The sequence below is a fragment of the Streptomyces sp. NPDC087428 genome, from assembly GCF_044744085.1.
Classification (GTDB): domain Bacteria; phylum Actinomycetota; class Actinomycetes; order Streptomycetales; family Streptomycetaceae; genus Streptomyces.
In genome coordinates this window covers 1-115,343 of the sequence record NZ_JBIUXR010000012.1, presented here as the reverse complement: position 1 = coordinate 115,343, position 115,343 = coordinate 1, and the positions used below count along the sequence as shown (strand labels likewise).

Annotated in this window: 95 protein-coding genes, 5 pseudogenes and 1 riboswitch (1 of these 101 running past the window's edge); of the genes and pseudogenes, 41 read left to right on the top strand and 59 right to left on the bottom strand. The window is 71.1% G+C overall.

Annotated elements, in window-relative coordinates; translation table 11 throughout:
- Positions 1-187 carry the final stretch of an SWIM zinc finger family protein gene (locus ACIO3R_RS25715; RefSeq protein WP_402109018.1) on the top strand. It extends 1,253 nt beyond the left edge of the window, so the window shows 187 of its 1,440 coding nt (coding positions 1,254-1,440); the start codon falls outside the window, past its left edge; the stop codon is at positions 185-187.
- 17 nt (positions 188-204) lie between these two features.
- Complete coding sequence (locus tag ACIO3R_RS25710; RefSeq protein WP_402109016.1) at positions 205-1,998, top strand: DUF5691 domain-containing protein; 1,794 nt, start codon at positions 205-207, stop codon at positions 1,996-1,998.
- A gap of 102 nt (positions 1,999-2,100) precedes the next feature.
- Here the strand turns inward: ACIO3R_RS25710 and ACIO3R_RS25705 are convergent, their stop codons facing one another.
- On the bottom strand, positions 2,101-2,514 hold the full coding sequence (locus tag ACIO3R_RS25705) for a cobalamin B12-binding domain-containing protein (RefSeq protein ID WP_385355113.1): 414 nt from the start codon (positions 2,512-2,514) through the stop codon (positions 2,101-2,103).
- Positions 2,515-2,929: 415 nt separating this feature from the next.
- Here ACIO3R_RS25705 and ACIO3R_RS25700 point away from each other — a divergent pair, with 415 nt between their 5' ends.
- Both ACIO3R_RS25700 and ACIO3R_RS25695 read left to right on the top strand, forming a co-directional pair.
- Positions 2,930-3,847: an esterase/lipase family protein gene (locus tag ACIO3R_RS25700; RefSeq protein ID WP_402109271.1), complete on the top strand. Its 918-nt coding sequence runs from the start codon at positions 2,930-2,932 to the stop codon at positions 3,845-3,847.
- A gap of 272 nt (positions 3,848-4,119) precedes the next feature.
- Positions 4,120-5,715: a peptidoglycan DD-metalloendopeptidase family protein gene (locus ACIO3R_RS25695; RefSeq protein ID WP_402109013.1), complete on the top strand. Its 1,596-nt coding sequence runs from the start codon at positions 4,120-4,122 to the stop codon at positions 5,713-5,715.
- A gap of 47 nt (positions 5,716-5,762) precedes the next feature.
- Here the strand turns inward: ACIO3R_RS25695 and pcrA are convergent, their stop codons facing one another.
- Positions 5,763-8,201: a DNA helicase PcrA gene (gene pcrA, locus ACIO3R_RS25690; RefSeq protein ID WP_363022155.1), complete on the bottom strand. Its 2,439-nt coding sequence runs from the start codon at positions 8,199-8,201 to the stop codon at positions 5,763-5,765.
- Between the two features lie 269 nt (positions 8,202-8,470).
- Positions 8,471-8,636, top strand: a riboswitch (cyclic di-AMP (ydaO/yuaA leader).
- On the opposite strand from pcrA, the gene ACIO3R_RS25685 reads away from it, so the two are divergent.
- Positions 8,635-9,813, top strand: a complete 1,179-nt coding sequence (locus tag ACIO3R_RS25685) for an NlpC/P60 family protein (protein WP_402109010.1) — start codon at positions 8,635-8,637, stop codon at positions 9,811-9,813. It overlaps the preceding riboswitch by 2 nt.
- Before the next feature lie 99 nt (positions 9,814-9,912).
- Here the strand turns inward: ACIO3R_RS25685 and ACIO3R_RS25680 are convergent, their stop codons facing one another.
- Positions 9,913-10,266 carry a hypothetical protein gene (locus ACIO3R_RS25680; RefSeq protein ID WP_362954142.1) on the bottom strand — a complete coding sequence of 118 codons (354 nt, stop codon included), beginning with the start codon at positions 10,264-10,266 and terminating at the stop codon, positions 9,913-9,915.
- A 358-nt stretch (positions 10,267-10,624) separates the two neighbouring features.
- On the opposite strand from ACIO3R_RS25680, the gene ACIO3R_RS25675 reads away from it, so the two are divergent.
- Positions 10,625-11,671, top strand: coding sequence for an NlpC/P60 family protein (locus tag ACIO3R_RS25675; RefSeq protein ID WP_385034739.1), 1,047 nt, complete (start codon positions 10,625-10,627; stop codon positions 11,669-11,671).
- A 16-nt stretch (positions 11,672-11,687) separates the two neighbouring features.
- Here ACIO3R_RS25675 and ACIO3R_RS25670 read toward each other — a convergent pair whose 3' ends face one another.
- Positions 11,688-12,368: an HAD family hydrolase gene (locus ACIO3R_RS25670; protein WP_385034737.1), complete on the bottom strand. Its 681-nt coding sequence runs from the start codon at positions 12,366-12,368 to the stop codon at positions 11,688-11,690.
- A gap of 554 nt (positions 12,369-12,922) precedes the next feature.
- On the opposite strand from ACIO3R_RS25670, the gene ACIO3R_RS25665 reads away from it, so the two are divergent.
- A complete protein-coding gene (locus ACIO3R_RS25665) occupies positions 12,923-13,558 on the top strand; it encodes a ScbR family autoregulator-binding transcription factor (protein ID WP_402109268.1) in 636 nt (211 codons plus the stop codon).
- 128 nt (positions 13,559-13,686) lie between these two features.
- Positions 13,687-14,460 (top strand): GNAT family N-acetyltransferase, encoded by a 774-nt coding sequence (locus ACIO3R_RS25660; protein ID WP_402109006.1) that lies wholly within the window; start codon positions 13,687-13,689, stop codon positions 14,458-14,460.
- A gap of 42 nt (positions 14,461-14,502) precedes the next feature.
- Here the strand turns inward: ACIO3R_RS25660 and ACIO3R_RS25655 are convergent, their stop codons facing one another.
- Positions 14,503-15,207: a LuxR C-terminal-related transcriptional regulator gene (locus ACIO3R_RS25655; RefSeq protein ID WP_385034731.1), complete on the bottom strand. Its 705-nt coding sequence runs from the start codon at positions 15,205-15,207 to the stop codon at positions 14,503-14,505.
- Positions 15,191-16,489, bottom strand: coding sequence for a PspC domain-containing protein (locus tag ACIO3R_RS25650; protein ID WP_385034728.1), 1,299 nt, complete (start codon positions 16,487-16,489; stop codon positions 15,191-15,193). The genes ACIO3R_RS25655 and ACIO3R_RS25650 overlap by 17 nt, the downstream gene beginning before the upstream one ends.
- Before the next feature lie 207 nt (positions 16,490-16,696).
- On the opposite strand from ACIO3R_RS25650, the gene ACIO3R_RS25645 reads away from it, so the two are divergent.
- A complete protein-coding gene (locus ACIO3R_RS25645; RefSeq protein WP_402109002.1) occupies positions 16,697-18,016 on the top strand; it encodes a PspC domain-containing protein in 1,320 nt (439 codons plus the stop codon).
- Entirely contained in the window at positions 18,003-18,266 is a 264-nt protein-coding gene (locus ACIO3R_RS25640; RefSeq protein WP_402109000.1) for a hypothetical protein, read from the top strand. Before ACIO3R_RS25645 ends, ACIO3R_RS25640 begins: the two co-directional genes overlap by 14 nt.
- Here the strand turns inward: ACIO3R_RS25640 and ACIO3R_RS25635 are convergent.
- The 4 genes from ACIO3R_RS25635 to guaA form a co-directional block, all read right to left on the bottom strand.
- On the bottom strand, positions 18,173-18,679 hold the full coding sequence (locus tag ACIO3R_RS25635; RefSeq protein ID WP_385034724.1) for a DoxX family protein: 507 nt from the start codon (positions 18,677-18,679) through the stop codon (positions 18,173-18,175). The genes ACIO3R_RS25640 and ACIO3R_RS25635 overlap by 94 nt on opposite strands.
- Before the next feature lie 174 nt (positions 18,680-18,853).
- Positions 18,854-20,119 (bottom strand): hypothetical protein, encoded by a 1,266-nt coding sequence (locus ACIO3R_RS25630; protein ID WP_385034722.1) that lies wholly within the window; start codon positions 20,117-20,119, stop codon positions 18,854-18,856.
- A 126-nt stretch (positions 20,120-20,245) separates the two neighbouring features.
- The gene (locus ACIO3R_RS25625; protein WP_385034720.1) at positions 20,246-21,016 is read right to left on the bottom strand and encodes a class II aldolase/adducin family protein; all 771 of its coding nucleotides are present in this window, start codon (positions 21,014-21,016) and stop codon (positions 20,246-20,248) included.
- A gap of 201 nt (positions 21,017-21,217) precedes the next feature.
- Positions 21,218-22,804: a glutamine-hydrolyzing GMP synthase gene (guaA, locus tag ACIO3R_RS25620; protein WP_363022132.1), complete on the bottom strand. Its 1,587-nt coding sequence runs from the start codon at positions 22,802-22,804 to the stop codon at positions 21,218-21,220.
- Positions 22,805-23,178: 374 nt separating this feature from the next.
- Between guaA and ACIO3R_RS25615 the strand changes: the two genes are divergently transcribed.
- Positions 23,179-23,526 (top strand): chorismate mutase, encoded by a 348-nt coding sequence (locus ACIO3R_RS25615; RefSeq protein ID WP_402108996.1) that lies wholly within the window; start codon positions 23,179-23,181, stop codon positions 23,524-23,526.
- A gap of 312 nt (positions 23,527-23,838) precedes the next feature.
- On the opposite strand, the gene ACIO3R_RS25610 is transcribed toward ACIO3R_RS25615, so the two are convergent.
- From ACIO3R_RS25610 to ACIO3R_RS25580, 7 genes are all read right to left on the bottom strand, one after another.
- Positions 23,839-25,584 carry a peptidase gene (locus ACIO3R_RS25610; RefSeq protein ID WP_402108994.1) on the bottom strand — a complete coding sequence of 582 codons (1,746 nt, stop codon included), beginning with the start codon at positions 25,582-25,584 and terminating at the stop codon, positions 23,839-23,841.
- 290 nt (positions 25,585-25,874) lie between these two features.
- A complete protein-coding gene (locus ACIO3R_RS25605) occupies positions 25,875-27,743 on the bottom strand; it encodes a GMC family oxidoreductase N-terminal domain-containing protein (protein WP_402108991.1) in 1,869 nt (622 codons plus the stop codon).
- A 46-nt stretch (positions 27,744-27,789) separates the two neighbouring features.
- Positions 27,790-29,418 (bottom strand): succinic semialdehyde dehydrogenase, encoded by a 1,629-nt coding sequence (locus tag ACIO3R_RS25600; protein ID WP_402108989.1) that lies wholly within the window; start codon positions 29,416-29,418, stop codon positions 27,790-27,792.
- A 152-nt stretch (positions 29,419-29,570) separates the two neighbouring features.
- Positions 29,571-31,187, bottom strand: a complete 1,617-nt coding sequence (locus ACIO3R_RS25595; protein WP_385038360.1) for a serine/threonine-protein kinase — start codon at positions 31,185-31,187, stop codon at positions 29,571-29,573.
- 113 nt (positions 31,188-31,300) lie between these two features.
- Positions 31,301-32,959 carry a serine/threonine-protein kinase gene (locus ACIO3R_RS25590; RefSeq protein WP_402108986.1) on the bottom strand — a complete coding sequence of 553 codons (1,659 nt, stop codon included), beginning with the start codon at positions 32,957-32,959 and terminating at the stop codon, positions 31,301-31,303.
- A gap of 130 nt (positions 32,960-33,089) precedes the next feature.
- Positions 33,090-35,960, bottom strand: a complete 2,871-nt coding sequence (locus ACIO3R_RS25585; RefSeq protein WP_402108984.1) for a protein kinase — start codon at positions 35,958-35,960, stop codon at positions 33,090-33,092.
- 179 nt (positions 35,961-36,139) lie between these two features.
- Complete coding sequence (locus ACIO3R_RS25580) at positions 36,140-38,092, bottom strand: serine/threonine-protein kinase (protein ID WP_402108982.1); 1,953 nt, start codon at positions 38,090-38,092, stop codon at positions 36,140-36,142.
- 120 nt (positions 38,093-38,212) lie between these two features.
- On the opposite strand from ACIO3R_RS25580, the gene ACIO3R_RS25575 reads away from it, so the two are divergent.
- Positions 38,213-39,280 carry a serine hydrolase domain-containing protein gene (locus ACIO3R_RS25575; protein ID WP_402108979.1) on the top strand — a complete coding sequence of 356 codons (1,068 nt, stop codon included), beginning with the start codon at positions 38,213-38,215 and terminating at the stop codon, positions 39,278-39,280.
- Positions 39,281-39,408: 128 nt separating this feature from the next.
- On the opposite strand, the gene ACIO3R_RS25570 is transcribed toward ACIO3R_RS25575, so the two are convergent.
- Positions 39,409-41,115, bottom strand: coding sequence for a glycerol-3-phosphate dehydrogenase/oxidase (locus ACIO3R_RS25570; protein ID WP_385038342.1), 1,707 nt, complete (start codon positions 41,113-41,115; stop codon positions 39,409-39,411).
- 249 nt (positions 41,116-41,364) lie between these two features.
- On the opposite strand from ACIO3R_RS25570, the gene ACIO3R_RS25565 reads away from it, so the two are divergent.
- Positions 41,365-42,627, top strand: coding sequence for a nucleotide sugar dehydrogenase (locus ACIO3R_RS25565; RefSeq protein WP_363022115.1), 1,263 nt, complete (start codon positions 41,365-41,367; stop codon positions 42,625-42,627).
- 105 nt (positions 42,628-42,732) lie between these two features.
- On the top strand, positions 42,733-43,341 hold the full coding sequence (locus ACIO3R_RS25560) for a hypothetical protein (RefSeq protein ID WP_402108975.1): 609 nt from the start codon (positions 42,733-42,735) through the stop codon (positions 43,339-43,341).
- 78 nt (positions 43,342-43,419) lie between these two features.
- On the opposite strand, the gene ACIO3R_RS25555 is transcribed toward ACIO3R_RS25560, so the two are convergent.
- The 4 genes from ACIO3R_RS25555 to ACIO3R_RS25540 form a co-directional block, all read right to left on the bottom strand.
- Positions 43,420-44,544 carry a GuaB3 family IMP dehydrogenase-related protein gene (locus tag ACIO3R_RS25555; protein WP_385028583.1) on the bottom strand — a complete coding sequence of 375 codons (1,125 nt, stop codon included), beginning with the start codon at positions 44,542-44,544 and terminating at the stop codon, positions 43,420-43,422.
- 105 nt (positions 44,545-44,649) lie between these two features.
- A complete protein-coding gene (gene guaB, locus ACIO3R_RS25550) occupies positions 44,650-46,152 on the bottom strand; it encodes an IMP dehydrogenase (protein WP_363022111.1) in 1,503 nt (500 codons plus the stop codon).
- A gap of 128 nt (positions 46,153-46,280) precedes the next feature.
- A complete protein-coding gene (locus tag ACIO3R_RS25545; RefSeq protein ID WP_073732620.1) occupies positions 46,281-46,856 on the bottom strand; it encodes a sigma-70 family RNA polymerase sigma factor in 576 nt (191 codons plus the stop codon).
- 493 nt (positions 46,857-47,349) lie between these two features.
- Positions 47,350-47,961, bottom strand: a complete 612-nt coding sequence (locus ACIO3R_RS25540; protein WP_003948568.1) for a response regulator transcription factor — start codon at positions 47,959-47,961, stop codon at positions 47,350-47,352.
- A 412-nt stretch (positions 47,962-48,373) separates the two neighbouring features.
- Between ACIO3R_RS25540 and ACIO3R_RS25535 the strand changes: the two genes are divergently transcribed.
- Positions 48,374-48,709 (top strand): WhiB family transcriptional regulator, encoded by a 336-nt coding sequence (locus tag ACIO3R_RS25535; protein WP_362954185.1) that lies wholly within the window; start codon positions 48,374-48,376, stop codon positions 48,707-48,709.
- 175 nt (positions 48,710-48,884) lie between these two features.
- Here ACIO3R_RS25535 and ACIO3R_RS25530 read toward each other — a convergent pair whose 3' ends face one another.
- On the bottom strand, positions 48,885-49,775 hold the full coding sequence (locus ACIO3R_RS25530) for a LysR family transcriptional regulator (protein ID WP_385028588.1): 891 nt from the start codon (positions 49,773-49,775) through the stop codon (positions 48,885-48,887).
- Positions 49,776-49,864: 89 nt separating this feature from the next.
- On the opposite strand from ACIO3R_RS25530, the gene ACIO3R_RS25525 reads away from it, so the two are divergent.
- A complete protein-coding gene (locus ACIO3R_RS25525) occupies positions 49,865-50,530 on the top strand; it encodes an MOSC domain-containing protein (protein WP_402109265.1) in 666 nt (221 codons plus the stop codon).
- Between the two features lie 57 nt (positions 50,531-50,587).
- Complete coding sequence (locus tag ACIO3R_RS25520; protein ID WP_385028591.1) at positions 50,588-51,361, top strand: SDR family NAD(P)-dependent oxidoreductase; 774 nt, start codon at positions 50,588-50,590, stop codon at positions 51,359-51,361.
- Positions 51,362-51,369: 8 nt separating this feature from the next.
- Here ACIO3R_RS25520 and ACIO3R_RS25515 read toward each other — a convergent pair whose 3' ends face one another.
- Entirely contained in the window at positions 51,370-52,899 is a 1,530-nt protein-coding gene (locus ACIO3R_RS25515; RefSeq protein WP_402108972.1) for a right-handed parallel beta-helix repeat-containing protein, read from the bottom strand.
- 214 nt (positions 52,900-53,113) lie between these two features.
- Here ACIO3R_RS25515 and ACIO3R_RS25510 point away from each other — a divergent pair, with 214 nt between their 5' ends.
- The 5 genes from ACIO3R_RS25510 to ACIO3R_RS25490 all read left to right on the top strand — a co-directional run bounded on the left by ACIO3R_RS25510 (position 53,114) and on the right by ACIO3R_RS25490 (position 58,530).
- Positions 53,114-54,199 (top strand): substrate-binding domain-containing protein, encoded by a 1,086-nt coding sequence (locus ACIO3R_RS25510; protein WP_402108970.1) that lies wholly within the window; start codon positions 53,114-53,116, stop codon positions 54,197-54,199.
- Positions 54,200-54,392: 193 nt separating this feature from the next.
- Positions 54,393-55,721 (top strand): ABC transporter substrate-binding protein, encoded by a 1,329-nt coding sequence (locus ACIO3R_RS25505; RefSeq protein WP_402108967.1) that lies wholly within the window; start codon positions 54,393-54,395, stop codon positions 55,719-55,721.
- A complete protein-coding gene (locus tag ACIO3R_RS25500) occupies positions 55,721-56,614 on the top strand; it encodes a sugar ABC transporter permease (protein ID WP_362967439.1) in 894 nt (297 codons plus the stop codon). Before ACIO3R_RS25505 ends, ACIO3R_RS25500 begins: the two co-directional genes overlap by 1 nt.
- The gene (locus ACIO3R_RS25495) at positions 56,611-57,465 is read left to right on the top strand and encodes a carbohydrate ABC transporter permease (RefSeq protein ID WP_123461113.1); all 855 of its coding nucleotides are present in this window, start codon (positions 56,611-56,613) and stop codon (positions 57,463-57,465) included. The genes ACIO3R_RS25500 and ACIO3R_RS25495 overlap by 4 nt, the downstream gene beginning before the upstream one ends.
- Positions 57,466-57,501: 36 nt before the next feature.
- On the top strand, positions 57,502-58,530 hold the full coding sequence (locus ACIO3R_RS25490) for a hydroxyacid dehydrogenase (protein ID WP_402108965.1): 1,029 nt from the start codon (positions 57,502-57,504) through the stop codon (positions 58,528-58,530).
- Between the two features lie 122 nt (positions 58,531-58,652).
- Here the strand turns inward: ACIO3R_RS25490 and groL are convergent, their stop codons facing one another.
- The 4 genes from groL to ACIO3R_RS25470 all read right to left on the bottom strand — a co-directional run bounded on the left by groL (position 58,653) and on the right by ACIO3R_RS25470 (position 62,232).
- On the bottom strand, positions 58,653-60,275 hold the full coding sequence (gene groL / locus ACIO3R_RS25485) for a chaperonin GroEL (protein ID WP_385028610.1): 1,623 nt from the start codon (positions 60,273-60,275) through the stop codon (positions 58,653-58,655).
- Positions 60,276-60,377: 102 nt separating this feature from the next.
- Positions 60,378-60,686 carry a co-chaperone GroES gene (gene groES, locus ACIO3R_RS25480; RefSeq protein ID WP_328904430.1) on the bottom strand — a complete coding sequence of 103 codons (309 nt, stop codon included), beginning with the start codon at positions 60,684-60,686 and terminating at the stop codon, positions 60,378-60,380.
- Positions 60,687-60,835: 149 nt separating this feature from the next.
- A complete protein-coding gene (locus tag ACIO3R_RS25475; protein WP_402108963.1) occupies positions 60,836-61,195 on the bottom strand; it encodes a hypothetical protein in 360 nt (119 codons plus the stop codon).
- Positions 61,192-62,232 carry a polysaccharide deacetylase family protein gene (locus ACIO3R_RS25470; RefSeq protein ID WP_402108961.1) on the bottom strand — a complete coding sequence of 347 codons (1,041 nt, stop codon included), beginning with the start codon at positions 62,230-62,232 and terminating at the stop codon, positions 61,192-61,194. The genes ACIO3R_RS25475 and ACIO3R_RS25470 overlap by 4 nt, the downstream gene beginning before the upstream one ends.
- Before the next feature lie 115 nt (positions 62,233-62,347).
- Between ACIO3R_RS25470 and ACIO3R_RS25465 the strand changes: the two genes are divergently transcribed.
- Positions 62,348-63,595 carry a methyltransferase domain-containing protein gene (locus ACIO3R_RS25465; protein WP_402108958.1) on the top strand — a complete coding sequence of 416 codons (1,248 nt, stop codon included), beginning with the start codon at positions 62,348-62,350 and terminating at the stop codon, positions 63,593-63,595.
- A gap of 107 nt (positions 63,596-63,702) precedes the next feature.
- On the opposite strand, the gene ACIO3R_RS25460 is transcribed toward ACIO3R_RS25465, so the two are convergent.
- The 6 genes from ACIO3R_RS25460 to ACIO3R_RS25435 all read right to left on the bottom strand — a co-directional run bounded on the left by ACIO3R_RS25460 (position 63,703) and on the right by ACIO3R_RS25435 (position 68,616).
- Complete coding sequence (locus ACIO3R_RS25460) at positions 63,703-64,068, bottom strand: hypothetical protein (RefSeq protein WP_385028622.1); 366 nt, start codon at positions 64,066-64,068, stop codon at positions 63,703-63,705.
- A 52-nt stretch (positions 64,069-64,120) separates the two neighbouring features.
- A complete protein-coding gene (locus ACIO3R_RS25455; protein WP_402108955.1) occupies positions 64,121-64,786 on the bottom strand; it encodes a hypothetical protein in 666 nt (221 codons plus the stop codon).
- Between the two features lie 61 nt (positions 64,787-64,847).
- Positions 64,848-65,318, bottom strand: a complete 471-nt coding sequence (locus tag ACIO3R_RS25450) for a VOC family protein (protein ID WP_385028628.1) — start codon at positions 65,316-65,318, stop codon at positions 64,848-64,850.
- Positions 65,319-65,382: 64 nt separating this feature from the next.
- Positions 65,383-66,651, bottom strand: coding sequence for an RNA polymerase sigma factor (locus ACIO3R_RS25445; protein WP_402108952.1), 1,269 nt, complete (start codon positions 66,649-66,651; stop codon positions 65,383-65,385).
- 78 nt (positions 66,652-66,729) lie between these two features.
- The gene (locus tag ACIO3R_RS25440; RefSeq protein ID WP_385028631.1) at positions 66,730-67,086 is read right to left on the bottom strand and encodes a YciI family protein; all 357 of its coding nucleotides are present in this window, start codon (positions 67,084-67,086) and stop codon (positions 66,730-66,732) included.
- A gap of 42 nt (positions 67,087-67,128) precedes the next feature.
- Entirely contained in the window at positions 67,129-68,616 is a 1,488-nt protein-coding gene (locus ACIO3R_RS25435; protein ID WP_402109262.1) for an MFS transporter, read from the bottom strand.
- Between the two features lie 133 nt (positions 68,617-68,749).
- On the opposite strand from ACIO3R_RS25435, the gene ACIO3R_RS25430 reads away from it, so the two are divergent.
- Positions 68,750-69,457, top strand: a complete 708-nt coding sequence (locus ACIO3R_RS25430; RefSeq protein WP_385028637.1) for a TetR/AcrR family transcriptional regulator — start codon at positions 68,750-68,752, stop codon at positions 69,455-69,457.
- Here ACIO3R_RS25430 and ACIO3R_RS25425 read toward each other — a convergent pair.
- The 4 genes from ACIO3R_RS25425 to tsaB are packed head-to-tail and all read right to left on the bottom strand — an operon-like array spanning position 69,402 to position 71,939.
- A complete protein-coding gene (locus tag ACIO3R_RS25425; RefSeq protein WP_402108949.1) occupies positions 69,402-69,680 on the bottom strand; it encodes a hypothetical protein in 279 nt (92 codons plus the stop codon). The two genes, ACIO3R_RS25430 and ACIO3R_RS25425, sit on opposite strands and share 56 nt — an antisense overlap.
- Positions 69,677-70,777: a tRNA (adenosine(37)-N6)-threonylcarbamoyltransferase complex transferase subunit TsaD gene (gene tsaD, locus ACIO3R_RS25420; protein ID WP_385028643.1), complete on the bottom strand. Its 1,101-nt coding sequence runs from the start codon at positions 70,775-70,777 to the stop codon at positions 69,677-69,679. The genes ACIO3R_RS25425 and tsaD overlap by 4 nt, the downstream gene beginning before the upstream one ends.
- Complete coding sequence (gene rimI, locus ACIO3R_RS25415; RefSeq protein WP_385028646.1) at positions 70,777-71,295, bottom strand: ribosomal protein S18-alanine N-acetyltransferase; 519 nt, start codon at positions 71,293-71,295, stop codon at positions 70,777-70,779. Before rimI ends, tsaD begins: the two co-directional genes overlap by 1 nt.
- The gene (gene tsaB, locus ACIO3R_RS25410; RefSeq protein WP_385028743.1) at positions 71,292-71,939 is read right to left on the bottom strand and encodes a tRNA (adenosine(37)-N6)-threonylcarbamoyltransferase complex dimerization subunit type 1 TsaB; all 648 of its coding nucleotides are present in this window, start codon (positions 71,937-71,939) and stop codon (positions 71,292-71,294) included. The genes rimI and tsaB overlap by 4 nt, the downstream gene beginning before the upstream one ends.
- Positions 71,940-72,081: 142 nt before the next feature.
- Between tsaB and ACIO3R_RS25405 the strand changes: the two genes are divergently transcribed.
- Positions 72,082-72,663: a hypothetical protein gene (locus ACIO3R_RS25405; RefSeq protein ID WP_402108944.1), complete on the top strand. Its 582-nt coding sequence runs from the start codon at positions 72,082-72,084 to the stop codon at positions 72,661-72,663.
- A 105-nt stretch (positions 72,664-72,768) separates the two neighbouring features.
- On the opposite strand, the gene ACIO3R_RS25400 is transcribed toward ACIO3R_RS25405, so the two are convergent.
- From ACIO3R_RS25400 to glmS, 8 genes are all read right to left on the bottom strand, one after another.
- Positions 72,769-72,945: a hypothetical protein gene (locus tag ACIO3R_RS25400; RefSeq protein ID WP_385028652.1), complete on the bottom strand. Its 177-nt coding sequence runs from the start codon at positions 72,943-72,945 to the stop codon at positions 72,769-72,771.
- Positions 72,946-73,094: 149 nt separating this feature from the next.
- On the bottom strand, positions 73,095-73,673 hold the full coding sequence (gene tsaE / locus ACIO3R_RS25395) for a tRNA (adenosine(37)-N6)-threonylcarbamoyltransferase complex ATPase subunit type 1 TsaE (protein ID WP_402108941.1): 579 nt from the start codon (positions 73,671-73,673) through the stop codon (positions 73,095-73,097).
- On the bottom strand, positions 73,642-74,892 hold the full coding sequence (locus ACIO3R_RS25390; RefSeq protein WP_385028658.1) for an alpha/beta fold hydrolase: 1,251 nt from the start codon (positions 74,890-74,892) through the stop codon (positions 73,642-73,644). The genes tsaE and ACIO3R_RS25390 overlap by 32 nt, the downstream gene beginning before the upstream one ends.
- A 121-nt stretch (positions 74,893-75,013) precedes the next feature.
- Entirely contained in the window at positions 75,014-76,180 is a 1,167-nt protein-coding gene (gene alr / locus ACIO3R_RS25385; protein WP_385028661.1) for an alanine racemase, read from the bottom strand.
- A gap of 75 nt (positions 76,181-76,255) precedes the next feature.
- The gene (locus ACIO3R_RS25380; protein ID WP_385028664.1) at positions 76,256-76,654 is read right to left on the bottom strand and encodes a DUF488 domain-containing protein; all 399 of its coding nucleotides are present in this window, start codon (positions 76,652-76,654) and stop codon (positions 76,256-76,258) included.
- A 51-nt stretch (positions 76,655-76,705) separates the two neighbouring features.
- Positions 76,706-78,181, bottom strand: a complete 1,476-nt coding sequence (locus ACIO3R_RS25375; protein WP_385028667.1) for an NAD(P)H-hydrate dehydratase — start codon at positions 78,179-78,181, stop codon at positions 76,706-76,708.
- 88 nt (positions 78,182-78,269) lie between these two features.
- Entirely contained in the window at positions 78,270-78,638 is a 369-nt protein-coding gene (locus tag ACIO3R_RS25370) for a holo-ACP synthase (RefSeq protein WP_385028670.1), read from the bottom strand.
- Between the two features lie 104 nt (positions 78,639-78,742).
- The gene (gene glmS / locus ACIO3R_RS25365) at positions 78,743-80,590 is read right to left on the bottom strand and encodes a glutamine--fructose-6-phosphate transaminase (isomerizing) (RefSeq protein ID WP_385028673.1); all 1,848 of its coding nucleotides are present in this window, start codon (positions 80,588-80,590) and stop codon (positions 78,743-78,745) included.
- A gap of 261 nt (positions 80,591-80,851) precedes the next feature.
- Between glmS and ACIO3R_RS25360 the strand changes: the two genes are divergently transcribed.
- Both ACIO3R_RS25360 and ACIO3R_RS25355 read left to right on the top strand, forming a co-directional pair.
- Entirely contained in the window at positions 80,852-82,405 is a 1,554-nt protein-coding gene (locus tag ACIO3R_RS25360; protein WP_402108936.1) for an FMN-binding glutamate synthase family protein, read from the top strand.
- Between the two features lie 10 nt (positions 82,406-82,415).
- Complete coding sequence (locus ACIO3R_RS25355) at positions 82,416-82,772, top strand: hypothetical protein (protein WP_402108934.1); 357 nt, start codon at positions 82,416-82,418, stop codon at positions 82,770-82,772.
- 15 nt (positions 82,773-82,787) lie between these two features.
- Here ACIO3R_RS25355 and ACIO3R_RS25350 read toward each other — a convergent pair whose 3' ends face one another.
- Together ACIO3R_RS25350 and ACIO3R_RS25345 are read right to left on the bottom strand one after the other, a co-directional pair.
- Positions 82,788-82,994, bottom strand: coding sequence for a DUF397 domain-containing protein (locus ACIO3R_RS25350; protein ID WP_402108931.1), 207 nt, complete (start codon positions 82,992-82,994; stop codon positions 82,788-82,790).
- On the bottom strand, positions 82,991-83,842 hold the full coding sequence (locus ACIO3R_RS25345) for a helix-turn-helix domain-containing protein (protein WP_402108928.1): 852 nt from the start codon (positions 83,840-83,842) through the stop codon (positions 82,991-82,993). Before ACIO3R_RS25345 ends, ACIO3R_RS25350 begins: the two co-directional genes overlap by 4 nt.
- 136 nt (positions 83,843-83,978) lie before the next feature.
- Between ACIO3R_RS25345 and ACIO3R_RS25340 the strand changes: the two genes are divergently transcribed.
- From ACIO3R_RS25340 to ACIO3R_RS25330, 3 genes are all read left to right on the top strand, one after another.
- Positions 83,979-84,398, top strand: a complete 420-nt coding sequence (locus tag ACIO3R_RS25340) for an ATP-binding protein (protein WP_402108925.1) — start codon at positions 83,979-83,981, stop codon at positions 84,396-84,398.
- A 1,272-nt stretch (positions 84,399-85,670) separates the two neighbouring features.
- Complete coding sequence (locus ACIO3R_RS25335; RefSeq protein ID WP_402108922.1) at positions 85,671-85,970, top strand: hypothetical protein; 300 nt, start codon at positions 85,671-85,673, stop codon at positions 85,968-85,970.
- 131 nt (positions 85,971-86,101) lie between these two features.
- Entirely contained in the window at positions 86,102-86,662 is a 561-nt protein-coding gene (locus tag ACIO3R_RS25330) for a hypothetical protein (protein ID WP_402108920.1), read from the top strand.
- Positions 86,663-86,751: 89 nt separating this feature from the next.
- Here the strand turns inward: ACIO3R_RS25330 and ACIO3R_RS25325 are convergent.
- A pseudogene (locus tag ACIO3R_RS25325) lies at positions 86,752-86,955 on the bottom strand (helix-turn-helix domain-containing protein); the annotation flags it as partial.
- Between the two features lie 263 nt (positions 86,956-87,218).
- On the opposite strand from ACIO3R_RS25325, the gene ACIO3R_RS25320 reads away from it, so the two are divergent.
- The 3 genes from ACIO3R_RS25320 to ACIO3R_RS25310 all read left to right on the top strand — a co-directional run bounded on the left by ACIO3R_RS25320 (position 87,219) and on the right by ACIO3R_RS25310 (position 93,949).
- On the top strand, positions 87,219-87,932 hold the full coding sequence (locus tag ACIO3R_RS25320) for an MFS transporter (protein WP_402108917.1): 714 nt from the start codon (positions 87,219-87,221) through the stop codon (positions 87,930-87,932).
- A gap of 636 nt (positions 87,933-88,568) precedes the next feature.
- Positions 88,569-93,464, top strand: a complete 4,896-nt coding sequence (locus tag ACIO3R_RS25315; RefSeq protein WP_402108914.1) for a DUF6531 domain-containing protein — start codon at positions 88,569-88,571, stop codon at positions 93,462-93,464.
- A gap of 98 nt (positions 93,465-93,562) precedes the next feature.
- Entirely contained in the window at positions 93,563-93,949 is a 387-nt protein-coding gene (locus ACIO3R_RS25310; protein WP_402108911.1) for a hypothetical protein, read from the top strand.
- A gap of 90 nt (positions 93,950-94,039) precedes the next feature.
- On the opposite strand, the pseudogene ACIO3R_RS25305 reads toward ACIO3R_RS25310, so the two are convergent.
- Positions 94,040-94,129 (bottom strand): annotated as a pseudogene (locus ACIO3R_RS25305) (VOC family protein); the annotation flags it as partial.
- A 263-nt stretch (positions 94,130-94,392) separates the two neighbouring features.
- Positions 94,393-95,157, bottom strand: coding sequence for an alpha/beta hydrolase (locus ACIO3R_RS25300; RefSeq protein ID WP_385028707.1), 765 nt, complete (start codon positions 95,155-95,157; stop codon positions 94,393-94,395).
- A 301-nt stretch (positions 95,158-95,458) separates the two neighbouring features.
- On the opposite strand from ACIO3R_RS25300, the pseudogene ACIO3R_RS25295 reads away from it, so the two are divergent.
- The 4 genes and pseudogenes from ACIO3R_RS25295 to ACIO3R_RS25280 form a co-directional block, all read left to right on the top strand.
- Positions 95,459-95,944, top strand: a pseudogene (locus ACIO3R_RS25295) (3-keto-5-aminohexanoate cleavage protein); the annotation flags it as partial.
- 21 nt (positions 95,945-95,965) lie between these two features.
- A pseudogene (locus ACIO3R_RS25290) lies at positions 95,966-96,219 on the top strand (transposase); the annotation flags it as partial.
- 308 nt (positions 96,220-96,527) lie between these two features.
- Positions 96,528-100,838, top strand: coding sequence for a hypothetical protein (locus ACIO3R_RS25285; RefSeq protein WP_402108908.1), 4,311 nt, complete (start codon positions 96,528-96,530; stop codon positions 100,836-100,838).
- Positions 100,839-101,042: 204 nt separating this feature from the next.
- Positions 101,043-101,132: pseudogene (locus tag ACIO3R_RS25280) on the top strand (IS5/IS1182 family transposase); the annotation flags it as partial.
- A 6-nt stretch (positions 101,133-101,138) separates the two neighbouring features.
- Here ACIO3R_RS25280 and ACIO3R_RS25275 read toward each other — a convergent pair.
- Genes ACIO3R_RS25275 through ACIO3R_RS25265 form a run of 3 tightly spaced genes read right to left on the bottom strand, consistent with a single transcriptional unit; the run spans position 101,139 to position 103,543 of the window.
- Positions 101,139-101,552, bottom strand: a complete 414-nt coding sequence (locus ACIO3R_RS25275) for a VOC family protein (RefSeq protein ID WP_385028713.1) — start codon at positions 101,550-101,552, stop codon at positions 101,139-101,141.
- 34 nt (positions 101,553-101,586) lie between these two features.
- Positions 101,587-102,033, bottom strand: a complete 447-nt coding sequence (locus ACIO3R_RS25270) for a helix-turn-helix domain-containing protein (RefSeq protein ID WP_385028716.1) — start codon at positions 102,031-102,033, stop codon at positions 101,587-101,589.
- 7 nt (positions 102,034-102,040) lie between these two features.
- Positions 102,041-103,543: an MFS transporter gene (locus tag ACIO3R_RS25265; RefSeq protein ID WP_402108905.1), complete on the bottom strand. Its 1,503-nt coding sequence runs from the start codon at positions 103,541-103,543 to the stop codon at positions 102,041-102,043.
- A gap of 125 nt (positions 103,544-103,668) precedes the next feature.
- Here ACIO3R_RS25265 and ACIO3R_RS25260 point away from each other — a divergent pair, with 125 nt between their 5' ends.
- Positions 103,669-104,652, top strand: coding sequence for an Lrp/AsnC family transcriptional regulator (locus ACIO3R_RS25260; protein ID WP_402108902.1), 984 nt, complete (start codon positions 103,669-103,671; stop codon positions 104,650-104,652).
- A gap of 129 nt (positions 104,653-104,781) precedes the next feature.
- On the opposite strand, the gene ACIO3R_RS25255 is transcribed toward ACIO3R_RS25260, so the two are convergent.
- The gene (locus ACIO3R_RS25255) at positions 104,782-107,661 is read right to left on the bottom strand and encodes a hypothetical protein (RefSeq protein ID WP_402108901.1); all 2,880 of its coding nucleotides are present in this window, start codon (positions 107,659-107,661) and stop codon (positions 104,782-104,784) included.
- Positions 107,662-108,170: 509 nt separating this feature from the next.
- Here ACIO3R_RS25255 and ACIO3R_RS25250 point away from each other — a divergent pair.
- Positions 108,171-109,202, top strand: a complete 1,032-nt coding sequence (locus ACIO3R_RS25250) for a sodium:calcium antiporter (RefSeq protein ID WP_402109259.1) — start codon at positions 108,171-108,173, stop codon at positions 109,200-109,202.
- Positions 109,203-109,224: 22 nt separating this feature from the next.
- Here the strand turns inward: ACIO3R_RS25250 and ACIO3R_RS25245 are convergent, their stop codons facing one another.
- Positions 109,225-110,010, bottom strand: a complete 786-nt coding sequence (locus tag ACIO3R_RS25245; protein ID WP_402108898.1) for a hypothetical protein — start codon at positions 110,008-110,010, stop codon at positions 109,225-109,227.
- 293 nt (positions 110,011-110,303) lie between these two features.
- On the opposite strand from ACIO3R_RS25245, the gene coaA reads away from it, so the two are divergent.
- Positions 110,304-111,299, top strand: coding sequence for a type I pantothenate kinase (coaA, locus tag ACIO3R_RS25240; RefSeq protein ID WP_385028731.1), 996 nt, complete (start codon positions 110,304-110,306; stop codon positions 111,297-111,299).
- Positions 111,300-111,327: 28 nt separating this feature from the next.
- Positions 111,328-112,296, top strand: a complete 969-nt coding sequence (locus tag ACIO3R_RS25235) for a DUF389 domain-containing protein (protein WP_402108895.1) — start codon at positions 111,328-111,330, stop codon at positions 112,294-112,296.
- 42 nt (positions 112,297-112,338) lie between these two features.
- Here ACIO3R_RS25235 and glmM read toward each other — a convergent pair whose 3' ends face one another.
- The 3 genes from glmM to rplM form a co-directional block, all read right to left on the bottom strand.
- Entirely contained in the window at positions 112,339-113,697 is a 1,359-nt protein-coding gene (glmM, locus tag ACIO3R_RS25230) for a phosphoglucosamine mutase (RefSeq protein ID WP_363022036.1), read from the bottom strand.
- Positions 113,698-113,861: 164 nt separating this feature from the next.
- Entirely contained in the window at positions 113,862-114,398 is a 537-nt protein-coding gene (gene rpsI, locus ACIO3R_RS25225; RefSeq protein ID WP_123461078.1) for a 30S ribosomal protein S9, read from the bottom strand.
- Between the two features lie 44 nt (positions 114,399-114,442).
- Positions 114,443-114,886, bottom strand: coding sequence for a 50S ribosomal protein L13 (gene rplM, locus ACIO3R_RS25220; protein WP_024490227.1), 444 nt, complete (start codon positions 114,884-114,886; stop codon positions 114,443-114,445).
- Positions 114,887-115,343: the final 457 nt, after the last annotated feature.

The window sequence follows — 115,343 nt, the reverse complement described above, 5'->3', positions numbered from 1 at the left end:
GTCCCGGCCCGCGCTGTGGAAGCTCGTCGCGGTCTCCGGCGGCGGTCCGCTCACCGTCTTCGGCGAGTGCGGCCACCGCGGTTTCGATCCGCTCGCGGCCTGGCCGGCCGTGCGCGGGGGCGACGACGCGACAGCGGCCGATCCGCACGCCCTGCCGTCCAACGCCGAGACCGTGCCGCTCATCTGACTCCTGGAGGAGGAGCGATGCCCCGTACCACCACACCCGTCACGCCCATCATGCCCACCACACCTGTCACGCCCACCACACCCGTCACATCGGCCACGACCACCGCGCCCGTCCCCGCCGCCGGCCTGCTCACCGGGACGCCGTGGGAGGAACTCGTCACCTCGGCGCTGCTCGGCACGGACCGCCGCCCTCTCCCGACGGCATCCGGCACCGGCACCGGCCCGCCCGGCGAACCGGACGGGACACCGGGCGGGACACCGGACGGGACACCGGGCGGGGGCCCGCCCCCTGCCGGCCCGGACAGCGCGGCGACCGCGCTGCTGAACGAGGCCGCCCTGCACACCGTGCGGCGCCGGGCCGGTCTGCTGCCCGCTCCCGCGGCCCCCCGGCCCGATCCCGCGCCCACCGACCCTCGGCCGCCCCTGCCCGGGGCTGCCCGGAGCCGGCTGGAGCGGCTGCTCGCGGACCGGGCGGCACCGAGCGGTTCGGGCGGCAGACGCGGCACGGCTCCCGATCTGACGGAACTGATTCCGCAGTGGCTGGCCACCGCCAATCTGCACGGCTACCGGGCACCGGACGCGGCCCTGCCCGCCCTGCTCGACGCGGCCCGCGCGCGGACCGATCTGCGGCCGCAGGCCCTGGCGTTCGCCGGGCCGCGCGGACTCTGGCTGGCCGGGCTGAACCCCGAGTGGAAGTTCGCGTTGCGCGGCTCGTCCGGCACCTCACTGCTGCCGGACGTGACCGACCCGGAAGCGGTCCACCGGCTTTGGGAGGAAGGCCTGTTCGCCGAACGGGTCGCCCTGCTCACGGCGGTACGCGCGCACGAGGCGGGCGCCGCTCTCGCGCTGCTCGCCACCACCTGGGCCACCGAGCGGGCCGAGGACCGGCTGATGTTCGTCGACTCCCTGCGCACCGGGCTCTGCGGCGACGACGAGGCCTTCCTGGAGCAGGCCCTCGCCGACCGCAGCCGCAATGTCCGTGCGACGGCCGCCGAACTGCTCTCCGCCCTTCCCGAATCGGCGCTCGCCCGCCGGATGGCGGACCGCGCCCTGTCCTGCGTGAGCCCCGGTCTCACCGGCACCGGGCCGTCCGTGGCCGTGGAGGCGCCGCACGAGTGCGATGCGGCGATGGAGCGCGACGGTGTGGTGGCGCTCCCGCCGTCCGGGCGGGGCGAACGGTCGTGGTGGCTCGGCCAGTTGGTGGAGTCGTCCCCGCTCGCGATCTGGCCGGCGCGGTTCGGCGGCCGCGAGGCGCGGGAGATCGTCGCGCTTCCCGTGGCCGACGGCTGGAGCGAGGAACTCCACGCGGCCTGGTGCCGGGCCGCCGTCCGGCAGCGGGACGCGGAGTGGGCGCGGGCGCTGCTCGGCTCCCCCTCGACACCCCCGTCGAACGGCCCGGGTACGGCGTCGCTCGCCGAGCGGTCGAAGCTGCTGATCGTGCTGCCCGCCGCCGAACGGGCCGGCTGGGTCGCCGAGTTCATCGCCGCGCACGGGCTGTCGGAGGCGTTCCAGCTGCTGGGGGTCTGCCCGACCCCCTGGGCCGAGCCGCTCGGCCGCTCCGTCGTCGACGCCCTCGACATCGCCCGGGACGCCGGCAGCTATCCGTGGAGCTTCAGCGGAGTGATGGGCCTAGCGGAGCGCTGCCTGAATCCGGCGGAGGCGGACCGCCTGGAGGTCCTCACCACGACTCCCGACGAGCCGGCGGACGCCTCCCCCGGTGCGAACGGTTACTGGTCGGAGGCGTTCCAGCGGCTGGTCTCCACCCTGCGGCTCCGCGCGGCGATGGACGCCGAGCTGACACCGGCCCGGTGAATCCCGCTGAGCCGGACAGTCAGACCGAGAGACGGACAGACGGACAGGCGGGCAGGCGGGCGGGCGGGCAGACGGGCAGACGGGCAGACGGACCGCGCGGGATCAGGCTTCCGCCGGCTGGCGGACGTTCGCGTTGACCCAGGCGACGATCTCGATCGTCGTCGCGCCCGGGGTGAAGATCTCCGCGACTCCCTGCTCCTTGAGCGGTGCGATGTCCGCCTCGGGGATGATGCCGCCACCGAAGACCTTGATGTCCTCCGCCTCGCGCTCCTTCAACAGGGCGATCACCTTCGCGAAGAGCGTGTTGTGCGCACCGGAGAGGATCGAGAGGCCGATCGCGTCGGCATCCTCCTGGATCGCGGTGTCCACGATCTGCTCGGGCGTCTGGTGGAGCCCGGTGTAAATGACTTCCATGCCGGCGTCGCGCAGTGCCCGCGCGATCACCTTGGCCCCGCGGTCATGGCCGTCGAGGCCCGGCTTGGCCACCACCACTCGGATCGGACCGGTCACACCCATCACTGCCTCCACATGCGTCTCCCGTCCCTGAAAAGCCGGGGATGTGAACGAACGTTATCCACAGCATCCCGCAAGCCGCTGTTTCGCGGTGGGCGGGGAGGGGGAAATCACACATGGGACATGTTCACCGGGCGCCGTTTCCCGCAGCACGCGGCACACCTGCCGTGCGGGACCGGCCGCCGGGGGAGCCGCACGAGGTCGTCGTACCACCGCGCCGTCAGCCGCACGGCACGGTGGTACGGCTCATCGACCGCCCGCCTGCCGGTCACCGAAGGTGATCCGGAAGGCACGGCGGGCGGCGGGTCCCGGACGGTGAAACTGCCGCCCGGACCTCCGACACGGCACCCCATGAGGGCATACGGGGCAGGAGCCGCCTCTCCCCGGGTGCCGGAGCAGGAGGTCGACCGTGAAGGCCCTGCCCTTTCTTCCTCTACTTCTGCGTCAGCCCTGTCCGCGCAACGCCTGGCTGTCGTCCGCACTGCTGAGAGCGACCGCGCTGGAACTCGTGGTGCTCGCCGGACACGCGCTGCTCTACCCCACCGGCATCGCGGGCGAGCGACGCACCCCGTCACACCCTGCGGACGGCCTGATCCCCGCACCGTCCGGGACCGCCGCCCCGGCCACGGGAACCACCAAGAACGCCAAGAGCACCAGGAACCCCGGGAGCGCGGGAAGCGCCGGGAACACCGCGCACACGGACCGGCCGCCGGTCGTGCTCCTGCACGGTTTCATCGACAACCGCTCCGTCTTCGTCCTGCTGCGCCGTTCTCTCGCCCGGCACGGCTGGCGCCATCTGGAGTCGCTCAACTACTCCCCGCTGACCTGCGACATCCGCACCGCCGCCGAGTTGCTCGGCCGCCACGTCGAGGAGATCTGCGCCCGCACCGGACACCGCGAGGTCGACATCGTCGGGCACAGCCTGGGCGGCCTGATAGCGCGCTACTACGTACAGCGACTCGGCGGTGACCGGCGGGTCCGCACCCTGGTCACGCTCGGCACACCGCACGCGGGCACCGCTGTCGCCCCGCTGGCCAGCGCTCACCCGATCGTGCGCCAGATGCGCAGCGGATCGGCCCCGATCGAGGAGCTGCGGCTGCCGGCGCCCGGCTGCCGCACCCGGTTCGTCAGCTTCTGGAGCGAGCTGGACCAGGTGATCGTCCCCGCGGAGGCGGCCTGCATCGACCACCCCGACCTCGACGTGACGAACGTGCGCGTCAGCGGTATCGGCCATCTCGCGCTGCCCGTGCACCCGGCCGTGGCTGCCCGGATCCGCCAGGCGCTCGACGCACACGAGACGGCCCGGGAGTCCGGCGGCGCCGCGTCAGTGGCCTGAACCCGCCGGATTCCGGAGGCCGCGCCCCGTCCGGCCGGTCCGGGCAACGGCCTTTTCCGCCCAAAAATAGAACGAGTTTCGAACATAGAGCCAAGGCTGTGTGAGTGGTCCGTCGAAAGACGGCCGATTGCCCGATTCCTGAGCGCCCACGAGCCGTGGAAGATTGTCGGCGTCGCATACCGCCGGGTACAGTCGCGGCCACTGCTTTCCCCTCCGGAGTCCCCCCACGGACCCCGGACACAGGTCCTGCTGCCGAGGCGAGAGAGAAGTTGGTGAACGACCAGCACCCCCACGCCGGGTACGTCGGATACGACAGCCACTCCACGGGCGGTTTCGACAACGACCCGCTCTTCGGCTCCCTCCCCGACGGCTACGACGGTTCGTACGACACCACGCCCGGTTACACCACCCCGTACGACAGCGGGCAGGCCGGTTACAGCGGCCAGTACGACACCACCCAGTGGGACACCGGCGCACACCGGACCGCCGCGTACGACCACGCCGCCGACTACGCGGCCTACACCCCCCAGCCTCAGCAGTACCCCCCGTACGACGCGGCCCCGCAGTACGACGCGGCCCCGCAGCAGTACGACACCACCACCACCTGGACAGCGCCCGACACCTACGGCGCGAACATCCCGGCACAGGGCGGCGCCCCGGACGCGTCCGGCCAGTGGGACACCTCCGGTTGGTACACGAACGGCCAGTGGTCAAGCACCGACACGGCGGGTTACGACTCCGGCGCGTACGACGCCACCGCCTGGAACACCGGCGCCACGCCCGAGCACGGACATCAATCGCCGCAAGATGTGACGGCATCGCACGAACCCGAACAGACAACGCAGCATCCTTACGAAACACACGAGCCGTACGAAACACACGAGCCGTACGAAACACACGAGCCATACGAGACGCACGTCGTGCACGAGCCGTACGAGACTCAAGAGACGTACGAGACTCCCGAGCCGTCCGAAGCGCATGACACAGAAGCGCACGACGCATACGAGACGTACCAGGCTCACGAAGACCACCCCCCGGAACAGGACCCGTCTCCGTCCCCGGCCCCTGCCGACTCCCACCGCCCCGTGAGCCGTCCGGTCTCCCGCGGTGGCGGCAGCCGCAGCCGCAGGCGTTCGCCCGCAAGGCGTTCCGCCCTTCTCACCGTCGCCGTTCCCTCCGCCTGCGTGATGAGCGTGGCCGGTATCGCCGCCGCCTCCGTGGGCGGAATGGGCGGAATGGGCGGTGAGGAGAAGAAGGACGACACGACGACGATGGCGGCCGCCGACCCCGGCACGGTCAAGCCGGTCGCCGCCAACAACAAGCTGGACACCCAGCTCGCCAACCTCAGCGCCGACGCGGAGAACTTCGCCGACCGCGCCAGCCGCACCCAGGAGCGCATCGACCTGAAGGAGCGGCAGGCCGCCGAGAAGAAGAAGCGCATCGAGGAGGCCGCCCGCAAGGAGGCCCTGCGCCCCAAGTACGTCATTCCGGTCAAGGAGCACGGTCTCAGCGCGTACTTCGGCCAGGCGGGCGTCAACTGGATGTCCGTGCACACGGGCATCGACTTCCCCGTCCAGTACGGCACCCCGGTGATGGCCGCGACCGACGGCACCGTTCACACGCAGTACAACACCGCGTACGGGAACATGGCCATCGTCACGATGGCCGACGGCACCGAGACCTGGTACTGCCACCTCAGCAGCACCCGGATCCGCTCGGGCCCGGTCAAGGCCGGTGACGTCATCGCGTACTCGGGGAGCTCCGGCAACTCGACCGGCCCGCACATGCACTTCGAGGTGCGGCCCGGCGGCGGCGCGGCCATCGACCCGCTGCCCTGGCTCCGCAGCCACAACGTCGACCCGACCTGAGCCGGCCCGGTCGGGCGGACGGCAACGCCGCCCCGACCGGACGGGCGCTACAGCTTCTGGACCGGCGCGTACCGCAGCAGCAGCTTCTTCGGCCGCTCGTCGCCGAAGTCGACCGTGGCCTTCGCCTGGTCGCCGAGGCCCTCGACGGCCGTCACCGTGCCCAGACCGAACTGGTCGTGGGTGACCCGGTCGCCGACCACCAGCGTGATCGTCGGCTTGTCCGAGGTCCGCCGGGTCGCGAAGCCCGAGGGCCCGGAGCGCGAGCGGGACGCGGACAGCGACGACGTGATGCCCGACGTCGGTCCCGCCGGAGCCCCCATCGGGCCCTTCCGCTTCCACTCCAGGTGCTGTTCCGGGATCTCCTCCAGGAACCGCGACGGCGGGTTGTACGAGGGCTGGCCCCAGGCGCTGCGCATCGCCGCCCGCGTCAGGTAGAGCCGCTCGCGGGCGCGGGTGATGCCGACATAGGCGAGCCGGCGCTCCTCCTCCAGCTCCTTGACCTGGCCCAGCGCCCGCATGTGCGGGAAGACGCCGTCCTCCATGCCGGTCAGGAAGACCACCGGGAATTCGAGGCCCTTCGCCGTGTGCAGGGTCATCAGCGTGACGACTCCGGAGCCGTCGGTGTCCTCGTCGGGGATCTGGTCGGAGTCCGCGACGAGCGCGACCCGCTCCAGGAACTCGGAGAGGGTGCCCGTGCCCTCCTCCTCGCCGCGGTCCTGCTCGAATTCGAGCGCGACGGCGGCGAGCTCCTGGAGGTTCTCGATCCGGGTCTCGTCCTGCGGGTCGGTGGAGGCCTGGAGCTCGGCGAGGTAGCCGGTCCGCTCCATGACCGCCTCCAGCACCACCGCGGGCCCCGCGCCCGATTCGACGATCGTGCGCAGCTCCTCCATCAGCGTGTTGAACCGCTTGACGGCGTTGGCGGAGCGCGCGGCCATGCCGTACGCCTCGTCGACGCGGCGCAGCGCCTGCGGGAAGGTGATCTTCTCGCGCAGGGACAGGGCGTCGATCATCGCCTCGGCCCGGTCGCCGATGCCGCGTTTGGGCACGTTCAGGATGCGGCGCAGCGGGACCGTGTCCTCGGGGTTGGACAGGACCCGGAGGTAGGCCAGGACGTCCCGGACCTCCTTGCGCTCGTAGAAGCGCACACCGCCGACGACCTTGTACGGGAGGCCGACCCGGATGAAGATCTCCTCGAAGACACGGGACTGCGCGTTCGTCCGGTAGAAGATCGCGACGTCACCGGCCTTGGCGTCGCCCGCGTCGGTCAGCCGGTCGATCTCGTCGGCGACGAACTGCGCCTCGTCGTGCTCGGTGTCCGCGACGTAACCGGTGATCCGGGCGCCGGAACCGGCGTTGGTCCAGAGGTTCTTCGGGCGGCGGCTCTCGTTGCGCTCGATGACGGCGTTGGCGGCGGACAGGATCGTCTGGGTGGAGCGGTAGTTCTGTTCCAGCAGGATCGTGGTCGCGTCCGGGTAGTCCTCCTCGAACTGGAGGATGTTGCGGATCGTGGCGCCGCGGAAGGCGTAGATCGACTGGTCCGCGTCACCGACGACGCACAGCTCGCCGGGGGCGTCGGCGGCGCCGGCCGGGCCGACCAGTTCCCGTACGAGCGTGTACTGGGCGTGGTTGGTGTCCTGGTACTCGTCGACCAGGACGTGCCGGAACCGGCGGCGGTAGTGCTCCGCGACGTCGGGGAAGGCCTGGAGCAGGTGGACCGTCGTCATGATGATGTCGTCGAAGTCCAGCGCGTTGGCCTCGCGCAGCCGGGACTGGTACATCGCGTAGGCCTGGGCGAGCGTCTTCTCGAAACCGTCCGCGGCCTGGCCGGCGAAGGTCTCCTCGTCGATCAGCTCGTTCTTGAGGTTCGACACCTTCGCCGTGAACGACTTCGGCGGGAAGCGCTTCGGGTCGAGGTCGAGATCGCGGCAGACCAGGGCCATCAGCCGCTTGGAGTCCGCGGCGTCGTAGATCGAGAACGAGGACGTGAAGCCGAGCTTCTTCGACTCGCGGCGCAGGATCCGTACGCACGCGCTGTGGAAGGTCATGACCCACATGGCGTTGGCGCGGGGGCCGACGAGCTGCTCGACGCGCTCCTTCATCTCGCCGGCGGCCTTGTTGGTGAAGGTGATCGCCAGGATCTGGCCGGGGTGCACCCCCCGCTCGGCGAGCAGGTGGGCGATGCGGTGGGTCAGTACCCGGGTCTTGCCCGAGCCGGCCCCGGCGACGATGAGCAGCGGGGACCCCGCGTGCACGACGGCGGCGCGCTGTTCGGTGTTCAGCCCGTCGAGCAGCGCGGCGGCGTCGATCACCGGGCGGTGGGCCCCGTCGCGGTAGTACGCGTCGCGGGGCGGCGGGGGCCCGTCGAACACGCCCCCGAAGAGGTCCTCCGGCACCGCTTCGGGTGCCGAGTCCTCGGGGGGCGGCGGGGGCCCTTCCTCCGTGTGCTGGAGGCCGGCCAGGAAACTGTCGTCAAAGAGGCTGCTCATCGCTGTCCGAGTCTAGGCCGCCGCACTGACACCCCGGGCTCACATGGCGAACCGCACACCTCCGCACACCTGCGCGCGGCCACCCTGAGCGATGCCGGACGCACACTGCGTGGACGGATCCCGTGCCTGACCTGCCCGCACCGCGTCCACTTCACCAAGGTCACGAAAATGTATCGGGCATATCGAACATCAACCTTCACAGCGGCACCATGAGTTGGCTAGCGTGCACGTTCGGGCGGCCCGTACCCCCAGAGGCGAACCACGCCGAGCGGACGTCCACGCCGAATCCGGGCTGCCTCCATGGAGTCCGGAACCGGGGACCCACACGCAGCACCGGGGTGAATCGGTCCGAAATCCCCCACCAGGACCGTAGGGCAGCCTTCCGTTCCGCCCGAACCCGACAGCTAACCCGGTAGGCGGTCCACGGAAGGAGATGCCGGCCTTGGCGTCGCATCGCAAACCGCGCCCCCGGGTGCGCAGCACCACCCCGGCCATCGGGTTCACGACGGCCGCACTCGCCTCGGTGACCCTGCTGTCCACGCAGAGCGCGCTGGCGGCCCCGGCCCCGAAGCCCAGCATCGAGGACGTGCAGAAGAAGGTCGACGACCTCTACCGGCAGGCGGGTACCGCGACCCAGCACTACGATCAGGCGAAAGAGGCGTCCGCCAAGCAGCGCACCGAGGTGGACACGCTGCTGGACGACATCGCCCAGCGCGCTGACAAGCTGAACGACGCCCGCCGGACGCTCGGGAACTACGCCGCCGCCCAGTACCGCGACGGGGCGCTCGCGCCGACCGCCACCTTCTTCCTGGCGAACGACCCGCAGTCGTTCTTCGACCAGACCCACCTCATGAACCGGATGGCCACGAACCAGCAGCAGGCCGTCACGGACTTCCGTACGAAGCAGGCGGAGGCGTCCAAGAAGCGCGCCGAGGCGGTGACGAGCCTGGAGACGCTCACGGCGTCCCAGACCCGGCTGCGCACCAGCAAGCAGAACGTCCAGGACAAGCTGACCGAGGCCCGCACACTGCTGTCGAAGCTGACCGCCGAGGAGAAGGCGCGCCTCGCCGAGCTGGAGCAGAAGAAGAAGGACGAGGCCAAGCGCAAGGCGGCGGAGCTGGCGGAGAAGCAGGCCGCCGCGAAGGCGGAGGCCGACCGCAAGGCCAAGGAGGCCGGGGGCGGGACCGGCACGGGCACCGGGAGCGGCTCGGGCACCGGGACGGGTTCCGGGACGGGTTCCGGCGGCTCGGACAGCAGCGCGACGACGAAGGCCGGGAAGGTCCTCGCGTTCGCCAGGGCCCAGATCGGCAAGCCGTACGTCTGGGGTGCGACCGGCCCGTCCTCGTACGACTGCTCGGGGCTCACCCAGGCGGCGTGGAGGGCGGCGGGCGTCAGCATTCCGCGGACCACCTGGGACCAGGTGAATGTGGGCACCCGGATCGCGACGGCGGATCTGCAGCCGGGGGACCTGGTCTTCTTCTACGACGACATCAGCCACGTCGGCATCTACAAGGGCGACGGCATGATGATCCACGCGCCGAAGCCGGGGGCGAACGTGCGCGAGGAATCGATCTACTACATGCCGATCTACGGGAGCGTGCGGCCCGGTTAGGGGCGTTGCGGTACGGCGGGTGGCCCCGAGCAGCGGCCATCCGCCGTACCGCTGCCAGGCCGGTCGGTCCGGGCCAGGCAGCGGTACGGTCGGGTCGGGTCAGGTCCAGAGCGTGGCGATGAAGATGTTGACGACCGTCAGTCCGCCCACCGCTGCGAAGAGGCCCTTCTCGACCTTCTCCTCGTCCCGCTTGACGTAGACGAGCCCGAGGATGACGACCAGGATCAGCAGCTTGATGCCGATCTTGACGTTGTTCACGGGGTGGTCGTCGGCCTGGTCGAGCCCGACCAGGGCGATACCGGTGACCAGCATGGTCAGCGCGCCGTGCAGCATCCCCGGCACGAAGCGTGCCGTCCCCGCGCCCATCGCCTTCATCTGGGTGAGGAAGCCACCCAGCAGGGCGGCGATTCCGATGATGTGCAGGGCGACGAAGACATCGATGAGTACACGCATGGTTCCGCACCTTAGCCCTGGCCATATCAGCCTCCCGCAGCCAGGTGAGGCTTACTGGACGCTTGACTGATGAATGCACCAATTGCCTGACTCTGGTGCAATTTTTCCGGTCATCCAGCGACAACGCTGGGCAAAATTCGGGCAATAGGCGTCATTACGACTCCTGCCCGTGCCCCGGGTTTAGCGTCCCTACCCAGGTGACCGGATCACCGCCGATCCGTACCCGGACGGCACCGTCCGGTCGCCCCGCCGAGAGATCCGGCGGCGGGCCGCTCCCCCTGTTGGTGACCCGCCGCCGGACCGGGCGGGCCCGCCGGTAGGCCCCGACGGGCAGTCGACAGGAAGGACCCCCGCCCTCGTGGCCGCGCACCGGAAACCCAAGCAGCGCCCGTACAACGGCTCTGCTGCCCGCACCGCAGCGACCCTCGCCCTCGCCGGGGCCGCGACCGCTGCCGCGCTGCCGGGATCCGCGCACGCCGACCCGACGCCCACCCCCGCCCGGGTCAAGGCCGAGGTGGACCGGCTGTACCGGGAGGCGGAGGTCGCCACCGAGCAGTACAACGGCGCGAAGGTGAAGGCGGCCGCCGCCGCCGAGTCCATCGACGCGATGCGCGACGAGGCCGCCCGCAGGACCGAGCGGCTCAACGCCTCGCGGGACGCGCTGGGCGCGTACGCGGCGGCGCAGTACCGTTCCGGCGGTCTCGACCCCTCCCTCCAGCTGGCGCTCTCCTCGGACCCCGACCAGTACCTGGAGCGCGCCTCCTACGTGGAGCGGGCCGCCGCCGGCCGGGCCGACGAGGTGCGCACCGTGCGGCGCCAGGTCGCGGACGTGGCCCAGCTGCGGTCGGAGGCGGCGGGTCAGCTGGCCGAGCTCACCGCCCGCCAGGCCGACCTGAAGAGGCACCGGGCGACGGTCCGCGCCAAGCTGTCCGAGGCCCGCACCCTGCTGGCCCGCCTCTCCCCCGCCCAGCGCGCCGCGTACGACGCCTCGGACGGCGGCCGCGGCGCGGGCCACGCCGACCGCAGCTCCCCGCGCGGCTCCGACCGGGCACCGAACGCCCGCGCCGCGGCAGCCGTCGCCTTCGCGTACGGGGCCCTCGGCAAGCCGTACGTCTGGGGCGCCACCGGCCCCTCCTCGTTCGACTGCTCCGGCCTCACCCAGGCCGCCTGGCGCTCCGCGGGCGTCTCGCTCCCCCGGACCACGTACACCCAGATCAACGCCGGGCAGCGCGTCGCGAGGTCCGAACTCGCCCCCGGCGACCTGGTGTTCTTCTTCTCGGGCGTCAGCCATGTCGGCCTCTACATCGGCAACGGCCGGATGATCCACGCCCCGCGCCCGGGGGCCCCGGTGCGCATCGCTCCGGTCGACGAAATGCCCTTCGCCGGAGCGACCCGGGTGGCATAGGGAACGCGGACCCGCCCTACGCGCCGATCCGGCTACGGGCCCACTTCACCAGCTCGCGGTCCGCGAGACTCGCGACCCACAGATCGGCCTGCTCGGCATCCGGACCCGGCGGGACAGCGCCGAGCCCGATGACACGGAGGCCCGCCCGACGGGCCGACTCCATGCCCGTGATCGAGTCCTCCACGGCCAGGGCCTCCTCGGGCGGAACGCCGCAGAGGCGGGCCGCCACGTCGTAGACGTCGGGCTCCGGCTTCGGCCGTACGTCCGGCCCGGCGACGACCACGTGTTTGAAGGAACGGAGGAGGCCGGCCCGGTCGAGGCACGATTCCACCATCTCCCGGGGGCAGTTGCTCGCCACCGCGAGAGGGACGTGGCGGGCGGCCAGCCCGACCAGCGCGGCGGCACCCGGCATGGTGACGGGGTCCTCGTCGACCAGCGCGGTGAAGGTGACGAGGAGCGTGTCGGCCAGGTCGTCCGCGAGATCCGGCTTCCCGGTCTCCTCGGCCATCAGCGCGCCGCACTCCTTGTAGTGCACGCCCTTGGCGCGACCGGCGAATCCGGCCGGCGGCTTGAGGCCGAAGGCCCGGAAGGTGCTGGTCCGGGCCTCCTGCCAGTGCCGTTCCGTGTCCATCAGGGTCCCGTCACAGTCGAAGACGATGGCGGACGGGGACCACGAAAGAATGCTACGAGCTGTCATGTCACTACCGTTCTCGGAGACTGCTCCGACCTGTGAGGTGCATGAGTGCCGGTGAACGCCGGAATTCGGATGGGCCACTCGCAGAAATAAGAGGGCCGAAAGACTTCACTGGCCACTGCGAGCATGTGCACGCCGCTGAGCGCGCCGCGCCGGACGTCGATCACCGTTTTCGACTCATGCCGAAAACATCGTAGCCATTACGTTATTTCCGCCCCTCCGATTTCCGCAATCACCAATTCGAGTGCATGAAAATTCCGTGACCACGGGCGGCCGGCGCTCGCGCACGGGACGGAGAAGGGGCCACGACGCCCGGAATACGCCCATCGGCCCTGGTGAGCCGCACTTCCGGTTCGGCGCAGTGCCGTTCGGGGCGGAGCCGTCGGGCTCACGCGAACCAATTTCCCCCAGCAGGGCGACAGATTGTGTGAACACTCACCCGCACGCGCACCGTGGCGAAATAATAAGATCTTCGCGCGCCGCGACCGAGCCCTCCCGGGGGAGGGTCTCCATTCTCCGTCGCAGCGTCAGAACGTTTGAGCGAAGGCGGAACTGAAGTGCAGGACAGGGCTCACGCAACCCGAAAAGCACTACTGGAATCAGCAGCACATCTATTTGTCGAACGGGGTTATGCGGGAACGAGTGTAAATGACATAAGTGATCACTCGGGAAAAACCAGCGGGGCGATCTATTTCCATTACTCCAGCAAGGAGCAGCTGGCACTGGCCGTGGTGCGCGAGCAGTTCTCCACCTGGCCGCAGCTCGCCGCCCCCTACGCCTCGCCCGACATGCCCCCGCTCGAGAAACTGATCGTTCTCAGCTTCGGTATCGCACGGTCCCTCAACGAGGACGTCGTGGCGCGCGCGGGCGCACGACTGTGGGCGGAACGCCGCGGCATCGAGGCAGCCGTGCCCACGCCGTTCGACGCCTGGGCCCTGTCCGTCACCCGGCTGCTCGCCGAGGCCCGCACGAGGGGTGAACTGGCGCCGGGGGTGGAGCCGTCGGCCGCGGCCGTGACGCTCGTGTGCGCGTTCTACGGCCTCTGCACACTGGCCGACGACCTGCCGGGCGGGCGGGACTGGCGGGAGCGACTGGACCACTGGTGGCTGCTGATACTGAAGTCCCTCCAGGCGGACCCGGACCCGGCCGCGCTGCTCGCCCGCGCACGGGCGCGGATTCCCGCGCAGCCGTAGGTCCCGGCTCCGTGTCCGTATCGCGCCGGCCGACGGAATACCCTTCGCCGGAGCGGCCCGGGTGACATAGGCTCCCGTCCTTCCGGCTCACCGGACATCCGACCCGACGGACCGAGGGACACCCACACATGCCGATGGACTTCGACGTCCAGACCTACGCCCGCACGCTCGCCCTGCGCGCCCCGGACCATTACCGGGTCGGCCCGTTCACGGTGCGCCACAACGTGAACTGGTCGCTGAAGTACGCCAATTACGCGATCCCGGACCAGGGCGCCGAACCGACACCCGGTGAACTCGACGCTCTGACAGCGGCGTTCCGCGAGCGGGACCGGATGCCGCGCCTGGAGTACCTGCCCTCCTGGGCACCCGCGGTCGAACCCGCGCTGCTCGCCGCCGGGTTCACCGCCGAGAACCGGGCCCCGATCCTCGCCTGCGCCCCCGGTGACCTGCTGACGCCGAAGCCGGTGGACGGTCTGGTGACGGCCGAACCGGCCACGGACGCGGAGTACGACGCCGCCGCCCTCGTGCAGCACCTGGGATACGGCGGGACCGGCGAGCCCGAGAGCGGCCAGGCGGCGTGGCTGCGCGACGCGGCGGCGGGCGGCGGGGTCGCCGCGCTCGCCACCGTGGACGGCGTCCCGGCCGGCGTCGGGGGCTGCTCGGTCCCGGTCGACGGCCTCAGCGAGCTGGTGGGCCTGGCCGTCGCCGAGGGCTTCCGCCGCCGCGGCATCGGGGCCGCCCTCTCCGCCAGGCTGACCGCGACCGCCTTCGCGCAGGGCTGCCGGGTGGTGTGGCTGGAGCCGGGCGACGCCGATGTGGAACGGATCTACGCGGGGATCGGCTACCGCAGGGTCGGCGAGAAGCTGAACATCTCCCTCGACCCGGAGCGGCCGGCCGGCTGACCCGCGGGGCCCGGCGGCCGGCCCGAGGCCTACCGGCAGGCGTCAGACCAGGCGTCGGGCCGTCGCCCAGCGCGTCAGCTCGTGCCGGTTGGACAGCTGGAGCTTCCTCAGCACCGCGGAGACGTGCGACTCGACCGTCTTCACCGAGATGAACAGTTGCTTGGCGATCTCCTTGTAGGCGTAGCCGCGGGCGATCAGCCGCAGCACCTCGCGCTCGCGCTGGGTCAGCCGGTCGAGGTCCTCGTCGACCGGCGGCGCGTCCGTCGAGGCGAAGGCGTCGAGGACGAAGCCGGCCAGCCGGGGCGAGAACACCGCGTCGCCGTCCTGGACCCGGAAGACCGAGTCGACCAGGTCGGCGCCGGTGATCGTCTTGGTGACGTAGCCGCGGGCGCCGCCGCGGATGACCCCGATGACGTCCTCGGCAGCGTCCGAGACGGACAGCGCCAGGAAGCGCACCGGGTTCTCCACCGCGCCCATGAACGGGGCGCAGCGGCGCAGCACCTCGACACCGCCGCCGCCCGGGAGATGGACGTCCAGGAGGACGACCTCGGGGCGGGTCGCGGTGATGACGGTGACCGCCTGGTCGACGTCGGCGGCCTCACCGACGACCTCGACGCCGGTCTCCTCGGTGCGGCCGATCTCGGCCTGTACGCCGGTGCGGAACATCCGGTGGTCGTCGACGAGCACGACTCGTACCCGGCGCTCCGGGCCCTCGTGGCTCCCGGTCGCCTCAGTGGTCCCGTTCATCGCTCGTCCTCTCCATTTCCAGCTCGACTTCCGTGCCCCCGCCGGGCACCGAACGCAGCCGGGCGGTACCGCCGTTGCGCTGCATCCGGCCGATGATTGATTCTCGTACGCCCATTCTGTCCCCCGGTACGGAGTCCGGATCGAATCCGGGGCCCCGGTCCCGCACCGAGACGAAGACCGTGCGGCCCTCGACCTCCGCGTAGACCTGGACGGCGCCGCCCTCGCCACCGTACTTGGCGGCGTTGACCATCGCCTCGCGTGCGGCCTGCATCTGTGCGGTGAGCTTCTCGTCGAGCGGGCAGTCGCCGACGACGACGACCTCCAGCGGGACGCCGTGCTTGTCCTCGACCTCGGCGGCGGCGCGTTTGACGGCCTCGGCCAGGGTCTCTGGTTCGTCGTCCTCGTCCTTGCCGGTGCCCTCGGGGTTGTAGAGCCAGTTGCGCAGCTCGCGTTCCTGGGCGCGGGCCAGTCTGCGGACCTCGCCCGGGTCCTCCGCGTTGCGCTGGATCAGCGTGAGGGTGTGCAGGACGGAGTCGTGCACATGGGCGGCGACCTCGGCCCGCTCCTGGGCCCTGATGCGCATCAGGCGTTCCTCGGAGAGGTCCTGGGTCATCCGCACGAGATAGGGCCCGGCCAGCAGGGCGATGCCGGTGAGCACGGCGATGGCCGCGGTGAGGACGTTGCCGAGCTGGGCGGCGGAGCCGCGTACCACCAGGAAGACCGTGAGACCGAGGCCGACCAGGGCGACTCCGGCGAGCCCCCGCGCCAGGTTCAGCACCCGGCGGCGGCTGCCGACCTCCATCCAGCGGGCGCGGCGGGCGTTGTCGGCCTGCCGCCACACCAGGACGGAGCCGGCGCCGATCAGCAGCGTGGGCCAGATGTAGCGGTCGGCCTTGCTGCCCATGTCGACGTTGCCGACGAAGATCACGGCGCCGATGAGCAGCGCGACGAGGGCGAAGACCTGGCCCCGGTCCGGCTTGCGGAGCCGGCGTCTGCCGTCGGGGGCGGTCTCGAAGACGGAGCGCGGGCTGTCCACGCCGCCGACGCCGAGCGGGACGACGATCCAGAACACGGCGTACAGGAGTGCGCCGAGGCCGTCCGCGAAGAACAGTCCGAGGAAGACGAACCGCACCCAGGCGACCGGCAGTCCGAGGTGTCCGGCGAGTCCGCGTGCGACGCCGCCGAGCAGTCGTCCGTCGGCGCTGCGGTACAGCTTGCGCAGCGGCGGCTCCTCCTGGTCGGGGTTGAGAGAGCTGGCGGCTCGGGCGGTGGCGGCTGGCATGACCCGATCGTCACACGTGCGTGCGGGCGGTGGCATCAGGGTCGGCCCCCACTTCAACCCTGAGAGCCGGGGACGGACCGGGACAGGACGGGCCATGACCGGACCGGGCGGCGGAACGGCCCCTCAGGGTCCGGCGGGACGGATCTCAGGGTTCGGCCAGGGTCGGGACGGGTGCCGGACGGCCCCGGCGCCCGTCACCATGGACCCATGACCGTTCCCCAGGATGCGCCGCCCGGCGTCGTACCGCCGCCCCCCGGGCCCGGCCCGCGGCTTCGGCGCAGCTCGCGGCAGAAGGTGGTGGCCGGGGTGTGCGGCGGCCTCGGCCGGTACTGCGACGTCGATCCGGTGATCTTCCGGATCGTGCTCGGTGTGCTGTCCGTGACCGGCGGTATCGGGCTGATCTTCTACGGCTTCGCGTGGCTGCTGGTCCCGCTGGAGGGCGAGGACGAGAACGAGGCGCGCCGGCTGCTGTCGGGCCGGGTCGAGGGGGCGTCGCTGGTCGCGGTGCTGCTCGCGCTGATCGGCTGCGGCCTGTTCCTGTCCATGCTGGGCAACGGCGGCACGCTGGCGTTCGCCGCGATGCTGTCCCTCGCGGTGCTCGGCTTCTCCGTCTGGACGCAGCACCGCAGGACGGCCGATCCGCAGGGCCCGCTGCATCCGGCGGCCGCGCAGGCGGTGTCGGACGCGCCGCCCGAGGTGAAGGCGCCGCCGCGGCCGGACAGCCCGTCCTGGTGGCGGGACCCGATCATCAAGGACGGCACCTCGGGGCCGGTGGGCTCCGGCTATCTGTGGGGGCCCTCGGACACGGTGATGGACGCCGGGGCGGCCCGGCCGCCCGGGGCGACGGCCGATGCCCCGTTCCGGGTGCCCCGGCCGTCGCGGGGGAACCCGGAGGCGACCTCGATCGCCGGGGCGGTCTTCCTGCTGGCGCTGCTGGCGGGCGTCGTGGGCGCGCAGGCGAACTGGGACTCCCAGCCGCTGGGCAGGAGCCTGCAGATCGGCCTGGCCGCCGCGCTCGCGGTGTTCGGGGCCGGGATGGTGGTCAGTGCCTTCGTCGGCCGGACCGGCTTCGGCACGGTGCTGCTCTCGGTGATCACCGCGGGCCTGCTGGCGGGTGCGTCCGCGCTCCCCGCCGAGATCACCGCGCACTGGGTGCGCGAGGAGTGGCGGCCGGCCTCGGTCTCCGCCGTGCAGCCCCGTTACGAAGTGGGTTCCGGGGTGGCGGACCTGGACCTCACCCGGGTCGCCGTGCCGAAGGGCGACACCCTCAGGACCCAGGTGGAGGTCGGTGCGGGCCGGGTCGTCGTGCGCGTGCCGGAGGGGGTCACCGTGCGGCTGAACGCGCGGGCCGGTCTCGGTGACATCACCCTGCCCGGCGAGTGGCGAAAGGGCGACGTGGACATCAGGGTCTCGGAGAACGAGCACCACACGCTGCGCCCCCCGTCGGGCGGCACGCCGGCCGGCACCGTGGAACTCGATCTGAAGGTCGGCATCGGACAGGTGGAGGTAGCCCGTGCTGCGTCATGAGATCCGGCCCGGACGGGCCGTGGCGGGCCTGGTGATGCTGGGCCTGGCAGCCGGTTACGCGGCCGATGCCGCCGGTGCCTGGCACGCGCCGTGGGTGTTCTTCGTCGCGCTCTTCACCGGCGGCCTCTGGGTCGCCGTCCTGACCACGTGGGTGGCCTACCGGATCCGGCGGCGCCGCGACGCGAAGAGGGCGTCCAGGGAGAAGGACGCGGCCCCGCCGAGCAGCAGCGGCAGCCAGGCCATGAGGTAGGCCAGGTCGTTGCCGAGGTAGTAGGGCTCGACCTGCCAGCTGACGGTCAGCCAGAGGCTCAGCGAGATCAGCGCACCGCCGAGCGCGGCGATCCTGGTCCACAGGCCGAGGAGCGTGCCGATCCCGACGGCGAGTTCACCGATCGCGATGGCGTAGCCGAAGCCGGACGGGCTCTTGAGGGCGAGGTCGACGAGGGCCGGGATCGCGGAGGAGTCCCGGACCGCGCTCATGGTCTCGCCGATGGAGCCGTTGCCGGTGGTGTGGAAGAACGCGCTGTCGGTCAGCTTGTCGAGCCCGGCGTAGAGGAAGGTGACCCCGAGGAAGATCCGCAGCGGCAGCAGGGCGTGCTCCCGCGCCAGCTCCCGCAGGCTCCTGGCCTCGCCCAGACCTCGCCCGTTCATGCCGTAGTGCATGGTTCTCCCGCCTTCCGCAGCCCCGCGGCGGACCGCCGGGTCCCACCCACAGAGCCATTCGACCCTCGCCGGACCGTTCGACCCGTCACCAGACCTTACGTACGCGGGGATGGCGCTGCTCACCGGATGCCCGACGAGTTCGCCGGGCGGCGGGCGAGCGGGCTCCGGAGGGCCTCAGTCGGTCACGTCGATCTCGACCCGGTTCGACTCCGTCCCCGCAGCCGTGACCACCTGTACCTCGACCACCCCCGGCTCCACCTCCACCGGCACCGGCACCGTCAGCACCGTGTCGGTCGGGTTGGCGAAGCCGCCGGGGACCGGGATCAGCGGGACGTGGACGTGGACCGTGCCGATCCGGACGACCATGCGGGCCAGCCGGTCGGGGGCCCCGGCGCCGGGCGGGACGAATCCCGCGCCGCGGATCTCGATGTCGTCGCCGGTACGGATCGGGGCGTCCAGATCGCCGGCCTCCCGGGCCCTGACGACCGACAGCACCACCGGCCGGCCGGACTCGGTGTACTTCCCGGCGAAGTAGGCCGCCGCGGAGACGGCCACCAGCAGGGCCAGCCCCCAGGGCAGATCGGGCAGTTGCTCGGGCCGCCGGGCCAGCCGGACCGCAGCGAAGAGCACGGCGACGGTGCTCACCAGCACGTACTGCACATCGGTGAAGCCGCCCCGGCCCGAGTCGTCGGTCAGCAGATCGGCGGCGCGCGGCCGATCGGCCCGCAGCTTCTGGAGCCGCCCGGACACCACCCGTACGCTCACCACCCGCCGCACCACCACGGCGATGGCGCACACCAGCGCCAGCACGGTCACCACTCCGGCGCCGCGCGCCAGGTCCAGGCCCTCGATCAGCGCGTCGCGCTGTGCGTGGCCGGAGGCGCCCGCCAGCTGGAGTGCGAGGACGAGTACGGAGAAGACCGCGAGCAGCACCCAGGACGCGGCGACCGCGCGGGAGGTGGAGAGCCGGTTGTCCTCACCGATCAGCGGGGCGAGGAGGCCGCCGCGCGCCCGGTGGACGTGGGCGGCCGTGGTCAGCAGCCCGGCGGTGACGAGTCCGGCGACCAGGCCGGCGGTGCGGGCGTGGGTCCAGCCCGCCCCGATCGCGGTGGCGGCCTCGGCGATCGCGAGTACGGCGACGGCGCCCCACACGATGACCAGGGTGCGCTGCCACACCCGGTACAGCCAGGCGTCGCCCGCCTCCCGGCCCCGGTCGGCGACGGCGCGCGCCGACTGGGTCAGCTCGTCCGATACCCACTGCCGGGTCGCGGAGGCGGACCGGGCGACCCCGGAGGGCAGCCCCTGGCCCGCGGCGAGTTCGTCCCGCTTGGCCAGGAAGGCGGCCACCGCGCGCCGGTGTCCCTCGCGCGCTCCGTGCGGGCAGTCGCCGCACGTACAGCCACCGCCGTGCGTGCCTTGTCGTGCCTCGTCCAACGCCACGGAGAACGCCGCCCTTTCCCGCCCCGGTACAGCTGTGGCTCAATCCAACTCAGCTGTGATTGCTGCGAATTGTGCCGTACCGGGAGGGCTGCTCCCGCATCGGGGCGCAGCGGGCGGCCGAGATCGTCAGAACGTTCGAGCGATGCGCTGCCACTGCGGCTGGTAGTTGATCCAGGCGACCAGGTCGCTGCCGAGCTGTTCCCGGGTGGTGACGGCGTCCCGGTGCTCGATCAGCACCGGCTTCCCGGCCGCCCGCGCGGCCAGCTGCACCTGGCAGGACCGCTCCATCGTGAGGAACCACCAGGCCGCCGCGTCCACCGAGTCGCCCACGGTCAGCAGTCCGTGGTTGCGCAGGATGACTGCCTTGCGGGCGCCGAGCGCGGCCGCGATCCGGCGCCCCTCCTCCTCGTCCACGACGACCCCCGTGTACGCGTCGTAGAGGGCGTGGTCCTCGTAGAAGGCACAGGACTCCTGGGTGATCGGCTCGATGAGCTCCCCCAGCGAGGCCAGGGCGCGGCCGTGCACGGAGTGGGTGTGCGCGACGGCGACGACGTCCGGGCGGGCCCGGTGCACCTGGGCGTGGACGGCGAACGCCGCCTGGTTGACGTGGTGGCGGCCCTCGACGACCTGGCCCTCCCCGTTGACCAGGATCAGCTCGTCCGGCCGCAGTCCCTCGAAGGGGGCGCCGAAGGGGTTGACCCAGAAGCAGTCGGGGAATTCCGGGTCGCGTGCCGTGATGTGCCCGGAGACGCCGTCCTCGTACCCGTACTCCCCGAACAGCCGCAGCGCCCCGGCCAGCCGCTCCTTGCGGTACGCGCGCTCGTCGCCGGCGGAGGCGTGCGCGGGCGGCATCGCGAAGTGCAGCTGCTCCACGGGTATGGGTGTGGGCTCGGGCATGGCGGCTCCTCTGGGGCTCCCGGGCGTGTGGGACCAGTCGTACGGGATCGGGCGCAGGAGATCAGTGGTACGGGATCGGAAGTTACCGCCGGTTGCCGCAGGTGACCAGAGGCACGGTGCATCGATTCGGGGCGGAAACGCGGCGATGCCGCCGCCCGTGGGAAACGGACGGCGGCATCGCCGCGGGAACCGGGAGGGGGATTACTCCCACTCGATGGTGCCCGGCGGCTTGCTCGTCACGTCGAGGACCACGCGGTTGACGTCCGCGACCTCGTTGGTGATGCGGGTGGAGATCTTGGCGAGCGTCTCGTACGGCAGTCGCGACCAGTCCGCCGTCATGGCGTCCTCGGAGGAGACCGGGCGCAGCACGATCGGGTGGCCGTAGGTGCGGCCGTCGCCCTGGACGCCGACGCTGCGGACGTCCGCGAGCAGGACCACCGGGCACTGCCAGATGTCGCGGTCCAGGCCGGCCGCGGTCAGCTCCTCGCGGGCGATGGCGTCGGCGTCGCGCAGCAGGTCGAGCCGCTCCTTGGTGACCTCGCCGACGATGCGGATGCCGAGTCCGGGGCCGGGGAAGGGCTGGCGCTGGACGATCTCCTCCGGCAGGCCGAGCTCCTGGCCGACCATCCGGACCTCGTCCTTGAACAGCTGGCGCAGCGGCTCGACGAGCTGGAACTCGATGTCGTCGGGGAGCCCGCCCACGTTGTGGTGGGACTTGATGTTGGCGGTGCCGGTGCCGCCGCCGGACTCGACGACGTCCGGGTAGAGGGTGCCCTGCACGAGGAAGGCGACCTCGGGGCCGTCCTCCTGGAGGATCTCCAGCTGGGCCTGCTCGAAGACGCGGATGAACTCGCGGCCGATGATCTTCCGCTTCTGCTCCGGGTCGGACACGCCGGCCAGGGCGTCGAGGAAGCGCTTCTCCGCGTCGACCACCTTCAGCTTCGCGCCGGTCGCGGCCACGAAGTCCTTCTCGACCTGCTCCGTCTCGCCCTTGCGCATCAGACCGTGGTCGACGTAGACGCAGGTGAGCTGGGAGCCGATGGCCTTCTGCACGAGGGCCGCGGCGACCGCGGAGTCGACCCCGCCGGAGAGGCCGCAGATGGCGCGCTTGGTGCCGACCTGCTCGCGGATGAGGGCGATCTGCTCCTCGACGACGTTGGTGGTCGTCCAGTTCGGCTCGATGCCGGCGCCGCGGTACAGGAAGTGCTCCAGCACCTGCTGGCCGTGCGTGGAGTGCAGGACCTCCGGGTGGTACTGGACGCCGTAGAGCTTCTTCTCGTCGTTCTCGAAGGCGGCGACCGGCACGACGTCGGTGGACGCGGTGACGGTGAAGCCCTCGGGGGCGGCGGAGCAGGCGTCGCCGTGCGACATCCACACCGACTGCTCGGCCGGGGTGCCCTCGAAGAGGGTCGAGCCGGTCTTGGAGACGGCGAGCGCGGTACGGCCGTACTCACGGGCACCGTTGTCGTCGACGGTGCCGCCGAGGGTGGTGGCCATCAGCTGGAAGCCGTAGCACATGCCGAAGACGGGGACCCCGGCCTCGAACAGCGCACGGTCGAGCGAGGGCGCGCCCTCTGCGTACACGGAGGACGGTCCGCCGGACAGGATGATCGCCCGGGGGTTCTTGGCCAGCATCTCGGCCACCGGCATCGTGGACGGCACGATCTCGCTGTAGACCCGGGCCTCACGGACGCGGCGGGCGATGAGCTGGGCGTACTGCGCGCCGAAGTCGACAACGAGGACCACGTCGGTGGTGGTGTCGGGGGCGGCGGGGGGTGCTGCTGGCACGGGGCGGCCTTCCGGCGGTGGAGGGGGGTCGGTCCTCCCGATTCTACCGGCGGCCGGGGGCGCTCCTCGTCGCGCCGGGTACGGGGTGCGGGGCCCGGCGCCCTCGCACCGCCCGGGGGCACAGGTGTACGACCGTCTCAGCATCCGGGCCGGGCGTTGGCTCCCGTCCGCCGCCCGGTCCATACTGTGTCCCATGCGTCAGCACACGATCTTCGTCTTTACCTATGGCAACCGGCCCGCCGGCTGCCATGGTCGTGCTGCTTGAGCAACTGACAAGCAACGTTCCAGGCGCCCCGGGCCGACAGGCCCGGGGCGTTCTGGCGTTCCGGGCCCGGTCGGCCCGCGGGGAGCCGCACCCCACCGGGAGACCCACCATGAGCAGCACCGCGACCGACCGGACCGCCACCGCCCGCACCGCCGCAGTCCGCACCACCGCCGCCCGCACCGCCGCCGAGGAGACCGGCGCGCACACCGAGGAGGCCGCGTCCCTGATCGGCGACGCCCGGTCGCGCATCGACGCCCTCGACGACCGGATCATCGGTCTCGTCCAGGAACGGATGGCCGTCTCCTCGGTCATCCAGGAGGCCCGGATCACCTCCGGGGGCCGCCGGGTGAACCTCTCCCGGGAGATGGAGATCCTCGGCCAGTACCGGGACGCGCTCGGCAAGCCCGGCACCTCCCTCGCGATGACGCTGCTGGAGCTGTGCCGCGGCCGCGTGTGAGGTGCCGCAGGCCGGACGGCCCGTCTCGCCACAGGGCTGTAGGGGCGTATCCCAGTTCGGGCCGGCTCTCACCCGTACGGCGCGTGACCGGGCCCGGCGCGGCTTCGTTGGTCCCGGTGTCCGTGCCAGCCAGGGGCGGCTGTGGCAAGAAAACCACGCGTGGCTCCGCCGGGGCGTGTGGCGTGCTCCGTGTACGCCGTGGGACCGCGCACCGGCGTGCGTGACCGGTCGGCAGGGGACAGCAGCCCGGTCACCCGAACGGCCGGCTCCGGGGACGCCCGGGGCCGGCCGTTCTCTGCTGTCCGGCCTCGCTCAGCGGGCCGCGCGACGGCGGGACACCGTGTGGAGGACACCGCCCGCGGCCAGGGCGGCCAGGGCCGCGACGCCGATCGTCAGGGCGACGGAGCCGGTCGCGGCGAGGCCGCCGCCGGAGTCACCGCCGGTGGTGCCCGTCGAGGACGAGCCGGTCGCGGACGAGCCGGTCGTGCCGCCGGAGCCCCCCGACGCGCTGCCGCCGGAGTCGCCCGCTCCCCCGGCGGAACCGCCGGTGGCCGCAGATCCGCCGGATGCCGCGTCACCGTCGCCGGTGGTGGCTCCGGAGTCGCCCGAGCCGGAGTCCCCGGCGTTGAGCACCAGCGAGGCCGTGTTGTTGGCGGGCTCGGGGTCGAAGGGCAGCTTCGGCTCCGCGAGGTGGGTGTTGCGGACCACGACCTTGCCGGACGCACCCTCGACCCTCTTGACGATCTTCAGCTCGAAGGGCAGGGCGAAGTCGGCGTCCTCACGGACGGACATCGGGGTGGAACAGAAGTAGCGCGGGGCCGCGGTCTGGTCCTCGCGGTACTCCCCGTCGGCCGTCACACCGCGGCAGGTGCCGGGCTTGGTGACGACCGAGGCGCCCTCGGGGACGGTGACGTCGACGGTGGCGACGTCCTCGCCGGAGCGGATGTACCCGATCCACGCCGGTCCCCGGTTGCGGAATCCGACGTTCACCTCGACCGAGTCGCCCGCGTCGCCCTCCGCCCGGTCACCGTAGGCCGCGAAGTCGGCGCTGTTGGCGGTACGGAAGTCGACGTCCTGCTGGTTGTCGCTCGGGTCGAGGTCGGCCGTCAGGGCCGCCGGGGCCTTGCGCAGGGCCAGCGTGGCGCCCTTGCCGGGGCTGTACTCCGCACCGGCCCGCTGCGCGGCGCGGGCGGCGGAGCCGTTCTCCTCGACCCGGTAGAGGAACGAGTCGTAGAACGCGCGCTCGGTGGCCCTGATGGCGGGCGGCTCGGCGAGCGTGTAGGCGACGCCGGGCTCGTAGCTGCCGTCGAAGGAGCACAGGGCGGTGGTCCAGGCACCGGGACTGCCCATGCCCAGGTCGGACTCGCTGTACTCGCAGTTCTGGTAGCGCTCGGTGAACTCCATGCCGCGGGTGTACCGCAGGGTGAGCAGCACGCCGTCGGCCGCGCGCGTGCCGTTGTTCGTGAAGGTGACGGGCACCGGCTGGGTGTCGCCGGGCTCCAGCTCCGTCGTGAAGGGCAGCCGCTCCATCGAGAGGTCGGGGCCGCCGACGCCGACCAGGGCGGTGAACGAGGTGAACGTGGCCCCGTCCGCCTCCGCGGTGACCTCGATGGTGCCCGTGTCGCCGTCCTCGCTGCCCTGGGCCGCGGTGACGTCGAGCTCGGCGAGCGTGCTCAGCCCCGGGAAGATGCCCCAGTCGTGGCAGACGGCACGCGTCCCGGTGGTGGTGCAGTCGGCACCGCCTTCGTCGCCGAAGGACACATCCGCGACGCCCTCGATCCCGCTGAGGTCGAAGCGGACGGTGTACTCGCCCTGGAAGGCCCCGTTCTCCTCGTCCTCTGACGGGTTGTTGACCGTGAAGTCGAGGGACGCCTTCTGCGGAGCGCCCGTCGCCGGGTACGGGTGCAGCGCGGTCTCGGCCGGCCCGCCGAGCGTGAACGCGGGGACGGCGGCCTGCGCCGGAGCGGTCAGGGTGAGAGATCCTGCGGCCATCAGACCGGCGGCGGCGAATCCACCTGCGGCGCGGCGCAGCGCCGCTCTCGGGGTCGTGCTTCTCATCGCGGGACCTTCTGGGGGGTCGGGGGGACTGTGCGGCTGCTGTGGCAGCGGTACGAGTTCGACCCCGGGCCCGTACGAACAGTTGCGCGGGCGCAGGTCACGGATTGAGCACGGACGCACACGTGAGCGGCGTCACATAAGAATTCTGTGAATCCCGGGACAACCATCGGGACACCTTGCAGGTCATGCATGCGGAACCACCGGTCACATCCGTAACGCGGCTTCACCGGTAGAGCATGAGGGGCTGCACTCGGAGGGGGGTGCAGCCCCTTCTGCTGTCCCGCTCCGGGTCAGGCCTGCCCGGCCCTTCCGGCTTCCCCGCTCTCCGCGGCCTGCCCGGCCTTCTTCGGCGGCACCGCGGGCATCCCCAGGAACGGCAGCCTCAGCGCGCCGAACGCCTCCTTCGGCACGGCCGGCGCCTGCGGCTCGACCGCCGCCAGCCGCTCGTACGCCTCGCCCGCCGCCGGGCGGGGGTCCCGCTCGCCCTTGTTCGGCCAGAAGGACATGGCGCGTTCGGCCTGCGCGGTGATCGTCAGCGACGGGTTGACTCCGAGGTTGGCGGAGACCGCAGAACCGTCGACCACCGATATGCCGGGGTGGCCGTACAGCCGGTGGTACGCGTCGATCACCCCGTCCTCGGCGCTCGCGCCGATCGGGCAGCCGCCGAGGAAGTGCGCGGTGAGCGGGGTGCCCATCAGCTCGCCTATGTTGGAGCCCGCGAAACCGTTGATCTCGTCGGCGAGCAGGGTCGCGCTCCGGGTCGCCTCCGCTATCTGGGTCGGGTTGGGCGCGCCGTGCCCCTGACGGGCGGTGAGCAGGCCCTTCCCGATGCCGCCGGGCTTGCGGTACGCGGTCAGGGAGTTGTCCAGCGACTGCATGACGAGCCCGATGATGGTCCGCTCCGACCAGCGCCGGTTGGAGAGCGAGCGCACGGCGAGCGTCGGGTGCTTGGCCATGTTGCCGAGCCAGCCCAGTACCCGGTGGGTGCTGAAGGGGACCTGGAGGATGGTCATCCCGCCCATCGCGTTGGATCCCTTGCCGTAGCGGACCGGTTCGATGTGGGTGTTCTCGTCGGGGTGGATCGACGAGGTGATGGCGACGCCCCTGGTGAAGTCGGCCTTGCGGCCGTGCTTCCTGCGGTACCGCCGGTCGGAGGTCTGCGCGCCCACGAGCCCTTCGGAGTTGGTCCGGGTCAGCTCGCCGAGCCGGGACGAGATACGGGGCAGCAGCCCCCGGTCCTTCATCGTGTGCAGCAGGGTCTGGGTGCCGTACGTGCCCGCCGCGACGACCACCTGGCGGGCGCGCAGCCGCGTCGGCCTGCCCTTCCTGCGGCGGTCGGTGGGGACGGTGGTGACGCGGTAACCGCCCTCCGGGTCGTCCGTGACCGCGACGACGGAGGTCATCGGGTGGATGACCGCTCCGGCCTTCTCCGCGAGGTGGAGGTAGTTCTCGTTGAGGGTGTTCTTCGCGCCGTGCCGGCAGCCCGTCATGCACTCGCCGCACTCCGTGCAGGCCTTGCGGGCGGGGCCCGCACCGCCGAAGTACGGGTCGGCGACCGTGCCGCCGGGCTTCGCCCTCGCCGTGCCGTCGGCGTCCTTGCCGTCGCCGAAGAACACGCCGACCGGGGCGAGGTGGAAGGTGTCGCCGACGCCCATGGCCTCGGCGGCCGCCCTGAGGTGGACGTCCGAGGGGGTCGTGGTCGGGTTGAGCCGCACCCCGAGCATCCGGGTGGCCTGGTCGTAGTACGGCTTCAGCTCGTCCTGCCAGTCGGTGATGTGCGCCCACTGGCGGTCCTCGAAGAACGGCGCCGGGGGCACGTACAGCGTGTTGGCGTAGTTCAGCGAGCCGCCGCCGACCCCCGCGCCGGCCAGCACCATCACCTTGCCGAGCAGATGCACCCGCTGGATGCCGAAGAGGCCGAGGGCGGGGGCCCAGAGGTAGTTCTTCAGGTCCCAGGAGTTCTTGGGCAGCGTGCCGGGGGTGAACCGGCGGCCGGCCTCCAGGACGCCGACCCGGTACCCCTTCTCGCTCAGCCGCAGAGCCGACACCGCGCCGCCGAAGCCCGAACCGACGACCAGTACGTCGTAGTCGTAGGCGGCGTCGTCCTCGGCCGCACCGGCCGGTCCGGCCTGATTCTGGGCAGGGCTGTCCTGGGACATGGCACTCCTCGGTACGAAAAGGACAGAAATGCTGCGGGCGGACAGGTCAGCGCAGGCGGAACGCCTTCATCGCCTTCAGGCTGCGGCTCATGAACGCCGCGTACTTCTCGTCGTCCATCCCGAAGGACGGGGCGAGCGGGATCAGCCGCTGCTGGGCGACCGTCTGGGCCTCGGTGTACTTGAGGATGCCCTCGGAGCCGTGCCGGCGGCCGAGTCCGGACTGCTTCATGCCGCCCATCGGGGACTGCACGCTGCCGTACGCGGGGGCGTAGCCCTCGTTGATGTTGACGGTGCCGGTCCGCAGCCGGGCGGCGACCTGGTGGCCGCGCCTGCCGTCCTTGGTCCAGACACTGGAGTTGAGACCGTACGGGGTGGCGTTGGCGAGGCCGATGACCTCGTCCTCGTCGCTGAAGCGGTAGAGGGAGACGACCGGGCCGAAGGTCTCCTCGGTGCAGACGGCCATCGGCGCCTCGACGCCGTCCAGGATGGTCGGCTCGTAGAAGAGCGGGCCGATGTCGGGGCGGGCGACACCGCCCGCGACGAGCGTGGCGCCCTTCTCGACGGCCTCCGTGACATGCCGGCTGACCGTCTCCAGCTGTCGTTCACCGACCAGTGAGCCCATGTCGGCCCCGTAGGCCAGGGAGTTGCCGAGCCGCATGGCCTTCGTGCGGGCGGCGAACCGCGCCACGAAGTCGTCGGCGACCGACTCGTGGACGTACAGCCGCTCGATGGAGATGCAGAGCTGGCCGGCGGAGGAGAAGCAGGCCCGCACGGCGCCCGCGGCGGCCTTCTCCACGTCGGCGTCCTTCAGGACCAGCATGGCGTTCTTGCCGCCGAGCTCCAGCGAGACCCCGACGAGCCGGGCCGCGGCCCCCTGGGCGACCTCGCGGCCGGTGCGGGTGGAGCCGGTGAACGAGACGTAGTCGGCGTGCTTGACGACCTCGGGGCCGACCACGGGTCCGTCACCGAGGACGACCTGGAACACCTCGGCGGGCAGCCCGGCCTCGATCAGCAGGTCACGGGCCCACAGCGCGGTCAACGCGGTCTCCGTGTCGGGCTTCATCACCACGGCGTTCCCGGAGACGAACGCGGGCAGCGCGTCACCGACGGACAGCTCCAGGGGGTAGTTCCACGGCGCGATCTGGCCGATGACACCGCGCGGCTGGCGCAGCTCGGTGACCTTGGTGAGGGTCGGTACGACTCCGGTGTGCCGCTTCGGCCGCAGATACGAACCGGCCTTGCGGCCGTAGTGCCGGGCCGCGACGGCGACCGCCTGCACCTCCTCGTGGGCGTGCAGACGGGCCTTGCCGGTCTCCAGCTGGATGAGGTCGAGAACCTCGGACTGGCGGCTGAGCACGAGGTCGTGGAAGCGCAGCAGCACGGCTGCCCTGGCCCGGACGGGCGTCGCGGCCCAGACCGGCTGGGCGGCACGGGCCCGCTCGAAGGCGGCCGCCACGTCCTCGGGAGTCGACTCGGGCAGGTCGGCCAGCTTCTCCCCGGTGAAGGGGGTGTGGTTGGCGGTACGGCCGGAGCCGACGACGCCGCGGGTCAGCTGGGCGATCACCTCGGGGGTCACGACATCGGCGGCCGTGCGCACGCCCGCGGGCGCTGCCGCCACCGGGTTGGTGCCGACACCGGCGGCGGAGGTGGGCGTGGAGGCCTGCGAGTCCGTCATGAGGGCGAGAGTACGTCCAGCCGGATGCTTTGGGTACCCGTGGGTAACGGCTTTTCACACTCCCCACAACAGCCCGTCCCGGTACGCGCCGATCGAGCCAGTGACCACTGGCGGCGTAAGCGCTGATCAGGGGCTATCTCCCAGGCCACTGGTCAGGAGAACTGAATCTTCAGGCCCTCGACCACCTGGTCGAAAATCTTCTCGCCGTCCCTGGCGGTCTGCCCCTCGGCGGGCGTCTCGACCCGGATCAGCCAGTAGGGACCGCCCTTCCGCTCCCCCGGAATCCACAGCTCCTGGTAGCGACGGCGGGGCAGGTCGAGGGAGTCGTTGGAGTACTCCGCGTATTCGACGGTCATCTCGAAGCCCTCACGCCCCTGGTGCGTGATCTTCCGGTGGGTGACGGACACCTCCTTCATCTGCGTGGAGTCCGAGCCGCCCTTCTCGTAGAACTCCTGGCGGACGGCGGCGTCGGGCCCCGGGTCGTTGGCGTCGCCGGGGGTGGCCGCCCGGTGCCAGAAGTCGATGCTGGTCACGCCTCCGGGGTCGGTGAACCAGACCGCCCCGCCGTCCGCCTGCCGTCGCTTGTACTCCTGCGGCACGGTCACATCCGCCTGGAGCACCTCTCGCTCCGGTCTGACCTGCCAGCCATCCGGCAGCTCACCGCCGGTGAACGGGTTGACGAAGATCAGAACGAGCGCGAGGACAAGAGCCAGCAGGCCCCCGCCGAAGCCGTACTGGGCCCGCCGGTTGCCGTGCAGCACCGGAGGCAGCCAGCGGTCCCCGGCCCCGCCGCGGCCGCCTCCCGGCAGCCGGGTCGCGGCGGCCGGAGCGGACGGCGCCGAGGCGACGGACTCCAGTGTCTGGCGGACCTCGGCCGCCGCGGGCCGCGCCCCGGGGTCCTTGCGCAGCAGCTGCATCACGAGCATGCCGAAGGCGCCCGCACCGCGGGCCGGCATCTGCGGCTCGGCGGACAGGACGGCCTGGAGCGTGGCCGGGGTGTGCGAGCGGCGGTACGGGGAGACGCCCTCCACCGAGGCATACAGCACCACCCCCAGCGACCAGAGGTCGGATTCGGGCCCGGGACGCTGCCCCAGCACCCGTTCCGGCGCGATGTACTCCGGCGAGCCGACGAACGCGCCGGTCTCGGTGAGCGCCTCCTCGCCCTCCACCTGCGCGATGCCGAAGTCGGTGAGGACGACTCGGTCCCCGCGTCCCAGCAGCACGTTGGCCGGTTTGACGTCACGGTGCAGCACGCCCGCGCCGTGGGCGGCGATCAGCGCGCCCAGGACGGCGAGCCCGATCCTCGACGCCTCGCGCGGGTCGAGCGTGCCCTCCTGGAGCAGTTCGGCCAGCGACTGCCCGCGCACCAGCTCCATCACGATCCACGGCTTGGCGTCCTCGACGACCACGTCGTGGACGGTGACGACCGAGGGGTGGTCGATCCGGGCCGCCGCCCGCGCCTCGCGCTGCATCCGGAGGTGGGCCACCTCGCGCTCGCGCGCGCCCAGATGCTCTGGGAGCCGGGGCTCCTTGACCGCGACATCCCGCTCGACGACCTCGTCGTGGGCGCGCCAGACCGTGCCCATCCCGCCGTCACCGAGCCGTCCTACGAGCCGGTACCGGCCGCCGAGGAGACGGCCCGCACCCTGCTCCGGGACTCGGGCCGGTGCGTCCCGCTCGGTGGGCGGCCCTGGCGAGGGCGCCGGCACGTGCGGCGGCCGGAGCGCGTAGCTGGTGGGCTCGTCCTTCTGTCCCCCGTCGTCCGTCATACGTCCATCCTGTCGGAGGACAAGTCAGCTGACCACCAGGCCAGTTGAGCGATGACAGAGCCGTGACAGTCCACTCGTGGACGGTGCTGCGCAATTGCGGGCGGTTCCGCGGTTCAGTCGGAGTCCCCCGGGGCGCGCCAGCCGCGCAGCATGGTGTCGAACCGGTCGCGGGTGGTGTCCCAGTCCGCCGCCGGGCCCGTCATGTACAGCGCGTACTCCGGGCCGCCCTCGTCCGCGTAATACATCTGGTCGATGGCGTGCCGGGGCTCCCCGGCCTTCTCGGTCCAGGTGAACTCCCACAGCGAGCCGGGGTGGTCCCGGTAGAAGTTGCTCTCCATGTTCACGTTCCGGTAGGCCGGGAGCCGCGTCCGCAGGCTCGTCTCCAGGTTCTTCATGTGCTGGAACGAGTTCTCGAAGTCGGGTTTCTCGTCGACGCTGACGCGGAGGTAGTGCACGCCGCCGTCCGGGGTGTAGTCGGTGTACGTCTCGGCCGGCCGGCGCTTCCAGCCGTCCGGCACGACGACGCTGAACCCGGCCGGGTCCTGGACCCGCTGCCAGCCGTCCGGTACGCCCTTCGCCGTCGGATCGGGCTTCGGGGAGGGCTTCGGCGAGGACTTGTGCGGGGTCGGGTCCGGCGACCGGTCGCCCGGGGTTCCGGTGTCGCCGCTCGCGGTGTTGCCGTCCGGGCGGTCGCGGTACTTCATCGCGGCGATCCCCGCGCCGCCGCCGAGCAGCGCCGCCAGGGCGACGACCAGCATCGCCGTGCGCCACCGGCTGCGGCTGCGCCGGGCCACCGGGGCGGACCCGGGACCGGGAGCCGGGGCGACGGGGTGGGGCAGCTGGGCCGTACCGCCGGACGTACCGCCGGGGCCCATCGCGCGCAGGACCTCCTCCGGCATCTGCTGCGTCGGGACGTACGCCTGGGCCGCCCGGGGCTCGCGCCCCTCCATGGCCTCCAGCAGCATCCGTTCCGTCTCCTCGGCCGACGGCCGGTCCGCCGGGTCCTTGCGGAGCAGCGCGGTGATGACGGGGGCGAGTGCCCCGGACCGTACGGGCGTCGGCGGGTCCTCGGCGACGACCGCCTGCATGGTGGATATCGGGGAGGTGCGGCGGAACGGCGAACGGCCCTCGACCGCGGTGTACAGCGTGGCGCCCAGCGACCACAGGTCGGACGCGGGTCCCGGGTCGCCCCCGCGCACCCGCTCGGGAGCCAGGTAGTCGATGGAGCCGACCAGTTCACCGGTCCTGGTGATGGTCGAGTCGCCCTCTATCGCGGCTATCCCGAAGTCGGTGAGCAGCACCCGGCCGTCCCGGGCGAGCAGGACGTTGCCCGGCTTCACGTCGCGGTGCAGCACCCCGGCACCGTGCGCGGCGCGCAGGGCGCCCAGCACGTGGAGGCCGATCCTGGCGGCCTCGCGCGGCACCAGCTCGCCGGATTCCTTCACCGCGTCGGCGAGTGACGGTCCGTCGACGTACTGCATGACGATCCACGGCCGGTTGTCGTACTCGATGACGTCGTGGACGGTGACCACACCGGGGTGCGTGATGCGGGCGGCCGCGCGGGCCTCCTTCTGGGTGCGGGCGTGCAGCACCACCCGGTCCGCCTCCGCGACGTACAGCCCGGCCGTCAGCTCCTTGACGGCGACGGTGCGGTGCAGCACCTCGTCGTGCGCCCGCCAGACCTTGCCCATGCCGCCGCGCCCGAGGACCTCGCCGAGCCGGTATCGCCCGGCCAGCACCAGTCCCGCGTCCGTGTTCTGTGATCGATCCACGTGTACCCGCCCCGTTCCTTCGGATGACAGGTTACGGAGAGGAGGTGCGGCCACGGAACCTCGCACCGCCCACGAGATCGCACTGTGATGCTTGTCGCGCCGGCCCGTCGCTCTGGGGTCCCCGCACGTATCAGGGCGTCACACGGTAGGAAGCGATGGCTTGTTGGTAGATGTCCGAAACCTTGTCGCGCTCGTCCTCCGGACCGATGACCTGAAGGATGTGGTAGCGGCCCGCGACGACCATCGCGAGGTTGCGTACGTACACCTCGCGTCCGGAGCTGTCCTGCCAGGTGAACTGACCCTCCGCCATGGCCTGTCGGCCGACGTCGATCCGGCGCAGCCCGCTCGCGGACGACCAGCTGGAGTCCCGGAACGGCTTCAACTCGGGTTCCTTGTCGCGCTGGTAGGCGAGCGGGTCGGCGCCGTTCTTCTTGACGGTGTCACGGCCGGGAACGACCAGCAGGGTGAAGCCGTCGCTGCCGTAGCGGATCTGGCGGTCCGTGGTGGCGGGGCTGCGCTGCCATCCCTTGGGCATCCCGACCTCGAAGCCCTCTTCGTCCTTGCGCAGGACGTAGCCGGACGCGAGTGCGACGGCGGACCGGCTGGTCTGCGGCTTCTGCGCACCGCCCGACCCGGACGGCGCGGGCTCACTGGGGCCGGGATCGGGCGCTCCGGTCGCCGTACGGGACGGGCTGGCGCCCGCGCCGGACTGCGAACCGGACTTGGGCATGAACATCACGGCGTACACGATCGCCGCGACCAGCACCAGCAGTATCAGGACGAGCAGCAGCCGGCCGAGCCGCCGCGGCGCGCGCTGTCCGTCCTGCGGCGGGCGGGGCGGGGTGCGCAGCGCCTTGGGGCCCTTGGGCTCACGCGGCGGTTTGACGGCTCTGGGCTCGCGCGGTTCCGCGAGGACCGGTTCCGCCGTCTCCAGCCGCCCCTTGGCCTGGCGGTGGCGGCCGTGCGCGGGGCCGTTGCGGCGGCCGCGGCGCTTGCGGACGAGCTCGCCCCGGCGGCGCACGACGGGCAGCCGGGTGTCGTCCGCGGACGGCAGCGGCACGACGTCGAATCCGGCCTCGGGCTCGGGCGCCGCCCGCACGAGGGAGCGCAGCCAGCCGCGCAGCTCCTCGAAGTCCGGGCGCTCCGTGGGGTCCTGCCGCAGCAGCGACTCGACGACGGGCCGCAGCGCGCCGCACTCCTCGGCGAAGGCGGGCGGCTCACCGCAGACCATCTGGACGAGCTCGGCGGCGTTCTCCTCGGGGTACGGGGCGTGGCCCTGGACGGCGCGGTAGAGCAGCGCGCCCAGCGCCCAGAGGTCGGTGGAGGGGCCGATGGGCGGTGCCAGCCGCCAGTTCTCGTGGACCGGCCCGGCCTGCTCGGGCGCCCAGCGCTCGGTGACGGCGCCGACGACGGCGATCCGGGCCTGCCGTGCGCGCTCGGCGGCGAGAGTGGTGGCGGGGCCCCGGTAGGCGGAGGTGTCGCGGTTCCCGGCGACGATCTCGTCCCAGCGGCCGGGGGCGGTCTCCGCGGGCGGCTGCGCCCGTGCGGCCGGGGTGGTGCCCTGGCGCCGGGAGTCGGCCCGCAGGGCGTCCTCGCTGGAGCCGCCGGCGGAGACCGGGCGCCCGGAGCCGTGGCCGTCGTCCCAGGAACCGGTCAGGTGCAGCCGCCGCGGCGGCGCCTGGCCACCGCCGTCGCTGTCACCGCCCCGGTCGTCGTCGATGTCCTCGTCGTCGTACGGGTCGTCGCCGTCGTGGTCGGGCGCATAAGGGCTCGGAGCGCCGGGCCGCCGCGGGCCGGCGGGGCCGTCGCCTTCGCGCTGGACCGGCAGGACGCCGGTGTCCCGCGCCTCGTCCGTACCGGCCCGGCGCTCCTCCTCGCTGATGCGCGCGGCGGCGCGGGCACCCGCGCGGTACGCGGCGATGGCGCCCGCGCGCGCGGCCCGTGCCTGGGCGGCGCTGCCGGACCCGGGGGCGGGCACGGGCGGCGTCGGACGGCGTACGGATTCCAGCTCACCGGCGCCGTACGGGCTCTCGGAACCGCCCGCGGACGACGCGGACTCGATCGCCGCGGGGCCGCGCGAAGCGGGCATCCCGGCGGGCGGCGACTGCGCGGGCGGCCGGAAGAGCGCGTGCGGGTCGGGCGGCAGGTACGGGTCGGGCGCGGGCGGCCCGGTCTCGTAGTCGTCGTCGTACGCGGAGCCGGAGTCCGAGTCGGAGTCCGAGTCCGAGTCGGCCATCGGCAGCGCGTACGGGCCGTCGGACCCGGAGTCGGCACCTGACTCGTAGCCGGCCATCGGCAGCGCGTACGGGTCGTCGGACCCCTTCTCGGCCATCGGCGGCACGTACGGGCCGGTGGGGCCCGACTCCACCGCGGGGCGGCCGTACTCCCCGTCGTCCTCGGCGTCGTCGGGGCGCGGCACCGGCACGTACCCGCAGAGGGCCTCCTCGGCCGCCCCGGCCGCGAGGCCGGTCAGCACGACGCGTCCGTCGTCGCAGATGAGCACGGTGCGCACGGTGATGTTGCGGTGGGTCCAGCCGTGGGCGTGCAGGACGCGCAGCGCCGTCAGGACGTCGGAGCCGATCTCCGCGGCCCGGTACGGATTGAGCGGGCGCTCCGCGAGCAGGGCCGCCAGCGGGCGTGCCGCGACCAGTTCACTCACTATCCAGAGCGATCCCGCCTCGGCGAACACGTCGAAGACCTGGTCGAGCCGCGGGTGGTCGGGCACCTGGGCCGCCGCCTGGGCGGCCTCGATGGCGCGCCGGACCGCCGGATCGGTGGACCGCCGCACCGTGCGCGCGCTGGTGCGCCTGGCCGGCGTGGGCAGACCGTCGGCGTCGAGCACCTCCGCGTCCACGACCTCCGGCAGCGGCACCTGCCGGACCAGGACTTCCTGTCCGCTGTAGGTGTCGAACGCCCGGGTCTCGACCAGTTCGTAGGCATCGGACGGGGGCAGCGGAAGGCGGTAGCGGTCGGCAAGTACCCGACCCGCGTAGTCGTCCACGACGCCTCCCCAGAGCGCGCTGTCCCCCGGTCACGTAGACCGCACGAAACCCACCAATTGCGGTCACTTAACGTGCAATTGACTTACTGTTCCGGCTGCGTACGGTCTTCGAGCTCTCACAATACGTGGCAACCGGCGGCCGCGCGGACGGACGCCGCAACCCGGTCCGCCGGCGGCACTCAGTCGAGCGGTTTGAACGTGCCGAACGCCGTCTCGCGCAGCGTCTTGCACGCCTTGTCGTCCCACTCGTCCACCTTGCAGCTGATCATGATCGAGTAGCCGCGCTTGGCGTCGACCTTGAAGCCGCGGTTCAGGACGCGGCTGCGCTGGCCGTGCTCGTCGCGCTCGAACTGCCAGTCGGCGACGGTCGGGTACCCGTTGTACTCGACCGGCTCGATACCGAGGTGCTTGTACCCGCTGCTGCTGCCGGCAACCGCGCCCTTCAGCGAGTTCCAGGCGGAGGCCGCGTCATCGCCGGGCGAGCTGTTGTAGTCGATCTGGACGCGCGGGAAGCCCTTGTCGATGTTGTAGATGCCGCCGGAGTTGCTGCCCGCGATCGAGTTGCGCTGGAAGCCCTCGGGCATCGCCATGGTGAAGTGGAACCGTTTGTCGGTGACCCACTTGTACCCGGCGGGCAGCGCGTCCTTGCCGTCCGCGTCGTCGTCGGAGCCGTCCGACCCCTTGCCGGAGTCGTCCTTGCCGGAGCCGTCCTTGCCCTTGTCCTGGTCCTGGCCGTCGTTGTCGTCCTGGCCCTTGCCCTGGTCCTTGCCGCTGCCGCCCTGCTCCGTACCGGCGGTACCGGCGGAGCCGCCGCCCGCCGACGGGCCGGCCGAGGCGGAGGTGTCGCCCTTGCCCTTGCCCGCGTTGTCGGAGCCCTTGTCGTCCCCGCCCAGCGTGAGCGCGAGGACCGTGCCGAGCACGGCGAGCACGATGACGGCCGCGATGACCGCCAGGGTGCGGCGCGGCACCACGTCCGTGAGGGACGCCCGGGGCGGGGCGCTCGCAGAGGTGGCCGGACGCGGCGGAGGTACCGCCCCGGAGGCGGAGGCCGCGGCCGTGGCGGGGGCCGTGGCGGGCCGGGCCGGTGCGGACGGTGTCGCGGCGGCGACGGGCGCCGCCTTCGCGTTCCGTGCGGAGCGCAGTGCGCCCCGCAGCCGGTCGCGGGCGCCCTCGCCCGCCTCGCCGGGCTTCGACGCCGGCTTGGCGGGGGCGGGCGCCTTGGGCAGCGCCATCACCTGGGTGGCGTCGGCCGGCGGCGGTACCGGGACGTCCTCCTGCTCGGGGGCGTTGATCACGTCGTTGAGCAGGGCGCGCGCACCGGCGTCGTCGAGCCGCTGCTCGGGGTCCCGGGCGAGCAGGCCGTAGATGACCTCTTCCAGCGGGCCCGCGTTCTTCGGCGGGTCGAGCGGCTCGGTCATCACCGCGGTCAGGGTGGCGATCGCGGAGCCCTTGTCGTACGGCGGGCAGCCCTCGACGCTCGCGTACAGCAGTCCGCCGAGCGACCACAGGTCGGCCGGCGGTCCCGGCTTGTGCCCGCGGGCCCGCTCCGGCGAGATGTACGAGGGAGCGCCGACGAGCATGCCCGTGGAGGTGACGGAGGGGTCGCCCTCGACCTGGGCGATCCCGAAGTCGGTCAGCACGACCCGGCCGTCCTCCGCGATCAGCACGTTGGACGGCTTCACGTCACGGTGCAGGATGCCCTCGCGGTGTGCGGAGCGCAGCACGTCGAGAATGGCCAGACCTACTTCGGCCGCCCGTCTCGGCGTCAGGACACCGTCCTCGCGCACCGCCTCGGCCAGCGACTTGCCCTCGATGAGTTCCATGACGATCCACGGCCGGTCGTCCTCGTCGACCACGTCGTAGACCGTGACCGCGCCGTTGTTGCGAATCCTGGCGATCGCCTTCGCCTCGCGCAGCGTACGCGTGATGAGACGGCGCTTCTCGTCGTCGTCGATGGCTGTCGGGAACCGCAGTTCCTTGACCGCGACCGTGCGGCCCAGCGTCTCGTCGACGGCGCGGTGGACCGTGCCCATACCGCCCCGGCCGAGCACCTCCCCGAGCCGGTACCGCCCCGCAAGGAGACGTCCGTCCTTGTCCCGTTGGGGCTCCCGTGCCTGCTCCGCCTCCGACATGCGTCCCCTCTGCGATCAACCCGCCCTGGCAGAGCGTTCATTGTCCCCTACCCCGGGACCGGTCCTGGTGCCGGGGCCCGGGTCCGCCATGATGTGGCCGGAGGAAAGGACTCCCCCGCCATGCCGATTCCGAGGGCACCGTTCGTCACCCTGTTGGTGACGGCGCTGTTCGGCCTCGGAACTGCGAACCTGCCCAGCGAACCACACCTCACTCCCGCAGCCTCCTACCTGCCACGCCTCGCCGTCCAGGGCGAAGCCCCCACCGCGGCACTCCTGACCCGCACTTCCTCCGCCGCCCGCCCCGGCACCTACCGGTCGACGGGTCCCGGCATCCGGTACGCGGACCGTTTCCGTGCGGGCAGCGTCACCAAGACCTTCGTCGCCACCGTCGTCCTCCAACTCGCCCATGAGGGACGACTGCGGCTGTCGGACCCGGTCGAACGCTTCCTGCCCGGACTGATCCGCGGTCACGGGAACGACGGCCGGCGCATCACCCTGCGCGCCCTGCTCAGCCACACCAGCGGGCTGTACGACTACACCGACGACAGGTCCGCGCACCCGCTCTCCGCCGCCGCCGCGATCCGTACGGCGACGCGCCATCGCCCCGCGGCCCGCCCCGGCGTGTTCTCCTACTCCAATACCGATTACGCCGCGCTGGGACTGGTCGTCCGACGCGTCACCGGCCACGGCTACGCCACCGAGATCCAACGCCGCATCATCGTGCCCCTCCGTCTCACCGGCACCTCCCTGCCCGGGGCCCGCACCACCCTGCCCGCGCCGCACGGCCGCGGCTGGTCCCGCGATCCGGCGGGCGGCGACCTGATCGACGCCACCGAGCTCGACCCGCGCACCGCGGGCGCCGCCGGTGAGCTGATCTCCACGCTCGACGACCTGAACCGCTTCTACGCGGCCCTGCTGGGCGGACGGCTGCTCCCACCCGCCCAGCTCGCCGCGCTGCTGAACACCACCGCGGCGCAGGGGAACTACGGCCTGGGGATCTACCCGGAGCGGCTCTCCTGCGGGGTCACCGTCTGGGGCCACAACGGACGCATCCCGGGCAGTTACGTCCGTACCGCCGCAAGCCGCGACGGCGGCCACATCCTGACGTACCGCATCGACACGGACATCCTGGACCGCGCGGACACCGTCGAACCCGCGCTCCTGGAAGCGGAGTTCTGCCCGGCCTGAGCCAAGGCCCGCGCGGCACAGGCCTTGGACCGGCACCGCGCCGGTCCAAGGCACCGCTCCCAAGGCGCCGCGCCGGTCCAAGGCGCCGCTCCCAAGGCGCCGCGCCGGCCCAAGGCGCCGTGCCGCCCCTAAATGGGCACGATGTCCGGCGCCCCGAGCCGTGCCGCGTCCGCCGTCAGGTCGTCGGGCTGGCGCTGCGACTCGCGCTCCGCCTCCACCCGCTTCTCGTAGTGCGCGACCTCCCGCCCGATCTGGCTCTTGTCCCAGCCGAGCACCGGAGCCATCAGTTCCGCGCAGAGCTGCGCGGAGCGCGTGCCCCGGTCGAAGGTCTCGATGGAGATCCGGGTCCGCCGGGTCAGCACGTCGTCGAGGTGGCGGGCCCCCTCGTGCGAGGCGGCGTAGACGATCTCGGCCTTCAGGTAGTCGTCGGCGGACGGCAGCGGTTCACCCATCACCGGATCGGCGACGATCAGCTCCAGGATCTCCTCCGTCATGGAGCCGTACCGGTTCAGCAGATGCTCCACCCGGGCGACGTGCAGTCCGGTCCGGGCGGCGATCCTGGCCCGCGCGTTCCACAGGGCGCGGTAGCCCTCGGCGCCCAGCAGCGGGATGTCCTCGGTGACGCATTCGGCCACCCGCTGGTCGAGGCCGTGCACCGCCTCGTCGACGGCGTCCTTGGCCATCACCCGGTACGTGGTGTACTTCCCGCCCGCGACGACGACGAGGCCGGGCAGCGGATGCGCCACGGTGTGCTCGCGCGAGAGCTTGCTCGTCGCGTCCGACTCGCCGGCCAGCAGCGGCCGTAGCCCCGCATAGACACCCTGGACGTCGTCCCTGGTCAGCGGGGTGGCCAGCACCGAATTGACGTGTTCCAGCAGATAGTCGATATCCGCGCTGGACGCGGCCGGATGCGCCTTGTCCAGATCCCAGTCGGTGTCCGTCGTGCCGACGATCCAGTGCCGCCCCCACGGGATGACGAAGAGCACGGACTTCTCGGTGCGCAGGATCAGGCCGGTGGAGGAGTGGATGCGGTCCTTCGGGACGACCAGGTGGATGCCCTTGGACGCCCGGACGTGGAACTGGCCGCGCTCGCCGATCAGCGCCTGGGTGTCATCCGTCCAGACGCCGGTGGCGTTGACCACCTGTTTGGCCCTGACCTCGTACTCACCGCCCGCCTCGACGTCCTCCACGCGGACGCCGACGACCCGCTCGCCCTCCCGGAGGAACCCGGCCACCCGGGCCCGGTTCGCCACGTGCGCGCCGTACCCGGCGGCGGTCCGCACCAGCGTCGCCACATAGCGGGCGTCGTCCATCTGGGCGTCGTAGTACTGAAGGGCCCCCACCAGGGCGTCCCGCTTCAGCGCGGGCGCGACCCGCAGGGCCTGGCGGCGGGAGAGGTGGCGGTGCACGGGCAGCCCGCGGCCGTGCCCGGACGACACCGACATCGCGTCGTACAGCGCGACGCCCGAGCCCGCGTACAGCCGCTCCCAGCCCTTGTGCTGCAACGGATAGAGGAACGGCACCGGCTTCACCAGGTGCGGGGCCAGCCGCTCCAGCAGCAGCCCGCGCTCCTTCAGCGCCTCCCGGACGAGCGCGAAGTCGAGCATCTCCAGATAGCGCAGCCCGCCGTGGATCAGCTTGCTCGACCGGCTCGACGTGCCGGACGCCCAGTCGCGCGCCTCGACCAGACCGGTCGTGAGCCCTCTCGTGACCGCGTCGAGCGCCGTCCCGGCGCCGACCACGCCCGCCCCCACGACCAGCACGTCCAGTTCGCGCTCGGCCATCGCTGCGAGCGCCTCGCCGCGCTCCGCGGGTCCCAGTGTCGCTGTCCTCACTGCTGCCTCCCGGTAGATCGGGGTGGTCCGGGCACGGGGGTGCGGTCCGACCGTGGGGTCGGGCGCCCGTGCCCACCCCTCGATTCTGTCCGGGCTCCGCGACTTCAGCCACCGCCTGTGGACAACACCCGGACAACCAGGACAGCACAATGCGACATATAGGTCATATTTACGCCTAGTCTGACATTGCGCTGTCCCCAGCAGTTGCACTTTCTGCCCTCATGGTCTTAGGGAAGGACGGCCACCCACGTGCCTGCAGACCTCGCCGTCATCGGACTCGGTCACCTCGGCCTGCCCCTCGCCCAAGCCGCCGTCGCAGCCGGCATCCAGACCGTCGGCTACGACACCGACCCCCGCGCCTTCGCGGAGCTCTCGGCGGGCCGCACCCCCGTCGAGGGTCCGCTCACCGCGTCCGACGTCCGCCGCATGCTCTCCGGGGGCTTCCGCCCCACCACCAACGAGGCCGAGCTGGGCCGGGTCCGCACCGCCGTGATCTGCGCGCCCACCCCGCTCGGCCCCGACCGCACCCTGGACCTCGGCGCCGTCGGCGACGCGGCCCGCGCCCTGGCCGCCCGGCTGCGACCGCACACCACGGTGCTGCTGGAATCGGCCGTGCCGCCCGGCACCACAGAGAACTTCCTGCTCCCCCTCCTCGAAAACGGCTCGGGGCTGCGCGGCGGACGCGACTTCCACCTCGCCTACTCCCCGACCCGGCTCGACCCCGGCAACCGCACCCACGTCTACGCCAACACCCCCAAGGTCATCGGCGGCCTCACCCCCGCCTGCACCGAATCGGCCGCGGCCTTCTACGGCCGGCTCACCGACAAGGTCGTACGGGCCCGCGGCACGCGCGAGGCCGAGATGACGAAGGTCCTGGAGACCAACTTCCGGCACGTCAACATCGCCCTGGTCAACGAGATGGCCGTGCTCTGCCACGACCTCGGCGTCGACCTGTGGGACGTCATCAGGTGCGCCGAGACCAAGCCCTTCGGTTTCCAGCCCTTCCGCCCCGGCCCCGGCGTCGGCGGCCACGGAGCGCCGGTCGACCCGGGCTACCTCCCCTACAGCAGCCGTACCCCAGGCCACCCGCTGCGGATGGTCTCGCTCGCCCAGGAGATCAACGACCGGATGCCGCAGTACGTGATCCAGCGCTGCGCCACCCTCCTCAACGAGCACGGAAAGTCCGTGCGCGGCGCCCGGGTGCTGCTGCTCGGCGTCACCTACAAGCCGGACCTCGCCGACCAGGAGGCCTCCCCCGCCCGCGAGATCGCCACCAGGCTGATGGACATGGGGGCCCAGATCGGCTACCACGACCCGCACGTCCTGGACTGGCGCGTACGTGAACTCCCGGTCCCCCGCGCCGATTCGCTGTACGAAGCGGCCTCCAGCGCCGACCTCACGGTGCTGCTCCAGCACCACCGCACGTACGACCTCCAGGGCCTCGCCGTGAAGGCGCAACTACTCCTCGACACCCGGGGCGCGACGCCCGCCGGAGCCGCTCACCGGCTCTGATCGCAGTCCCCCCAAGGAATCTTCTGGGCCGATGTCCGACCCGGCTGCTAGCCTGCGGCGTCACTTCTCGCACAGTCGTGCGGATCCGTCCAGGGGGGAACCCGAATGAGCCAGCCCGTACCACCGCCGAACCAGCCTCAGCAGCCGTACGGCGGCCCGCCCCAGGACGGCAACCCGTACGCCGGCCAGCAGCCGGGCCAGCCCCAGCCCGGCGCCCCGACCGGTAACCCGTTCGCCGAGCAGCCGGGCCCGTACGGCCAGCCCGGCGCCCCGTTCGGCGGCGGCGCCCCGTTCGCCCCGGTGGCACCGGCGCGGGACAACGTCGGGCTCGGCATCCTCGCCGCCGTCGTCGCGGCCGTGGTCGCGGGAGCGGTCTACGGTGCGATCATCGGCGCCACCAAGCACGAGATCGGCTACGCGGCCGTGGGTGTCGGCTTCCTCGTCGGCTTCGCCTCCGGCAAGGTCGGCGGCCGCAACCCCGCGCTGCCGGTCCTCAGCGCGGTCTTCGCGCTGATCGCCGTCTACTTCGGCCAGCTCCTCGGCGAGGCGATGATCGCCGCCAAGCAGCTCCCCGTCACGGTCTCCGAGATGTTCTTCGACCACTTCAGCGTGCTGAACGAGATGTGGAAGGCCGACTCGGACTTCATCTCGTACCTCTTCTTCGCCGTCGCGGCGGTCGCCGCGTTCTCCGGCGCCAAGAAGGCCGCGGACTAGTCAGGACCGCACGCCGCACACACGGGAGGTCCCGGACCGCGCTCGCGGTCCGGGACCTCCCGTGTGTGCGGAAAACGCTCAGCGGCGGTGCTGCGAGTCCGCCACCGTGACCTCGACGCGCTGGAACTCCTTCAGGTCGCTGTAGCCCGTGGTCGCCATCGCCCGGCGCAGGGCGCCGAAGATGTTCATCGAGCCGTCGGGGGTGTGCGAGGGGCCGGTGAGGACCTCCTCCGTCGTCCCGACCGAGCCGAGGTCGACCAGCTTGCCGCGCGGCACGTCCTCGTGGACGGCCTCCATGCCCCAGTGCCGGCCGCGGCCCGGCGCGTCCGTCGCGCGGGCGAGCGGGGAGCCCATCATCACGGCGTCCGCACCGCAGGCGATGGCCTTCGGCAGGTCGCCGGACCAGCCGACGCCGCCGTCGGCGATCACGTGCACGTACCGGCCGCCCGACTCGTCCATGTAGTCGCGGCGGGCACCGGCCACGTCCGCGACCGCGGTCGCCATCGGGACCTGGATGCCGAAGACGTTGCGCGTGGTGTGCGCGGCGCCGCCGCCGAAGCCGACGAGGACACCGGCCGCGCCGGTGCGCATCAGGTGCAGGGCGGCGGTGTACGTGGCACAGCCGCCGACGATCACCGGGACGTCCAGCTCGTAGATGAACTGCTTCAGGTTGAGCGGCTCGGCCGCGCCCGAGACGTGCTCGGCGGAGACCGTCGTACCGCGGATGACGAAGATGTCCACACCCGCGTCGACGACGGCCTTCGAGAACTGGGCGGTGCGCTGCGGGGAGAGCGCGGCGGCGGTGACGACACCGGAGTCGCGCACCTCCTTGATGCGCTGCCCGATCAGCTCCTCCTGGATGGGGGCGGCGTAGATCTCCTGGAGCCGGCGGGTGGCCGACTCGACGGGCATCTGGGCGATCTCGTCCAGCAGCGGCTGCGGGTCGGCGTGCCGGGTCCACAGCCCTTCCAGGTTGAGCACGCCGAGGCCGCCGAGCTCACCGATGCGGATGGCGTGCTGCGGGGAGACCACGGAGTCCATGGGAGCGGCCAGGAACGGCAGCTCGAAGCGGTAGGCATCGATCTGCCAGGCGATCGAGACCTCCTTCGGGTCGCGGGTCCGGCGGCTCGGGACGACGGCGATGTCGTCGAATGCGTATGCCCGGCGGCCGCGCTTGCCGCGCCCGATCTCGATCTCAGTCACGATGGTGTGGCCTTTCCCTCTACGTCTGCGCTGTCCAGTATCCCCGACACACACATGAGGGGCGGTCCCGGGAACCCCGGTCCGCCCCTCACCTGCGTTGTTGCGTTACTTCCTGCTGTAGTTCGGTGCCTCGACCGTCATCTGGATGTCGTGCGGGTGGCTCTCCTTGAGACCCGCCGAGGTGATCCGCACGAAGCGGCCCTTGCTCTCCATCTCGTCGACCGAGGCCGCGCCCACGTAGCCCATCGTCTGGCGGAGACCGCCGACGAGCTGGTGCAGCACGTTGCCCAGCGGGCCGCGGTAGGGCACCTGGCCCTCGATGCCCTCGGGGACGAGCTTGTCGTCGGAGGACACCTCGGCCTGGAAGTAGCGGTCCTTCGAGTAGGAGCGGCCCTGGCCGCGGGACTGCATCGCGCCCAGCGAACCCATGCCTCGGTACGACTTGAACTGCTTGCCGTTGATGAAGAGCAGCTCGCCCGGGGACTCCTCGCAGCCCGCGAGCAGCGAGCCGAGCATCACCGCGTCCGCGCCGGCGACCAGGGCCTTGCCGATGTCGCCGGAGTACTGCAGGCCGCCGTCCCCGATGACCGGGACGCCCGCCGCACGGGCCGCCAGGGCGGCCTCGTAGATCGCGGTGACCTGCGGGACGCCGATGCCGGCGACCACCCGGGTCGTACAGATGGAGCCGGGTCCGACGCCCACCTTGACGCCGTCCACGCCGGCGTCGATCAGGGCCTGGGCGCCGTCGCGGGTCGCGACGTTGCCGCCGATGACGTCCACGTTCACGGCCGACTTGATCTTCGCCATCCAGTTGAGGGCGTTGCTGTTGTGGCCGTGCGAGGTGTCGACGATCAGGAAGTCCACCCCGGCACCGGCCAGCGCCTGGGCGCGGTCCAGCGCCTCCGGGCTGGCGCCGACGGCCGCGCCGACGAGCAGGCGGCCCTCGGCGTCCTTGGCCGCGTTCGGGTACTGCTCGGCCTTCTTGAAGTCCTTGACCGTGATCAGGCCCTTGAGGATGCCCGACTCGTCGACCAGCGGAAGCTTCTCGATCTTGTGACGGCGCAGCAGCTCCATGGCGTCCACGCCGGAGATGCCGACCCGGCCGGTGACCAGCGGCATCGGCGTCATGACTTCGCGCACCTGGCGCGAGCGGTCCGACTCGAAGGCCATGTCGCGGTTGGTGACGATGCCGAGCAGCTTGCCCGCCGGGTCGGTGACCGGGACGCCGCTGATGCGGAACTTGGCGCACAGCGCGTCGGCCTCGCCGAGCGTGGCGTCCGGGCTGACCGTGATCGGGTCGGTGACCATGCCGGACTCGGACCGCTTCACCAGGTCCACCTGGTTGACCTGGTCCTCGATCGAGAGATTGCGGTGCAGTACGCCGACGCCGCCCTGACGGGCCATGGCGATCGCCATACGGGCCTCGGTCACCTTGTCCATGGCGGCGGAGAGCAGCGGGATGTTCACCCGGACGTTCCGCGAGATGAGCGACGAGGTGTCGACCGCGTTGGGCAGCACGTCAGATGCGCCCGGCAGCAGCAGCACGTCGTCGTATGTCAGCCCGAGCGTCGCGAATTTCTCGGGCACTCCGTCGACGTTTGCAGTCATGACACCTTCCCCAAATGGCCTTGATCGGTGCGGATGTCCATGCTAACGGCCTCCGTGGGTGTCTCATTCCACGAGCAAGATCACCTGGAGGTTCTGTAGCTTCGTACGGGACCGCGGCGATCCCCGGTTCACTGCTCGGCGAGGGCCCTCAGCCGGCTCAGCGCACGGTGCTGGGCGACCCGGACCGCGCCCGGGGACATGCCCAGCAGCTGTCCGGTCTCCTCTGCGGTCAGCCCGACCGCGACGCGCAGAACCAGCAGCTCACGCTGGTTCTCCGGAAGGTTGGCGAGGAGCCTCTTGGCCCAGGCCGCATCGCTGCTGAGCAGCGCGCGCTCCTCGGGCCCCAGTGAATCGTCCGGCCGCTCCGGCATCTCGTCGGAGGGCACCGCGGTCGATCCCGGATGCCGCATCGCGGCCCGCTGGAGATCGGCCACCTTGTGGCCGGCGATGGCGAAGACGAAGGCTTCGAAGGGCCTGCCGGTGTCCTTGTACCGCGGCAGCGCCATCAGTACCGCGACACAGACCTCCTGCGCCAGGTCCTCCACGAAGTGGCGGGCATCACCGGGCAGCCGGTTCAGCCGGGACCTGCAGTAGCGCAGCGCGAGGGGGTGGACATGGGCCAGCAGATCGTGGGTGGCCTGCGCGTCGCCCTCGACGGCCCGGTGCACCAGGGCACCGATCACCGTCGTTCCGTCGTCGCGCATCGGACCATGGTGCCCCGGTGCCGCGTCATCCGCGGCACCGCGTCCGTAGTTGTGCACCGAAGCGTTATGAGCGGGTGCGCCGGAAGTCATGTCCTGCGCCCTCCCCTTCCGCTCGACCGAATCGTTCCCGAGGAACTCCACATCTCAAGGATGCGTCATCCGCCGGGAAGCGTCACATACCGGGAAGGGCCCACCGGGAATTCGACGGGATCGCGGGCGTGCGCCCCGGTCGCCGCACGGTCGGCGGGGCCTCGGAACAGACCCTGGGTGCACTCTGGCCCGGACCGCCCCGCCCGCCGCGAGCCCAGCATGATCCAGGCGAAAGGCCCTGGGGCCTGTATGGGGTTGTCCCGCGGCGTCACGAGGCTGGGTGCGCACGCTCGCAGCGTTGTCGAAACGCGCTGGCAGCTCCGCCACGAGAGCGTTTCGGCGCCTTGCGATCGCACGCATCCAGCCCCGCTCCTTCTTCCGCGTGACAACCCGATTACAGGCCCTAGCGGACGAGGCCCCACCGGAAGCCGAGCGCGACGGCGTGCGCCCGGTCGGAGGCGCCGAGCTTCTTGAACAGACGCCTGGCGTGTGTCTTCACCGTGTCCTCCGAGAGGAACAGCTCACGGCCGATCTCCGCGTTGGAGCGGCCGTGACTCATTCCTTCGAGCACCTGGATCTCACGCGCCGTGAGCGTGGGCGCCGCGCCCATCTCGGCCGACCGCAGCCGGCGCGGGGCCAACCGCCACGTCGGATCGGCCAGCGCCTGGGTGACGGTCGCCCGGAGCTCCGCCCGGGAGGCGTCCTTGTGCAGATACCCGCGGGCCCCGGCGGCGACCGCGAGCGCGACGCCGTCCAGATCCTCGGCGACGGTCAGCATGATGATCCGCGCCCCGGGGTCGGCGGAGAGCAGCCGGCGGACGGTCTCCACACCTCCCAGACCGGGCATGCGTACGTCCATCAGAATCAGATCCGAACGGTCGGCACCCCAGCGGCGGAGGACTTCCTCGCCGTTGGCCGCCGTCGTCACACGCTCGACGCCGGGCACGGTCGCGACCGCGCGACGGAGCGCCTCTCGGGCAAGCGGGGAGTCGTCGCAGACGAGGACGGATGTCATGACCGCCCTCCGAAGCTGATGCGCGTCACCTTGAGCCTCCAGGCTGTTACAAGTCGTCACCTGTGCGGTTGACGCTCTCGGACATCTGCCCGATCACTTTCTCTGTCAACCGCCTCCGCACTCTCAACGATGGTCACTCGAAAGAGTTACGGGTCGGACAACCGAGTTCGGCACTCTACGTGAGGGGGCGGACACGGAGCAGAGCGCCACGGGTCGTCCAGCCGTCAACTGAACCTTCACGGGGACTTATGCCCCATTTAGCGGGTTTTCTTCCCTTTTGCTGGTGTCTGAGACTAGATTCGCAATCAGTCATATTTACATCTACTAACACCGTGGATGTACCGTCATGAACACGGACAAAGACTGACGAGCGCGACGTTTCCGACTCAGTACGGTTTCGAGGGGACAAACAATGGCAGATTTCTCCCGCCTTCCCGGACCCAACGCCGATCTGTGGGACTGGCAGCTGCTGGCAGCCTGCCGCGGCGTCGACAGCTCACTGTTCTTCCACCCCGAGGGGGAACGCGGCGCAGCCCGGAGCGCCCGCGAGAACTCCGCGAAAGAGGTCTGCATGCGGTGCCCGGTGCGCGCCGAGTGCGCGGCCCACGCGCTGGCGGTACGGGAGCCCTACGGAGTGTGGGGCGGCCTGACCGAGGACGAGCGCGAGGAGCTCATGGGACGGGCCCGCAACCGGCTGATCGCGGCGACGGCGCCCTCGGGCCCCGCGTCGCCTCCTGGGCACGGCTGACCTCTGCCGCGTGGCAGAAACGTTTCTGCACACACCACGCACACCACGCACACCACGCACACCACGGACACCACGCGACCCACGCACGCCCCGCGGACGCCGACCACGCCCGCGGACCATTCCCGCGCACCGCGCACCGCGCACCGCGCACCGCGCACCCCGTACCGCGCCCCGCTCAGCGGGCGGCCGCCAGCGACAGCTGGTCCAGCGTGGCCGCCACCGCCGGAACCTGCGCCAGATCGGGCAGGGTCAGCGCGACGATCTCGCGCTCGATGGCCGGCTCCACCGTGACGGTCCGGGCGCCCCGGGGGCGTACCGACTCGATCGCCAGCGCCGGCAGCACGGCCACTCCGAGGCCGGCGCCGACCAGCCCGATCACCGCCGGGTAGTCGTCGGTGGCGAAGTCGATCCGGGGGGTGAAGCCGGACTCCTCGCAGACCTCCACCAGCTGCCGACGGCAGCGCGGGCAGCCGGCGATCCACGGTTCACCGGCGAGTTCGGCGATGCCCACCTCCGGCCGGTCCGCCAGGTGGTGCCCTTCGGGCAGCAGGCCGATCAGGCGGTCGGTGAGCAGCGGGCGCACCACCAGGTCGTCCCACTCGGCGCCCTGGGTGCCGTACCGGAAGGCCAGGGCGATGTCGCAGTCGCCGTCGCGCAGCATGTCCACCGAGTGGGGCGGTTCTGCCTCGACCAGGGAGACCCGGGTGCCGGGGTGCGCGGCCCGCAGCGCCGCGAGGGCGCCCGGGACGAGGGTGGAGCTGCCGCTCGGGAAGGACACCAGCCGGACCCGGCCGGCCCGCAGACCGGCGATCGCGGCGACCTCCTCCTCTGCGGCGGTGAGCCCGGCGAGGATGCCGGAGGCGTGCCGTACGAGCGCCTCGCCCGCCTGCGTCAGCCGCATCTCGCGGCCGGTCCGGATGAGCAGCGTGGTGCCGGCGGAGGACTCCAGGGCCTTCATCTGCTGGCTGACCGCGGGCTGTGTGCAGCCCAGTTCGCGGGCGGCGGCGGAGAAGGAGCCGGTGGTGGACACGGCTCGCAGGACGCGGAGATGACGGGCTTCGATCACCCTTCGACTATAAGGGACTCTTGGGGAAGGTACGAATTATTCGCGTGTGACTTTGAGCCGGCAGTCGTTAGCGTGCGGGGATGAACGCGATGAGAGTGCTGACGGTGAACGCGGGCCGCCCCGTGCCGGTGCCGTACACCGATTCCCCCGGCGGCGTGACCGGGATCGACAAGCACTCGGTCGAGGGTCCCGTGCAGGTCACCGACCCCGGTCCGGACGGCTCCGGCGGCAGCGGTCTGGCCGGGGACGCGGTCTGCGACCTGCGTTTTCACGGCGGCTCGAACCAGGCGGTGTACGCCTTCGCCCGCGAGGAACTGGACCGGTGGGAGCGGGCGCTGGGGCGCGCGCTGCCCAATGGCTGCTTCGGCGAGAACCTGACCACGGGCGGGGTGGACGTCAGGGGCGCGCTGATCGGAGAGCGCTGGCGGGTCGGTCCCGATCTGGTCCTGGAGATCACTTCGGGCCGCATCCCGTGCCGTACGTTCGCGGGCCACCTCGACGAGAAGCAGTGGGTCAAGCGGTACACGCGGGCCGCCGCCCCCGGCGCGTACCTGCGGGTGATCACGCCGGGTGCGATCCGGTCCGGTGACCCGGTGGAGATCGTGCACCGGCCGGACCACGACGTCACGGTGGAGCTCCAGTTCCGGGCCGTGACGACCCGGAAGGAGCTGCTGCCGCTCCTGCTCGCGGCCGGGGACGCGCTGCACCCCGAGCCGCTGCGGAGGGCGCGGGAGTACGTGGCGCGGCAGGAGTGAGCGGGGAGCGCCGGGCGGGTCGGCAGGGGGCTCGTGCGGGGCACTAACGTGCCGCGTATGACGACTGCACTGATTACGGGCGCGACCGCGGGCATCGGGGCCGCCTTCGCGCGGCGGCTCGCGGCCGAGGGGCACAACCTGGTCCTGGTGGCCCGCGACACCGAGCGGCTGCGGGAGCAGGCCACCGAGTTGCACGACCGGCACGGCATCGAGGCCGAGGTGCTGCCCGCGGACCTGTCCACGGACGACGGGATCGCCGCGGTCGAGGCGCGGCTGGGCGACCGCCTCCAGTCCGTCGATCTCCTGGTCAACAACGCCGGGTTCGGCAACAAGGGGCGTTATCTGGACGTCCCGATGGCCGATGAGCTGGCCATGCTGAAGGTGCACTGCGAGGCGGTGCTGCGGCTGACCTCCGCGGCCGCGGCCGGGATGAAGGAGCGCGGCAGGGGCGGCGTCGTGAACGTGGCCTCGGTGGCGGCGTTCGTGCCGCGCGGCACGTACGGGGCGTCCAAGGCGTGGGTCGTGCAGTTCACCCAGGGCGCGGCCAAGGACCTGGCGGGGTCGGGCGTGCGGCTGATGGCGCTCTGCCCCGGCTTCGTCCGTACGGAGTTCCACCAGCGGGCCGGCATGGGCACCGGCAACATCCCGGGCTGGATGTGGCTCGACGCCGACAAGCTGGTGTCCGCGGCCCTGGCGGATCTGGCGCGCGGCAAGTCGGTCTCGGTCCCCGACCCCCGGTACAAGGCGCTAATGGGGCTGGTCAAGGTGACGCCGCGCGGCCTGCTCGGAGGGGTCACCTCCAGGACAGGCCGCAAGTACGGACCTCAGTGAGCGGTCGGTTACCGCACGCCGCGGCCCGCGTAGGCGCCGATGTTGGGGGCGCCGGGCTTCAGCCCGTTGCCGAAGTAGTCCTGGCCGCCGTTGTTCTCGACGACGGCTCCGGCGGCGAGGGCGGGCGAGCCCGCGCCGAGCCGGAAGTCGGTCCTGAGCTTCGGGTCGGCGGTGATGCCGCCGGGGTCGGGGCGGGTCATGTCGATGCCGTGGAAGGCGTTGTGGTCGAAGGAGAGCCCGGGGGTCGGGTTCTTGAAGGCGTAGCCGCCGGTGCCCTCGCTGACGAAGACGTTGTTGCGGATGGACAGTTCGTGCTGGGTGGTGGCGGGGCTGCCCGCGTCGTCCTGGACGAGGTATCCGGGGATCTGGTCCTTGTTGCGGAAGGTGTTGTTGTAGATCTCGGTGCCGAGGATCGGGCCCCAGCAGTTCTGGATGAGGCGGGCCCCGTCGTCGCGGCTGACGTTGTACCGGGCGACCGTGCCGACGGTCTTCGCGCCGTCGTACGGGCAGATCAGCAGGAAGCCGCCCTTGTTGTCGTGGCTGTGGTTGTACTGGAAGACGGTGTTCCGCGAGGCGCCGTCGGCGTCGAAGGACATGCCGTCGTGGGTGTTGCCGCCGCCCGAGACCTCGTTGTGCTCGACGGTGGTGTCGTCGGTGTTGAAGGTCCAGATGCCCGCGTTGGCGGAGGGCGAGCGGAGCTGGAAGCCGTCGACCCGGTTGTGGTCGACCCGGGCGCCGCTGGTGGTGTCGAGCTTCATGCCGTCACCGGCCAGCGACTTCAGCGTGTTGTGGTGGATGCGGACTCCGGTGCTGGGGGTCCACTCGCCCGGGTAGACGTCCGGGTCCTGCTGCCCGCCGACCAGATCGCGCCTGGAGAAGGTCGACTTGAAGTAGATGCCCTCGCGGTCGACGTCCTCGATGCGGTTGTTCCCGATGTCCAGGCCGTCGTACCGACTGGCCTTCGCGGTGCCCTCGACCGCGAGGTGGATCGCGCTGGAGCCGGACAGGGTCTTGTAATCGCCGCCGCGCACGTCGTGGATGTACAGGCCGGAGATGTCGAGGCCGCGGGCCACCCCGTAGTCGGTGAGGAGGAGGCGAACGCCGTTGCGCTCGCTGCCGGGGTTGTCGGCGTTGGTGATCTCCAGGGCCCTGAGGTGCACGTACTGCGTGTTGGCGAGCAGGACGGTGTCATGGGCGCCCGCACCGTCGAGCCTGGCGCGGTCCGGCCCTCTGCCGTAGTCCGCGATGGTGAACGGTGCGCGTGGGGAGCCGCTGCCCGTGGGCGCGAGGGTGCCGGTGCAGGTGGCGCCGCGCTTGAAGAGCAGCCGGTCGCCGGGGCCGTAGGGGTGCGCGTTGGCCTCGGCGAGGGTGGTCCAGGGGTGCTGCCTGCTGCCGGTCGCGCCCTGGGGCGACGCGGCGCAGTCGACGTGGAAGGTGCGGCCGGCGGGTGCCGTCTGCGCGGCGCTCGGTCCTGCGAGGGTCAGACCGGCGGCGGCGGTCAGTGCCGCGAGCGCCGCGGCGGTGACGCGATGTCTCACAATTCCTCCGTACGAACAGTCAGGGACGGGGCGGGCCGCGAACGGCCCGATCGGCATCGCCGGGAATCCTGGACTCGGATTGATCGAACGTCAATGGATTACGTTTGAATGATCGAAACTCCCATCGTTCGATCACATTGGTCTAGGGTCGGACACCGGCTCCGGCACTGGCTCCGACTCCGGCCGGGCCACACACTGCGAGGGGACTGCCGCCGTGCGCGAGAGTGCTGCTGAACGTCATGACCGCCTGCTCGGGCTGGTACGGGACCGGGGCTCCGCCCGGGTGTCGGACCTGGCCTCGCAGCTGGGGGTCTCACCCGTCACGGTGCGCCGGGACGTCGAGGAACTGGCCGGCCGCGGCCTGCTCGACCGGGTCCACGGCTCGGTGTCCTGGCCGCGGGACGCCGGACCCGCGGCGGGGCCGGCCGGCACGGGCGGCGGCCTGGTCCTCGGGATGCTCGCGCCCTCCGCGACGTACTACTTCGCCGAGGTGATCCGCGGCGCCCACGAGGCCGCCGCGCGGGCGGGGGCCAGGCTGATCCTGCGGATCTCCGACTACCGGCCGCAGGAGGACCACGCCCGCACCCAGGGGCTGCTCTCCGCGGGCGCGGAAGGGCTGCTGGTCGCGCCGGGCTGGCAGCATCCGGGCGACCCCTCCGCGTTCGGCGACTGGATCAGCTCGCTGCCCGTGCCGACCGTGCTGCTGGAGCGCAGGCCCACCGCGGGCTCCCCGCTGGACGGCCTGGACCGGGTCTGCTCGGACCATGCGCACGGGGTGCTGCTGGCCGTGCGCCACCTGGTGCGCCTCGGGCACGGGGCGCCGCTGCTGATGGCCCGCGCGGACTCCCCGACCGCCCTCGCGGTGCGCTCCGGCTACGCGGAGGCACTGGCCGCGCTCGGGCTGCGCGTGCCCCAGGACGTGATCGAGTCCGTTCCCGCGGAGCAGGCCCCGGAGGCGTTCGAGGAGGCCGTGCAGGCGCTCCGCGAGGCCGTCGGCTCGGGGGTGGCGACGGCCGCGCTGATCCACAACGACGTGGACGCCATCCAGGTGGTGCAGCGCCTGGCCGAGCTGGGTGTGCGCGTGCCGCAGGACCTGGCGCTGATCGCGTACGACGACGAGGTGGCGGCGCTCGCGGACACCCCGCTCACCGCCGTGGCACCGCCCAAGCGCGAGGTGGGCCGCCACGCGACGGAACTCCTGGTGGAACGGCTCGGCCAGGAGGCCGGCGCACCCCGCCGGCACCTGACGCTGCTTCCGCAGCTCCGGGTCAGGGACTCCTGCGGAGCGCCGCTCCCCTAGGGGCTCCGCAGGTACTTGCGCAGGCGCTCCCGAGCGCGTCGGGAGGGCTGCCCCCGCATGCCTTCGTACCGGCTCCACGCACAACACGTTTGATCTTTTTTCGATCAATCGCTCTTTCGCTCTTGACTTCGGTCACGGCTGGTCCAAGGATCACGGCCAACGCCAATGTCGCCGCCTGTTCAGGAGCCTCGCTGTGAGCCGCAGTTCGAGCAGAACGTCCCTCGCCGTAGTCGGCGCCGCCACCGCCCTCGCCGTTCTCACGGCCTGCGGCGGCAGCGGTGACGACACGTCCGCCGCCGGAAGCGACGGCAAACCCGTCAGCATCACCTTCTGGGGCTGGACCAAGGGGTCCAAGGAAGTCGTTGACGCGTTCAACGCCTCGCACAAGAACATCAAGGTGGTGTACGAGGAGATCCCGTCCGGCAACGCCGGCGGCTACGCCAAGATCTCCAACGCCGTGAAGGCGGGCAACGCCCCCGACCTGGTCTCCATCGAGTACCCGCAGCTCCCGGAGTACGTCAGTCAGGGCGCGCTCCAGGACATCGGCCAGTACTTCACCGAGGACATCAGGAAGAAGCTGCTGCCCCAGGCGGTGGAGCTGACGACGCTCGGCGGCAAGAACTGGGCCGTCCCCTTCGACGCCTCGCCCCAGTCCTTCTACTACCGCAAGGACCTGTTCAAGAAGTACGGCGTCGAGGTCCCCAGGACCTGGGCCGACTTCCGCAAGGCCGCCGAGAAGGTCAAGAAGGCCGACAAGAAGGCCCGCATAGGCACGTTCTTCCCCGATGACCCGACCACGTTCCAGGCGATGGCCTGGCAGGCCGGCGCCCAGTGGTACAAGCCCGAGGGCGACACCTGGAAGGTCAACACGACCGACGCGGCCACCGACAAGGTCGCCGACTACTGGCAGGGTCTGCTCGACGACGACCTGATCCGCGCCAACGCCTCGTTCAGCCCCGAGTGGACCAACTCCCTCAAGAACGGCGGCACCATCGGCTACGTCGGCGCGGCCTGGGGCGCGGGCGTCCTCAAGGGGACCCTGCCCGAGCAGAGCGGCAAGTGGGCCGTCGCCCCGATGCCCAGCTGGGACGGGAAGCCGGCCAGCGGGATGCTCGGCGGCTCCACCTTCGCGGTGACGAAGACCAGCAAGAAGGCCGGGGCGGCGGTCGAGTTCGCCACCTGGATGTCGACCACGGAGGACGGCATCAAGGCCCGGATCGAGTCCGGCACGTCGAGCGCGTTCCCGGCCGCCGCGTCCCTGCGCCCGGTCGCGAAGAAGGCGTTCGACGCCGGCTTCTACGGCGGCGAGGACATCTACCAGGTGTTCGACGAGGCCGCGACGTCCATCGGCCCGGACTGGAGCTGGGGCCCGACGACCGGCACCACGAACACCACGATGAAGGACGAGTTCGGCAAGGTCGCCAGCGGCGGCACCACCGTCAAGGACGCGGTGAAGGCCGGACACGACGCCACGGTCGCCGAGCTGAAGAAGCGCGGTCTGAAGGTCGAGGACGCAGGCTGATGCGGCACGCCCGGACAACCAGAGCCGCCGCCATCCTGCTGGGGCCCTTCTTCGTACTGTTCACCTTGGCCATGGTGCTGCCGATCGGATACGCGGTCTGGCTCAGCCTGTTCACCGAGAAGCAGTCCGGCCTGGGCTTCGGCGGCACCGAGACCGTCTTCAGCGGGCTCGACAACTACACGGCGGCCCTGGGTGACCGGGCGTTCCGCGAGGGCTTCGGCGTACTCCTCGGATACTGCCTGTTCTACATTCCGCTGCTGCTCGTCGGAGCCCTCGCCCTCGCCCTGCTGCTGGACTCCACACTGGCCCGCGCCCGCCGGTTCTTCCAGCTCGCGCTGTTCCTGCCGCACGCCGTGCCCGGCATCATCGCCGCGCTGATCTGGGTGTACCTCTACACACCCCAGCTCAGCCCGGTGGTCAGCGCCATGGAGTCCGGCGGGATCGGCTTCGACTTCTTCTCGCCCGACGGGGCACTCCCCTCCATCGTCAACATCGCGCTGTGGGAGTGGCTCGGCTACAACATGGTGATCTTCTACGCCGCGTTGCAGGCCATCGACCGCTCCGTGCTCGAAGCGGCCACGGTCGACGGCGCGGGCGCCTGGCGCGTCGCGATCGCCATCAAGGTCCCGCTGATCCGCGCCTCGGTCGTGATGGTCGCGCTGTTCACCGTCATCGGCTCGCTCCAGCTCTTCACCGAACCACTGATCCTCAACAAGGGGACGGGCTCCGCCGTCTCCTCCACCTGGACGCCGAACATGTACGCGTACACCGCGGCCTTCGAACGCAACGACTACGGCCTCGCCGCGGCCGCCTCCATCCTGCTGGCGCTCACCGCCGCGCTGCTGTCCTTCGTCGTCACCCGCTTCACCGGCCGGAAGGGCAAGAAAGCATGAGTTCCCCCGCCTCCCGCGGCCGCTGGATGTCGAAGACCGCGGTCAACGGTTTCCTGCTGCTCGCCGTCGTCTACATGCTCTTCCCGCTCGTCTGGCTGGTCACCGCCGCCACCAAGGACACCGGTGGGCTGCTCGCCGGCAACGCGTTCTCCTTCGACGGGTTCAACCTCGGCGAGAACCTGTCGAACCTGGCTTCCTACGGCGACGGCATCTACTTCCGCTGGTACCTCAACAGCCTCGGCTACGCGGGCGGTGGCGCGCTCGTCTGCTCGCTGATCTGCGTCGCCGCGGGGTACGCCTTCGACAAGTACACGTTCCGCGGCAAGGACCAGCTGTTCGGCCTGGTGCTGATGGGCGTGCTGGTCCCCACCACCGCGCTGGCGCTGCCGATGTACCTGCTGGCGTCCAAGGTCGGTCTGGTGAACACCTACTGGTCGGTGCTGATCCCGGTGCTGGTCAACCCGTTCGGCGTGTATCTCGCCCGGGTGTTCTGCTCGGGGTACATACCCAACGAGGCCCTGGAGGCGGCCCGTATCGACGGGGCGGGCGAGCTGCGCACCTTCTGGTCCGTCGGTCTGCCCATGGTCATGCCGGGCTTCGTGACCGTCTTCCTCTTCCAGTTCACCGCGATCTGGAACAACTTCTTCCTCCCCCTCGTGATGCTCTCGGACCGCAAGCTGTTCCCGCTCAGCCTCGGGCTGTACTCGTGGAACACCAACACCCACGGCGAGCCGAGCTTCTACCCCCTCGTCGTCACCGGGTCCCTCCTCGCCGTCATCCCCCTGATCGTCGCCTTCGTCTCCCTGCAGCGGCACTGGAAGGCGGGACTGACCGCCGGAAGCGTCAAGTGACCGTCCACGCGAGCCCCGAGGAGTACGAGTTCCACCATGCCGCACGCCACTGACAACCGGCCCAGGGCCCTGCTCGCGATGGGCCCCGGCATCGCCGGGCGCCTCCTCGCCGAACGCCACCACACCCGGCTGGCCGCCCTCACCCGTACGGACACCCGTCTCGTCGCCCACGACCTGGCCGAGCCGACGCCCGAGGTGGCCGCCGCGCTCGCCGAGGCCGAGGTGCTGTTCACCTGCTGGGGCGCGACGCCGCTCACCGCACCGGTGCTGGCCGCCGCGCCGCGGCTGCGCGCGGTGGTGCACGCGGCGGGTTCGGTCAAGCACCACATCACCGACGCCTGCTGGGAACGCGGCATCGCCGTCACCTCCGCGGCCGGGGCCAACGCCCTGCCGGTCGCCGAGTTCACCCTCGCGGCGATCCTCTTCGCGGGCAAGCGCGTCCTGCACTCCGCGGACCGCTACCGCGCCCTGCGCGCCGACCACGACTGGCTCGCGGAGCTGGACGGCTCCGGCAACTACCGCCGTACGGTCGGCATCGTCGGGGCCTCCCGCATCGGGCGCCGGGTGATCGAGCTGCTGCGCCCCTTCGACCTGGACGTCCTGCTGTACGACCCGTACGTCGGAGCGGAACGGGCCTCGGCGCTCGGTGCCCGTCTCAGCACGCTCGACGAGCTGTGCGCGAGCAGTTCCGTGGTCTCGGTGCACGCCCCGCAGCTTCCGGAGACACACCATCTCATCGGTGCCGCCCAGCTGGCGGCGATGCCGGCGGGCGCGACGCTGATCAACACCGCGCGGGGCTCGCTGGTCGACGAGGACGCGCTGCTTCCCGAGCTGACGAGCGGCCGGCTGCACGCGGTGCTGGATGTGACGCACCCCGATCCGCCTCGTGCGTCCTCGCCGTTCTACGACCTGCCGAACGTGCTGCTGACTCCGCATGTCGCGGGCTCGCTCGGCAATGAGCTGCACCGGATGGCGGACCAGGCGCTGGACGAGCTGGAACGGTTCGCGGCCGGCCGCCCGTTCGCGGACCCGGTCCACGGGGACGCGCTGTCCCGCTCGGCGTAACCCGGGCGCCGGGGACCTCCGTTCAAGCGCCGCAGGGGCTCGAACGGCAAGGCCGGCCACGCGAAAGGCCCGGTACCCCTCTCGGGGTACCGGGCCTCACCGCTTGCGCGGAGAGCTACCCGCTAGTGCGAGTGGCCGTGGCCGTGACCGGCCTCGGCCTCTTCCTCGGCCGGCTTCTCGACGACCAGGGTCTCGGTCGTGAGCAGCAGCGACGCGATGGACGCGGCGTTCTCCAGCGCGGAGCGGGTGACCTTGACCGGGTCGATGACGCCGGCCTTCACCAGGTCGCCGTACTCGCCGGTCGCGGCGTTGAAGCCCTGACCCTTGTCGAGCTCGGAGACCTTCGAGGTGATGACGTAGCCCTCGAGGCCCGCGTTCTCCGCGATCCAGCGGAGCGGCTCGACGGCGGCGCGGCGCACGACCGCGACACCGGTGGCCTCGTCGCCGGTCTTGCCGAGGTTGCCCTCAAGGACCTTGACGGCGTGGACCAGAGCGGAGCCACCACCGGAGACGATGCCCTCCTCGACCGCGGCGCGGGTCGCGGAGATGGCGTCCTCCAGACGGTGCTTCTTCTCCTTGAGCTCCACCTCGGTGGCCGCACCGACGCGGATCACGCAGACACCGCCGGCCAGCTTCGCCAGGCGCTCCTGGAGCTTCTCGCGGTCCCAGTCGGAGTCCGTGGCCTCGATCTCGGCCTTGATCTGGTTGACCCGGCCCTTGACCTCGTCGGACTTGCCGCCGCCGTCGACGATGGTGGTGTCGTCCTTGGAGACGGTGACGCGACGGGCGGTGCCCAGCACGTCGAGACCGGCGCCGTCGAGCTTGAGGCCGACCTCCTCGGCGATGACGGTCGCACCGGTGAGGGTGGCGATGTCGCCGAGCATGGCCTTGCGGCGGTCACCGAAGCCCGGGGCCTTCACCGCGACGGCGTTGAAGGTGCCACGGATCTTGTTGACGACCAGGGTCGACAGGGCCTCGCCCTCGACGTCCTCGGCGATGATCAGCAGCGGCTTGGAGGCACCGGCCTGGATGACCTTCTCCAGGAGCGGCAGCAGCTCCTGGATGGAGCCGATCTTGCCCTGGTGGATCAGGATGTACGGGTCGTCGAGGACGGCCTCCATACGCTCCTGGTCGGTCACCATGTACGGGGACAGGTAGCCCTTGTCGAAGGCCATGCCCTCGGTGAACTCAAGGTCCAGACCGAAGGTGTTGGACTCCTCGACGGTGATGACACCGTCCTTGCCGACCTTGTCCATCGCGTCCGCGATGAGGTCGCCGACCTGGCTGTCCTGCGCGGAGAGCGCGGCCACGGCGGCGATGTCGGACTTGTCGTCGATCGGACGGGCGGTCGCGAGGAGCTCCTCGGACACGGCCTTGACCGCGGCGTCGATGCCCTTCTTCAGGGCGGCCGGGGACGCACCCGCGGCCACGTTGCGCAGGCCCTCGCGGACGAGCGCCTGAGCGAGCACGGTGGCGGTGGTCGTACCGTCACCCGCCACGTCGTTGGTCTTGGTCGCCACCTCCTTCACCAGCTGGGCACCGAGGTTCTCGTACGGGTCGTCCAGCTCGACCTCGCGCGCGATGGTGACACCGTCGTTGGTGATGGTGGGCGCACCGAACTTCTTGTCGATGACGACGTTGCGGCCCTTGGGGCCGATCGTCACCTTCACCGTGTCGGCAAGCTTGTTGACGCCGCGCTCGAGGGCGCGACGGGCGTCCTCGTCGAACTTCAGGATCTTCGCCATGGAGCTGAACTGTCCTCTCAAAACAAGAACTGCGCCCCTCGCCGCCCGGCTAGTTATTTCGCAGGGGGCCAGGGGCGCAGAACAGAAGCAAACGTGGGTGAATTACTTCTCGATGATCGCGAGCACGTCGCGAGCCGAGAGAACGAGGTACTCCTCGCCGTTGTACTTCACCTCGGTGCCGCCGTACTTGCTGTACAGCACGACATCGCCGGTCTTGACGTCGAGCGGAAGGCGCTCGCCGTTCTCGAAGCGGCCCGGTCCAACGGCCAGGACGACGCCCTCCTGGGGCTTCTCCTTGGCAGTGTCCGGAATAACCAGGCCGGAGGCCGTGGTCTGCTCGGCGTCGAGCGGCTGGACCACAATGCGGTCCTCGAGCGGCTTGATCGCAACCTTGGAGCTGGTCGACACGATCCGGTCTCCCCCTTCGGAGATCTCACGGGGTTAACAGTCTTTGGTGGGCGACCAGGTGGGCCCGTCGTCGCGGGTGCCGGACCTGCCGGTCGCACAGTACTGCTGGCACTCTCCAGTGGGGAGTGCCAGCACTGAGACTATGACCGCGATTAGCACTCGGTCAAGCGGAGTGCCAATTCACGCCCCTCGTGGCGTCCGTGCCGTTCGACGTCGAGGCCCGGACCCGGCTCGAACCGGCCCTGCCACAGGGAGAACGCCCGGCCCCTCCCGACCGTTCCGGACCCCTGCGGCCGGCCGCAGGCGACGACGACCACCGAACCCGGCGCCCCGTGGTCACCGTGCACCGCCGCCGGCCGCGCCGCCGCCGGACCCGGCGGCCGGTTCACCCGCTGCGCGGCCTTGCGGCCCAGCCGTTCGATCGGGTCCACCGACTGCGCGCAGCCGGTGGTGGCGGTCAGGAGCGCACCGGCGGCCAGCAGTCCGGCCAGCAGCCGGTGCGCCCTTCTCATACGTAGTCCTCCAGCCGGGCCACGGCGTATCCCTTGTCCGTGATGACCTTCATGACGGCCCGGACCAGGTCGGGCATGGAGCCCTTCCAGTCCTTCTTGCCGCGGAAGTGCGTGAGGATGATGTCTCCGGGGTGCAGGTCCTGGTCCTCCTCCCGCCACTCCATGTGGTCGGGGAAGGCCTCCTCCGACCACAGGGGCACGGCGGTGATGCCGCAGGACTTGGCGATCCGGAGGGTGTCGCCGTTGTAGTTGCCGTAGGGCGGCCGGAAGAGCCGGGGGCGCTCGCCGTACTGCTTCTCGATGATGTCCTGCTGGTCGCAGATCTCCTGCTTCTGCTCGCCGTAGGAGAGACCGGGCAGATAGCGGTGGTTGAGCGTGTGGTTGTTGAGGGTGACACCGCGGGACTGCGCGTCCTTGAAGTACCCGTAGTCGTCGCTCACCAGGTAGTCGCTGAGGAACGCGCTGTACGGGATGTTCAGGTCCGACATCATCTTCAGCAGTTCGGGGTCCTTGTCGTCCCCGTCGTCCATCGTCAGGAAGACGATCTTCTTGTCGGTCGGGACCGTGGTGAAGACCGGCGGCAGCGAGTCGTCACCGCCCTCGACCTCGAAGCCCTTGCGGGTGGTGATGTGCGGCTTCACGGCGGGCGGGACGGGGGCGGCCAGCGGCGTGCTCGCCAGGCCCCACTTCTTGGCGGCGACCGCGCGGGCGGCCTGGGCGAGGCGCGCCTTCTCGGCCTGTGCGGCGCGGGTGCCCGCCGCCCCCGCGTTCCCGGCCGGGCCGCCCGGCTGCCCGGCGAGGGCCCCGGCTCCCGGCCCGGCCCCGGTCGTGGTGCGGCTGTCGGTCCCGGCCGCGCAGCCGGAGCCGACCGCGGCGACCAGGAGCGCGGCCAGGACCGCGTAACCGGGCCGGCGCCGCAGGTATCCCCGCCCGCGTCCCGTCCCGCTCCGCACCGGCCCGCCCGGCACCGGTTCCGCCTGCGTCCGCGCCTGCTCCGCCCCCGCCTGCTCCGCCTGTCCCGGTTTGCGGCTCTTCATGGTGGATTCTTCCTTTTGTCGTACAAGCTGCATGGCGCCGCATACTGCCAGCACGTGATCGGGCTCCCGGGCCGACACCGCCACCGGGCCCGCACGGTCCCCCGGCTGGCTCACAATGGGGCAGGTGAACGCTCTCGCCCCGACCGGCCCGCCCGACGCCCCCGACCCCCTCGCCGGCTTCCTGGCTCTGCGCACCCCGGAGGGCGCCGGGCTGCTGGCCGAGCTGCGGTCGTACGACCCCGCCACGGAACTCGCCACCGCCACCCGGCTGCGCCGCACCCACCCGGCCGGCCTCGTCTCCGCGGCGCTCGGGCAGGCCCGGCTGCGGCAGCGGGCGGTGGCCAAGTTCGGCGCGCGGGACGCGCACCGGATGTTCTTCACGCCGAACGGGGTGGAGCAGGCGACCCGCACCTCGGTGGCGGCCCACCGCGCCGGACGGTTCGCGGGCACCGGGGTGCGCAGCGTCGCCGACCTGTGCTGCGGCATCGGCGGGGACGCCATCGCGCTGGCCCGCGCCGGGATCTCCGTCCTCGCCGTGGACCGCGACCCGCTGACCGCCGAGGTGGCCAGGGCCAACGCCGCCGCGCTCGGCCTGGACGCGCTGATCGAGGTGCGGTGCGCCGATGTCACGGAGATCGACACCTCGCCCTACGACGCGGTGTTCGTCGACCCGGCCCGCCGGGGCGGCCGCGGCCGGATCTTCGACCCGGAGGCCTACTCCCCGCCCCTCTCCTGGGCGACCGCCGCCGCGCTGAAGGCCCCCAGGGCGGCGCTGAAGATCGCCCCGGGAGTCCCGCACGAGGCGATCGGCCCGCAGGCGGAGGCCGAGTGGATCTCGGACGGCGGCGACGTGAAGGAGGCGGTGCTCTGGTTCGGCGAGGGCTTCGAGGCCGGCTCGTACCGCGCCACGCTGCTCCCGTCCGGCGCCACCCTGGCGGCCCCGGCCGTGCTGCCCGCCCCGCCGGTCGGACCGGTCGGCCGCTATCTGTACGAGCCGGACGGCGCGGTGATCCGGGCCCATCTGGTCGCCGACATCGTGAGCCGGTGCGGCGGCCGGCTGATCGACGAGATGATCGCGTACGTCACGAGCGACGAGCTGTACGACTCCCCGTACACCGCCGGGTACGAGATCACCGATCAGCTCCCGTTCAACATGAAGCGGCTGAAGGCGCTGCTGCGGGAGCGGAAGGTCGGCGTCCTGACGGTCAAGAAGCGCGGCTCACCGGTCGAACCGGAGGAGCTGCGACGGAAGATGAAGCTCCAGGGCCCGAACCGGGCCACCGTCTTCCTGACCCGCGTCGCGGACGCGCCGACGATGCTGATCGGCCACCCCGTGACCGGCCCGGAGGCCGGCCGGGGCTGAGGACGGGAGCCGAAGTCCGGAGCCGAAGAACGAGGTTGAGGACGGGAGCCGAAGACCGGGGCCGAAGACCGGGGCTGAGGACGGGAGCCGAAGGCCGGGGCCGGGGTCTACGCGAGGTCGGTCAGGTCGTCGGCGTACACCTGGGAGAGCGGCTGCGGGCCCACGTACTGCTGGCAGTTGCACTGCCCCGACTCGAAGCGGACCGGCTTCTTCTGCTCGTCCCAGGCGGTCGGCACCTCGACCCGCTCATGGCACTTGCCCTGCTTGTCGTGCTTGGCGAGGTGGTGCGTGCAGCCGCAGACCGGCTCCGGCGGTTTGTGCGCCGCCTCGACGGCAAGCCGTTCCTGCCGGTCGGCCTCCAGCAGCTCCAGCTTGCGCGTGTGCCGATTGCGCAGCGCGGTACGGCCGTTGTCGACCAGCCAGCCGAATCCGCCCGTCCAGAAGATGATGAGCAACCACCAGTACCACTCCATGAGCAGTCCTCCCCCTGAGTCCTTCGTGTACGCGCCAAGGATAGGGCCGGAGTCAGCGGCGCACCCCGCCGCCGGAGGAGATCAGCGGCGTGGGCGCGGGCGTCCCGATCAGTACCCGGAGCACCCAACGCCGGTGCAGGAAGGCCTTGGTGGCACCGATGAGCCCGATGAGCCAGCCGATGAACCCGAGGCCCATGACGAGGGCCACCAGGCCGTAGGTGTCGTCGCCCCGGACCGCGCCGGCCGGAACCGCGACGCAGGCGTACAGCCCGAACGCGCACAGGAGGAAGGAGCCCAGCAGCCAGACCAGGCTCGTGCCGGGCAGCCTGAGCACCCGGTCGCCCACCGTGTCTCGGTCCAACTCGCCCCACTGCGTGAGCAGTCGGCGGACCCTGCGGTCGCGGCGCAGCCCGACGGCGACGAGGACGACGGCCGGCACCAGGCAGCACACGCCCAGGACGAGGAAGACCACGCCGAAGAACGCGCTGAAGATGTCGTACGACTCCTCGAAGGTGATGAGCGCCGTGCCGACCAGCGACCACCCGAGCGCCCCGAGCCCGCCCCAGAGCCACAGCATTCCGAGCCGGGCCGGCCCCAGGTGCGCCTTCACCAACTCGCCCAGGATCAGGGCCCGGTCGGCGAGCAGTGCTCCCCGGTCGGGCCAGGTGCGTATCTCCACGGGCGGCGGTGGCGGGGGCAGCGCTGAACGGCGGGACATGCGCGCGACCCTACCGAGTGGGCGGGCACGGCCCTGCGCCACCGTTCGCCGGGGCGGGAGCTCAGACGTTGCGCAGGGCCTCGACGTCGAGCCGCTTCATGCCGAGCATCGCCTTCATGGCGCGGGCCGCCTTGTCCGGGTCCGGGTCGGTCAGGGCCTCGCCGAGGCCGGGCGGGATGATCTGCCAGGAGACGCCGAATTTGTCCTTGAGCCAGCCGCACTGGCTCTCCTGTCCGCCGTCCGCGGTGAGCTTGTCCCAGAGCGCGTCCGCCTCCTCCTGCGACTCGCAGTCCACGGAGAGCGAGACGGCCTCGTTGAACGGGAACTCGGGGCCGCCGTTGAAGGCGATGTACTCGGTGCCCGCCAGCCGGAACCGTACGGTCATCACGGCGCCCGCCTCGCCGGGTGACGACGGGCCCCAGCGGGTCACGTCCACGACGTGGGAGTCGCCGCCGATGACCGAGATGTAGTGGTCCGCGGCCTCCTCGGCCTGGTTGTGGTCGAACCACAGGAACGTGGTGATCTTCTGCATGGTCGTTCTCCTCACGCGGTGGTGCGGACGGTCGTGCAGGGTAGACCGGTCGCGGGCCGGGAACTCATCGGCCGGCCCGGTCGAGCAGCGTCGCCCGGTCCAGGAGCATCGCCCGTTCCCGCTCGTTGCGGGTCAGCTCCGCCGCGCGTACGAACTCGGCGCGCGCCTCGTCCGTACGCCCCATCCTGACCAGGAGATCCCCGCGGACGCTCGGCAGCAAGTGGTACGCCTTGAGGGCGGGGTCCTCGGCCAGCGCGTCGACCAGGACCAGACCGGCCGCCGGGCCCTCGGCCATGGAGACGGCGACGGCGCGGTTGAGCTCGACGACCGGGGACGGGGTCAGGGCGGCGAGGCGGTCGTAGAGCGCCGCGATGGCGGCCCAGTCGGTGTCCTCGTACCGTGCCGCCCGTGCGTGGCAGGCGACGATCGCGGCCTGGAGCGCGTACGGGCCCAGGGCCTGCCCCGCCGCCCCCGCCGTCTCGCTCGACCGGAGCAGGGCGGCGAAGCCGCGGCGGATCAGCAGCCGGTCCCAGCGGGCCCGGTTCTGGTCGGCGAGCAGCACCGGCGCGCCGTCGGGTCCGGTCCTGGCGGCGGTGCGCGAGGCCTGGAGCTCCAGCAGCGCGGCCAGTCCGTGCGCCTCCGGCTCCCGCGGCATCAGGCCGGTCAGCACCCGGGCCAGCCGCAGGGCGTCCTCGCAGAGCGCCGGGCGCAGCCAGTCGTCCCCGGTGGTCGCGGCGTAGCCCTCGTTGAAGACGAGGTAGATGACTTCGAGCACGGACCGGAGCCGGGCGGCGCGCTCGGGTCCGTACGGCACCTCGAAGGGGACGCCGGCCCGGCCGAGCGTCCGCTTGGCCCGGACGATCCGCTGGGCGACGGTGGGCTCCGAGGTGAGGAAGGCGCGGGCGATCTCCTCGGTGGTGAGGCCGCCCAGCAGCCGCAGGGTGAGGGCGATCCGTGCCTCGGTGGAGAGCACCGGATGGCAGGAGGTGAAGATCAGCCGCAGCAGGTCGTCGTCGATGTCGTCCGGATCGGCCGGGCCGGGCTCCGGGCCCCGGGCCGCCCCGTCGAGGTCGCGGCCCATCTCGGCCAGCTTGCGGGCGTACGTCTCGCGGCGGCGCACGAGGTCGATGGCGCGGTGCTTGGCGGTGGCCATGAGCCAGGCTCCCGGGTTGTCCGGGACACCCGACTCCGGCCACTGTTCCAGCGCGGCGACCAGCGCGTCCTGCGCGAGTTCCTCGGCGATGCCCACGTCCCGGACGATCCGGGCGACACCGGCGATGATCCGCGCGGACTCGATCCTGAAAACCGCCTCAACCGCGCTCGCTGCCGTCACGGCCACCCATCAGAGCAGCCGCTCAGGGCCCCGGCAAGCGCGCCGGGCCGGTTCCCCGGGTACGGCTTCGGCTGCTGCTCAGCCTTCGTCGATGGCGCGGACCTCGGAGGTGACGCTCCAGGACTCCGGGTGGACCTGGAGGAAGCGCCTGGTCCACTCCAGCGCCTCCTCCTTGTCCTTGCACTGGAGGATGGCGTACCCGCCGACGACCTCCTTGGTCTCCGTGAAGGGGCCGTCGGTGCAGCTGATCCTGCCCCCGGACCAGTGGACGCGGGTGGCCTGGGAGGTCGGGGCGAGACCGGCCGTCTCCAGCATCACCCCGGCGTTGCTGATCTCCTCGAACAGGGCGCCCATCCGCTTCTCCAGGTCGGGATCGGGCTCGAAGTCGGCGGCGGCCCGCTCGTCGATGCGGATGAGTGACATGAAGCGCGGCATGGTGACTCCTCGGGTCGGGAGGGCGGGGGCTCTCCCCGGCTCTCACCCCTGCGTCGAACGGGCCACGGCCGGATCGACACCTCCCGCGGAATTCTTCTGGGAATTCTCCGGACCGGCCACCGGGACGCCCGCCGAGCCGGTTCCGGGAGTGGCCGCCGTCCCGGCTCCCCGCTCGCGCGGGAGCAGCACCAGCGCCGCCAGGGCCGCCGCCGCGAGCAGCCCGGCGGCGACCCAGAACGCGGCCGCGTAGCCCTGGACCAGCTCGTCCCGGCCCGTCGCTCCCCCGGTGACCCGCGCGGCGACCGTCACCAGGACCGCGAGTCCGAGTGAGCCGCCCACCTGACGGGAACTGTTCAGCAGACCGGAGGCCATGCCGGTCTCCCCGGGCACGACATCGGTCGTGGCCGCGGTGCCGAGCGGTACGAAGCACATCCCGATGCCGATGGCCGCGACCAGCGACGGGCCCAGGATCGACGTGAGGAAGGTGCCGTCCGCCCGCGCGGTGGCCGCGAAACCCGCGATGCCGAGCGCGGCGAGGACGCCCCCGGTCGCCAGCAGCCGCCGGGTGCCGAGCCGGGCGACCGTACGGGTGGCGATCACCGAGCCGATGACGACGCCGACGCAGAACGGCAGGAAGGCGGCTCCGGCGGCGGTCGGTCCGTAGCCGAACACCTGCTGGAGGCAGAGCGAGACGAAGTAGAACGCGGCGAACTGCCCCGAGCTGAGCAGCAGGCAGAACAGGTTCGCCGTCAGGACCGGCCGCCCCTTCAGCAGGCCGGGCCGCAGCAGCGGTGACGCGGTCCGCAGCTCGACGGCGACGAAGGCGGCCAGCAGCAGGGCCGCGCCCCCGAGCGTGGTGAGGGTCCTGGCCGAGCCCCAGGGGTGCGACGAGGTCCCGACCAGGCCGAGGACCAGCAGTGTCGTGCCGCCGGTGGCCAGCAGCGCCCCGGCCACATCGAGCCGGGCGCCGGTCCGGGCCGGGCCGGAGACCGGGCCGGTGCGCAGGGAGGCGATCAGCGCGAAGGCCACGATCGGCACGTTGACGAGCATCACCGCACGCCAGCCCGCCGCGTCCGTGAGCACCCCGCCGGCCAGCACCCCGACCGCGCCGCCCGCCGCGCCCGCCATGCCCCAGAGCCCCAGGGCGCGGGAGCGCTCCGGTCCGGCCGGGAAGGCGATGGCGATCAGCGCGAAGGCCACCGGGGCGAGCGCGGCGGCGCCCACGCCCTGCACCGCCCTCGCGGCGATCAGCGCCCCGGGCGACTGGGCGAGGCCCCCGGCCAGGCTCGCCGCGCCGAACAGCGCCAGGCCGCCCGTCAGCACCGGCCGGCTGCCGAGCAGGTCCGCGAGGCGTCCGCCGAGCATCAGCAGCCCGCCGAAGGCGAGCGCGTAGGCGTTCACGACCCACAGGAGCCCCTCGGCCGAGAAGCCGAGACCGGCGCGCATGTCGGGCAGCGCGACGTTCACCACCGACATGTCCAGCGCCACCATGAACTGCACGACGAGGGCTACCAGCAGTAGCCAACGCATCTGCCGTGACTGGTCGTTCACGGTCTTCCCCTTCCTTCGCGGTCACTCGGTCGAGGATTACTATACGCGTATAGAAAATAGAGGGCGAGAAGCCCGGCCGAAACGCGGCGGAACGGGAGGGGACAATGACCGGGTGTCAGGGACAGAGAAGAAACCGCCGGGGTCGAAGCGGTCCGTGGGGCGCCCGCGCAGGCTCGACCCGGACGCCATGGTCGCCACCGCGCGCCGCATCATCGAGGAAGAGGGCCTGGACGCCCTGAGTATGCGGCGGGTGGCGAAGGAGCTCGGCTCCACCCCGATGGCGCTCTACCACTACGTCCAGGACAAGGACGAGCTGCTGATGCTCACCCTGTCCGGGACCGCGGCCGCCTTCCCGCGCCCGGAACTGCCCGAAGACCCGCGCGAGCGGCTGACCGCCGTCGCCGCGCACATGCACGGGATCCTCGGGCAGCTCCCCTGGGTGCTCGACATCCTGGCGCTGGGCGAGCTGACCGACCGGAACGCGCTGTGGATGGTCGAGGAGATCATCGACTGCGCCCTCGCCTGCGGCCTCTCCCCCGGGCAGGCGGTACGCGCCTACCGGACGATCTGGAGCTACGTCTACGGCGACCTGGTCTTCCGCAGGGCTGCCGACCGCCGCGCCGCACACCCGCCGTCCACGCGGTACTTCCCCGACATGGTCACCGAGGCGGACGCGGCGGAGCTGCCCCGCCTCACCGCGATCAAGGACGACTGGCGCGCGTACGCCGCCGACTACGACGTGGTGGACGAGCTGGACGCGATCGTCACCGGTCTGCTGGCCCGAGGGACTCGAAGCGCCAGCGGTGCACCGGCCGGGTGACGATCCCCGCGTCCGGCTCGGGCAGCTCCGGCAGCTCGTCGCCGTACGCGCCCTCCCACCAGGTGATGACCAGCACCCGGTCCTGCGGGGCGCGCAGCAGCTCGCTGCGCAGCGGCGGCCGCGCCAGCTCGGCCGCACGGGCCCGCGCCCACGCCAGCAGCTCCGCGCCCCGGCCGTCGGTGGCGCGGGCCTCCCACATCAGGGCGACCGCCGTACCGCTCATGAGTAGAGGTTGTCCTTGCTGATCTCGTGCACGTGATCGTGCGTGTGGGCGTGGGCGCCCGGTACGTGGGTCTCGGTCACCGGCAGCGAGGAGTCGGCCGACAGCTCCAGGTCGGAGGCCGGCCGGTTGCGGGCCACCATCTCCGCGCCCAGGGCCGCGACCATCGCGCCGTTGTCGGTGCACAGTCCGGGGCGCGGCACCCGCAGCCGGATGCCGGCCCGTTCGCACCGCTCCTGGGCGAGGGCCCGCAGCCGCGAGTTGGCCGCGACTCCGCCGCCGATCATCAGGTGGTCGACGCCCTCGTCCTTGCAGGCGCGGACGGCCTTGCGGGTGAGGACGTCCACCACGGCCTCCTGGAAGGACGCCGCCACGTCCCGTACCGGCACCTCCTCGCCGGCCGCGCGCTTCGCCTCGATCCAGCGGGCGACGGAGGTCTTCAGGCCGGAGAAGGAGAAGTCGTACGCGGGGTCGCGCGAGCCGCTGAGACCGCGCGGGAACGCGATGGCCTTCGGGTCGCCCTCCTTCGCGAGACGGTCGATGACCGGGCCGCCGGGGAAGCCGAGGTGCAGCACCCGGGCGATCTTGTCGAAGGCCTCGCCCGCCGCGTCGTCGATGGTCGCGCCCAGCGGCCGTACGTCGTTGGTGATGTCCGGCGCCAGCAGCAGCGAGGAGTGGCCGCCGCTGACCAGCAGCGCCATCGTCGGCTCGGGCAGCGGGCCGTGCTCCAGCTGGTCGACGCAGATGTGCGAGGCCAGGTGGTTCACCCCGTACAGCGGCTTGTTCAGCGCGTACGCGTAGGCCTTGGCCGCCGAGACGCCGACGAGCAGGGCGCCCGCGAGCCCCGGACCGGCGGTGACGGAGATGCCGTCGAGGTCGCGGCCGCTGACCCCGGCCTCCTTCAGGGCGCGCTCGATGGTCGGGACCATCGCCTCCAGGTGGGCGCGGGAGGCGATCTCCGGGACGACGCCGCCGAAGCGCGCGTGCGTGTCGACGCTCGACGCGACGGCGTCGGCGAGCAGCGTCGTGCCGCGGACGATGCCGACGCCGGTCTCGTCGCAGGAGGTCTCGATGCCGAGTACGAGCGGTTCGTCAGCCATCAGTCAGTCTCTGTCTCTTGTACGGGCGCCTGTACGTCCTCTTCGTGTACGTGCAGGCGCATGACGAGCGCGTCGATGTTGCCCGGCTGGTAGTAGCCGCGGCGGAAGCCGATCGGTTCGAAGCCGAAGCGCTCGTACAGCTTCTGCGCCCGGGTGTTGTCGACCCGGACCTCAAGGAGCACCTCGGCGCACTCGAAGGCCGTGGCGTGCTTCAGCAGATCGGTCAGCAGCTCGGAGCCGAGGCCGCCGCCCCAGTGGTCGCGGGAGACGGCGATCGTCTGTACGTCGGCGAGGTCGCCGGCCGCCGCCAGTCCCGCGTACCCGACGATCCGGCCGGTGACCGGGTCCTCGGCGACCACGTAGCGGCGGGTGGCCCGCGGGCCGCGGGCGTGCGCCAGCTCGGACCAGAACATGCCGGGTGACCAGGCGTCCTCCGGGAACAGCTCGTGTTCGAGGCCGAGCACCGGGTCGATGTCCCACCAGCGCATCTCGCGCAGTACAGCGGTCGCGGTGGTCACTTCGGCGTGACCACCTTGTAGTTCTTCGGGACCTGCGCGTCGGGCCTGCGGAGGTAGAGCGGCCGCGGCGGCAGCAGCTCGGCGCCCGCGGCGAGGCGTTCGGCGGCGAGGGCGGCGAGCGCACCGGCCGCGACGTGCTCGGGGCCGCGCGCGTCCGGGAACGCGTCGGGATAGAGCACCGCGCCCGCGCCGACCACGGGGACCCCGGCGAGCCGCTCGGCGATGTCGGCGGGCCGGTCGACGGCGGGTTCACCGGTCCGGGTGCGGGGGTCCTCGTACCGCGCCCAGTAGACCTCCTTGCGGCGGGCGTCCGTGGCGACGGCGAACGGTCCCTCCAGGCCGGCCTGTCCGGCGGCGTACGCGAGGCCGTCCAGGGTGCACAGTCCGTGCACGGGCACGGACAGCGCCGACCCGAACGTCGCGGCCGTCACCAGGCCGACCCGCAGCCCGGTGTACGGGCCGGGGCCGACGCCCACGACCACGTCCGTCACGGCGTCGAGTTTCACCCCGGCGGCGGCGAGGACCCGGTCGACGGCGGGCAGCAGCAGCTCCCCGTGCCTCCGGGCGTCGACCTGACCGGACTCGGCGACGACACGGGTCCCGTCGTACAGGGCGACGGTGACGGCAGGGGTGGCGGTATCCATAGCGAGCAAGAGCACGCAAACAGCCTACGGCTCCCGCGCGGGCGGCGACCGCGCCCCGTACGGCGTCCCGGCACCGGGGGCCCCGGCTGCTACCGTCACCGGGTATACGCGGAGTACGTGTAAACGCTTGTACGACAACCCAATGGCGAAAGAGGCGCGCACGGTGGCAAGGGGCAGCTCAGGAATCGTGGCCGCGCTCACCGCGGCGGCCGTAGTCGTCGTCGGCCTCCTCGCCTACCAGGCATCGGCGAACGCCCCCGACACCGTCGCCCCCAAGCCGAAGGCGTCCAGCAGCGCGTCCGCCGGGACGGGCCACGCCAAGCCGAAGCCCAAGAAGGACCCGCTCGCGGTTCCGGCCTCCTCGGGCACGGGGATGCGGGTGGTGTACGCGCTGGGCGACCGGCGGGTGTGGCTGGTCGACGCGAAGGACAAGTCGACGCGGACCTTCAAGGTCATGCCGAGCGCGGTCAGCGCGCTTCCGGGGACGTACCAGGTCACCTCGCGCTCCGGCACCGTCACCGGCTCCGACGGGGTCCCGATCGAGCACGTGGTGCGGTTCGCGACGACCGACGACGTGGCCATCGGCTTCAGCGCCGCGCAGGACGGCTCGATGGAGAGCCCGGACCCGACGCTGAAGGCGGGCGGGGTACGGATGTCCCGTGCGGACGGCAACGCGGTGTGGACGTTCGCCACGGTCGGCGCGAAGGTGGTCGTGGTCCCGTAGGACCGAGCCGGGCACCTTCAGTCCGAGCCCGGCCCGATCGGCCCGAGCTCGAAGACGTCCTCACACGCCGGACGGGCTGAAGGTGCCGGACCGGCTCGATGAGCGTCAGGCCCGGTCAGGGGCAGAGGGCGCGCCCTCTGGTGGCGCGGCGGCCACGGCGGCCCCCGGCCGCACCGCACCCGGCGGGGTGGACACCGCGATCGCCGCCGCCCCCGCGGCCAGCAGATCCCGCATCGATACCGCCCGCGGCGGCTGCCGCACTTCGTGCTCGGATGTCGGCATGGACGCCTCCTGGGGCTCCGGTGGAAGGCACGTTAGGCAGACCTAACCTGCTCTCGCCCTCCATGTCACCACGCCCGCCCCGCCGCGCGCAACAATTTACCGACACCGTGTCGGAAAGCGTCTGCGCCCAGCGGGCACCCGACGGTCTCTCAGGCCTCACCAGGCCCGTTGTCCCCGTCCACCACCCACGGGGCCCACGGCGCGAGCCGCAGTACCGACCAGCGTGCGCCCACGCCCACCAGTGTCACCGCGCGCCGCTCGTCGTCCGTGTCACCGACCGCGCGGTGGATGAGCACCCGCAGCCGGTCCTCCGCCAGCTCCTCGACCTTGCCGTCGCCCCACTCGACGACCACCACCGAATCCGGCAGCGACACATCAAGGTCCAGGTCCTCCATCTCGTCGAGCCCGCCACCCAGGCGGTAGGCGTCGACATGGACGAGCGCCGGGCCGTCACCGAGCGCCGGGTGGACGCGGGCGATCACGAACGTGGGGGACGTCACGGCGCCGCGCACCCCCAGGCCCTCGCCGAGGCCGCGGGTCAGGGTCGTCTTCCCGGCGCCGAGCTCGCCGGTGAGCATCACGAGGTCGCCGGGGCGCAGCACGCCGGCGAGCCGGCGGCCCAGGGCCTGCATCTGTTCGGGGGACTCGACGGCCAGGTTCACGGTGACGGTGCCCGGCCCGGTGCCCTCGGCGACCTCAGCCGCCGGGCTGTTGTGCGGTGCTTCCATGCCCGCCAACGTTAGATGACTCCGGCACAGCCCCCACCCTCACCAGCAGGTCGGCCAGCCGGTCCGTCACCGTCTCGGGGTGCTCCAGCATCACCAGGTGCCCGGCGTCCGGGACGATGACCAGCTCCGCGTCGGGCAGCTGGTCCGCCATCGCCTCGCTGTGCGAGCTGGGCGTCACCAGGTCCTTGTCGCCCGCCAGGATCAGCACCGGGACCTCGCGGAACAGGGGCAGCGCGCCGCTCTTGTCGTACTCGGTGAAGGCCGGGTAGAACTCCGCGACCACATCGATCGGCGTGGACTCGATGAGCCGCTCGGCGAACCGCTCGACCGCCGGGTCCACGTCCCGCGAACCGAACGAGTACCGCTTGATCAGCCCCGCGAACAGGTCTGCGGTCGCCCGCCTCCCCCGCTCCACCAGCTCCGTCTGCGAGCCGAGCGCCTTCAGTACCCCGGGCAGCACGCGCCGTACCGCGTTCACGCCCGCCACCGGCAGCCCGAAGCTGACCTCGCCGAGCTTCCCGCTCGACGTGCCGACGAAGGCGACGGCGACGACCCGGTCGCGGAACAGGGCCGGGTACTGGTCGGCGAGCGCCATCATCGTCATGCCGCCCATGGAGTGCCCGACCAGCACCAGCGGGCCCTCGGGCGCGGCCGCGTCGATCACGGCCTTGAGGTCGCGGCCGAGCTGGTCGATGCCGACGTGGACGCCCTGCGCCTGGGCCCGGCCGCGTTCCGAGCGGCCGTGGCTGCGCTGGTCCCAGTGGACCGTGCGCACGAGGCCGCGCAGGGCGGCACGCTGGAAGTGCCAGGAGTCCTGGCTGAGGCAGTAGCCGTGGCTGAAGACGACCGTGACGGGGGCGGGGGCCTTGCGCCCGAAGAGCCGGCGCCGGCGCGGACCGGCCCCGGTGCCGGGGGGCGTACCGCCCGTGCCGGTGCCGCCGCCGGGTTCGATCTCGTCGGTCTCGTAGTACAGCTCGGTGCCGTCGTCGGCCGTGGCCCGGCCCGGCAGGCCGCGCAGCGAGCCGTACGGCCCGGTGGCGTCCAGCGCCAGCCTGGCCCGTTTCCGCATCCCGCGGCCGACCGTCAGCCGCTCGACCGCGACACCGGCGGCCGCACCCGCCGCGATCACGCCTATGGCGGCCCCGGCGATCCCCGCCCGGCGCCAGCCGACCGTCGAAGCGGCCGTCGCCATCGCGTCCCCCGCGCTGATCTCGCTCACCGTGCCGCGCTCCTCGTGGGTCGTGTCCGTCAGGTCAGGGCTGGTCGGAGCGGATCCGATCCGGTCCGTTCCGGTCTTCCGATCATGCTCAGATCGTGCCCGGTCGGAAACGCTTCCGCGTTCAGGACCCGGCCGACTTGCCGTCCGCCGTCCCGTCCCGGTAGACGCGCGGCACCCGGCCGCCGATCCGGGTGACGATCTCGTACGCGATGGTGTCCGCCGCCCGCGCCCAGTCCTCCGCGCTCGGCTCGCCCCGGTCCCCGGGGCCGAACAGCACGGCGTCGCTGCCCTCCTCGACCACGTCCCCGTCGAGGTCGACGACGAACTGGTCCATGGCGACCCGGCCCGCGACCGTCCGCCGGACGCCGCCGACCAGGACCGGGCCCCGGCCGGAGGCGTGGCGCGGGATGCCGTCCGCGTACCCCACCGGCACCAGGCCGAGCGTGGTCTCCCCGGACGTCGTGTAGTGGTGCCCGTAGCTGATGCCGTGCCCGGCCGGCACCTGCTTGACCAGGGCGACGGACGCGGCGAGCGTCATCACCGGACGCAGTCCGAAGTCGGCCGGGGTGCCCAGCTCCGGGCTGGGCGAGATGCCGTACATGGCGATCCCGGTCCGCACCAGGTCGAAGTGCGACTCGGGGACGGTCAGTGTCGCCGGGGAGTTGGCGATGTGCCGGACCTCGGGTTCGGCACCGGCCTTCTCCGCGTGCGCCACCATGTCGCGGAACAGGTCAAGCTGGGCGGCGATGGAGGGGTGTCCGGGCTCGTCCGCGCAGGCGAAGTGGGACCAGAGGCCGGTGATCCGGACGGTGCCCGCCTCCTCGGCGGTGCGGGCGGCGGCGACGAGTCCGGGCCAGTCGGCGGGCTGGCAGCCGTTGCGCCCGAGGCCCGTGTCGGCCTTGAGCTGGATACGGGCGGGGCGGCCCGCCTCCGCGGCCGCGGCGGTGACCTCGCGCAGCGCCCACATCCCGCTCACCGAGACGTCGACATCGGCCTCGATCGCCTCGCGCCAGGGCCCGCCGGGCGTCCACAGCCAGCACATCACCCGGCCGCCGAGCCCCGCCGCGCGCAGGGCGAGCGCCTCCTGCGGGGTGGCGGTGCCCAGCCAGGTGGCGCCCGCCTCCAGCGCGGCACGGGCGCAGGGCACCGCGCCGTGTCCGTACGCGTCGGATTTGACGACGGCCATGAGCTGCGCGCCGGACGCTCGGGCACGCAGCGCGCGCACGTTGGCGCGGAGTGCGGCGAGGTCGATCTCGGCACGGGCTCTCAAGGACGCGGTCTCGTTCATCGCGCCCAGTGTCTCAGAGCCGTACGGCCCGGCCCGCGGGCACCGGTGGCGGCAGGGTGCGCGCCGCCGCTTCCGTCAGCCGTGGCGCAGCTCGTGTTCCAGGTGGTCGACGAGCACCGGTACGTGGCTGTGCGGGACGTCCTTGACCGCCGTGACCAGCGTCACCGGGCCGCCGTCGCGGACCAGGGCGACGAGTTCGCCGACGGCGGCGGTGTGCGCGGGGTCGGTCAGTTCGGCGCGGTAGCGGTCGACGAAGTCGTCGTAGCGGGTGCCGGTGCGGTCCTCGTGGTACCAGGAGCGCAGCTCGCTCGACGGGGTGAGGTCCTTGAGCCACTTGTCGATCGCGGCGCGCTCCTTGGCGACACCGCGCGGCCAGAGCCGGTCGACCAGGACGCGGATGCCGTCGCCGTCCTCCCGCGGGTCGTACACCCGCCGTACGCGCAGGTCACCGTCACCGTCACCGCTGCCGCCCACGACCGCTCACTCCCTCGCTGCCGCCGTCCCCGCCTCCGCTCCCAGCATCGCTCAGGCCCGTACGTCCCGCCAGGCCGCCCGGATCGCCTCCGCGACGTCCTGCGCGGCGACCGGGGAGCCGTCCGAGGCGTGCCGGGCCGCGAGGCCGTGGAGGTGGGCGCCGACGGACGCGGCGTCGCGCGGGGCGAGACCGGCGGCGAGCAGCGAGCCGGTCAGCCCGGAGAGGACATCGCCGCTGCCCGCGGTGGCCAGCCAGGAGGTGCCGGTCGGGTTGACCCGCACGGGGGTGTGCGGAGCGTCGGTGGCGACCAGCGTCGTCGAGCCCTTGAGCAGGACCGTCGCACGGAACCGGGAGGCGAGTGCGCGTACGGCGTCGAGCCGCCCCGCCTCGACCTCCTCGCGGGGGACGCCGAGCAGCGCGGCGGCCTCCCCGGCGTGCGGGGTGAGGACGGTGGGGGCGGTGCGCGCCCGTACGGCGGCGGCGTCCAGGAGCCTCAGCCCGTCCGCGTCGACCAGCACCGGGACGTCCGCGGCCAGCACGTCGGAGACCGCCTCGACGGCGTCCGTGCCGTCGCCGAGCCCCGGCCCGACGACCCAGGCCTGCACGCGTCCGGCCTTCGACGGCGGGCCCGCGTGGACCAGGGTCTCCGGATGCCGCGCGATGACCGCGTCCGCCCCCGGACCGACGTACCGCACCGCACCGGCGCCGCCGCGCAGCGCCCCGGAGACGGCCAGCACCGCCGCGCCCGGGTAGCGCGCCGACCCGGCGACGATGCCGACGACGCCGCGCCGGTACTTGTCGCTCTCGGCGCCCGGCACGGGGAGCAGCGCGGCCACGTCCGCGTACTGGAGCGCCTCCAGCTCCGGCACGTCCGGCAGTTCGGCGCCCAGCCCGATGTCGACGAGGTGCAGCGCCCCGGCCCGTTCCGCGGCCGGGTCGACGAGCAGCCCCGGCTTGTACGCCCCGAAGGTGACGGTCGCGTCGGCGCGGACCGCGTCCCCCCGCACCTCACCGGTGTCGGCCTCGACACCGCTCGGCAGGTCGACGGCGACGACGGGTGCCCCGTGGGCCGTGTACTGCTCCACCAGTGCGGCGGCCGCCGGGCGCAGTCCGCCGCGCCCGCCGATGCCGGTGATCCCGTCGACGACGAGGTCGACCCGGCGCCCCCAGTCGCGGTGCCGGCCCTCCGCCGGGCCCGCGTCGGCGTCCACCACCCGTCCGCCCGCCGCGCGCAGCGCCGCGCTGCCGCCCTCGTGGGCCCGGCCGGGCGCGACCCGCACGGCCAGCACACCGGCCCCGCGCCGGGCGAGCCGGGCGCCCGCGTACAGCGCGTCGCCGCCGTTGTCGCCGCTGCCGACGAGGAGGACGACGCGGGACCCGTAGACCCGGCCGCCGCGCCGCAGCAGATCGGTGCAGACGGCGGCGAGCCCTGCGGCGGCGCGCTGCATCAGCGCACCCTCCGGGAGCCGTGCCATGAGGGCCTGTTCGGCAGCCCGTACGGTCGAGACGCTGTAGGCGGTACGCATGGCTCCAACGTACGCAGAGGTGCCCGTCCTCGGCACGCGGACGGGCGCGCCGGGGGCCGGATCGGGCCCCGCGCGCAGCCCTCCGCGATCAGCCCTCCGCGATCACCACGGCCGACGCGATCCCCGCGTCATGGCTGAGCGACACGTGCCACTGCCGCACGCCCAGTTCGGCGGCGCGGGCGGCGACGGTGCCGCTCACCCGCAGGCGGGGCTGCCCGGTCTCCTCGACGTACACCTCGGCGTCCGTCCAGAGCAGTCCGCCGGGCGCGCCGAGCGCCTTGGCGAGGGCCTCCTTGGCGGCGAACCGGGCGGCCAGTGAGGCGATCCCGCGCCGATCACCGCCAGGGAGCAGCAACTCGCTCTCCAGGAAGAGGCGTTGGGCCAGTTGCGGCGTGCGTTCCAGCGCCGCGTCGAACCGCTCGATCTCCGCCACGTCGATCCCGACCCCGATGATCACGTACGTCCCCTCACGACTGCCCGCTCACTTCGCCCCGCGGTCCGTTCCGCGGTCCGTTCCATTGTTCATCCCGCTGCTCGTCTCTCTCCGCCCGTCCCCCTGTTTCATTCCACGGTGACGGACTTCGCCAGGTTGCGCGGCTGATCCACCTCGTTGCCGCGGGCCGTGGCCAGCTCGCAGGCGAAGACCTGTAGGGGCACGGTCGCGACCAGCGGCTGAAGCAGCGTGGGCGTCGCGGGAATCCGGATGAGGTGGTCGGCGTACGGGACGACCGCCTCGTCGCCCTCCTCGGCGATGACGACGGTGAGCGCGCCGCGGGCCCGGATCTCCTGGATGTTCGACACCACCTTGCCGTGCAGCACGGAGCGCCCGCGCGGCGACGGCACCAACACGACGACCGGGAGGCCGTCCTCGATCAGGGCGATCGGCCCGTGCTTGAGCTCACCGGCGGCGAACCCCTCCGCGTGCATGTACGCGAGTTCCTTGAGCTTCAACGCGCCCTCCAGGGCCACCGGGTAGCCGACGTGCCGGCCGACGAAGAGCACGGTGTCGTGGCCCGCCAGCGAACGGGCCAGCTCGCGCACGGGCTCCATGGTCTCCAGGACCCGCTGGACCTCGCAGGAGATCTCGGAGAGCTGGCGGATGACGGTACGGATCTCGTCGCCCCACTTGGTCCCGCGGACCTGACCGAGGTACAGGGCGACGAGGTAGCAGGCGACGAGCTGGGTGAGGAACGCCTTCGTCGAGGCGACGGCGACCTCGGGACCGGCGTGCGTGTAGAGGACGGCGTCGGACTCGCGCGGAATGGTGGACCCGTTGGTGTTGCAGATGGCGAGGACCTTCGCGCCCTGCTCGCGGGCGTGCCGCAGCGCCATCAGGGTGTCCATCGTCTCGCCGGACTGCGAGATCGCGATGACCAGGGTGCGCTGGTCCAGGATCGGGTCCCGGTAGCGGAACTCGCTGGCCAGCTCGGTCTCGCAGGGGATCCGGGTCCAGTGCTCGATGGCGTACTTGGCGATCATCCCGGCGTGGAACGCGGTCCCGCAGGCGACGATCACCACCTTGTCGACCTCGCGGAGCTCCGCCCGGGTGATCCGCACCTCGTCGAGGTGGAGCGTCCCCTCCGGGTCGATCCGGCCGAGGAGGGTGTCGGTGACGGCCTTCGGCTGCTCGGCGATCTCCTTGAGCATGAAGGAGGGGTAGCCGCCCTTCTCGGCGGCGGACACGTCCCAGTCCACGTGGTACGGAAGCACCTCGGCGGCCCGCCCGTCGAACCCGGTGACGCGCACCCCCTCCCGGCGCAGCTCCACCACCTGGTCCTGGCCCAGCTCGATCGCGGACCGGGTGTGCGCGATGAACGCGGCGACGTCGGAGGCGAGGAACGCCTCGCCCTCCCCCACGCCCACCACGAGCGGCGAGTTCCGCCGGGCACCGACCACCACGTCGGGCGCGTCCGCGAACACGGCGACGAGGGTGAACGCCCCTTCGAGCCGCCGGCAGACCTGCCGCATCGCCTCTGCCGGGTCCGCGCCGCCGGAGTACGCCTCGGCGAGGAGGTGGGCGACGACCTCGGTGTCGGTCTCGGAGATCAGGTCGTGGCCGCGCCCGCCCAGTTCCTCCCGCAGGGCGGCGAAGTTCTCGATGATCCCGTTGTGGACGACGGCGACGCGTCCGGCGTTGTCGAGGTGCGGGTGGGCGTTGGCGTCGGTGGGTCCGCCGTGGGTGGCCCAGCGGGTGTGGCCGATCCCGGCGTTCCCGGCCGGCAGGGGCTGCTCGACCAGCAGCTTCTCCAGGTTGACGAGCTTCCCGGCCTTCTTCGCGGCGGCCAGCCCCCCGTCCGCGAGAACGGCGATCCCGGCGGAGTCGTACCCCCGGTACTCCAGCCGCTTGAGGCCCGCGACGACGACGTCATGCGCCGACTGCCTACCGACGTATCCGACGATTCCGCACATATCGGTCCCTTCGTGGTCACCTGCCCATGTTCTTCGCATATTCGCAGAAGGGGCGTGGGGTGTCGGGGAGGACCGCGCCGGGCCGCCCCCCGCCCGATGACCCTGATCACGGGCCCACCCGCGCGGGCTTCTACTATCGATTCCGGTGTTCTCCGGCGGACGCCGACGCCCGCTCGGTCGTGCCCCGCCGCCCAACAGCGACACGACACGACGACGGCCACCCCATGGCGTCGGCGTGGAGCATCGAGGAGAGGAACGTTCATGCGTGCCCGGAATATCGTTGCCGCCACCGCGACAGCACTGGCGCTGGTGGGCGCCCGCGATCTCGTCCAGAAGAAGCACGCACTGCTCCGGAACTTCCCGGTGGTCGGGCACGCCCGGTACCTGCTGGAGACGATCGGGCCCGAGCTGCGGCAGTACATCGTGACCTCCAACGACGAGGAGCGCCCGTTCAGTCGTGACCAGCGCACCTGGATCTACGCGTCGGCGAAGGGCGAGAACAACTACTTCGGGTTCGGAACCGACAACGACATCGAGCACGTGCAGGGGCACGCGTACGTGAAGCAGCGCACGTTCGCCGGAGAGCTGCTCCCGGACGTGCACGACCCGCAGGCCCTGCTGCCGTCGGCCAAGGTGCTGGGCGGGCCGCGCGGACGCGCCAAGGCGTTCCGCCCGGCGAGCGTGGTGAACATATCGGCGATGAGCTTCGGATCGCTCTCCGGTGCGGCGATCACGGCCCTCAACAAGGGGGCGGCGCTCGCGGGCACGATGCACAACACCGGTGAGGGCGGCCTCTCGCCGTACCACCGCAATGGCGGGGACCTCGTTCTTCAGATCGGTACGAGCTACTTCGGCTGCCGCGACGAGGACGGCAGCTTCAACATCGACAAGCTCATGGACGTGGTCGCCGGCGCCCCGGTCAAGGCGATAGAGATCAAGCTCTCCCAGGGCGCCAAGCCGGGGCTGGGCGGGCTGCTGCCGGGCGCGAAGGTGACACCCGAGATCGCCGAGATACGTGGCATCCCGCTCGGCGAGGACTGCGCCTCCCCGTCACGGCACACCGCGTTCAGCGACGTCGACTCGATGCTCGACTTCGTCGAACTGCTCGCCACCGAGACCGGTCTGCCGGTCGGGATCAAGAGCGCGGTCGGAGAGATGGCGTTCTGGCAGGAGCTGGCCACCCTGATGGCGCGTGGCGACCGCGGCGTCGACTTCGTGACCGTCGACGGCGGCGAGGGCGGCACCGGGGCAGCGCCGTTGATCTTCGCCGACTCGGTGTCGCTGCCGTTCCGGATGGGCTTCTCCCGGGTCTACGGCACCTTCGCCGAGCTGGGGCTGACCGACGACCTGACCTTCATCGCCTCCGGCAAGCTCGGCCTCCCCGAGAACGCCGTGGTCGCCTTCGCCCTGGGCGCCGACATGATCAACGTGGCGCGTGAGGCGATGCTGTCGATCGGCTGCATCCAGTCGCAGAAGTGCCACACCGACAAGTGCCCCACCGGTGTCGCCACCCAGAACCCACGCCTGGCCCGCGGCCTCGACCCGACCTCGAAGGCCACCCGCGCCGCCGCCTATCTGCGCACCCTGCGGATGGAGCTGATGAAGGTCTCCGCGGCCGTCGGCGTCGCCCACCCGGCGTTCATCACGGCCGACGACATCGAGATCCTGAACGGCGACTACGACGCCCGCACCCTGTCCGGTGTCTACGGCTACAAGGACGGCTGGGGCGAGCTGGGCCCGCACGTCGCCGATGAGATCACCGCGTTGCTCGCCACTCGGTCGAAGACGGCCTCCGCGCAGGGACCGGCCGTCTGAGACACCGGCAGTGGGCCTGAACGGTGTCCGGGAGTCACTCGCCCGCCGGGTACCGGACGGCCTCTTCCCCGAGGCGACCGAGGTCGGCGGCTGGTGGAAACGTCAGAACAACCCGGAGGCCGGCCTCATCGGCGCCGACACCCAGTCGGTGGCACGCCGCGTCGCCTTCGTGGGCTCGGTGAAGTGGCGCGACGAGACCCCGTTCGGGGCAACGGACCTGGCCGAACTCGTCGCGTCGGCACAGCAGGTGCCGGGCGCGCAGGACGCGGCCCTGGTCGCGGTCAGCCGCCGGCCCCCGACGCGAGCGGCGGCCGAGGGGCTGGCCGCGCACTGGGGGCCGGAGGCCGTGATCGCCGCCTGGCGGTGACGCCGGGCGCTGCCTTCAGTTGGCCGACGCGTACGAGACGAAGTCCGCCCAGGCTGCCGGGGCGAAGCCGAGTTCGGGGCCGGGGATGTTCTTCGAGTCGCGGACGTGGACGGTGGTGGGGGCGGCGGCGACCTCGACGCACGAGGGGCCATCGTTGGTGCTGTAGCTGCTCTTGAACCAGGTCAGGCCGGAAGCACTTCCGGCCGAGGGCTTCGCACTCATGTCTCTCCCAGCAGTTTTTCGATGAAGATTCGTGAGAGCCGAGGCGTGAGCGCCTGGGCCCGGATCAAGCCGTACCGCATCTCAAGGATCTGGACTTCCCTGGGATCGCTGATCAGCCGACTGGTGAGCTGGACCTCGTTGTGCCCCACAGCCGTACCGTCAGTCAGCTTAAACACCCGGTGAGGGCCGCCCAAGCCCGCGTGCTCCTCGGTCTCGGTCGGCATCACCTGGATCTCCACATGCCTCAACATGCTCAGTTCCAGAAGGTGTTCGAGCTGCTGCCGCAACACCATTTTCCCACCCGTGGGGCGCCTGAGCGTGGCTTCTTCCTGTACGAAGGTCAGCAGCGGGGCGGGCCGACGATCGAAGATCGCCTGCCGGGCCATGCGTGCGGCCACCAGCCGGTCGACGTGTTCCTCGGTGAACGCCGGGCGCCGCTCCCCGTACAGGGCGCGGGCATACGCCTCCGTCTGGAGCAGCCCGTCGATCACACCGGACGCATACGAGCCCAACTCGACCGCGTCGGCCTCCAACTTGGCCAGATCGCGGACCTTCTTCGGATACCGCGCCTCCGCCACATCCCGCTTCATCGCGGCGATCTTGCCGTTCGCGCCCAGGGCCTCGTCCGCCCGGTCGAGGAACTCCGGCTTGGGAATCCGGGTGCCGGTCTCCACCTTGTAGACCAGGTTCTCGCCGTACCCGATCGCCTCGCCCAGTTCCGCGGCGCGCAGGCCCGCCGCCTCCCGCCAGAGCCTGATCTGCCGGCCGACCACGGCCATCACGGCACCCGACTCGTCCTCGGGGTCGACAGCCCAATCCGGTCCGTCCACCACGTCGTTGTCACTCATGCGGCATCCGCCTCCACCCGTTCGCGGCGCACCGGCGCTGTACGGCGTGGACAGGCCCGTACGACCGCTGGACAGTCACCGTCCGTATACGTGTCACTGCTTTTCAGCGTAGCGACGGACGGCCACGCTGAGTGACGTGAACCGAGAAATCACCCAACCGCGTGCACGCAGCGGCATGTTCGCCGTGCAGCTCTCCGCGACCCGCCGGGGCGCCCGGCTCGCCCGGCTCCTGGCGACGGAACAGCTCCGTTCCTGGGGGCTGCCGTCGGACGACGCGAGCCAGATCATCGCCGAGCTGGCGTCGAACGCGATGCTGCACGGTTACGTACCGGGGCGGGACTTCCGCATCCTGCTGACGGTCACCGGGGACACGCTCCGCATCGAGGTGGCTGACGCACGCGGGGAGCGGCTGCCCCGCGTACTGGAGCAGTCCGAGGCGTACGAGTCCGGGCGGGGGCTCCTCCTCGTCGAGGCGCTGGCCACGCGCTGGGGCGTCCGGCACGGGCCGTTCCCCCGGAAAACGGTCTGGGCGGAGATCGCCCTCACCGGATCGTAAGGAGCACGACGCGGTCGGCCACGACCCGGTGGGCCGCGTCCCGGCCGACCGCGACGCGGCGGCCCACGACGTAAAAGGCTTTTAAGTCCTTTGGGAAGAAGAAACTCTCCAACCAAACCCCACCCAACCCACCCCGGTGGACCTCAGCAGGCCCCCCGCGCGCTCACGCGGGCGCCCGTCACTCACACGGGTGAGGTTGGCCAACTGAGCTGGATTTCGCCCGGGTTGCCTGACATATGCTCGCGAAACCAACTTCAGACATGAGACGGCCCCCGCCGGGACTGACATCCCGAGCGAGGGCCTGACCAGCAAGGAAGCAAAACCTTCCCGATGGATAGCCAGCAGATTATCGCGCCCTCGCGCGCCTCGTCAGGCACCCCGTCAGGCGCCCCGCCCCGGGCTCGGCCCGGCGCCCGGTCCGATGCCCGGCCCGACGCCCGGTCCGGTGGTGTCTTACACGTCAACGTGCGCCACACCAGCCACTTCACGGTCGTGGGCAACCACCTGGCCCAGCACCAGGATCTCTCGCTCGTCGCGATCGGGCTCGCCACCCACATCCAGTCGCTGCCCGCCGGGGCGAAGGTCGGCATCAAGTTCCTGGTCGAGCGCTTCCCGGAGAGCGAGGCCCGCATCGCCGGTGCACTGCGGGAACTCGAAGAGAACGGCTACCTGAGGCGCGACCGCGAACGCCTGACCAGCGGCCGCGTGATCACGCGCACGACGTCGTACAACCAGCCGTGTACGCAGGCGATGGATCCGCCCGCACCGGCTCGGGCTCGGGTTCGGGCTCCGGTTCGGACTTCGGCTCCGGTTCGGGCTCCTGTTCCGGTTCGGGCTCCGGTTCCGGTTCGGGCTCCGGTTCGGGCTCCTGTTCCGGCTCAGGCTCAGGCCACAGCTCCGGTTCGGGCTCCGGCTCCGGTCCTGGTTCGGGTGCCAGTTGCCTCACCGGCCCCCGCACCCACTCCCGCCTCTGTTCCGACTCCCGCCCCTGTTCCTGTTCCTGTTCCGGCTCCGGCTCCGGCTCCGGCTCCGGCTCCGGTTCGGACCCTGGTTCGGGTCCCAGTTGCCCCACCGGCCTCCGCACCCACTCCCGCCCCTGTTCCGACTCCGGCTCGGGTTCGGGCTCCGGCTCGGGCTCCTGTTCCGGTTCGGGTCCCGGTTGCCCCACCAGCCCCCGCACCCGCCCTCCCGCTTCCGCAGACACTCACCCCGGACCCGCGCCGGGCCGCCTCGGCGGTCCTGCGCGGGCTGCGGCGCGAGGCCCCCGTACTCGTGCTCTCCGAGAACGACATCCGCAGCCTCACCCCGGCCGTCGCGACCTGGCTCGAACGCGACGCCGCCCCCGCGACGATCACCCGGGCCCTGACGACGGACCTGCCCGTCCCCCTGAAGTACCCGGCCAAGCTGCTCGCGCACCGGCTGAGCACCCTGCTCCCGGCCGCCGTACCGCCCGCACGGTCCTCCCCTCCCCCGGTGCCGCTCCAGAACTGCGACGACTGCGACCGCGCGTTCAGAGCGCCCGAGCCGGGCAGGTGCGGCGCGTGCGTCGCGGAGTCGTCCGTCACCACGTAGAGGCGATGGCTGCCTGCTCCCACGCCGAAGACTGCCGGACCCAGGCAGTGTGCGGAGGCTTGCCGCACCTGCATGCTGATGCCTGCCGACAGAGACGGGGGCCATCAGTGGCAGCGAACACAATCCGCGCCGTGACGCGTGCGCGCAGGGGATCGTTCCTGGCGGTGACGGTCCTTCTGCTGCCTTTCGGCGGCTACGGGCTGGCCAGGGCAGGGCTGGTCCCGGACGGAACGCCGATCGCGCTCGGTCTGCTGTCGCTGATCGCCGGTGGCGTCCTTCTGCCCGCCCTGTGTGAGGAGCGGGCCCCGTTCCGGCACTCCTCGTCGCACCTGATCGCGCGCACCCTGACCGGCGAACGGTCCGTCGACCTCAACCGGATCACTACCGTCCGGCTGCTAACGACCTTCTCGTACGGCAGCGCGTACCGGACCCTGCTGGTGCGCGACGCCGACGGGGTGGGGCTGGGCATCACCACCGAGAGAAGCCGCGGAAAGCTGCGCCGAGCGATCGAGAAGGCCGACGCGAACGCCGCGCGAGGCTCCGCCGGGCCCCGTGTGAGCCGCGCGGCTCGGGCACATCTGGGCCTTGCCCCAGGGCGGGGGCTGGTCGGCCACACGGTTCTCGCCTTTTTGGTTCTGACGGTGTCCGCGAGCCTCTACATGGCGGTCGTCCTCCGGCTCGGCGGGCGGTAGGACGAAAGGAACTGCGCCCGCGCAAGCAGGTCGTGAAGCTCAAGGAGCCCTGGAGGGAGGACCGGGCCCCAGCCGTCCCCGGTAGGGAGTCAACGGTTGCGGTAGCGGCCGGGCGTCTCGCCGACGAGAGCGGCAAAAGCCTCGATGAAGCTCGTCGGGTTGGACCAGCCGCAGGCGAGAGCGGTGTCCGTGACGGACTTCCCGGCGGCGAGCCGGGTGAGCGCGTGGTGGACGCGTAGCTGAGTGCGCCACTGATGAAAACTCATCCGGAGTTCCTGCGCCCACCACCTGCTGTGGTACGCGCTGCTCGCGCTGAGCGGCGGCATCGTGCTGCGTTCGGTCCCAGGAGTGTTCGCCCTGTTCGGCGGCACCCTGATCGCCGGTGCGGCCATCGCGGTCGGCAACGTCCTCATGCCGCAGCTCATCAAGCACGACTTCGCCGGCCGCGCCGGGCTGATACTCGGCTGCTACTCCCTGGCCCTGTCCGGCGGAGCCGCGCTCGCCGCGGGCCTGGTCGTCCCGCTGGAAGTCGGCCACCGGCTGGGGCTGGCGGCAGGTGCTCGCACTGTGGGCGATCCCGTCCCTCGTCGCCGCCCTCGCCTGGCTTCCCGAACTGCTCGCGCCGGACCGGCGTTCCCGGAACGGCCGACGACAGGAACCGGTGAAGCGAGAAGGAGCCGATGCCGCCGCACCCGCGCCCAGGGCGCTGTGGCGCGACCGCACCGCCCGGGCGGTGACCCTGTTCATGGGGCTTCAGTCCCTCGGCTACTACGCGATCCTCTCCTGGCTGCCGACGCTTCTCCAGGACCACGGCATGAGCGACAGCCAGGCCGGATGGATGCTCTCCTTCTCCAGCTTCCCCGGCATGGCCGCATCCTTCGCGGCACCCTGGCTCCAGCAGCGTCTGCGCCCGGCCTTCGTCGCGCCCCTGGCGGCCTCCTTGCTGTGCGCGACCGGCTTCGTCGGCCTGCTCACGTCCCCCGTGTCGGGCGCCTACCTCTGGTTGACCGCCCTCGGACTGGGCCAGGGCCTCGCCATCGGCTACATCGTCGCCCGCTCGCCCGACGCGCACCACACCGGCCGGCTCTCGACGATGGCCCAGGGGATCGGCTACCTCATCGCCTGCCTCGGCCCGCTCGGCCTCGGCCTGCTGCACTCCGCGAGCGGGGGATGGTCACTGCCGGTCGCCGCGCTGCTCGCCGTACTCGTCGCGCAGACCGCCGCGGCCTTCGGCGCGAGCCGCGACCGCCATGTCCTGGCGCCGTCCTGAAGGGGCCAGGGCCCGCCGCCACCCCCGGCAACGACCGTCCGGGACCCGACAAAACGGGGCCTGCCCGTCCCGCTGAAGTGCCCGGCCTCCGTCCCACCCACACCACCCTCCCCTCCCCCGGCGCCGCCGCGGAACCGCACGACCCCGTACCGACCCACCTCAGCACGCGCCTGCTCAACACAAAGCTGGTCATCCGCTACGTGAACTGGACGTTTGAGATGCGGTTTTGCGTCGCATTTCCCGCCGGGTCTTGAACCCACCGACCTCCTCGACCTAACCTGCCCACACATAAATGTGCGTATGCAAATTAATAGCGGGGGTTGGTGCGTGGCGTTCTGGATGGCGGCGGCATCCGTGTGGTGCGTGCTGCAGTTACTCCTGCTCACCTGGCCGGTGCGTGCGATTCGATGGCCCACCGTTTTCCTGGCCTTTGGAGTGGGCGCATACGGCAGCGGCTTCGCATCGGTGTTGGTCGAAGTCTTCGTCGCACGGCGTCTGGCGGGCTCCCGGGAGAGTTCGCTCCACAACGTACTGGACACAGTGATGTGGACTACGGCCCCGGCGTCCGAGGAGCTGTTGAAGCTGGCACCGCTCGCGCTTGCAGCCTGGACTTTGCGTCGGCGAATGCAGTGGGGCATGTCGGACTTCGTCGTACTGGGTGGCGCTATCGGTGCCGGCTTCGGGCTGTTGGAGGCGGTTGCTCAGTACGCGCTGGCACCGGACGCGGTGGTGCGTGGCATCGATGGCGGCTGGATGGTGGGAAGCGGCTTCTCGGCGCCGTTCGTCGCAGGCTTCCCAGAGTTCCTCGGACATTGGTTCCCCTCTCCGGTGGGCACAGTCGCACTCGGCAGTTTCGACATGAGCATCACAGCCGGGCATCACGTGGTGTGGTCGGCGCTCGGAGGCCTTGGGGTGGGGCTGCTCCTGCTCGGGCGCTCGTGGTGGGCGCGGCTGATCGGACTCGTGCCGGTCGTGGTGGCGATCGGGCAGCACATGGTGGTCAATTACGCGGCCGCCCGGCAGGGGGAGGCCGGCTGGCCGCGGGAATGGTACGACCGGCTGGAGGCGGCCGGCTGGTGGACCGTGCTGATCTGCATCGCTCTGGCCGTCACCTGGGACATCCGTGCGGGACGGCGGGGCAAACAGCTGGAGCCGAGTGTCCGGCTCGCGATGGAACGGAATGGAGGTTCGGCCGGTGTCACGCTGCTGACCTTCGCACTGCTGCGCCTGCCCTGGACTCCGGTGGTCGCGCTGGGTTACGCCCGCCAACGACGTGCGCTGCTGTACTCCGCAAGCCACCCACGAACCCACTCCGCACACCTGTCGGCTCTGCGTGAGCTGGTCACCGTTCAGACGGGACGCATGGATGCCGCTTCGGGTGAGGCCACTTGGAGAGGCATCGGCGTCCGGCAGGTCTGGCAATGGATTCGTGCCCGGTCGGGGCGCTGGCCATGGTGGGAGAAGCTTCTGCTGGTCGTCGGCGCGCTCCTGCTTGTCCCTGCCGGTGTACTGATGGCGGTGCGGGCTTTCCCTTGGGCACAGGGCTGGGAGGACTCCTTCGCCACGAGCACCGGCTGGCATCTGCTGGTCGCCACAGCCCTGGCCGGACTGCTTCTCGGACTGATCCGTCTGGTCCTCGCGATCCGCGGGCTACGTGCCGCACGCCTGGAGACACTGGCCGAGCCGCAGGTGGCGTCCGTACTGCGCGTGATGACACTGACGGGAGCCCTTGTCGCCGGTGGCCTGCTCTGGTCGCTCTCAAGCAATTTCGGTCCGGAGGGAGGCGTATTCGACCAGTACGAGACAGCCACCTTCCTCCTGGAAAAGATTGTCCAGCTGGCCCCCGCCCTGTTGATGGCGTTACTGATGTTCGCCGGCCCCTTCGGCATGCCGTTGGAACTCCTGCTGGGCGAGTCGATCGCCGGCGACCTGCTGATGATGGCGGGCTCGCGCCTGCTTGCCCCAGTGGCAGAACGGATCGCGGTCAGGGTGGCCGAACGTGAAGCGATGGCATGGGCACGCAATGCGGCCGGGCGCGGGCGAGGACTGTTCACACGCGCCCGGGACCGAATACGCCACGGCCGCACCGACCCCGTGGACCTGGCCACCGGGCGGATGTTCCTCCCGCTGACCGACATCGAACTGCCAGGAGTACTGCCCCTGGTGTTCACGAGGCGCGCCGACTCCGGCTACCGAGGCGGTCGCTGGTTCGGGCCCGGCTGGTCCTCCACGGCCGACCAACGTCTTGAGTTCGACGAGCAGGGTGTCGTCTTCTTCACCGAGGACGGGCTGCTCCTCACCTACCCGCACTCCGCCGCAGGTATTGAGGTACTGCCCGAGGACGGCCCACGCCTGCCTTTGCTTCAGGCCTCCGACGGCACCTACACGGTCACCGACCCGGACACCGGTCACGTCCGCAGGTTCACCCCGCACGACCAAGGCCCGGCACTGCTGACGGACCTGACCGACCGCAACGGCAACCGCATCACGTTCACCTACGCCCCCGACGGCACCCCGCTCGAAATCCAGCACAGCGGTGGCTACCGGCTCCGCCTCACCACCGCCGACGGCCGGATCACCGCCCTGCATCTGGCCGGGACCGAGCTGATGGCGTACGGCTACACCGGCGGCCACCTCACCGAGACGGTCAACTCCTCAGGTCTGCCCCTTCGGTTCGCGCACGACGACGAGGGCCGGATCACCTCATGGACCGACACGAACAACCGCTCGTACTCCTACGCCTACGACGACCGAGACCGAGTGACCTCCGAAGGCGGAGGGGGCGGGCACTACACCTTCCGCTTCACCTACGAGGGGGCCGATCCCGAATTTCCAGGCCTGCGCATCACCACACTGACCTCGCCGGAAGGAGCCGTCAGCCGGTATCTGATCGACGACCGTCATCAGGTCGTCGGCGAGATCGACCCGAACGGCACGGTGACCCGCACCGCGTACGACGACGCGGGGCGCACGATCGCGCAGACCGACGGGCTCGGCCGTACCACCGGCTTCCGCCATGATGGATACGGGCACCTGACCGGGGTGCTCCGCCCGGACGGTACCGAGATCACGGCCACGCTCGACGAACGCGGCAACCCGCTCCGGATCACCGACCCGGCCGGTGCCGTCTGGCACCAGAGCTTCGACCCGACGGGCCTTCGCACCAGCCTCACCGACCCGCTGGGCCACGTCACCCGTTACACGTACACCGCGAACGCCGCCCTGATCGCCGTCACCGACCCGTTGGGCGCCACCACACGCATCCGCTGCGATGCGGCCGGGCTCCCCACCGAGGTCACCGACGCGCTGGGCGCCACGACCTACTACCGACGCGACCTCTTCGGCCGCGTGGCCACCGTCATCGACCCCCTGGGCGCCGCTACCGCGTTCACCTGGTCGGTGGAGGGCCACCTCCTGCACCGCAGTGGCCCGGACGGGGCGACGGAGTCGTGGACGTACGACGGGGAGGGCAACCGCACCACCCGCACCGACGAACTCGGCAGGGTGACCCAGTACGAGTACACCCACTTCGACCTGCTCAGCGCGCGCACCGATCCCGACGGCGCCCGCCACACCTTCGCCCACGACGCCGAGGCCCGCCTCACCCAGGTCACCAACTCCCAGGGGCTGACGTGGAACTACGCGTACGACCCCGCCGGCCGTCTGCGGTCCGAGACCGACTTCGACGACCGCACGCTGACCTACGTCCACGACCAGGCAGACCAACTCACCGCACAAACCGACCCTCTCGGCCAGGTCACTCACTACACCCACGACCCGCTCGGCCGCGTCCTCACCAAGGAGGCCGCCGGGCAGCTCACCACCTACCGCTGGACGCCCACCGGCGACCTCCTCCAGGCGACTGGAGCGGGGACGGACCTGATCCGCGCCTACGACCGGACGGGCCGATTGCTCTCAGAAACGGTCAACGGCCTCACGCTGCGCATGAGCTACGACCCCGCCGGCAACCTGACACGCAGGGAGACACCTGCCGGAACCCGTTCCGTGTACACGCACGACCTCGCGGGACAGCGCACGGCCCTGACCACGGCCGGCCGCACCCTCACCCACCGGCTCGACCCGACCGGCCGTGAAACCGCGCGCTCCTGGCACGGTGCGCTCTCTCTGGTCCAGGACCGGGACAGCGCCGGGCGTATCACCAGCCAGACATACGCGACCACAGCCCCACTCCTGCACCACTCCTACACCTGGCGCAACGACGGCAGTCTCACCGCCACCGACGACACCCGCTACACCCTCGACACCGCCGGTCGCGTCACCCGCGTCCAGGCCACCACCTGGCAGGAGTCCTACGCCTACGACCAGGCGGGCAACCAGACCCGGGCCGCCTGGCCCGAGGCATTTCCCCACTCCGAAGCCACCGGTACCCGCGCCTACACCGGCACGCGCATCGACAGCGCGGGCAGCGTCCGCTACGAGTACGACGCCGCCGGGCGCACCACGCTCCGCCAGAAGACCCGTCTCTCCAAGAAACCCGACACCTGGCACTACACCTGGGACACCGAGGACCATCTCACCCACGTCACCACCCCTGACGGCACCACCTGGCGCTACACCTATGACGCCCTGGGCCGCCGCACCTCCAAACAACGCCTGGCCCACGACGCGGCGGTCGCCGACGAAACAGTATTCACCTGGCACGGCAACACGCTCATCGAACAGACCACCACATCCACGGACTGGCCCGGCCGCGAAACTCTCACCTGGGAGCACGACACCTCGGGCCTCACCCCCCTCACCCAGACCACCCACTACACCTCCGCAGCAGACACCCCCCAGTCCGAGATCGACACCCGCTTCCACGCGATCATCACCGACCTCATCGGCACCCCCACCCACCTCGTGGACGAATCCGGCCACATCGCCTGGCACGCCCACGCCACCCTCTGGGGCACCACCACCTGGAACCCCGATGCCACCGCCTACACCCCTCTCCGCTTCCCCGGCCAGTACCACGACCTGGAAACCGGCCACCACTACAACCTCCACCGCCACTACGACCCCGAAACAGCCCGCTACCTCACCCCGGACCCACTGGGCCTGACACCAGCACCCAACCCGGTCGCATACGTACACAACCCGCACACTTGGGCCGATCCGCTGGGGCTCGCGCCCGGATGCCCGGCAGGCGGTGGAGCAAACGGAGGCCGCCTGGCTCAGGAATCCGGAGACTCTTATGAGGAATTCCTCGTGGGCCATCTCGGTGGCGGAAGAGGGTTCTTCGAGCGATTGCCATCCGGCGGAAACACTCGTCAATTCGATGGCGCATTCATTGACCGTACCACCGGGCGCGGGACCTGGTACGAGGCGAAGTCAGGTAGATTCTGGGAGGACACACTGGCCAACCCCAAGCGCTTGGCGAAGTTCAAGGGCATAGAGGGAGAAAAGATTGCGATAGCCCAGGCAAAGGGGATCGACTACAGGATCATTTCAGAGAAGCCGATCCCTGTCGAATTCACGTCCTGGTTCGAAAAGAAGGGAATTCCATGGATGGTGACCCGACGTTCCTAGGATGCAGTCGAGACCATTCTGACCCACTGCATTCCTTATTACAGTGCAGCAATAGGCACCCCTCCGTGAACCGGAGCATCTTTTAGGAGATTATTTCGATGGGACTTTGCTTGTTTCCCGAGGATGGGAACACGGACGGGCCGGACGCATGTTTTTCGTACCATGAATTCTCCTCGTTCCGCAGACACCTGGCTTCAGCAGAAGGTATCGCCCTGGACGCAATGCAGGGGTTCGGTGGCGACTCGTCGTGGGACGATTTCACCACCGTCCTTGAACCGCTCCTCAACCACCCGGATGATCACGGGAGGAGCATTTCATTCGAAGAATGCAGTCTTATCCTGCCGCGCCTTGAGGGCCTGCTGTCCGATTTGATGCCGACTTCGGATACCGGCCCCGAGGTCCGCAATCTGACCACACAGCTCAACAATCTTATCGTTGTACTAAGAGTTTGCGTGCAAAATCAGGTCGCGCTGGGTTTCATTTAGACGAGAGAAATCAGAATATATTACGCTTCCCACGCACCCGCTTCGCGCCATTCACAGCAGCCCTTGGAGCGGGAGCGGGGACCAGGGGCCGGTGAGCTCTTCGGTGAACTCGAAGCCCCGGGAGAGCCGCGTCTCGTACGTCTTGCGGCAGTCGTCCGTGGCGAGGATGAGCCAGCCACCACAACAGTCGTGGAGATGAATGGTTCACGACCGAGCGGGAGATGTGTCACCTGGACATCACCGAGGCGTCTGAAGCGGAGAGGGCTACGTTCTGGCGCGGCACTGCACATGGCAAATTCGGTCCCCATCAGGGGTACGAAGCAGGGGCCGTCAGGTGGATTCCTTGCGCGCGAATTCCGGCGGAATACTCGGAGCGCGCAGCCTCACCCCGGGCCGCGGTAGCGGCGCCCGATGAGCACACCGGGCGCCGCCGCCGCACGTCCTCAGGCCGGTGAGGTCACCGCGCCGCCGAGGTGCCGGGCGAAGAACCGGACCGCGCTGTCGGCCTCGAACCTCGGCATCTCCCCCTGCTTGCCCGCGTTGGCGTGCAACGTCTTCTCCGTCGAGGCGAAGGCGTCGAACAGCGCGAGGCCGGCCTCGCGCGGGATGTGCTCGTCATCCCACTGCATGGCGAACTCGATCGGAACGGTGATCTCCTTCGCCTTCGCGGCCACGGCCTCGGACCAGTACAGGCCGAAGGCCGCAGCCGTGATCCTGGGCTCGGCCGCCACGAGCGGCACCCCGGTCGCGGTGCCCATCCTGACGCCGAAGTAGCCGACCGGGCCGCCGGTGCCGATCTCCGGAAGCTCCTGGAGCGCGTCCAGGGTCGCCCGCCACTCGGGCAGGGAGAGCTCCGCCAGGTGCTCGTTGTAGCGCACGACGATCGGGCTCACCGGCTCGCCCGTCGCCCACGCCTCGGAGAGGGCGGCCCGTTCCTGCTCGTCGTGCGCGGTGCGCGGCCGGTCGCCGTGACCGGGCGCGTCGATGACGGCGACATGAAAGCCGCAGTGGTTCACGAGACGGTGGGCGCGGCCCGTCATCGCCGGGTGCTTCTTGTGCTTGGCGCCGTCGTGGCCGATCAGGACCAGGGGCGCGCGATCGGCGCCGGCGGCCGGCGACCAGAGAACCCCGGGGATGTCACCCACGGTGAAATCGCGCTCGACGATGCCGTTCGTCGTCGACTCGGCGGTGAATTGCAGAGAGTACATAGGTGTTGCCTTTCCGGAGTGCCTTGTTGTCGAGGCGCTCCCGGCGACACCTACGTCAATCGCCCGACCGTGACGGCAAGGGGGAGCACCCACATCGATACGTTCATGGGTCTCACCTCCTCGGACGGTGTCGCGGTCACCTGCAAGCTACCAGCCCCCTCCGATCCCGCCCACTCATTTTCCCGGCACGCGATCACGGCTCCGGACGGGCGCCGGGGCGCGGTCGGCTGACAGCCGAGACCTCCCAGGTGCGGCCTGCGAGGATGACGTCATGCTGCAGGTGTCTCAACGGTGCTCGACGCCGCGCCGAGTGGCACGGGCCGCGCAGGTCCGGGCCTGGACCGTGCTGCCCGACCACGCCTCCGTGAACTGGCACGAGGACGGCGCCACCGATGTCGCCGCGGCCCTGCTGGACCGGGGAATCGGCGTCGAAGCCGGCATCTGCTCCGGAACTCCCGCGGCACAGCGCTTTCTGGACCGGCCCGGATCCGGCCGGGTCCTGCGCGTCCTCGCCGAGGTCACCGAGACCACCCCGCAGGACGCGCTCCTCGCCGCGGCCGGCCTGCTGGACGCACTCGAATCGGCTGCCACGCCGATCCTCCTGCACGGCGAGGACGCCGCCGCATGGCCCGTCCTGCGCCTTGCGGCCTCCCGCCGCCTGGATACCCGGACCGGCCTGGAAGACGTGCTCCACCTCCCCGACGGCACCCTCGCCCCGGGCAACGCCGCCCTCGTCCGTGCAGCGCGCGAGATCATCCGGCACACACCGCGGGGCATGCCTTACTGATCGTTTCGGTTGAGTCGAGTCGTGGGTCTCGTGCTCGGCTGTCTTGGGCGGCAGGTTTCCGGGGTGCCTGCTGATCTTGTTCCTGACGACCTGTGGGAGTGGGTGGCCCCGCTGTTGCCCCCGCTCCCGAACGGCGCCGCCGCTATCCCGGGCGGCTGCGTGATCCCGACCAGGCGGCGCTCGCCGGCGTCATGTACGTGTTGCGGACGGGTGTCGCGTGGCGCGATGTTCCTGCGGGGACGGTGGGCTGTTCCGGAGTAACGGCGGGCCTGCGCGGCGGGCGCGTTAGTCGGACGCAACCAGGACGCAACCGGCTCCCGATAGGTTGCGGCTCCCGCGATCAAGGCACCGGAGCTCCGACGTGTTCAGACAGGGCCGGCAGGAAGGGCGGGGCCAGATCGGGGGCCCAGAAAATTCGAAAACCTAGGATGACATTCGAATGCTCCGTCAAAGACCTCCCGTTGTCCCATTTCTGACCCTGTGGCGACTCCTGTCACTGGGTCTCGTCACAGCCTTGATGGGCGGCTTCCTGGTGGGCCTGGCCCAGCCCGCGCATGCGGTTGTTCCCGGAGAGCAGCGGGTGATGACCTGGAACATGGCCCATACGCCGAAGGCCTGGCAGAACGCCTACAACTACGCCCTCATGTACGACATCGTGGCGTTGCAGGAAATGCCGATGTCCGCGATCTCGGCCGCAAACGTGGTGAACGACGGAGAAATTCTGGTCCCCGGCACCAGCTACCGGATCGAAAGGAAGAGGCTGACTTCCCGACTGGGCTACCGTTCGGACATTTACCTCACCTATGTCGAGGACAGTCTCCGGCCGCAGATGTACCGTCTCGGATTCATGACGCACCGTCGGCCGGAAAGCGTAGAAATCGTAGAGACGCAATTCGCCAATACGCGCCCGGGGCTCGTCATTGTCGACGGCACCGGCGCCGATGCCATGACCTTCGGCTCCATTCATGCGATCTCCCCCGGCGGGGCCAACGGGAGCGAGTTCGTCAACGCGGTCGCAGGGCGGGCGGGAGCCCTGAGTGCAGGGCGATGGGCGGTCCTGGGTGACTACAACCGCGAGCCGGGAACCATGGACGATCTCCCCGCGAACAGCCTGACGCACTCCACCGCCCCCGATGTCCGCACCTTCCGGGCCGGCGGGCGGTACGACTACATGGTCGCCTCACAGCTGTTCAGCGACTGGAACATCGTCGGTCGGGCCGACACCACTCACGACAGCGACCACTATCCGGTGTTCTTCGGCGGCCTTCAGGCCGGAGCCGATCCGGGAGTTCCGTACTGGCTGACGGGTGGGACCTCGGAGAACTCCGCCTCCTGGACGATCGGCGTCGACCAGGCCCGGCTGGAGGACGACAGCATCGGCGAGGACGCCCCGTTCGTCCTGCAGAACATCCGCGCGAAGAACGGGAGCCAGGTCCTGTCACCGTTCGGAGCGATCGACATCAGCGGGAAGAAATACTCACTGCTCCTGCTCGCGAGATCCCTGAAATGTCTCACTATCGCTCCCGACGGCACCGGAAAGATCGTTCACAAGAATTGCCAGACGGGTCAGAAGGAGAGCCAGCTCTGGCGTTTCGACAGTGATTCCGGGCAGTTGGTCAACCCCGAGGGATTCACGATCGCCCCGGAGAATCAGCGAGTCGGTTCGGGACTTCTCGCGGTGTCTCAGGGCACGACTCCCACCTGGAAGTGGAAGACGAGGTTGTTCAAGGGTTGCCCACCGTCCTCGGCCGGCAACGCGACGGTGGCCTCGGCGCTGAACGTTCCCGTCCTGTCCGACGGGCAGACGCCCTTGCCTGGCCCGGAGCCCGATCCCTGCACAGCGGTACCGACAGTGGTGTCGATGGGTGACAGCTACATCTCCGGCGAGGCCGGCCGGTGGGCCGGCAACGCGGACGCCTCTGCCGACGGCTCGGTGTGGGGCACCGACCGCTCCGCCGTGGGCTGCAACGCCGGCGAGAGCAGCTGCACCCACGACCTCACGCGGGTGTACGGCGACACCTCCTACGCAGCCAAGCCCGACGCGGCGTGCGACCGGTCGGACTCCGCCGAGATCAACGGTGTGGCCGTGCCCGGCGCGAAAACCGTCGACCGGGTCAACCTGGCCTGTTCCGGAGCGACCACGGCCGACGTCCTGACCACCGCGTTCAAGGGGGAGCGCCCGCAGATCGAGCAGCTGCGCGACCTCACCGCCACACGTGACGTCTCCACCGTGGTGCTGTCCATAGGCGGCAACGACCTCCAGTTCTCCGACATCGTGAAGGAGTGCGTCAAGGCCTACCTCGCCCCGGCCGTGAACAACAACGGCTGCCGGGCCGTCAAGCAGGCCTACTTCGACGCGGCGTTGGGCGCGGTCGAGGAGGACGTGGTCAAGAGCATGACCGGGATCCGTGACGTCCTGCGCGACTCCGGGCAGTCCGACGACAGCTACCGCATCGTGCTCCAGTCCTACCCGAACCCGCTGCCCAAGAGCTCCGAGTACCGCTACCCGGAGAACTCCTCCAACCCGTTCGAGAAGTACGGGCGTTACACCAAGGGCGGCTGCCCGTTCCTCGACAAGGACAACGACTGGGCCCGCGACCACGTGATGGCGAACATCACCGCGATGCTGAGCCGCGCCGCCACACGGGCAAAAGTCTCGTTCCTGGACCTCCAGGATGCCTTCGCCGGGCACGAGTTGTGCTCCACCTCCACCCAGCAGGCCACCTCGGCCAACAACTCGACCGCGCCCCTGGACGCCGCACAGGCCGAATGGATCCGCTGGGTCCCCTACCTGATCGACACGGACATCCCGTGGACGGCCCAAGGCCACCAGCAGGAGGCGATCCACCCCAACTACTACGGCCAGCAGGCCCTCTCCGCCTGCCTCACCAAGATCCTCGCCGACCCCGACACCGGACCGGTCACCTCACGCTGCACCGGCGGTTCGGGCTCCTCCCCCGGCGGCCTGGACGACACCAGCCAGGTCCTCGCCAAGGGCAACCGCCGCACCGGTCTGGGCGGTGACCTGCCGGACTGGAGCAAGGCCGGCTACCGGGGCGGGCAACGGCTGCCCGGCCCCGCGGAGCGCTCCAACGACCCGCGCTGCGAGATCACTCCCCAGGTCCTGGCCGACCATTACAACGTGAAGGCCGACGACGGCCAGGACGACACCGCCGGCATCCAAAAGGCCATCGACGACATCCGCACCACCTGCACCCCCAACGCCTCGCCCACCAAACTCTCCTCGATCGAACTGCCCAAGGGCACCCTGGAGGTCAGCAAGCAACTGGCCGTCGACGCCTCCTACCTCGTCATCCGCGGCCAGGGCACGAAAGCCGACAGCGGCACCAAGATCGTGTTCCGGCCGGACAGCGCGACCAGGTACGACACCCTCTACCAGGGCAGCCGCTGGGACCAGGACTCGATGCGCTACGTATGCCAGGGCACGATCGGCTCCATCACCGGCACCGGCGGCTGGATCTGGCCCGGACGCGGCCTGTTCCGCGTGCAGACCCGCGAGGTGTCGGCCAAGCACCAGCGCATGTGCGGCAGCATCTCCGCGATCCCGGAGAACCGCCGGGACCTGTTCGAGGGATCGGTCAACCAGCACTGGGAATCGGGCGTCACCCTCGCCGAGAACACATCCACTCCCGGATACGCCGCACGGGAGGGCGACAGCACCATCCAACTCAACGGCGCCGCCGACATGTCCGTCTTCAAGCCGGGCGGCTACCTGTGGGTCGGGGCGGCCAACAGCATGAAGTTCTACCAGAGCCAGCAAATCGACACCGCCGGGCAACTGGGCAGCCTGGAGGACCTGCACATGCGCCAGCAGGTCTTCACCATCTCCTCCGTCGACAGCACCCGACGCACCGTCACCATCGACAAGCCGCTGGAGTTCGACGTCCCCGTCAACTCCGTCTCCGACGGCTCCGCGCCCATAACCCCAGGGGGTCCCGCCTACTCCAGCAAGGTCACCCCGCTCAAGATGATCACGGACGTCGGGTTCGAGGACTTCACCTTCACCCAGCAGATGGACGGCCTGACCGCCAAGTGCGTCGACCTGACCCCCAACTGCGCCACCCACAACTACGGCAACCTCGCCCCCGACGCCGCCATGCACGGCATCGTCTTCAAATGGGCCGCCAACAGCTGGGTCCGCGGAATCAGGGGCGAGATGACCGGCTCCCACCCCGTCGTCACTGAGGTCGCCAAGAACCTCCAGATCGAGAACAACTACTTCGACGGCGCCTGGAACAAGGGCAAGGGAGGCAACGGATACCTGCGCGGCTCCCGCGTCTGGGACTCTCTCTACGCCTTCAACACCACCCGCGACCTACGCCACTTCACCTTCCAGTGGTCCTCCTCCGGGAACGTAGCCTTCGCCAACGACTTCGACTCCGACCTCAACCTGCACGGCGGCTGGGAACGCCGCAACCTCTTCGACAACAACACCGTCCACGTCCCCTACAACCACTCCTCCAGCAGCTGCAGCGCCAACTGCGGCGGTGAAGGAGGCGTCGGCGACAAGGGCACCTGGTGGCCGATCTACTGGAGCGCCGGCAACAAGGCCGTCAAGTGGTCCGGCTCCAGCGGCCCCCAGAACGTCTTCTTCAACAACGGCCTGACCAAACAGACCACCAAGAACGGCCCCTACGCGCTCTACCAGCCCTACTCCACCCGCGGCCGTGCCTACCAGTTCGGCTCCGCCGAGGACTCCCCGCGCTCCTTCAAACACCTCGACTACGGAACCGGCAGCTTGCCGCCCATCGACACCAACCCCATCCAGGACTGGGCCGGCTACGAGAACGACAGCTTCACCTCAGGACTGGGCGTCAACAACAACTACCAGGACAGCGGGGACTCCCTCTTCCTGAAGTCCTTCCGACGCTGACCGTCACCGACCCGCAACCGAAGGCCGTGCCGCCGTCCGATCAGGCGGCACGGCCTTCGGCCGCCGATGACAACCCCGGCTGAAAGTCTCGGCATCCCGAGACCGGTCAGGCCGTGGCGCAGGTGCAGCAGGGGCCCCAAGGTCCGGCCGAGGGCCACGGACGGCACGGTGGTGAGGCCGCCCGCCGACGGGATGACGGTGTTCATCGGCCCGAACAACAGCAAGCACCACCTGATCGTCGATCGCCACGGCGTTCCGCTCGCCGTCACACTGACCGGCGGGAACCGGCACGACGATCGGTTAGGCGGCCTTCAGCTGGGTGAAGCGGAGGCGGTTGCCGAACGGGTCGCGGAGGCCGCAGTCGATTCCGTAGTCACGGTCGGTGGGCTCCTCGGTGAACTCGACGCCCTGGGCGAGCAGCGTCTCGTACGTCTTGCGGCAGTCGTCCGTGGTGAGGATGAGCCAGCCGCCCATCGCGCCCTTGGTCACCAGTTCGCGTACCTGCTCCGCCGTCTCCTCCGACATGGCGGGGGCGCCCGGCCGCTCCAGCAGGATCTGGCGCTCCGGGTGGCCGGGGACGCTGACGGCGAGCCAGCGCATGAAGCCCATGTCGACATCGGCGGCGACCTCCAGGCCGAGCTTGCCGACGTAGAAGTCGAGGGCCTGGTCCTGGTCGAGGACGTAGAGCTGCGAGTGCGTGATTGCTGTGAACATGTGCTCAACGCTAGTGGGCGGGCCCCGGGAAAACTTATCCGGAACTGCTCGGTCGCCCCGCCTCCGCGGCGTCCCGTCGATCGGTCGCAGCGGCGCTCGGCCGCGTCCACGCCATCGTGAAGCACGTGGGGACGCCCGTGGGTACGGATTCCTTGCGGTACGTCCTCGGTGAGCGGCCGACGATGTCGCTGAAGGTACGGCTGAAGGTGCCCGTGCTGCCGAAGCCGACCTCGAAGCAGATGTCCGTCACGCTGCGGCCGGTCTCCCGCAGGAGGAACATCGCGCGCTCCACCCGGCGGCGTTGCAGGTAGCGGTGGGGCGTCTCGCCGAACGTGGCGCGGAAGGTGCGCGAGAAGTGCGCCGGGGAGACATGGGCGATCCGGGCCAGGGCGGCCACGTCCAGCGGCTGCGCGTACGCGCGGTCCATCGCGTCCCTGGCCCGGAGCATCCGGCGGTTCGACTCCTCTGCGGCGCGGCTCACCCCGCCATCACACCACGCCCACCCCGCCACCGGCCCCCGGCTGTCCCGCCTGTCCCACGGGTGCCGCCTGCGGCGCCTTCCTGTCCCCCCGCACCAGCACGAGCACCGCCACTCCCGCGACGACTCCCACCGCACCGGCCACCACGGCCGCCGTGTTCAGCCCCGAGGCGAACGCCGCCCGCAGCGCGTGTTCCGGCACCCCGGCCGCGCGCAGCCCCGGCGCACCGCCGCCCGCGAGCGTGTGGGACCGCCCCGCGCCCAGCGTCCCGCCCATCCGCGAGGTCAGCACCGTCCCGAACACGGCCACCCCGAAGGCGTACCCGAGCTGCCGGAACGTGTTGACCGCGCCGCCCGCCATGCCCGCCCGCTCCGGCGGTACGGAGGCGAGTGCGGCGCCCGCGAGGGCCGGGGAGACCAGGCCCGTGCCGATGCCCGCGACGATCAGCCCCGGCAGCAGCGCCGGCCACGAGGAGCCCGCGCCCAGCACCGCCTGGCCGAGCGTGCCGACGCCGATCAGTGCGAGCCCGACGCCGATGGCCGCCCCCGGCCTCACCCCGTGCAGCAGCCGCCCGCCGACGGCCGCCACCACGAACGCCGTCGCGGCCAGCGGAAGCACCGCCAGACCGCCCTGCACCGGGCTGAGTCCGAGCACGGTCTGCAACCAGATCGAGGTGTACGGCAGGACGGCGAAGGCGGACGCGTTGAACGCGAGCGCCCCGGCCATCACCCCGACGAAGCCGGGCTCACGGAACAACGACATCTCCAGCAGCGGGTGTGCGACGCGCCGCTCGACGAGCACGAAGCAGAACAGGGCGAGTGCCGCGATCCCGAACGTGGAGAGCGTGCTCACCGACGTCCAGCCCTGACTGCCCGCCCGTACGACGGCGTACGTGGCCGCCCCCGCGAACACCGCGAAGGCCGCGGTCCCCGCCCAGTCGATCCGCCGGCCCCGCTCGGCGCGCGACTCGGGCACGGTCCGGGCCGTCAGCCAGATCGCGGCCACGCTGACCGGCAGGTTCACGAAGAAGATCCAGCGCCATCCCGGCCCCTCGGTCAGCAGCCCGCCGGCCACCGGACCGATCGCGGCGGCGGCGCCGCTCACCGCGCCCCACAGCCCGAGCGCGACGGACCGCTCCTTGCCCCGGTACACCGAGGCGAGCAGCGGCAGCGTGGTCGCGAACATCGCGGCGGCGCCCACCCCTTGGACCCCGCGCGCGGCCACCAGCGCGGTCGGCGAGGAGGCCAGCCCGCAGGCCAGCGAAGCGGCGGCGAAGAGCACGACGCCCGCGACATGGACCCGCCGCCGCCCGAGCAGATCGGCTGCGGCACCGATGCCGAGCAGCAGCGCCGCGAGCGCGAGCGCGTACCCGTCGATGACCCACTGGAGATCGGAGAGCGACGCATCCAGCGCCCGTGCCATGTCCGGCAGCGCCACGATGACGATCGTGACGTCGAGCAGCAGCATGAACGTCCCGAGACAGACCGCGGTGAGCGGTCCCCACTTACGCATGAGATTCCCCCTGTACAGCTTCCCTGTGGTCGGCGACCACTCCCGTACGATCGGACGGCCGCGACCGGAATCCCCAGCCAGGAACCCGAGAGCGACGGAATCCGACACGAGGGGGGCCTACTGGTATGGAATCCAACGCCGGGTACGACGTCATCGACCTCCGTCTCCTGCACGCGCTGGAGCTGGACGCCCGCGCGCCCTTCAGCCGGATCGCCACCGTCCTCGGCGTCTCCGACCAGACCGTGGCGCGGCGTCTGCGCAGGCTGCGCGCCGAGGCGGGGCTGCGGATCGTCGCGGTCCGCTGCGCGGCGGCCGAGGACTCCCTCGACCACTGGCTGCTGCGCGTGCGCTGCGCCCCCGAGGGCGCGATGGCCATCGCGGAAGCCCTGGCGAAGCGCCCCGACACGGCCTGGATCGGCCTCACCTCCGGCGGTACGGAAGTGATGTGCATGGCCAACGCGCGCACCCGGGGCCACGCCGACGACCTGCTCCTCGGCAGGCTGCCGCGCACCCCGCACATCGTCGACATCCGCGCCCACCAGTTGCTGCACCGCTTCTACGGCGGCCCCTCCGGCTGGCTCCACAAGAGCGGCGCGCTCACCACCGAACAGGCCGCCGCCCTCACCGTCACGCCCCTTCCCGGTCCCCCGGGCCCGGCCGTCATCTCCGCCGAGGACGAGCCGCTGGTCGCCGCGCTGGAGGAGGACGGCCGGGCCACGTACCCCGAACTCCAGAAGGCGACGGGCCGCTCCGAATCGGCGGTCAGGCGCCGGCTGGCCCAACTCGTCGCCTCGGGCGCGCTGTACATCGACGTCGAGTTCGACTCCGGCTACTTCGGCTTCCGCAACCACACCATGTTCTGCATCACCGCCGCCCCCCGCGCCCTCCACACCGTGGGCGAGGCCCTGGCCGCCCACCCGGAGATCGCGTACGCGGCGGCGACGACGGGCTCGTCCAACCTGATGGCGGTCACCATCACCCGCGACACCGGCCATCTGTACCGCTACCTGAACGAGAGCCTGGGCCGGCTGGAGGGCGTCGAGCACGTGGAATCGATGCCGTTCCTGCGCCACGTCAAACAGCTGACGTACCGGCCGTTCCGGGGCTGAGGGCGGTGGCTCTGACGTCTCCCCCGTCTTGCGCGGTGGTCCGGGCCCGGAACATGAGCACCGGGCCGTGGGAAACCCCACGGCCCGGTGATCAGTCGGCAGTAGCCCGTGCCGCGCGGCCGACGGCTGTCAGTCCCGCTCCTCCGGCGGCTCGTAGTACTCGTTCTCTATGAAGTCGCCGGTCCTGCTGCCGTCCGGATTGAGCTTCCAGGCACCCTTGATGTACTTCGAGTCGATCCCGCCGGGGAAGGCGATCTCCTTCTCGTTGGCATGGGGACTGTTGGCCCCGAAGGTCCCGTTGACATCGATTCCGCCCGGGGCGTCGATCTCGTAGACCCAGTCCTGACCGTAGAAGGGCTTCGGGTTCTTCTCCGTTGTCGTCGAGACGAACGCGGAGTCCTTGTTGTTCTTGACGTAGTCGTACAGATCCGTGTTCTTCGGGTCCTTCGGCTCGAAGTCGTCGACGAAGATGTCCTCCGGCGGACGGTCGTCGAAGCGGTACAGGGGCTCGTCCGTGTCACGCCAGTCCAGCTTGGGCTTGATGCCCGTCGTGTCGACGTCCGTGACCGCGACCTCGGGGTGCGGGTTGGCATTCGGACGGTCGCACCCGTCCGCCTTCGGCTCGGGCTCGGGCTCGGGGTCCGGGTCGTCCTCGATCGGCGGGGGCGGCGGGTCCGTGAGCCCAAGGGCATTGCTGACCCTGCCCTCCGCCTCCTGGTACGTGTCGAAACCGGCGAGGGAGGATCCGGAAACGCTCGCCATCAGGCCAATCGGCGAGGGCGCCCCCGAGCCGGCCGCGAGCGTGGTGCCGCTGACGGTCACTCGCGTACGGGTACCGGCCGAGGCGAGCGTGTAGCGCCCGCTGCCCGGACCACCGGTGGTCACCCTGCCGCGGAGGGCGGCGTTGTCGTCCCGGCAGTCGTCTTCGTCGTCATCGTCATCATCGTCGTCGTCATCGTCGTTGCAGAGCGAGATCAGACGGGGGCCCGCACCGCCGATACTGCTGTGACCGCCGCTGACCGCGGAGCCACCAGTGGCCGCCGCACCGCCGGACGAGGAGCCCTTGTCCTCGTCCTCGCAGTCGTCGTCGTCCTTGTCGTCATCGTCATCGTCGTCGTCATCGTCGTTGCAGAGCGAGATCAGACGGGGGCCCGCACCGCCGATACTGCTGTGACCGCCGCTGACCGCGGAGCCACCGGAGGTCGCCGCGCCACCGGAATCGGACGAACCGCCGTCGTCGGACGAACCGCCGGACGAGGATCCGTTGTCCTCGCAGTCCCCGTCATCGCCACCGGAGTCGCTGCCACCGGAGGCTGCTCCACCGGAGTCGCTGCCACCGGAGTTGTTCCCCCCGGACTTCCCGCCGCTGCTGCCGCCGGACGAACCGCCACTGCTGCCACCGGACGAACCGCCGCCGATGAGACCACCGATCAGACCGCCACTGAGCAAACCTCCACTGAGCAAACCGCCAATGGAATTCCCGCCGGAGGCGCTACCACCGGAGTTGTTGCCACCGGACTTCCCGCCGCTGTCGCTGCCCCCGGAGTCGCTACCGCCGGAGTCACTGCCACCCGAGTCGCTGCCCCCAGAGTCGCTACCGCCGGAGTCACTGCCACCGGAATCGCTACCACCAGAGTTGTTGCCGCCGGACTTCCCGCCGTCGGAACCACCGCTGTCGGAACCACCACTGGAGTCGCTACCGCCGGAGTCGCTTCCACCCGAGTTGTTGCCACCGGACTTCCCGCCGCTGCTCCCACCGTCAGAACCACCACTGTCGGAACCACCGCTGTCGGAACCACCAGCGGAGTCGCTACCACCGGAATCGCTACCGCCGCTACTGCCACCGGCGGAGCCACCACTGGAGTCGTCTCCACCGGAGTCACTCCCACCGCTGTTCCCGCTACCGCCGGAGTGGCTGCCGCCGGAGTTGTTGCCGCCCGACTTCCCACCGCTGCTGCCGCCGGAGTCACCACCGTTGTTCCCACCACTGTGGGAACCACCAGCGGAATCACTGCCACCGGAGTTGTTCCCCCCGGACTTCCCACCACTGCTGCCACCGACGGCTCCACCACCGGAGTCGTCACCGCCGGAGTCGTCACCGCCGGAGTCGTCACCGCCGGAATCGTCACCGCCGGAGTCACTCCCACCGGAGCTGCCGCTGTTGCCACCCGAGTCGTCACCGCCGTCGTCACCCGAGCCTCCGCCCGAGTGACCGCCGCTGTCACCACCGGAGCTGCTGCCGGAAACGACCCCGCCTTGACTACCGGAATCGTCACCCGAGCTGCCGCCCCAGTCACCACCGCTGCCACCGCTGCTGTCGCCACCCGAGTCACCGCCACTGCCACTGCCACTGCCACCACTGCCACTGCTGCCGCCGCTGCCACCGTTGCCGCCACCGGAAGCACCCTTGCCCGGACCGCCGTCGTCCCCGGCGACCGTGTGGCTGGAGCAGTTGTCGCCCCCGCCGAGGGTGCAGACGGCTTCCTGGAGGCGGCCCGTGACCTGGCCCCCGACACCGCTGAGCGTGAGCGCGCCGATGATCGCCACGACCAGGCAGATCAGGCCGAGGTACTCGACCGACGTCTGGCCGCGGTTCCGGCGCCACGTGATCAGGTGCGGGATCGACGGGAGTGCGTCACGTCGAAGACGCGTGCGCGTCCGGCGCGGCCTCACGGCCCGCTGCTCCGAAGGAAGTTCGAACCAGGACCGGCTGACACCCGCGCTCGCCATCGCCAACAGAACACCCGGCAGGAGCAGTTGGGTGAGTCCGCGGGTCGATCCCCCGTACAGGTTGACGATGCCGCCGATCAACAGCCATGCCTGGAGGGCGATCAACGTGAACCAGACCGCTTTTCCACCGGTCCACAGATTCCGCGCCAGGATCAGCGCGACGATCCCCGGCGCCATCGCGTACAGCGCCATCAGGCTGAGGGTCGGCGTGATGTGCCTGCCCAGGTCCAGCAGCGAATCGAGGACACCGACAGCGCCCAGCAGTGTCAGGCCGAACATCAGATGGAGCAGAACACGCGTGACGGCAAGTGAGCGAGGCAACTCCCAACGATGTGTGGGTGTGCCGGCCCGGAACTCCAGGCCCTTCGTGTCGGACAACGGGAAAACCCTTCCACCCACTACTGATGAAGCCCGGCCCCCCCGATCCAGCCGTGACGCGTATGACGCCACGTTATGTACGCGCAAGACCCAATCCGAAGGGTCTGCGGGCCCACCCGGAGGCCCAAAACGGGCCCACGACGTGGCCTTTCACTCCGCGACCATGAGCGGACCAGGTCAGTCGTGCCGCGGAGTACCGCGTCGCGCACGCCCGTAGACCGGTCGCCGACATGCGGGAGTCCTTACGGTTCCCGGCGGCCGGGCCCGTGCAGAATCTTCCGGGTGGACGAGATCTTCGGCTCTTCGTCGACGTCGACGACGTACGTATGTCGCGGGGCCGAGGCCGTACGCCGGGACTGCTGCCGCGTACCGCCCAGGGGCCCGCGCTACGGGAAGGCCTGGCGGTCGGTGTGATCCATTTCGTTCTGCTCATCGTGTGCGCGGTCGCGATCTACCTCTCGTGCGAGTGGTTCGTCAACGCGGTGGAGTGGCTGGGGCAGCGCCTCGACGTGGGGAAGATGGCGGTCGGCACGATCCTGGCCGCGTTCGGCACGGCACTGCCGGAGTCGGTGGTGACGCTGGTCGCGGTGACCACGGGCGCCGACGAGGAGGCCAAGAACATCGGTGTCGGTGCGGCGATGGGCGGACCGCTGGCGCTGTCCACGGTCGCCTACGGCGTGACCGGCGGGATGCTGCTCCTCAAGCGCCGCAGGGAGCGCGGTACGGAGCCGGACGGCAGCGGCGGCGGGCGCGCCACCGCGCTGGGGGACGCGAAGGACATGAGGCGGCTGGCCAAGGACCAGAAGTGGTTCCTGCCGATCTTCGTGGTCAAGGTCGCGCTCGGCCTGGTCGCCTTCGCCTTCAAGCCCGTACTCGGCGCGCTCTTCTTCGCCGCCTACGCCGTCTACTTCTGGCGCGAGATCCGCAGTGACGACGACGTCGGGGAGGCCGAGGAGCTGGAGCCCCTGAAGCTCCGGCCGAGGGCCGCCGCCCCGGAGACGTGGGCCGTCGTGGTCCAGACCCTGGCCACCCTCGCCGTCATCTTCCTCGCGTCCCAGCTGTTCGTGAGGCAGCTCGACGCGATCGGCCCGATGCTCGGGCTCTCGGCCGCGGTCACCGCGCTGCTCCTGTCTCCGATCGCGACGGAGCTGCCCGAGATCATGAACGCGATCATCTGGGTCCGCCAGGGCAAGACGCAGCTCGCCCTGGCGAACATCTCCGGCGCCATGATGATCCAGGCGACCGTCCCCAGCGGCCTGGGGCTGATCTTCACCAGCTGGAGGTTCGACGGGGCCCTGCTCTGGGCGGGGCTGATCACCATGGCCGCGATCGTCTATCTCCTGCTGACGATGCGCGCCCACCGGCTCACCCCGGGGCGGCTGGCGGTGGCGGCGCTCTTCTACGCCGCCTTCGGCCTGGGGCTCGTTCCGATCCTGGCCTGACCCGCCCGCCCGGCGGTTTCCCTCAGCGCACGTCGACGAAGTCGACGGCGGAGGTGGCGGCGCCGGTGGTGGACCAGCCGCCGAAGCTCCAGCGCCAGTACCCGTCGGCGGACGCCTTGACAGTGGTCTTCAGTGCGCCCGAGGAGCTCGACTTCGCCGTCTTGACCGTGGTGTAGGCGGAGCCGCCCTTCTTGCGGAACTGGAGCTTGACCGTCGCGGCGGCGACGCCGGTGTACGTGTGCTTCACCCAGTCGGCGCGCTTGAGGCTGCCCGTCACGGTGAGCGTCCCGCCCTTCTTCACCGGCTCCGGCGAGGCGTTGACCGTGGCCTTGGCCCACCGCCTGATCTGCACACCGCCGGGGGCGGTCGTGTACTGCTCCTTCTTGGGCTGCCCGTTGGCGCCCCAGAGCTTCGTCGCGACGCCGATCTTCCAGGTCGTCGCGTCGTTGTTCGAGTCCAGGCGGTAGCGCGGCTCGATGTACAGCGTGCCTTCGCAGTCCGAGATCCGGGCGGCCGTCTCGTAGCAGGTGTAGCTCGCCTGGAGGCTGCCGTTCAGCGCACCCTTCTCGGCGGTGGTGCCGTGGTAGAGGTAGGGCTCCGCGTCCCACGCACTGAAATCGGCCGTGCTGTACCCGGCGGGAAGGTGGACCCGGAAGGTGATCCGCGGCTCCTTCACGTCCGACGTTCCCACCACGACGGGCTTGCCGCCGTTCACGACGATCCCCGTCACCGTGATCCCGGTGCCGGCGGCCTGCGCCGTCGGAGCCGTGAACGCCGAGAGGACGAGGGCCCCCGCGAGTACGGTCACGGCCCCGGTTCTGCTGCCTGTCTTCATTCATACCTCGCTGGGCTCGCTGCCTGAAGAACTGAGGACCCGCCCGGCCCGACCGTCACCGGCCGACCGGCCGAATGACCAGCCGGCCGGCCGACGACCCGTCGACCGGCGGAGCGGCAGGCTACCAGCGGGCCGGCCGGGCGTTCCCGGCAGGGTGATCATGGAAATCCTCCGGGCCCGGCAGCCGCGTCGGCCGGGGGCCCGGCCGTCCCCCACGTGACCGACTCCACCCCCCACTCCGTTCGAACTCCCGTAACAATGGCCCCGTGATCACTTCGCCCGCACGGAGCACGAACCGACGCGCCGAGCACGCCGCGACGCCGTACGTCGACCTCTCCCGAGCGGAGTGGAGCGCGCTGCGGGACAAGACGCCGCTGCCGCTGACCGCAGAGGAGGTGGAGCGGCTGCGCGGGCTCGGGGACGTCATCGACCTGGACGAGGTGCGGGACGTCTATCTGCCGCTCTCCCGGCTCCTCAACCTGTACGTGCAGGCCACCTCCGAGCTGCGTGGCGCGCTGAACACCTTCCTCGGGGACGCGGGCAACGGGCAGGGCGCGCAGCGCGGCACCCCGTTCGTCATAGGCGTCGCGGGCAGTGTCGCCGTGGGGAAGTCGACCAGCGCCCGTATCCTCCAGGCGCTGCTGGCCCGCTGGCCGGAGCACCCGCGGGTGGAGCTGGTGACGACGGACGGGTTCCTGCTGCCGATGAAGGAGCTCCACGCGCGCGGGCTGATGTCGCGCAAGGGCTTCCCGGAGTCCTACGACCGGCGCGCCCTCACCCGTTTCGTCGCCGACATCAAGGCGGGCAAGGACGAGGTGACGGCCCCCGTCTACTCGCACCTGATCTACGACATCGTGCCCGGCGAGCGGCTCACCGTGCGGCGCCCCGACATCCTCATCGTCGAGGGGCTGAACGTGCTCCAGCCCGCACTGCCCGGCAAGGACGGCCGGACCAGGGTCGGGCTCGCCGACTACTTCGACTTCAGCGTGTACGTGGACGCGCGGCCCGAGGACATCGAGACCTGGTACCTCAACCGCTTCCGCAAGCTGCGCGCGACGGCGTTCCAGGACCCGTCGTCGTACTTCCGCAAGTACACCCAGGTCTCCGAGGCGGAGGCGATGGAGTACGCGGCGACGATGTGGCGGACCATCAACAAGCCCAATCTGGTGGAGAACGTCGCGCCGACCCGGGGCCGTGCCACCCTGGTGCTCCGCAAGGGCCCCGACCACAAGGTCCAGCGGCTGTCCCTGCGCAAGCTGTGAGGCGCGGGAATCACCTGAGGAGCCCGTTGTGCTGCATCTGCGTCTGCTCGTCCCCGCCGCGCGAACCGACGAGGTGACGGACCTGCTGGAGCGGACCGTCGGCACCGCCCACCTCGTGGTGCTGCCGGGGGCCGCGCGTGATCCGGTCGGTGACATGGTGCTGTGCGACGTGGCGCGCGAGGCGGGCGACGAGCTGATCGCGGAGCTGCGGCGGCTCGGGGTCGACAGGTACGGGTCGATCACCCTGGAGAACATGGACCTGACGCTCTCGGCGCGCGCCGACCGGGCCGAGGAGGAGGCACCGGGCGAGGGCGCGGACGCGGTGCTGTGGGAGGAGCTGACGGAGGCGACCCACGAGGAGTCGACGTTCAGCGTCACCTATGTGTCGTTCCTCGCGGTCGCGACGATGCTCGCCGCCTGCGGTGTGATGCTCGACAACGCGATCCTGATCGTGGGCGCGATGGCGGTGGGCCCGGAGTTCGGCCCGCTGGCCGGGATCTCCACGGCGCTGGTGCAGCGCGCCCCGCGCCTGGTGTGGCGCTCGCTGTGGGCGCTGGTCGGCGGCTTCGCCGTCGCGATGGTGCTGACGGCGGGCTTCGCCTGGCTGATGGACGCCTTCGGGCTGTTCGACGCCGCGATGATCGAGGCGAAGCGGCCCAATACGGCGTTCGTCTGGCAGCCGGACTGGCTGTCGTTCGTGGTGGCGTTCCTGGCGGGCATCGCCGGGACGCTCTCCCTGACCTCGGCGAAGTCCGGGGCGCTGATCGGGGTCGCGATCTCGGTGACGACCGTGCCGGCCGCCGCCAATGCCGCGGTGGCGTTCAGTTACAGCGACTACCAGCAGATGACCGGCTCCACGCAGCAGCTGGCGGCGAACCTCGGCGGCATCGTGCTCGCGGGGACGCTGACGCTGCTGGCGCAGAAGGCCCTGTGGCGGACGGCGACGCGCCACCAGCGGGCCCACATGAAGCCTCCCGCTCCCCGCACGCAGGCGTAGGCAGGCGTGCGGTGAGCGGGCGGCCCCTCATGGCTCTCGCCGCTAACCCAGCGCGGACTTCACCACGTCGGCCAGCCGGCCGGCCACCGCGCGCGCCTGCTCGATGTCGGCGGCCTCGACCATGACCCGTACCAGCGGCTCCGTGCCCGACTGGCGCAGCAGCACCCGTCCGGTGGCGCCCAGCTCGCGTTCGGCCTCGGCGACGGCCGTGGCCAGCTCCGGGGAGGTGGCCACCCGGGACTTGTCGACGTCCGGCACGTTGATGAGCACCTGCGGGAGGCGCTCCATCACACCGGCCAGCTCGGCGAGCGTACGGCCGGTGGCGGCGACCCGTGCCGCCAGCATCAGGCCGGTCAGTGTGCCGTCGCCGGTCGTGGCGTGGTCCAGGACGATGACGTGGCCGGACTGCTCGCCGCCCAGGGCGTAGCCCTCGGCCTTCATCGACTCCAGTACGTAACGGTCACCGACCGCGGTCTGGACGAGCTGGATGCCCTCCCGCTCCATGGCGATCTTGAAGCCGAGGTTCGACATCACGGTGCCGACCACGGTGCCCTTGCGGAGCTGTCCGGCGTCCCGCATGGCGAGGGCGAGGACGGCCAGGATCTGGTCGCCGTCGATCTCCTCGCCGGCGCTGTCCACGGCCAGGCAGCGGTCGGCGTCGCCGTCGTGCGCGATGCCGAGGTCGGCGCCGTTCTCGACGACGGCGGCGCGGAGCAGTTCCAGGTGCGTGGAGCCGCAGCCGTCGTTGATGTTCAGGCCGTCCGGGTCCGCGCCGATCGTGACGATCTCGGCCCCGGCGCGGGCGAACGCCTCGGGCGAGACACGGGCGGCGGCGCCGTGCGCCTCGTCGAGGACGACCTTCAGGCCGTCGAGCCGGTTGGGCAGTACGCCGATGAGGTGAGCGACGTAGCGGTCGAAGCCCTCGGCGTAGTCGCTGATCCGGCCCACTCCGGCCCCGGTGGGACGGGCCCACGGCGCGCCGGTGCGGTGCTGCTCGTAGACCGTCTCGATGCGGTCCTCCAGCTCGTCGGCGAGCTTGTGGCCGCCGCGGGCGAAGAACTTGACCCCGTTGTCCGGCATCGCGTTGTGGCTGGCGGAGAGCATCACGCCGATGTCCGCGCCCAGCGCACCGGTGAGGTAGGCCACTGCCGGGGTCGGCAGCACGCCGACGCGCAGGACGTCGACGCCCGCGCTGGCGAGGCCCGCCACCACGGCGGCCTCCAGGAACTCTCCGGAGGCGCGGGGATCCCGGCCGACCACGGCCGTCGGCCGGTGGCCCTCGAAGGTGCCCACTTCGCCCAGCACGTGCGCCGCAGCGACCGAGAGGCCGAGCGCGAGCTCAGCCGTCAGGTCCGCATTGGCGACACCGCGCACGCCGTCCGTGCCGAAGAGTCGTCCCACTGGTGTCCTCCGAAGGTGCTCCGAAACGCAAAAAACAGACCAGACAATCCACGGGCGTATGAACGTCTTATGCCGTTATATGCCCGAGGCTGTCAATAAACGAACGCCCCGGCAGCACGAGGTGTGCCGCCGGGGCGAACGGGTAACGCGAATGAGCAGGCGGTTTAGCGCTTGCTGTACTGCGGGGCCTTACGGGCCTTCTTGAGACCGGCCTTCTTGCGCTCGACCGCACGGTCGTCGCGGGAGAGGAAGCCGGCCTTCTTCAGCGTGGCGCGGTTGTTGTCCTCGTCCGCCTCGTTGAGCGAGCGGGCGACGCCGAGGCGCAGGGCACCGGCCTGACCCGAGACGCCGCCACCCGAGATGCGGGCGATGACGTCGTAGCGGTTGTCGAGCTCGAGCACCTTGAAGGGCTCGTTGACTTCCTGCTGGTGCACCTTGTTGGGGAAGTAGTCCTCAAGGGTGCGACCGTTGATCTTCCACTTGCCGGTGCCCGGGACGATCCGGACGCGGGCGATGGCGTTCTTGCGACGGCCAAGGCCGGCCGCGGGCTGCGGGTCGCCGAAGCGGCCCACGAGCGACTCCGAGGTGTACTCGCCCTCGACGGGCACCTCGGACTCGAAGGTGGTCACCTCGGCGAAGGTCTCTTCGCCCTCGGTGACCTCGGTGCCCTCGACGGGCGTCTCTGCAGTGGTCTCGGCCACGATTCTCCTCAGATCTTTCTGTACGTCTTAGGGGGAGGCCGGAACTACTGCGCGACCTGGGTGATCTCGAACGGGACCGGCTGCTGCGCAGCGTGCGGGTGCTGGTCACCCGCGTAGACCTTGAGCTTCGAGATCATCTGGCGACCCAGAGTGTTCTTGGGGATCATGCCCTTGATGGCCTTCTCGACAGCCTTCTCGGGGTTCTTCGCGAGAAGCTCGTCGTAGCGCACGGAGCGCAGGCCGCCCGGGAACCCGGAGTGGCGGTAGGCCATCTTCTGGGTCTTCTTGTTGCCGGAGAGGTGAACCTTCTCGGCGTTGATGATGATGACGAAGTCGCCCATGTCCATGTGGGGGGCGTAAATCGCCTTGTGCTTGCCTCGGAGGAGGTTCGCAGCCGTGGTGGCCAGACGGCCGAGGACGATGTCCTCCGCGTCAATGATGTGCCACTGGCGAGTGACATCGCCGGGCTTGGGGCTGTACGTACGCACTTCGTAGCCTTCGCTTCTTCAGTGGATGGGGTCCAGACACACGGCACCTCTGAAGCGACCATGCAGCTGGGGCCCACAATGCCGGGACGCTGCCCGTATGCGAGCCACTGGTAACTGCTCCAGAGAACCTACGTAAGGGCCCTTCGCGTGAGAACGACGAAGCCAATACGTATAACAATCCCCGACAGTACCCGTCACGCCCCGGACGGGTCAAAACGCGCCCCCGGGAACGGTTCCTGCCCCGGTCCGGGCCAGGGCTTCCGTCCTCAATCGCCGGACGGGCTGGTTTTGTGCGGGTGCCCCGCAGGGTGGCGCCTGGCCTGCGGGTGGGGGTCCGGTGCCCCTCCGGGGCGTCTCCTCGGACGACGAACGTGCGGCGGGTACGCGGACGGACCCGGGTCTGTGTTCGTCGTCCTGCGGGGACTCCCCTGCACGGCCCCGAACCCGGCCGTCCCGC

What these genes read in the sequence shown, in the direction of transcription:
- ACIO3R_RS25710 (WP_402109016.1), top strand. Translation starts at nt 205, where the DNA reads ATGCCCCGTACCACCACACCCGTCACGCCCATCATGCCCACCACACCT.
- ACIO3R_RS25705 (WP_385355113.1), bottom strand. Translation starts at nt 2,514, where the DNA reads ATGGGTGTGACCGGTCCGATCCGAGTGGTGGTGGCCAAGCCGGGCCTC.
- pcrA (WP_363022155.1), bottom strand. Translation starts at nt 8,201, where the DNA reads ATGAGCAGCCTCTTTGACGACAGTTTCCTGGCCGGCCTCCAGCACACG.
- ACIO3R_RS25685 (WP_402109010.1), top strand. Translation starts at nt 8,635, where the DNA reads ATGCCGGCCTTGGCGTCGCATCGCAAACCGCGCCCCCGGGTGCGCAGC.
- ACIO3R_RS25680 (WP_362954142.1), bottom strand. Translation starts at nt 10,266, where the DNA reads ATGCGTGTACTCATCGATGTCTTCGTCGCCCTGCACATCATCGGAATC.
- ACIO3R_RS25670 (WP_385034737.1), bottom strand. Translation starts at nt 12,368, where the DNA reads ATGACAGCTCGTAGCATTCTTTCGTGGTCCCCGTCCGCCATCGTCTTC.
- ACIO3R_RS25660 (WP_402109006.1), top strand. Translation starts at nt 13,687, where the DNA reads ATGCCGATGGACTTCGACGTCCAGACCTACGCCCGCACGCTCGCCCTG.
- ACIO3R_RS25655 (WP_385034731.1), bottom strand. Translation starts at nt 15,207, where the DNA reads ATGAACGGGACCACTGAGGCGACCGGGAGCCACGAGGGCCCGGAGCGC.
- ACIO3R_RS25650 (WP_385034728.1), bottom strand. Translation starts at nt 16,489, where the DNA reads ATGCCAGCCGCCACCGCCCGAGCCGCCAGCTCTCTCAACCCCGACCAG.
- ACIO3R_RS25645 (WP_402109002.1), top strand. Translation starts at nt 16,697, where the DNA reads ATGACCGTTCCCCAGGATGCGCCGCCCGGCGTCGTACCGCCGCCCCCC.
- ACIO3R_RS25635 (WP_385034724.1), bottom strand. Translation starts at nt 18,679, where the DNA reads ATGCACTACGGCATGAACGGGCGAGGTCTGGGCGAGGCCAGGAGCCTG.
- ACIO3R_RS25625 (WP_385034720.1), bottom strand. Translation starts at nt 21,016, where the DNA reads ATGCCCGAGCCCACACCCATACCCGTGGAGCAGCTGCACTTCGCGATG.
- ACIO3R_RS25615 (WP_402108996.1), top strand. Translation starts at nt 23,179, where the DNA reads ATGAGCAGCACCGCGACCGACCGGACCGCCACCGCCCGCACCGCCGCA.
- ACIO3R_RS25610 (WP_402108994.1), bottom strand. Translation starts at nt 25,584, where the DNA reads ATGAGAAGCACGACCCCGAGAGCGGCGCTGCGCCGCGCCGCAGGTGGA.
- ACIO3R_RS25605 (WP_402108991.1), bottom strand. Translation starts at nt 27,743, where the DNA reads ATGTCCCAGGACAGCCCTGCCCAGAATCAGGCCGGACCGGCCGGTGCG.
- ACIO3R_RS25600 (WP_402108989.1), bottom strand. Translation starts at nt 29,418, where the DNA reads ATGACGGACTCGCAGGCCTCCACGCCCACCTCCGCCGCCGGTGTCGGC.
- ACIO3R_RS25595 (WP_385038360.1), bottom strand. Translation starts at nt 31,187, where the DNA reads ATGACGGACGACGGGGGACAGAAGGACGAGCCCACCAGCTACGCGCTC.
- ACIO3R_RS25580 (WP_402108982.1), bottom strand. Translation starts at nt 38,092, where the DNA reads ATGTCGGAGGCGGAGCAGGCACGGGAGCCCCAACGGGACAAGGACGGA.
- ACIO3R_RS25575 (WP_402108979.1), top strand. Translation starts at nt 38,213, where the DNA reads ATGCCGATTCCGAGGGCACCGTTCGTCACCCTGTTGGTGACGGCGCTG.
- ACIO3R_RS25560 (WP_402108975.1), top strand. Translation starts at nt 42,733, where the DNA reads ATGAGCCAGCCCGTACCACCGCCGAACCAGCCTCAGCAGCCGTACGGC.
- guaB (WP_363022111.1), bottom strand. Translation starts at nt 46,152, where the DNA reads ATGACTGCAAACGTCGACGGAGTGCCCGAGAAATTCGCGACGCTCGGG.
- ACIO3R_RS25545 (WP_073732620.1), bottom strand. Translation starts at nt 46,856, where the DNA reads ATGCGCGACGACGGAACGACGGTGATCGGTGCCCTGGTGCACCGGGCC.
- ACIO3R_RS25540 (WP_003948568.1), bottom strand. Translation starts at nt 47,961, where the DNA reads ATGACATCCGTCCTCGTCTGCGACGACTCCCCGCTTGCCCGAGAGGCG.
- ACIO3R_RS25535 (WP_362954185.1), top strand. Translation starts at nt 48,374, where the DNA reads ATGGCAGATTTCTCCCGCCTTCCCGGACCCAACGCCGATCTGTGGGAC.
- ACIO3R_RS25525 (WP_402109265.1), top strand. Translation starts at nt 49,865, where the DNA reads ATGAGAGTGCTGACGGTGAACGCGGGCCGCCCCGTGCCGGTGCCGTAC.
- ACIO3R_RS25520 (WP_385028591.1), top strand. Translation starts at nt 50,588, where the DNA reads ATGACGACTGCACTGATTACGGGCGCGACCGCGGGCATCGGGGCCGCC.
- ACIO3R_RS25500 (WP_362967439.1), top strand. Translation starts at nt 55,721, where the DNA reads ATGCGGCACGCCCGGACAACCAGAGCCGCCGCCATCCTGCTGGGGCCC.
- ACIO3R_RS25495 (WP_123461113.1), top strand. Translation starts at nt 56,611, where the DNA reads ATGAGTTCCCCCGCCTCCCGCGGCCGCTGGATGTCGAAGACCGCGGTC.
- ACIO3R_RS25490 (WP_402108965.1), top strand. Translation starts at nt 57,502, where the DNA reads ATGCCGCACGCCACTGACAACCGGCCCAGGGCCCTGCTCGCGATGGGC.
- groL (WP_385028610.1), bottom strand. Translation starts at nt 60,275, where the DNA reads ATGGCGAAGATCCTGAAGTTCGACGAGGACGCCCGTCGCGCCCTCGAG.
- ACIO3R_RS25475 (WP_402108963.1), bottom strand. Translation starts at nt 61,195, where the DNA reads ATGAGAAGGGCGCACCGGCTGCTGGCCGGACTGCTGGCCGCCGGTGCG.
- ACIO3R_RS25470 (WP_402108961.1), bottom strand. Translation starts at nt 62,232, where the DNA reads ATGAAGAGCCGCAAACCGGGACAGGCGGAGCAGGCGGGGGCGGAGCAG.
- ACIO3R_RS25465 (WP_402108958.1), top strand. Translation starts at nt 62,348, where the DNA reads ATGGGGCAGGTGAACGCTCTCGCCCCGACCGGCCCGCCCGACGCCCCC.
- ACIO3R_RS25460 (WP_385028622.1), bottom strand. Translation starts at nt 64,068, where the DNA reads ATGGAGTGGTACTGGTGGTTGCTCATCATCTTCTGGACGGGCGGATTC.
- ACIO3R_RS25455 (WP_402108955.1), bottom strand. Translation starts at nt 64,786, where the DNA reads ATGTCCCGCCGTTCAGCGCTGCCCCCGCCACCGCCGCCCGTGGAGATA.
- ACIO3R_RS25450 (WP_385028628.1), bottom strand. Translation starts at nt 65,318, where the DNA reads ATGCAGAAGATCACCACGTTCCTGTGGTTCGACCACAACCAGGCCGAG.
- ACIO3R_RS25440 (WP_385028631.1), bottom strand. Translation starts at nt 67,086, where the DNA reads ATGCCGCGCTTCATGTCACTCATCCGCATCGACGAGCGGGCCGCCGCC.
- ACIO3R_RS25435 (WP_402109262.1), bottom strand. Translation starts at nt 68,616, where the DNA reads ATGCGTTGGCTACTGCTGGTAGCCCTCGTCGTGCAGTTCATGGTGGCG.
- ACIO3R_RS25425 (WP_402108949.1), bottom strand. Translation starts at nt 69,680, where the DNA reads ATGAGCGGTACGGCGGTCGCCCTGATGTGGGAGGCCCGCGCCACCGAC.
- tsaD (WP_385028643.1), bottom strand. Translation starts at nt 70,777, where the DNA reads ATGGCTGACGAACCGCTCGTACTCGGCATCGAGACCTCCTGCGACGAG.
- tsaB (WP_385028743.1), bottom strand. Translation starts at nt 71,939, where the DNA reads ATGGATACCGCCACCCCTGCCGTCACCGTCGCCCTGTACGACGGGACC.
- ACIO3R_RS25405 (WP_402108944.1), top strand. Translation starts at nt 72,082, where the DNA reads ATGGCGAAAGAGGCGCGCACGGTGGCAAGGGGCAGCTCAGGAATCGTG.
- ACIO3R_RS25400 (WP_385028652.1), bottom strand. Translation starts at nt 72,945, where the DNA reads ATGCCGACATCCGAGCACGAAGTGCGGCAGCCGCCGCGGGCGGTATCG.
- tsaE (WP_402108941.1), bottom strand. Translation starts at nt 73,673, where the DNA reads ATGGAAGCACCGCACAACAGCCCGGCGGCTGAGGTCGCCGAGGGCACC.
- alr (WP_385028661.1), bottom strand. Translation starts at nt 76,180, where the DNA reads ATGAACGAGACCGCGTCCTTGAGAGCCCGTGCCGAGATCGACCTCGCC.
- ACIO3R_RS25375 (WP_385028667.1), bottom strand. Translation starts at nt 78,181, where the DNA reads ATGCGTACCGCCTACAGCGTCTCGACCGTACGGGCTGCCGAACAGGCC.
- glmS (WP_385028673.1), bottom strand. Translation starts at nt 80,590, where the DNA reads ATGTGCGGAATCGTCGGATACGTCGGTAGGCAGTCGGCGCATGACGTC.
- ACIO3R_RS25360 (WP_402108936.1), top strand. Translation starts at nt 80,852, where the DNA reads ATGCGTGCCCGGAATATCGTTGCCGCCACCGCGACAGCACTGGCGCTG.
- ACIO3R_RS25350 (WP_402108931.1), bottom strand. Translation starts at nt 82,994, where the DNA reads ATGAGTGCGAAGCCCTCGGCCGGAAGTGCTTCCGGCCTGACCTGGTTC.
- ACIO3R_RS25345 (WP_402108928.1), bottom strand. Translation starts at nt 83,842, where the DNA reads ATGAGTGACAACGACGTGGTGGACGGACCGGATTGGGCTGTCGACCCC.
- ACIO3R_RS25315 (WP_402108914.1), top strand. Translation starts at nt 88,569, where the DNA reads ATGTCGGACTTCGTCGTACTGGGTGGCGCTATCGGTGCCGGCTTCGGG.
- ACIO3R_RS25310 (WP_402108911.1), top strand. Translation starts at nt 93,563, where the DNA reads ATGGGACTTTGCTTGTTTCCCGAGGATGGGAACACGGACGGGCCGGAC.
- ACIO3R_RS25300 (WP_385028707.1), bottom strand. Translation starts at nt 95,157, where the DNA reads ATGTACTCTCTGCAATTCACCGCCGAGTCGACGACGAACGGCATCGTC.
- ACIO3R_RS25285 (WP_402108908.1), top strand. Translation starts at nt 96,528, where the DNA reads ATGACCTGGAACATGGCCCATACGCCGAAGGCCTGGCAGAACGCCTAC.
- ACIO3R_RS25275 (WP_385028713.1), bottom strand. Translation starts at nt 101,552, where the DNA reads ATGTTCACAGCAATCACGCACTCGCAGCTCTACGTCCTCGACCAGGAC.
- ACIO3R_RS25265 (WP_402108905.1), bottom strand. Translation starts at nt 103,543, where the DNA reads ATGCGTAAGTGGGGACCGCTCACCGCGGTCTGTCTCGGGACGTTCATG.
- ACIO3R_RS25260 (WP_402108902.1), top strand. Translation starts at nt 103,669, where the DNA reads ATGGAATCCAACGCCGGGTACGACGTCATCGACCTCCGTCTCCTGCAC.
- ACIO3R_RS25255 (WP_402108901.1), bottom strand. Translation starts at nt 107,661, where the DNA reads ATGTTCGGCCTGACACTGCTGGGCGCTGTCGGTGTCCTCGATTCGCTG.